Genomic DNA, 115,343 nt, shown 5'->3' on the forward strand with positions numbered 1-115,343 from the left:
CAAGGTGTTGTTAAACGCCACGGATTTGGTGGTGTTGGTGGTCAGACCCACGGTCAGCACAACAGGATGCGTGCACCAGGTTCATTAGGTGCGGCTTCATATCCAGCTCGTGTATTTAAAGGTATGCGTATGGCGGGAAGAATGGGTGGTGACAGAGTAAAAGTTCAGAACTTACAAGTTTTGAAAGTTTATGCTGATCAAAACCTTGTGGTAGTTAGTGGTTCAATACCAGGAGCTAAAGGATCTTACGTAATCTTAGACAAGTAAGCAAGATGGAAGTTAAAGTATTAAACATTTCAGGAAAAGAGACAGGTGCCAAGGTGCAACTTCCTGAGTCGGTATTCGGTATTACGCCTGTTGATCATGCAATTTATTTAGATGTTAAGTTGTATTTAGCTAACCAACGTCAGGGAACGCATAAATCAAAACAACGTAATGAAATTGCAGGTTCAACCCGCAAATTATACAAACAAAAAGGTACTGGTGGTGCTCGCGCCGGAAGTATTAAATCTCCATTGTTCAATGGTGGTGGTCGTGTATTTGGTCCTCAGCCACGCGATTATAGTTTTAAACTGAACAAAAAATTGAAAGTTCTTGCCCGTAAATCGGCTTTAACTTACAAAGCACAAGACAACAATATCGTAGTTTTGGAAGACTTTGCTTTTGATTCAATCAAAACTAAAAACTACATCAATTTAGTTAGCGCATTAAACTTGACTAACGAAAAAACTTTGTTGGTTTTACCTTCGCAAAATAACAATATCTATTTATCAAGCAGAAACATTCAGAAAGCGAAAGTAATCACTGCAGATCAGTTAAATACATATGATGTATTGAATTGCGGTAAGCTTTTGTTAACTGCGGATTCTCTTAAAACATTGGAGGAGGCATTTGCCAAGTAATATGGAACTTTTAAAGAAACCAGTATTAACAGAAAAAGCTTCTGCATTAACAGAAAAGTCTAACCGCTTTACTTTTAAAGTAGACAACAAAGCAAATAAATTGCAGATTAAAGCAGCTATAGAAAAAATGTACGGAGTGAACATCTTAGCCATTAACACAATGGTTGTAGTTGGTAAACTGAAGTCCAGAAATACTAAAGGTGGTTTAGTTTCAGGTCGTAGCCCAAAATATAAGAAAGCTATCGTAACCCTGAAAGCAGGTGAGACAATTGATTATTACGCGAATTTATAATAAGAATTGAATAATTTATAACTATGGGCTTAAGAAAATTTAAACCAGTTACTCCGGGTACCCGCTTTAGAGTTGGCGCCAGTTTTACGGAGATTACAGCAACCAAGCCCGAAAAATCATTGGTTGTATCTTCTAAAAAGTCGGGAGGACGTAACAATACAGGAAAGATGACTATGCGCTACATGGGTGGTGGTCACAAAAAATCTTACCGTTTAATTGACTTTAAACGTGAGAAATTTGATATTCCTGCAACAGTAGCAACTGTTGAATACGATCCAAACCGTACTGCACGCATCGCATTATTACATTATGCAGATGGTGAGAAGCGTTACATTATTGCACCTGAAGGGTTGCAAGTAGGACAAACAGTAGTTTCGGGAGAAACAGCTACTCCAGAGGTAGGTAATACTTTAACATTATCAAGAATTCCTTTGGGATCTATTGTACACAACGTGGAGATTAATCCAGGTCGTGGTGCACAGTTAGCACGTAGCGCTGGTGCTTATGCACAATTGGCAGCTCGTGATGGTAAATATGCTACATTGAAAATGCCTTCAGGTGAAGTAAGATCGATCTTAGTTACTTGTTTAGCTACAATAGGAGCAGTTTCTAACTCAGATCATGCAAATGAAGTATTGGGTAAAGCTGGACGTAACCGTTGGTTAGGTCGTCGCCCTAGAACACGTCCTGTTGCGATGAACCCGGTAGATCACCCGATGGGTGGTGGTGAAGGTCGTTCATCAGGAGGTCAGCCTCGCTCAAGGAACGGAGTTTATTCGAAAGGATTCAAAACTCGTTCACTTAAAAAATACTCAAATCGTTTCATCATAGAGAAAAGGAAGAAATAATGGCTCGTTCGATTAAAAAAGGACCTTATATTGACCATAACGTAGAGAAGAAAGTAGTCTCTATGAATGATTCAGGCAAGAAGTCTGTAATTAAAACTTGGTCTCGCAGATCAATGATCTCACCAGATTTTGTGGGTCATACATTTGCAGTACACAACGGTAATAAATTTATACCGGTATACGTAACAGAAAACATGGTTGGTCATAAACTGGGAGAGTTTGCTCCAACCAGAACATTTAGGGGTCACTCTGAAAAGAAAAAATAATTAAGAGATGGAAGCAGTAGCGAAATTAAACAATTGTCCAACCTCACCACGTAAAATGCGTTTGGTTGTAGATCTTATCAGAGGTGAGCGTGTAGAGAAAGCATTACATATTTTAAAATTCACCAATAAAGATGCAGCAGTAAGAGTTGAGAAACTGTTATTATCTGCCATCAAAAACTGGGAAAATAAAAATGAAGGTTCTCGCCCTGAAGAAAGCCAGCTATACGTGAAAACGATTATGGTTGGTGGTGGCCGCCAGTTGAAAAGATTGAGACCGGCACCTCAAGGACGTGGTTACAGAATACGTAAGCGTTCAAACCACGTAACTTTGATAGTAGATAGTAAAAACGTTGAAACTCAAAACTAATTAACAGAAATGGGACAAAAAGCACATCCAATAGGTAACAGGTTAGGAATCATCAAAGGTTGGGATTCTAACTGGTTCGGAGGCAACAACTATGCTGATAAATTAGTTGAGGACGAAAAAATAAGAAAATACCTTTCTGCCCGTATTGCAAAAGGCGGTGTAGCAAAAGTAGTTATTGAGCGTACTTTGAAACGTATCACTGTAACCATTCACACTGCCCGTCCGGGTATCGTGATCGGTAAAGCAGGTCAGGAAGTTGACAAGATCAAAGAAGAGTTGAAAAAATTGACTAAAAAGGAAATTCAAATCAACATTTTTGAGATCAAACGTCCTGAGTTAGATGCTCAGTTGGTAGCTGAAGGCGTTGCAAAACAGTTAGAGGCAAGGATCTCTTTCCGTAGAGCAATGAAATCTACTATCGCATCTACTATGCGTATGGGAGCTGAAGGTATCAAAATCATGACATCAGGTCGTTTAGGTGGTGCAGAGATGGCACGTAGCGAGCAGTATAAAGAAGGAAGAATTCCTTTGCATACGTTCCGCGCAGACATCGACTATGCACTGGCTGAAGCTTTGACTACTTATGGTAAAATAGGTGTTAAAGTTTGGATCTGCAAAGGCGAGGTTTACGGTAAACGTGATCTTTCTCCTAACATCGGTTCTACAAGCAATGCGCCTGGTAAAGGTGGCAGACCTGAAGGTGGTAACTTTGGTGGCAGAGACAGAGACAACCGTGGCGGTGGCGACAGAAGAAACGACAAAGGTCGTGGCGGAAGAGGTCCAGGTCAAGGTGGTCAGGGTAGAGACAACAGAGGCGGAAATACTCAGAACAGAGGACCCCGCAAATAATTAGTTAACAGATCGTTTTACGATAATATTAAAATACAATGTTACAGCCAAAAAGAACGAAGTTCAGAAAGATGCAAAAAGGCAGAATGAAAGGTTTAGCAACTCGTGGTGCTGAATTATCATTCGGGTCTTTCGGGATCAAATCTTTAGAGTCGACCTGGATTACCAGTCGTCAGATAGAGGCAGCCCGTATTGCGGTAACTCGTTTCATGAAACGTGAAGGCCAGGTGTGGATTAGAATTTTCCCGGACAAACCGGTAACTAAGAAACCAGCTGAAGTACGTATGGGTAAAGGTAAGGGTGCACCTGAATATTGGGTAGCCGTTGTCAGACCAGGAAGGATTATTTTTGAAGCTGAAGGCGTGCCTTTAGAAGTTGCTAAAGAAGCAATGCGTTTAGCCGCTCAGAAATTACCAATACAAACAAAATTTGTAGTACGTAGAGATTACGTAGAGGCATAATTGGTTATGGGTTGAATGTTGTAAGTAACTTGTTATTATAACCGCTAGACCCACAACATAAAAATTAATAAAATGAAAAACTCAGAAATCACAGGGCTTTCACAAGAAGAACTAGTAGCCAGGATCGCGGAAGAGAAAGAAAACTTAGTTAAGTTAAAATTTGCGCACACAATTTCGGCTATTGAAAATCCTTCCCGCATTAGAAAGGTAAGAAGAGATGTTGCCCGATTAAATACTGAAGTGACTAAGCGTAAAGCTCAGTCTGCTACTGAAACTAAATAACTTTAGAGTCGAAATGGAAAGACAATTAAGAAAAACAAGAACCGGGTTGGTGGTAAGCAACAAGATGGATAAATCTATTGTTGTAGCGGTAGAGCGTAAAGTGAAACACCCGATCTATGGTAAGTTTGTTAAGAAAACTACCAAATTTATGGCTCATGACGAGAAAAACGATTGCGGTATTGGTGATACAGTACTGATCATGGAGACTCGTCCGCTGAGTAAAAACAAGAACTGGAGATTGGTACAAATTTTAGAAAGGGCTAAATAACATGGTACAACAGGAATCAAGATTAAACGTAGCCGACAATAGCGGCGCAAAAGAAGTATTGGTTATCCGTGTGCTTGGTGGAACTGGAAAAAGATATGCTTCTATTGGTGACAAAATCGTTGTTACCGTTAAAAGTGCATTGCCTTCTGGTAACATTAAGAAAGGAACCGTTTCTAAAGCAGTTGTAGTAAGAACTAAAAAAGAGATCAGACGTAAGGATGGTTCTTATATTCGTTTTGACGACAATGCAGCAGTATTATTAAATGCACAAGATGAGCCACGTGGTACTCGTATCTTTGGCCCGGTAGCAAGAGAACTGCGTGAAAAACAATTCATGAAAATTGTATCATTAGCACCGGAGGTATTATAAAATGAAAGAAAAAGTAACTACACAACCAAAAATTAAAATCCGTAAAGGAGATTTAGTAAAGGTTATAGCTGGCGATTCAAAAGGCCAACAAGGTAAAGTACTTGAAGTACTTGTAGCTAAAAACAGAGTAACTGTTGAAGGTGTTAACCTTGTGTCAAAACATACAAAACCAAATGCTGCTACTCCAAATGGTGGTATCATTAAGAAAGAAGCTGCTCTTCATATTTCTAACGTACAGTTAGTAGATCCAAAAACTGGTGCTACTACCCGCGTTGGCAGAAAGCTAAACGCTGATGGAAAATTAGTAAGGGTTTCTAAAAAATCAGGAGAGGAGATCAAATAATGACTTACGTACCAAGATTAAAAAGTAAATACAAAGAGGAAATTGTAACTGCGCTTAAAGATAAGTTTGCTTACAAAAGCGTTATGCAGGTTCCTAAGTTAGTGAAGATTTCGATCAACCAGGGTGTTGGACGTTTCTCTGTAACTGACAAAAAGATCATTGATAGCTCTATCGTTGAGATGAGTACGATTGCTGGACAGCAAGCTGTAGGTGCAAAATCGAAAAAAGATATCTCAAACTTTAAATTGCGTAAAGGTATGCCGGTTGGTGTACGTGTAACTTTACGTGATAACAACATGTTTGAATTTTTAGATCGATTAATTTCCGTAGCTTTGCCACGTATCCGTGATTTCAAAGGTATCAATGATAAAGGTTTTGATGGAAAAGGTAACTACACTTTAGGTGTTACTGAACAAATCATCTTCCCTGAGATCAACATCGACAAAATCAATAAGATTTTAGGTATGGACATCACTTTTGTGACTACTGCTACTAATGATGTTGAGGCATTGGAACTTTTAAAACAATTTGGATTACCGTTTAAAAATCAAAATACAAATCAATAATGGCAAAAGAAGGAGTAAAAGCTCGCGAAGTTAAGCGCCAAAGATTGGTAGCTAAGTACGCGGATAAACGTGCAGAATTAAAAGCTGCAGGCGATTACGAAGGACTTGATAAGTTGCCTAAAAACTCATCAGCAGTTCGTTTGCACAATCGTTGCAAAATTACTGGCCGTCCTCGTGGTTATATGCGTACATTTGGTATATCAAGGGTACTGTTCCGCGATATGGCTTTAGCAGGAAAAATTCCTGGAGTAAGAAAAGCCAGCTGGTAAAACCGTATTTACGTTAGAGTTGCAGGTTGTACTGCAGCTCTAATGTTTTATTACGTTTAAAATAAGAATTAACCGATGGCAGGTCGTTCCGAATGGGTCGGAAAGGAAACCACTATCACAATTACATAAAATGAATACAGATCCAATAGCAGATTATCTTACAAGAGTAAGAAATGCCATCAAGGCAAATCACAGAATTGTAGAAATTCCTGCATCAAATCTTAAAAAGGAAATTACGAAAGTACTTTTTGACAAAGGTTACATCGCAAACTACAAGTTTGAAGATACCAATACTCAAGGTGTGATTAAAATCGCCCTTAAATACAATGCCATCACTAAAATTCCTGCAATCCGTACGTTAACCCGTATCAGTAAACCAGGTCTTAGACAGTATGCTGGTGTGGAGAATATGCCAAGAGTATTGAACGGTTTAGGTATCGCTATCCTATCTACTTCTAAAGGAGTAATGACGGATAAAGAAGCAGCTAAACTAAACATTGGTGGCGAAGTTTTGTGTCACGTTTATTAATTAAAGGAGGATAACAAAATGTCAAGAATAGGAAAAGCCCCGATTAGTATCCCTGCTGGTGTAACAATTACCATATCTAAAGATAACGTGGTAACTGTTAAAGGTCCAAAAGGTGAATTAAAGCAAGCAGTTGATTCAGATATCACTGTTAGTCAGGAAGAAGGCGTACTTACTGTACAACGTCCAACTGAGCAGAAAAGACACAAAGCATTGCACGGTTTATACCGTTCATTGTTAAACAATATGGTTATTGGTGTAACAGAAGGTTATAAATTACAACAAGAGTTGGTTGGTGTGGGTTACCGCGCTACAAACACAGGTAATACCCTGGATCTTGTTTTAGGTTATTCTCACCACTATGTGTTCCAGTTACCAGAAGAGATTAAAGTAACAACAACTTCAGAAAAAGGTCAGACGCCTAAAATCATTTTAGAAAGTATTGACAAACAACTGATCGGTCAGGTAGCAGCGAAAATCCGTTCGTTACGTGCACCAGAGCCATATAAAGGTAAAGGTATCAAGTTTGTAGGCGAAGTGTTAAGAAGAAAAGCAGGTAAATCGGCTTCTAAAAAATAATCATCATGGCAGGGAAAAAATTATCTCGTAGAGATCGTATAAAAAAAGGAATCAGAAAAAGATTAACAGGTTCCGAAAACCGTCCACGTTTATCGGTTTATAGAAGCAATAAAGGAATTTATGCTCAAATCATTAACGACGTAACCGGTAATACATTGGTTTCGGCATCATCTTTATCTAAAGATTTCGCTGGTAACGGTAACAAATCAGAGCAATCTGTTGCTGTAGGTAAATTGGTTGCTGAAAAAGCAATCGCAGCAGGTATCAAAGAAGTTGTGTTCGATAGAAATGGCTACTTATACCACGGACGTGTTAAATCATTGGCAGAAGGTGCCCGTGAAGCTGGTTTAGTATTTTAATCTGAAAATAGGATAAGAATGTCAACTATCAATATAAAAAGAGTTAAGACTAGCGAGATCGAATTAAAAGATCGTTTAGTTAGCATACAACGCGTTGCCAAAGTAACCAAAGGTGGACGTACTTTCAGCTTCTCAGCTATCGTAGTTGTTGGAGATGAAAACGGAATCGTAGGTTACGGTTTAGGTAAAGCGAAAGAGGTAACTGAAGCCATTGCTAAAGGCATCGATGATGCTAAAAAGAATTTGGTGAAAGTTCCTTTGTTGAACGGTACTGTTCCTCACGAGCAGATCGGTAAGTTCTCAGGTGGTTTTGTATTAATCAAACCAGCTGCAGTAGGTACCGGTGTTATTGCTGGTGGTGCGATGCGTGCTGTATTAGAGAGTGCAGGAGTACACAACGTATTAGCGAAATCAAAAGGATCTTCTAACCCGCACAACGTGGTTAAAGCGACTGTTGATGCATTAACTAAAATGCGTGATGCTTATACTGTAGCTCAGCACCGTGGTGTAGATTTAAATAAAGTTTTTAACGGATAATATTATGGCGAAGATCAAAATAACCCAGGTAAAAAGCATCATCGACAGAAGCGAGCGCCAAAAGAGAACGATGCAAGCGTTAGGTTTAACTAAATTAAACCAAAGCGTAGAGGTTGAAGCAACTGCTGCCATTATAGGTATGGTTAGAAAAGTTAATCATCTGGTAGCTATAGAGAGTTTATAATTATGAAGGTTGCAGAAAATGTATATATTTACATTTGCAACCTTTATATATGTTTAATCGTTGTCCCTGATTAGTGAAAGCGAAGGGCAACACAATAAGTTAATAATGAACTTAAGTAATTTAAAACCTGCAGCAGGTTCTACTAAAAATAGTAAGAGAATTGGTCGTGGTACCGGTTCAGGTCGTGGTGGTACTTCCACTCGTGGTCACAAAGGTGCTGGATCTCGTTCAGGTCACTCAACGAAAGTTGGATTTGAAGGTGGTCAGATGCCATTGCAACGTCGTGTACCTAAAGTAGGTTTCAAACCAATCAACCGTGTTGAGTATGTAGGCGTCAATTTAGATGTTTTACAAGGTTTAGCTGAAAAATTTAACTTAACTAGCATAGATTTTACTACCTTGCAAGAGCACGGTTTAGCATCTAAAAATGACTTAGTGAAAGTTCTTGGTCGTGGCGAAGTTAAATCTAAATTAGAGGTTAAAGCACATGCTTTTTCTGCAACCGCACAAAAAGCTATTGAGGCTGCTGGAGGCTCAATCGAAAAATTGTAATTAATGAAGAAGCTGTTTACTACTTTAAGTAATATTTGGAAAATTCAAGAATTGAAAGAGCGTATAGTATTTACGCTCATCATTCTTTTGGTTTATAGATTTGTTTCACACGTGGTTTTACCGGGTGTGGATGCAACTGCCTTAGGCAATAATGAAAAATCAGGTCTTTTAGGTCTATTGGATATGTTTGCCGGCGGATCTTTCTCTCGGGTCTCGATCTTAGCCTTGGGTGTTATGCCTTATATTTCTGCGTCCATTGTAGTTCAGTTACTCGGTATTGCTGTACCTTCTTTCCAGAAAATGCAAAAAGAGGGAGAAAGCGGCAGGAACAAATTAAATCAGATCACCAGGTATCTGACCGTAGCCATCACTGCCGTTCAGGCGGTAGGTTATGTTAAGACCCAGGTGCCTACTGAAGCCATCATCATCAATCATACACTTTTCTTTGTATTGGCAACGTTTGTGCTTTCTGCAGGTACATTATTCGTAATGTGGCTTGGAGAAAAGATCACTGATAAAGGTATCGGTAATGGTATATCCCTGATCATCATGGTGGGTATCATTGCGCGTTTGCCTATTGCTTTGCAACAGGAGATCAGTTCAAGGATCGTTGGTGAAGGTGGTGGTTTAATTGCTCTGGTATTAGAGATTGCAGCACTTTTTGGTGTGGTGATGTTTACTATTATGATTGTACAGGGTGTACGTAAAGTGCCTGTACAATACGCAAAACGTATTGTTGGTAACAGACAATTCGGTGGTGTAAGACAATATATCCCGCTAAAGGTAAATGCTGCCGGTGTAATGCCGATCATCTTTGCCCAGGCTTTAATGTTTATTCCTGCAACTTTAACTCAGTTTTTCCCTTCACTGCAAAATTCATGGCTGATTCAGTTTAGTGATTATACTTCACTGGCCTATAGTTTAACGTTTGCATTTTTAATCATTGCATTTACGTTCTTCTACACGGCTATAACAGTTAATCCTACGCAGATGTCGGATGATATGAAGAAAAACGGTGGTTTTATTCCTGGTATTAAACCGGGTTTATCAACCTCTTCGTTTATCGATGACGTGATTTCCAAGATCACCTTCCCAGGTGCAATCTTCCTGGCGATCATTGCTATCCTGCCTTCTATTGCAGTTAAATTTGGGATTAAATCAGAATTTGCGCACTTCTATGGAGGTACTTCATTATTGATCCTTGTAGGGGTTGTATTGGATACGTTACAGCAGATCGAGAGTTATTTGTTAATGCGTCACTACGATGGTTTGATGAAAACCGGTAGAGTTACTGGTCGTACGGGGATTCCTGCAGCGAACAGCAGCAGCGCTGTGATATAATATTAAGGATGTCGAAGATTTATTATAAGTCTGCAGAGGAAATCGAATTAATCAGAGAGAGTTCCTTACTGGTGTCAAAGACCTTAGCGGAGATCGCGAAAGTTATTGGGCCAGGTATGACAACCATGAGTTTGAATAAATTAGGAGAAACCTTTATAAGAGACAATGGGGGTATACCCGCATTCCTCAATTATAATGGTTTCCCTTATTCTCTTTGTATTTCGCCTAATGAGCAGGTTGTTCATGGGTTTCCAAGTGAATATGTGATACAAGAGGGTGATTTGATCTCTGTGGACTGCGGGGTCATCAAGAACAAATTTTTTGGTGATTCGGCGTATACATTTGCGATTGGTGAGATTGATGCTGAAAGGCAGAAGCTTATTGAAGTTACAAAACAATGTCTGGTAGCAGGGGTAGAGAAAGCCGTGGCGGGATCCAGGATTGGTGATGTAGGTTATGCAGTTCAAAAGCTTGCTGAAGATAACGGTTTTGGCGTGGTGAGAGAACTTGTTGGTCATGGTGTTGGTGTCCAGCTTCATGAAAAGCCAGAGGTTCCCAATTACGGTAAACGTGGTAGTGGTATTAAGTTAGAGGAGGGAATGGTAATTGCCATAGAGCCAATGATTAATGCCGGTACAGCAAACATTAAATTTTGGTCTGATGGTTGGACAGTTACCAGTAAGGATAACAGACCATCGGCACATTTTGAACACACAGTGGCCATCAAAAAGGGGAAAGCGGATGTTTTATCGACCTTTTCTCTAATTGAAGAAGTTTTAAATAAAAAAAGTGAATAATTAATTTTTTTTATTTAATTTTGCAACCCTGTTTGATAGCAGCTAATTAAGTAAAAATCAATATTATATGGCTAAACAAGCCTCAATTGAACAAGACGGTGTAATAAGAGAAGCATTATCGAATGCAATGTTCCGGGTTGAACTCGAAAACGGACATGAGATAATTGCACATATTTCGGGTAAAATGAGGATGCACTACATCAAAATTTTACCTGGAGACAAAGTAAAATTAGAGATGTCGCCTTACGATTTATCAAAAGGCAGGATTACTTATAGATATAAATAAAATGAAAGTTAGGTCATCAATTAAAAAACGTAGCGCTGATTGTAAGGTTATTCGTCGTAAAGGTAAACTTTACGTAATCAACAAGAAAAACCCTAAATACAAGCAACGTCAGGGATAAGAAATTATTGAAGTATGATTGGATTGAATGTACAGGTTACTCAATCTGTCGTTTAATCAAATAATCAACATTAGTATAAAATATGGCAAGGATATCAGGTATTGATTTACCAAGAAACAAAAGAGGCGAAATTGGATTAACTTACATCTTTGGTGTAGGCAGATCTACTGCTCAACGTATATTAACGGAAGCAGGTATCGATTTAAGCAAAAAAGTACAGGACTGGTCTGATGATGAATTATCAGCAATCCGTACCATTATCAACGAACAGATCAAAGTAGAAGGTGCTTTGCGTTCTGAAGTTCAGTTGAACATTAAACGTTTAATGGATATCGGCTGTTACCGTGGCCTACGTCACAGAAAAGGTTTACCAGTGCGTGGTCAACGTACTAAAAACAATTCTCGTACACGTAAAGGCAAGAGAAAAACAGTTGCTAACAAGAAAAAAGCTACTAAATAATATTAGTATCGAAGTATAATTATGGCTAAGAGTAAAAAAGTAACCAAAAAGCGTATTGTTGTTATTGAGTCTGTTGGTCAGGCCCACATCAATGCTACTTTTAACAATATCATTGTTACGTTAACAAATAACAATGGTCAAACGATTTCATGGTCTTCAGCAGGTAAAATGGGATTCAAGGGTTCTAAAAAGAACACTCCATATGCTGCAGGACAAGCTGCATCTGATTGCGGTAAAGTAGCGTTTGATCTTGGTCTGCGTAAAGTAGAAGTATTTGTTAAAGGTCCAGGTTCAGGCCGCGAGTCTGCAATCAGAACTTTACAAGTAGCAGGTATTGAAGTAATGTCTATTAAAGATATTACCCCACTTCCTCACAACGGTTGTCGTCCACCGAAAAAGAGAAGAGTTTAATTATTAATTTTTAAAGCTAAGAGTCTGCAGCTACAGGTTGCACGATACTTTAAAACAAAGAAGAAATGGCAAGATATACAGGACCTAAGTCCAAAATCGCGCGTAAATTCAGAGAGCCAATTTTCGGCCCTGATAAGGTATTAGATAGAAAAAATTATCCTCCTGGACAGCATGGTGCTTCCAAAAGAAGAGGAAAACAATCTGAGTACGCTGTACAGTTAATGGAAAAACAAAAAGTGAAATATACTTATGGTGTATTAGAGCGTCAGTTCCGTAACTTATTTACAAAAGCGTCATCACGTCAGGGTATTACCGGTGATAACTTATTGCAATTATTAGAAGCCCGTTTAGATAATACGGTTTACAGATTGGGTATTGCAACTACACGTTCAGCTGCACGTCAGTTAGTTAGCCATAAACACGTAACAGTGAATGGTGAAGTGGTAAATATTCCTTCTTATCAGTTAAAAGCGGGTGATGTTATTGCAGTTCGCGAGAAATCGAAAACTTTAGAAGCAATCACGAACTCTGTTGCTGGAAGAGTAATCAATAAATTCAATTGGTTAGACTGGGATGCAAAAGAACTTACTGGTAAGTTCCTTGCTTATCCAAACCGCGACGAGATTCCGGAAAATATAAAAGAGAACCTTATAGTAGAGTTGTACTCTAAGTAACAATCTTCATTAACTGCCTTCGGGCAGTTAATTTTTTTTGCGTTACAAAATTTTAATAACGATCTAAAAACATTATAAATGGCAATTTTAGCATTTCAGAAACCCGATAAGGTAATCATGCAGAAATCAACTGATTTCGATGGTACATTTGAATTTCGTCCTTTAGAGCCCGGTTTCGGTGTAACAATTGGTAATGCCTTAAGAAGAATTTTATTGTCTTCACTAGAAGGTTATGCCATTACTAGTATTCGTTTTTCTGGCGTTTCCCATGAGTTTTCTACCATGAAAGGTGTGGTTGAAGACTTAACTGAAATCATTCTTAACTTGAAACAAGTTCGTTTTAAGAAAGTTGGTGATGTGGGTGATTCTGAAAAGGTTTTCATCATAGTAAGTGGACAAGATCAGTTTAAAGCAGGTGATGTTACTAAATTCTCCAGCAATTTTGAGGTTTTAAACCCTGAGCTGGTGATCTGCAATATGGAGAAATCTGTAACTTTAGAGGTGGAACTGACCATCAATAAAGGACGCGGTTATGTTCCTGCAGAAGAGAATAAAATTAATGATGCTGTTGTTGGAGTAATCGCTATCGATTCGATCTTTACCCCAATGAAAAATGTAAAATACACGATTGAAAACTATCGTGTTGAACAGAAAACAGATTACGAGAAGTTAATCTTAGATATTTCAACAGACGGATCTATCCATCCTGAAGAAGCATTAAAAGAAGCTGCAAAAATCCTGATCCAGCATTTCATGCTGTTCTCTGATGAGAACCTGGTACTGGAATCTCAGGCTAAAGAAGAAACTAAAGAAGTTGATGAGGAAATCCTGCATATGCGTAAGATCCTTAAAACTGAACTGGTTGATTTGGACCTGTCGGTGCGTGCATTGAACTGCTTAAAAGCAGCTGATATCCGTACACTGGCTGACCTTGTATCTTATGATGTAGCTGATATGTTGAAATTCAGAAACTTTGGTAAAAAATCATTGACTGAAATTCAGGAACTGGTAAAATCTAAAAGTTTATCTTTTGGAATGAACCTGTCTAAATTCAAGTTAGACGAAGAATAAAAAACAAATAACATATTGTTAATCGTGTGTAATTCCCTCGGATTAATTTCAAAGAGACGGTACACAAGAATAAATTAAAAAATGAGACACGGTAAAAAAGTAAACCACTTAGGAAGAACAGATTCACATCGTAGAGCGATGCTGGCTAACATGGCTTCATCACTTATTAAAAACAAAAGGATCTCAACTACTTTGGCCAAAGCAAAAGCTTTACGTATGTATGTTGAACCTATTATCACTAAATCTAAAAATGATACCACACATTCTCGTCGTATTGTATTTAGCTATTTACAGGATAAAGATACGGTTACTGAATTGTTCCGCGATGTAGCTGCTAAAGTAGCTAACCGTCCAGGTGGTTATACAAGGATCATCAAGTTGAACAATCGTTTGGGTGATAACGCGGAAATGGCATTGATCGAGTTGGTTGATTACAACGAGGTTTATGGTAAAGAAGCTGAATCAGCTGAAAAGAAAACAACTCGTCGTGGTAGAAGCAAAGCTAAAAAAGCGGATGCACCTGCTAAAGAAGAGAAAGTTGCTGAAGCTAAAGCTGAAGAAGTTGTTGAAGAAACACCTGCTAAAGAAGAAGCTGCTACTGAAGAGAAAGCAGAAGATAAAGGCGAATAGTCTAATCTTTTTTCTAAAATATAAAAGCCCTGTCCGGATCGGACAGGGCTTTTTTGCTATAGGGACATCGTTAGTTGTTCATTGCTTGGGCTGGCATAGTAATCCCTTAGCACATCCCAATGTTTTCCATTGTGTTTCAGCAGGGTAAAATGATTGACCAGGAATTCGGCTTTTAGCTTTCGTTTTTTATACTGTTGCATGATTTTGGGATAGACTTCCTTGGCATCCCGGTAGGCAATCGTAATATGCGGTGTTAATGGACCTTTGGGTGCAGCATTATATAATTTTAAAACTGATTTTAAATTGTTATAAACTAAAGTGAGTGCACTGCTCTTTTTAGCCTGTATATAGATTGTATGTTCTGGAAAGCCGTCGAAGTTTTCTAACTTTTGCACAAATGGTGTGAAATTACATGCGGTTTTCAGGCTTTCTGAAAGCTGGGATTCCATACCTGCGGGTAGTTTAAAAGGTGGTACAAGTGTAATGTGTACTGGTGGTTTTAATGCTGCATATACTCCATGGTCATGGGCGCATTCTTTTCTGATTCCGTCAATCATTGTACTGAGATCCTGGTCTGGAAGGATGGCTATAAAATAAAGGTTGTCCATAAACTTGAAATTACTAAATATATTAGTAATTTCAAAATGCCGGAATACTTGCTGCTCAGATTTTCCTTTTCAAATGGTTATCTTTGATGCGTAATTCATTTCCATGTCCAATCAAGATCATATACAGCAATTTCAGCAAGAGCTAACAGAAAGCATTTCTACGGGTACATTTATTAAAACTTCCCTGGGGAATTATCAGGGAAATGAAAAGGAGTTAAAGAACATTTATGTCCGGAGGGTGAAGATCAAAAGAACAGATATGCTCTCATTTACTTATCGTTATAAAACAAGGGATATCTTTAAGAATTATTCGCTGGATGAGGGGGTTCGAATGATTGCTCAGTTGATCAGCAATGATTTTAAAGTATGTACTTTATTTACGACGCAGAAGGAGCTTATTCTGGAGCATCATTTGAAAGGGGGGATCGCTATCAGGGAGTCGCTGGTAAAGGGTACTGTTGTTCCTGATCTGGCCCATAATAAGGAGAAGAAAAGACTGATTAAACCTGCGGTTGACAGGAATTATCTGCATGATCTGAACATTACAGATGGGCAGGGAGAGGTATTTAAAAATGCGCAGGATAAGTATAAACAGATTAACCAATATATTGAATTGCTAAGCCCTATGCTTAAGGAGCTGCCGGCAGGATCACTAAAGAAGGTGGCGGATATGGGTTCGGGAAAGGGGTATCTTACGTTTGCCTTATATGATTACCTGCAAAATGTTTTGGGCCAGGATGTTCAGGTGACGGGCGTGGAGTATAGGGAGGATTTGGTTAATCTTTGTAATCGTATCGCGGTTAAGTCGGGTTTTACCGGATTGAGTTTTGCGGAGGGATCCATTCAGGAATTTGACGCTTCTTCTACTGATCTGCTTATTGCATTACATGCTTGCGATACGGCAACTGATGATGCAATTTTCAAAGGAATTAAAGCCGGAGCGAAACTTATTGTAGTGGCTCCCTGTTGCCACAAACAAATTAGAAAAGAAATTGTTAAAGGTAAAAAGAAGAACGAATTGGATTTTTTGATCAGACATGGAATATTTCTGGAGCGACAGGCAGAAATGGTAACTGATGGAATGAGAGCGTTGATATTGGAGTATTTTGGCTATAAGACAAAAGTGATGCAGTTTATATCTGATGCGCATACACCTAAAAATGTTCTGGTTGTAGGGGTGAAAACAAAAGATAGTCCTGACATCCGGAAAGAGGTTCTGGAGAAGATCAGAGAAACAAAAGCTTATTTTGGAATCGGCCATCACCATTTGGAGCGGCTTCTTGGACTAGAGGCGTAGGATTATGCCAACCTGTCAGAGGGTGATGGGGTTCTGATTTACATTTTAGCAGGCTTGGAAGGGCTATATATGTCAATTCTCTGCCAAATATAAATTGGCACAACCCTTGTTTAGTACGAGTTATCGAATTAGTATAACATTAAAAGATATAATAAAAATGGGAAAAATTATTGGTATAGACTTAGGAACAACGAACTCTTGCGTAGCCGTAATGGAAGGTAACGAACCTGTAGTTATAGCCAACAGTGAAGGTAAACGTACAACGCCATCTATTGTTGCTTTTGCAGAGAACGGTGAGCGTAAGGTAGGTGAGCCGGCTAAACGTCAGGCGATCACCAATCCTACAAAGACAATTTATTCAATTAAGCGCTTTATGGGAAGCAGCTTTGCGGAAGTAACTAAAGAAGCAGGCCGTGTTCCTTATAAGGTAGTTAAAGGCGACAATAATACACCTCGCGTGGAAATTGACGACCGTAAATATACTCCTCAGGAGATCTCTGCAATGATCTTGCAGAAAATGAAAAAAACAGCAGAAGACTTTTTAGGTCATGAAGTAACAGAAGCAGTAATTACTGTTCCTGCTTATTTTAATGACGCACAGCGTCAGGCTACTAAAGAGGCTGGTGAAATTGCTGGTTTAACAGTTAAACGTATCATTAACGAGCCTACTGCTGCTGCTTTGGCTTATGGCCTGGATAAAGCCCACAAAGACATGAAAATTGTGGTTTTTGACTGTGGTGGTGGTACACATGACGTTTCTGTTTTAGAATTAGGTGATGGTGTTTTTGAAGTGAAATCTACTGATGGTGATACACACCTTGGTGGTGATGACTTTGACCACATTATCATTGAATGGTTAGCGGGTGAATTCAAAAATGAATATGGTATGGACCTTCACCAGGATCCAATGGCATTACAACGTTTGAAAGAAGCTGCTGAGAAAGCTAAAATTGAGTTATCAAGCACAACTTCTACAGAGATCAACTTACCGTATATCACTGCTGATGCTACAGGTCCTAAACACTTGGTTAGAACACTTAGCCGTGCTAAATTTGAGCAATTGGCAAGTGACTTGATCAAACGTACTATTGATCCTTGTAAATCTGCCTTGAAAAATGCCGGTTTAAAAACTTCTGATATTGATGAGATTATCTTAGTAGGTGGATCAACTCGTATTCCTGCAATTCAGGAGGCTGTTAAAGCTTTCTTTGGTAAAGAGCCATCTAAAGGTGTTAACCCGGATGAGGTGGTCGCTATCGGAGCTGCAATCCAGGGTGGTGTATTGACTGGTGAAGTTAAAGATGTATTGTTATTGGATGTTACGCCATTATCTTTAGGTATTGAAACTATGGGTGGTGTAATGACTAAATTAATTGAAGCCAATACAACTATTCCTTCTAAAAAAGCAGAAACTTTCTCTACAGCTGCTGATAACCAACCTTCTGTTGAGATCCATATTTTACAGGGCGAACGTCCTATGGCTGCTCAGAACCGTACAATTGGTCGTTTCATTTTGGATGGTATTCCACCAGCACCTCGTGGCGTACCTCAGGTTGAAGTTGCTTTTGATATTGATGCCAACGGTATCTTACACGTAAGTGCTAAAGATAAAGCGACAGGTAAAGAGCAAAAGATCCGTATTGAAGCTTCTTCTGGTTTAACAGACGAAGAGATCAAAAAAATGAAAGAAGAAGCAGAGCAAAATGCAGAAGCTGATAAAGTGGCTAAAGAAGAAGCTGACAAAATCAACAGCGCTGATGCACTGATCTTCTCTACAGAGAAACAACTGAAAGAATTTGGTGAGAAGATTTCTGCAGATAAAAAAGCGCCTATTGAAGAAGGTTTGAAAAAACTGAAAGACGCACATGCTGCCAGAAACTTTGCTGATATTGATGCGGCTCAGACTGCACTTCAGGAAGCATGGAATGCAGCTTCTGAAGAGATGTATAAAGCAGGTCAGGATGGTGCTGCACAACCAGAAGGTGGTGCTGAGCAACATGGTGAGCAAGCAGGTAACGGAGGTGATAATGTAACTGACGTTGACTTTGAAGAAGTAAAAGACGATAAAAAATAATCGTTGAATTCATAAAAAGAAAGCCCCCTGGTCATAAAGATCAGGGGGCTTCTTTTTTTATGGGTTAAAAACGTATTAATTCCAAAGGCTTTGAGGATAAGTTCCGTCTTTTACAAGCTGATCTATACTGGCTTGTACAAAAGGCTTGTCTTCTTTGTAGGTTACACCAAACCACTGACTGTCGGTAGGGATAACTTTAAATGAGGCTGTATCCGTTTTTACAAGGTTTTCTCCAATCAGGGGAATAAAGAACTCGGCTTTTGGTTTGTCTTTATTTTCTAAAGCGAAAACCTTGAAAAGTTCTTCCGTTAGTTTAAACACTGCAGGAGTGAATCCCCAGAAGTTCATAGAAACGGGGGTGTCATATTCCAGCGGATATTCTGTTCCGTTCTCTTCATAGACGATTGTATCGTCTTTTTTGTAAACCTGGGTACGTTCAGTAATTTCCTCAAGATATCCGGCGTCGTTGGTCTTGCAAACACCACGGGATACAGAACCGAAATCAGATAATGTTTTTCCAATCTGATATCCAACAATAGAATAGTTGCTGTCTGTTGCTTCTTCTGTTAAAAAGTCCACCATTTTTTTAAAGGCATCAAATCCATAATAATCATCAGCATTGATCACACAAAATGGTTCTTTGATTACTTTTCTTCCGGATAGGATTGCGTGAGCTGTCCCCCATGGCTTTTCACGATAGATCTCTTCTTCAATTCCAAATTGTTTAAGGTCGAAGTTTTGAAATACGTAATCTGTCTCAATTCTTCCATTGAGCTTAGGTTCAAATATGGCTTTAAAATTTTCTACGAATTCTTCTTTGATGATAAAGACTACTTTTCCAAATCCTGCTTTGATGGCATCATAGATAGAATAGTCAATGATTGTTTCTCCATTTGGGCCAAAGCCATCTATTTGCTTCATACTGCCATAGCGGCTTGCCATACCAGCTGCCAAAATTAATAAGGTAGGTTTCATTTTCATGCGACGAAAATAATCATTTGAGTTTATATTTTAATTTGTTTTTTTTGGTGTTTTGAAGTTAATTCTCTTTATAATAGTGCTTTAGAATTTCAGAGCCCAAATAGTCCTTTGCCCCCACTGTTGCGTGACTTTTTGCCCGTGAGCATTCCGAATATTCCCCTTACAATTTCCTTGCCGATTTGCCGGGTAATTGTGGCGCCCATGACCTGTTCGATTAAACTCTTCTCTTGTTTTCCGGAGCTGGTGCTTGTGGTTTCGCTCTGTTGCTCTTCTGCAAGTTTATCATTGACTCTGTTGGTGAGCATTTCGTAGGCACTTTCCCGGTCAATGGCTACAGCATATTTTTTAGTTAGGGGACTGGACGCAAGGAGATTGTTATAGTCCGCGGTAGCCATTGGCCCCATGATGGACCTCGGGGAGGACAGCAGCGTAGCAGAGACTTCAGTTGGAATGCCTTTTTCGTTTAACACAGTGATCAGCGCCTGGCCTGTTCCTAAAGAGGTCAATACTTTATCAATCTGATAGAAATCTGATCTGGGGTAGGTATTAACTGTCTTTTTTAAAGCATCAGCATCATTGGGAGTAAATACCCGTAAGGCATGTTGTATACGGTTACCGAGTTGGGATAGTATGCTTTCTGGTACGTCTGTCGGTGCCTGGGTGCAAAAGAAGATGCCTATGCCCTTAGATCGGATCAGTCTTATAATGGTCTCGATTTGTTCCAGAAATGCTTTAGAGGAGTTCTTAAAGAGTAAATGAGCTTCATCAAAGAAGAAGACCAGTTTAGGTTTATCCAGGTCTCCCGCTTCTGGCATATTATAAAAGATTTCTGCCAGCAGGCTGAGTAGAAAGGTAGAATAAAGAACAGGCTGGCTCTGTACATCGGAAATGTTAAGCAGGCTGATTACCCCTTTTCCATCTGTTCGGCCAAAAAGGTCTTCTATGTCAAACGAGGGTTCACCAAATATGTCGGCCAGTCCTTGTTGCTCGATGGCAACAATCTTTCTTAAGATGGTTCCGGCAGTTGCCGGAGATATTTTTCCGTACGAACTTTTGATTTCGTCGGCGCCTTCGCCTTCAGAAAGATAGGATACAAGTTTTTTGAGGTCTTTCAGGTCAATGACAGGCATTTTATTGTCATCGGCATATTTGAAGATCACAGCAAGAACGCCGGTTTGAGTATCATTGAGATCCAGTATCTTCGACAGTAAGGTTGGCCCAAATTCCAAAACAGTTGCGCGCATTTGTGCGCCCAGTTTTCCGGAAAGGGAATAAAGTTCGATAGGAAAGCCTGAGGGGCTAAAGGGTTTGTGCAACTGGGTAGCTCTTTCCTCGATTTTCGCATTGCTTTCCCCGGGCTGATAAAGGCCGGATAAATCTCCTTTAACGTCTAGCATAAATACCGGTACACCTGCATCAGAAAGTTGTTCTGCCAGTAATTGCAGGGTACGTGTTTTTCCCGTTCCGGTTGCACCGGCCACTAGTCCGTGGCGGTTCATCATTTTTAAAGAAAGATTTACTTCAGCTTCGGCAAGTACATTACCATTGAGCATTCCGGCACCTAAATAGATGCTGGAGCCACTTGGGGTGTAAGAAGCTTTGATTTTTTCTGTAAAACCTGCAGATTGATCACTCATAGGAAGAAATAATTTATGTAAAAGAAAGCGTGCCTGGTAGCCACCGGGCACGCTTTCTTGATATTTTATGTTTTACTATTGACCATATCTGAAATCATGGTCCTTTTTTATGTTCAGTAAGGTCTGATAGATCAGGCTGATCACATTGTCCACATCTTCTTTGTGTATCATCTCTACTGTAGTGTGCATGTAGCGCAGAGGAAGAGAGATTAATGCAGAAGGTACACCGCCATTGGAGTAAGCAAAAGCATCTGTATCTGTTCCTGTAGAACGGGAAGAAGCCTGGCGCTGAAAAGGAATATCATTTTTCTGTGCGGTTTCGATCAGTAATTTATTCAGATTGGTTTGTACAGCTGGTGCGTAAGAAACCACCGGTCCTCTGCCACAGGCAAGGTCTCCCTGAGTAATTTTATTGATCATTGGAGTTGTGGTGTCGTGTGTAACGTCGGTAACGATAGCAACATGAGGCTCAATGCGTTCCGCGATCATTTCTGCTCCGCGCAGACCAATTTCTTCCTGTACAGAATTTACGATATACAGGGCAAAAGGAAGTTTCTTTTTATTTTCATGAAGGAGTCTGGCTACTTCTGCGATCATAAAGCCTCCTGCACGGTTGTCCAGGGCGCGGCCTACATAATAGCGATCATTTAAAACCATAAATTCATCTTCATAAGTGATGACACAGCCAACATGGATACCTAAGTTTTCCACTTCTTCTTTGCTGGTACATCCGCAATCGAGGAAGATATTTTTTAAAGCTGGGGCTTCTTCTTTTTCTCCGCTCCTGGTATGAATGGCAGGCCAGCCGAACACGGCTTTAACCATGCCCTTATCTGTATGGATATTAACTCTTTTTGAAGGTGCAATCTGATGGTCTGATCCGCCATTGCGGATCACGTAGATCAAGCCTTCAGGAGTGATATAATTAACGAACCAGGAGATTTCATCTGCATGGGCTTCAATGACAACTCTATAATCTGCTTTTGGGTTAATTACGCCAACTGCTGTGCCATAGTTGTCAATGAAACTTTCATCGATATATGGCTTCAGGTAATCCAGCCATAATTTCTGGCCCGGATATTCAAAGCCGGTAGGCGATGGGTTATTGATATATTTTTCAAAAAATTGAAGCGATTTTTTATTGACTACAGGTACATGTTTCTGTTTTTCGTCTTTCTTTTTACTCATAATGTTAAATATAAAGTTCTAATTCCATAATGACAAAATCAAAGCCATTTTGGAAGAAAGTTGTGTCGGTTTTCTGGAAGCCAAATTTGGCATAAAAGGGTGCTGCATTGACCCGGGCATTACACCAGATTTTTTTTGCACCTGTTTTTTTGACAAATGCAATGAGGTGTGCAAGGAGTTGACTGCCATAGCCTTTTCCTTGTTCTTCGGGTAGTGTAGCGAATTTACGGAACTGATAGGTATCTCCTTGTTCAAAGAGGGAAACTACTGCGCTTAACTGATCACCGATATACAGGCCAAAATGAATGCCTTTGTTATCGTCATCCAATTTTACACTGTCGTAAGGCATATCGGGATACATGGCTTCGTGCCTGATCCTCCAGGTTAGTGAAGGTTGGATCTGTTCTATTTGAATTGCTGGCATGTTAAGGTAATCTCTTTTTGTACAGTTGATAGATCATGATGTTGACTAAGATCACCGCTCCGGAACCAAAGCAATAAACAGGCCATTGTCCCTTATCCCAAAGCCATAGACCAAGGGCAGAACCGATGGATGCGCCTACAAAACTAACAGACATAAATACCGTATTTAAACGATTTCTGGCTTCAGGCAGCAAGGCATAGATGCGGGTTTGATTGGTTACATGAATGGCCTGCTGACCAATATCGATCAGAATAATTCCAATGACAAATAAGTACAGGTGACTGCCGGTAAAATAAAAGGCTGCAATGCTGGCAAACTGGAGCAAAAGGCCGATCAACAGGTTTTTCCTTGGGTCTTTACCGTCACTGAATTTTCCAACAAGTGGTGCAGCGAGTGCCCCGGCGGCCCCGGCAATACCGAAAAGACCAATTTGTAAGGATTGAAAACTAAACGGTGGATTGGCCAGGAATAGGACCATGGTGGTCCAGAAAGCACTCAGGGTGGCGAAGGCGAGGAAGTTGATCAAAGAGGCTTCCCGAAGAACTGGCTGCGTTTTGATGTAATTAAACATGGAAGACATCAACTCTTTATAAGTTCCTTTAAAAGACGGGCTGCTCTCTGGAAAGCGCTTTGCCATAAGTAACAAGAGCAGAAAGCATAAGCCTGCAGCAATCAGGAACATGGCTCTCCAACCCCACAAAAAGCCGATACTGCCGCTCAGGGCCCGGGAGCCCAGAATGCCAACGAGTAATCCACTCATGATGATGCCAATGGTATGTCCACGTTTTTCATCTGAACTCAGGTTGGCTGCCATTGGCAGGATGAGTTGGGGTACTATGGAACTCGCACCAATGAGTACGCTGGCGATTTCCAATACCAGAAACGTATGTGAGAAGGCGGCCAGAAGGAGCGCTCCTATAGCAAGTCCCGTAATGACCAGGATTTGCTTCTTTCTTTCAAACATATCTCCCAGAGGAACCAGCAGGAATAAACCGATAGCATAGCCTGCCTGGGTAAGGTAGGTGATCCTGCCAGCATAACTTTCTGTAAGGTTATACTCTTTGGCAACCAGGATCACTAAGGGTTGGCAATAATAGATGTTTGCTACGATCAGGCCCGTACAAAAGGCCATAAGTAGAATATCTTTTCGACTTAAATTCATTTAAAGAGGAATGTTTCCGTGTTTTTTTCGGGGATTCTTAACGGCTTTATTTTCGAGCATTTTAAATGCTTTGATTAGTTTGTTTCTTGTGTTGGAGGGTTCTATCACTTCATCTACAAAGCCACGTTCGGCTGCACGATAAGGATTTGCAAAGATCTCTGAATAGAGTTTTTCCTTTTCCAGCCATTTTTCTTCCGGATGTTCGGCTGCTGAGATCTCTTTTTTGAAAATAATCTCGGCGGCGCCTTTTGCACCCATTACAGCAATTTCCGCAGAGGGCCATGCGTAGTTCAGGTCGGCTCCGATATGTTTGGAATTCATCACGTCATAGGCTCCGCCATAGGCTTTCCTGGTAATGACGGTAATGCGAGGAACGGTAGCTTCACTGAAGGCATATAATAATTTTGCGCCGTTGGATATAATTCCGTTCCATTCCTGGTCTGTTCCTGGTAAAAATCCAGGTACATCTTCAAACACAAGTAATGGGATATTGAAACAGTCGCAAAAACGTACAAAGCGGGCTGCTTTTACAGAGGCATGATTGTCAAGTACTCCTGCCAGATAAGCAGGCTGGTTGGCAATGATCCCGATACTTCTGCCGCCAAGACGGGCAAAGCCCACCACAATGTTTTCAGCATAGTCTTTATGTACCTCCAGGAAGCTGCCTTCATCTGCCACTTCATTAATCACTTCTCTGATGTCATAGGGCTGATTGGAATTTTGTGGCATAATATTGTTCAGGGCAGTCCTTTCTTCGTTGCCCGGTGCATAAGGCAGGAGTGCAGGAAGCTCTTCACAGTTCTGGGGCATATAGCTCAGTAGTTTCTTAACGTGATTGATGGCGTCAAGTTCATTAGGACAGGCAAAATGTGTTACACCTGATTTGGTCGCATGTGTAGAGGCACCTCCAAGTTCTTCCGAGGTAACTTCTTCATGAGTCACTGTTTTAACTACATTAGGACCGGTAACGAACATGTAGGAGGTGTTTTCTACCATCAGGATGAAATCTGTGATGGCAGGAGAATATACTGCTCCACCAGCACAAGGTCCCATAATGGCGGAGAGCTGGGGAACAACGCCCGATGCTTGTACATTCTTGTAAAAGATATCTGCATATCCTCCAAGGGAAACAACACCTTCCTGGATTCTGGCTCCACCGCTGTCGTTCAGCCCGATGACAGGAGCTCCGTTCTTCATGGCCATATCCATGATCTTACAGATTTTTTCTGCATGAGTTTCAGAGAGTGAGCCACCAAATACGGTGAAATCCTGGGAGAACACATAGACCAGACGACCATTAATGTTCCCGTAACCGGTTACGACGCCATCGCCAGGGTATTTTTCATTTTCCATTCCGAAGTCGGTGCTGCGATGAGTCACCAGCATGCCGATTTCTTCAAATGAACCTTCATCCAATAAAAAATGAATGCGTTCCCGTGCAGTAAGTTTTCCTTTTTTATGCTGACTTTCAATACGGGTTGCTCCACCACCGGCATGTGCCTGTTTTATTTTATCCTGAAGTAAGTCTAATTTATTCTTCATGTATCTTAGATATGAATTTTATAAATGTAAATAATTTACCAGCGATATTGGAGCCTTGCCGTAAAGACATCATCTTTCAGGTCTTCAGTATAACCGGTTAGTTTGGTCGGATCGTTCACGACGTGTTCATTGTAGAGGGTTATTTTTACCCGGGAATTGAGGACGTAAGTACAACCATAGCCAAGGGTACTGTATTTGATATCTCCTGCGGTTGAGCCATTATTTAAACCGATCTCACTTTCTTTTAGTTTTCGGTTGGGATCATAGACGTCATAAGCCAGTAATGCTGTGAATTTGGTCTGGGAGATTTGTTGGGTAAACCACAGAAAGTAACCCATGAAAGGACGCAGATATAAATCTGTAGCTGGTTGTGCAGAGAAGCTCTGGCTAGCCAGCGGACCGGTGATGCTTGAGGATGCTGCAACACCCGGCTGGGTTCCGGCAACATATTCTGCTTTAAAAATGGTTTTTCCAAAAGTGTTGTCGTATTGCACCTGTAGGTTACCGCCAAAGTAATCTCTTTTTGCATTATAGCCTATGCTGGATGCATTGGTATTTCTGATATAGCTGTTGCCATCGAAAGTATAATAATTTTCTGTATCGTTTCGCACCGTGCCTTTGTATACGGATCCACCAAAACCGAGATGAAATTTTTTGTTGGCGAGGCTGTCAAATTTAAAAGCAATATTGCCGATTACATCCTTCTTTGAATCATAATCACGGGCTGCATAACCACTGCCACTCACCAATGCGAGGTCTGCAGTGATGAATTTATAAATGTTTTTAGGGTGATAGCTCAGCATGGCACCAATATCTCTCTCCCTGGGCATTAAGGTTTGGAACATTCTGGCCCGTTCAGGAAAATCCCTGAATCCGGAAGAATAAACAATGGAATGTCCGAAAGGTCGGTTAAATAAGCCCGCAGTGAAAATAAGGGCTTTTGAGGTGGGTTGGTACAGCTGGATGAAGGCGTCCATCAATTGCACGCCGTTTTGTGTTGCATCAATCTGGAATACGATACTGGAATATTTATCTACTCTGTCTATTTTTAAACGGCCGCGCCTGATGATAAAACGGTCGCGGGAGTTTTTAGAGAAGTCGCCGCCGGAAAAAGACGAAATGCCTTCGGACTGCGCTCGCTGGTATTGTGTCTGGAGGTAACCTGTAATGGCAATTTCATGAGGGTCGTAGGATGAAGGTGCATTATTGCTTTGGCTCCGGACCGCCAGGGGTATTAAAAATAAGAAGAAGAGTAGGCTTTTTTTCATCAATATACTGTTTGTTTTCACCTTGCAATGATGTTTTTATACCACAGGAAGTTTATTCCTTTCAATCTGTAGCATTTGATGTTTCACGCAATGAAAATATGCAGCTGCTAAATTACATTTAATGACTTATTTTATGGTAATGAATAAGGCTTTTAGTTATCGTTACTTTTGGAAGAATGGATTAATATCATTTTAATTACATTTTTTTTACAACTTAATTTGCTAATTAGACAAGTTTGGAGCTAAATTTGAGCTGTAGTGATACACATATAAAAGAATGAGCCTTAGAAAATACCGCTTACTGATTGTTGTTGCCTTTTTAGGCATCTTCTCTGCGAAGATGGTAATTTCTGCTGCGCCGGTGTTTTTTGCCCATCTGGATAAAGAGATCATTAAAAATGTGATTATGCAGATTGAGTTGGAGCATGGCTCTGAAGGGGATTCGGGCAAAGTTTTGAAATACGTGGATTGTAAATTCATTGATTTGCATGCGCCTTTTTCTTATGTGCCGGTCCGGTATCACTTCTTTATTAAAAACAGTTATATAGACCACTTCAAGAGATATGTAAATCCATATCATCCGTCAGTCCCGACACCTCCTCCTAACTTGGCCTAAATTCTTTGTGAAATTTGCTTTGTACTGCCTAAGCAGTATAGGTAAGCCAATTAATTAGGTACAAATAATAAAATATAATTTTATGCAAGATGGGAATTCGATCTTTTCAAGATTGGACGTAAAGAAGTATTTCTTAAAAAAGAATTTAAAGCGGGACCTTCCGGCGAGTATTGTGGTCTTTTTAGTAGCCCTGCCGCTGTGTTTAGGAATTGCTTTGGCATCGGGGGCACCGCTGTTTGCGGGTATTGTTTCCGGTGTGGTTGGGGGAATTGTTGTAGCCAGTTTTAGTGGCTCACAACTGAGTGTAAGTGGTCCGGCTGCCGGACTTACTGTTATTGTACTGGGCGCTATTGCACAATTGGGTAGTTACCAGACTTTCTTGCTGGCAGTTATGCTTGCTGGTGTGATGCAATTGGTATTAGGGATGATCAAAGCGGGTACAATAGGGAATTATTTTCCTTCCAGCGTGATCGAGGGGATGTTGGCCGCTATTGGCCTGATACTTATTCTGAAGCAGCTGCCTCACGCATTGGGTGTAGATTCAGATTTTCCCGGTGATGAGAGTTTCTTTCAGGGGAATGAAGAGAACACCTTTTCGGCTATCAGCGGTGCATTAAGTCATTTTAGTCTTGCGGCTATTGTGATCAGTGGTCTATCTATATTGGTTTTGATCTACTGGCCAAAAATAAAACAGGTAAGTAGTATTCCGGCACCATTAATTGTCGTGGTATTAGGGATAGCTTTAAGTTTTGTATTTAAAAATACGATTTATGCTTTGGAAGCCAAGCAAATGGTGGCTATTCCTGTGGTTAACGGATGGTCGGAATTTACAGGTTTGTTTACCATGCCGGATTTCTCTGCTATTGGAAAACAGGAGGTTTGGATTGTAGCCGGGACAATAGCAATCGTGGCCAGTCTGGAAACGCTTCTAAGTATTGAAGCTGTGGATAAGATTGACCCCATCAAACGGGTTTCACCAACAAATAGAGAATTAATGGCTCAGGGGATTGGAAACATGACCAGTGCAATGCTGGGGGGCTTACCTATGACTTCGGTTATTGTGAGAAGTTCTGCAAATGTGAATGCGGGAGGAAGGACTAAAATGTCGGCTATTTTTCATGGAACCTGGTTACTGTTGTCTTTATTATTTATACCGGGGGTTATCAATATGATTCCTCTGGCTTGTCTTGCTGCAATACTTTTGGTAACAGGTTATAAGCTGACCCGGATTGCTTTGTTTAAACATATGTACCATAAGGGCTGGGATCAGTTTGTACCTTTTGTGGTAACAGTAGCAGCTGTATTGCTTACAGATTTATTAAAAGGTGTAGCCATAGGTATGCTGGTTTCTATATTTTACCTGCTGCGTACCAATATGCGTAACCCTTTCTTTTACAAGATTCACGAAGAAGGGACTAAGAAGAACATCAGGATTAAACTGGCAGAGGAGGTTTCCTTTTTAAATAAGGCAGCAATACAGGTTATGCTGACCAAGATCCCGAAGGAAACAACGGTGACTATTGACGGAAGTAACTCCAGGTATATTGATCCGGATGTGCTGGAAACTATTTTTAATTATAAGCATAACGCTTATACAAAAGGGATTATCGTTATATTAGAGGACATTAAGTCTCAATATATTGTTCCCAAATTAACTAATAAATTAGACGAAATTAATAACTAAGATATCATGTGTGCAAAATTAGAACAACAACAAACGCATCAAATTACATACGAAGGATTATTACAGGGAAATAAGGACTGGGTTGCTGCAACACTGAAAGAGGATCCTCAGTTTTTTGATCGGTTATCTGCCGGTCAGGCTCCGCCAGTATTATGGATTGGCTGTTCGGACAGTCGTGTACCAGCGAACCAGATTACCAATACCATGCCTGGAGATATCTTTGTACACCGTAACATTGCCAATGTGGTTACACATACGGATATGAATTTACTTAGTGTACTCGATTACTCGGTGAATGTATTAAAGGTGAAACACATTATTGTATGTGGTCACTATGGCTGCGGAGGCGTAAATGCTGCCCTGGGAGATAAACAGGTTGGACTGATTGATAACTGGTTGAGAAATATTAAGGATGTTATCCGTATGCACGACCGTGAAATGTCGACCATTAAGGATCCTGTAAAAAGATCAAACAGACTTGTTGAACTCAATGCTATAGAAAGTGCGGCTAACGTAATGAGTACTTCTATCGTACAAAATGCCTGGGCTTCGGGTCAGGAACTTTCTGTTCATGCCTGGGTTTACAGTCTGCAAACCGGAATGATTACGGATCTGCAGGTAAGTGCGTCAAGCGCAGCTGATTTGTCTCCTGTATTCAAAATGGACGCGGGAAAATAATTTGGTGCTTTATTGCAGAATGCAATTTTTATTAAAATAAAAAAGCTCCCGATCATATCGGGAGCTTTTTTTATCGATGTATTTAGTCGTTTGCTAAGAAAGGATAACGATAGTCTTTCGGCGGATCGAAAGTTTCTTTGATCGTACGTGGGGAAACCCAGCGTAGCAGGTTGATCATAGATCCAGCTTTATCGTTTGTACCAGAACCTCTGGCGCCTCCGAAAGGCTGTTGTCCTACTACTGCGCCAGTACACTTATCGTTAATATAGAAGTTTCCTGCTGCATTGCGTAAGCGATGGGTTGCTTTTTCAATAGCGTATCTGTCCTGAGCAATTACTGCACCTGTTAAAGCATAAATGGAGGTTTGATCCACAAGGTCTAATACCTGGTCAAAATCTTTATCCTCATATACATACAGCGTGAGTACCGGACCAAATAGTTCTTCGCTCATGGTAACATAGTTCGGATCTTTAACGACGAGCACAGTAGGCTCTATAAAATAACCTTTTGATTTGTCGTAATTGCCACCAGTAATCACCTCTACAGCCGGATCATTCTTCGCTGCGTCGATGTATTTAGTTAGTTTATTAAAGGAGTTCTCATCAATAACAGCATTAATAAAATTGCTGAAATCTTCTGTTCCACCCATTTTAAAAGTAGCCAGGTCACGAAGCATAAATTCTTTTACCTTAGGCCATACGCTTTGGGCAACATATACTCTTGAAGCTGCGGAACATTTCTGGCCTTGATATTCAAAAGCACCTCTGATAATGGCTGTACTAGAGCTTTCCGCTTCAGCCGAGCCATGAACAAGGATAAAATCTTTTCCACCGGTTTCTCCAACTATACGTGGATAAGTTTTGAACTTATGGATATTGTTTCCAATGGTTTTCCAAATATCCTGGAAGACTCCGGTAGATCCGGTAAAGTGAATGCCTGCAAAATCTGGATGGCTGAAGATTACCTCGCCAGCATCAGGTCCAGAAACATAGACCAGGTTGATTACTCCATCGGGCAATCCGGCCTCTCTGAAAATCTGCATCAGTACATTAGCGGCATAGATCTGAGTGTTGGCAGGTTTCCAGACAACAACATTACCCATCATTGCGGCCGAGGTTGGCAGGTTACCCGCAATAGCAGTAAAGTTGAAAGGGGTTAAAGCAAAAACGAAACCTTCTAACGGGCGCTGCTCTACTCTGTTCCATGAACCTTTTGGCGAAACCGGAGGTTGCTGCTTATAGATTTCAGACATATAGCTTACATTAAACCGAAGGAAGTCTATCAGTTCACAAGCCGAATCAATCTCTGCCTGGTAAGCGTTTTTGCTTTGGCCAAGCATGGTTGCTGCATTTAATTTGTACCTGTAAGGGCCGGCAATAAGGTCGGCTGCTTTTAAGAAAACAGCTGCGCGTTGTTCCCAGGCAAGGTTTTCCCAATCTGCTTTTGCAGCTAAAGCGGCATCAATTGCTTTTGTAACATGGCTTTTGTCGCCTTTGCTATAATAACCTAGAATATGTTGGTGATCGTGCGGTGGGGTAGTCTTTCCTTTATTTTCGGTATGAACTTCAGCGCCGCCTATATACATTGGGATGTCAATTTGTTTGGAACGGGCATCGGCCAGGGCCGCTTTTAAAAGTTCACGTTCTTTACTTCCCGGTGCGTAGCCTAAAATAGGCTCATTGGTGGGGGCTGGTACGTTAAAAAATCCTTTAAGCATGGTATTGAATTGTTGTTTATACAAAGATAGTTTTTATTTATCAGCCATGGTAGAGGCATAAAATATATGCAGGATACATTCTGGTTGATAATTCTTATTTTTGACCCATACATGATTAAGAAACTGCGATTGCTACTTCTTCCTTTTTCCCTTATCTATGGAATGGTTACCCTGGTCAGGAACAAATTTTATGACTGGGGCCTTTTTAGGTCGGTTAAATTTAACCTGCCGGTAATTTGTGTGGGAAATTTGGTGGTAGGTGGTTCGGGCAAAACCCCTGTTACAGAGTACTTGGTTCAGTTGCTTGATGGTTATAAAATAGCCATATTGAGCAGGGGATATGGAAGAAAAACCAAGGGATTTATATTGGCCGATGGGGAGGCAACAGCAGAAACTATTGGAGATGAACCGATGCAGTTTTATCGTAAATTTCCGGACGTTACTGTTGCTGTTTGCGAAGACCGGGTAAAAGGTATTGAGCTTCTGAAAGGGGATCATGATCTGATCATTCTGGACGATGCTTTTCAACACCGCAGGGTTAAGGCAGGCTTTAATATCCTTCTTTTTGAATATCAGAAGCTTTTAAGACCACAATTTTTATTGCCTGCCGGAAATTTACGGGAGTTATTTTTGGGTTACCGAAGGGCGGAATCGCTGCTCATCACGAAAATACCGGCGCATTTAAATATTGAGGGTAAAAAACAGGTTCTGAAAAAATTTAAAAAGGGAAATATTCCGGCTTTTTCCGAAATAAAGTATGCCACTTTGATGCCTGTTTTTAGAGCAACAAGCAGTGAGAATGCTGCTCTGGTGAAAAATATGCAGGTGTTTTTGCTTACAGGAATTGCAAATCCGAAGCCGATGATTTCTTATCTTTCCGGATTTGGAGTGAATGTAGACCATCATCATTATGCTGATCATCATCAGTTTAGCTTGGCGGAAATTCAGAGGCTTGTTCGCGCGTTTGAGAGAGAAACAGATAAAGAAAAAATCATCCTCACAACAGAAAAGGATGCGCAGCGTTTATCAGATATCAGAATAAAAGAATTACTTTTAAATTTGCCTGTATTTTATTTACCGATCCGGATAGAAATTGAGAAGGAAGATAAAGTTACATTTGACCAAAATATTTTAAATTATGTTTCAAGCCATACACGAAACCGTTGAGTATATAAAGAAAAAAACAGATCATTTTAAACCGGAGATTGGAATTATTCTGGGTACGGGTTTAGGTGATCTGGTTGGGGAAATTGAAGTGGCCTATAGCCTGATGTACCCTAATATTCCTAATTTCCCGATATCTACTTTGGAATTCCATTCTGGTAAACTGATATTTGGAACACTGAACGGGAAAAAGGTTGTTGCCATGCAAGGCCGCCTGCATTATTATGAAGGTTATAGTATGCAGCAGATCACTTTTCCTGTGAGGGTGATGAAAGCTCTGGGAATTGGCTACCTGTTTGTGTCTAATGCTGCAGGATCGTTAAATCCTGATTTCAAAAAAGGGGATCTGATGGTTATTAATGATCATATTAATTTACAGCTGGAAAGTCCATTGAGGGGGCATAATGACGCTGATATGGGACCTCGTTTTCCGGATATGAGTGAACCATATAATCGTAAGCTTATAGCTGATGCGCTGAGCATCGCTGCAGCAGAGGGAATTACCTGTCATCAAGGCGTGTATGTTTCTGTAACAGGACCAAATCTGGAAACTAAAGCTGAATACAAATATTTGAGAATTATTGGCGGGGATGCGGTAGGTATGAGTACCGTACCGGAGGTGATTGTGGCCAATCATATGAAATTGCCAGTATTCGCTGTTTCGGTATTGACAGATGAAGGTTTCCCTGAGGTGTTGCACCCCTTTAGTCTGGAAGATATCCTGGAAACTGCGCGCGTTGCAGAACCTAAAATGACTAAAATTTTAAGCCAGTTAATCGCTACTTTATAATGTATAAATTTCTTGTTCTTTCTGTTTTGTTTTGTTTACTGCTGTTTGGGCAGGGGGCCTTTGCGCAGGATTTAAAGACGACTGTTAGAGAGAATAAAGAATTAGATTCTTTAAGAAAAAAACTGGATGGGGGTAAGGACTCTGTGATTTTTACCTCTAAATATGTCAGGTATACTACACTAGGGTTAACGAAGGACAGTATACAAACTTTTCCTTTAGATACAAGTTTAAGGAATTTTCAGAATTATAGTGTATTGAATCAGCCCCGAAGACCAACTATAAATACAGGAGGGCCGGGAATGGCGGCGCAACTGATGCTTTTTGAACCTTCGAAAAGCATTGGATTTGATCCTGGTTTCCACTCTTTTGATATTTATAGGATGAGTCCTGAAGACATCATCTACTACCAGGCGCGTACGCAGTTTAGTAATCTTTACTATGTGAGTGGAGGGCCGGAACAGGTTTTTAAAGCGACACATACCCAAAATATAAAGCCCAACTTGAATGTTGGTGCGAATTATTATCAGATTGGGTCTAAAGGGGTATATAACAATCAGAAAGCAAACGATTTGAATACCTCGCTGTTTACATGGTATCAATCTCCGAATAAGCGTTATAATTTATGGGCTACGGCTATTTTTAGCAGTTTTAAGGCTGGAGAAAATGGTACAGTAAATAATGATAACCTGTTTACTAATGTGGATGCCACACAGCGTGTATCCCACGAAGCGGAAGTGGTGAGGTTAACCACAGCTAAACAACATTGGCACAATAACATTTTCTTTCTTAAACAAAGTTATTTTATCGGCCGTATTGATACGGTTGAGCAGCCAGTAATGAAAAAAGTGTTGCCTACCAATAAAGTAACCTATACAGTTTCTTATAATACGCAATCTTTTGGTTTCTCTAAAAGTGAAGCTGATGACCATTCTGTTTTGCCAAAGGGATTGATTGATACGGTTTCTACGAATGACTCTACAAGTGTAAGCCATTTAAGGAATGAATTCATTTATAGCTTTTTCCTTAGGGGAAAGTCGCAAGCATTTATTAAAAATGAACTAAAAATAGATGTTGGTATCAGACATGACTACTATAAATATACGCAGCTTGCCCGCTATGCCGATTTAACGAATTATTATGATTATAGTGCGACTTTTCAGAACTCCACATTGCTGGGCGCTTTAGGTTATCGCTTCAGTGACCGTATGGATTTGAATGTGGATCTCCAGCAAATTTTCCAAGGCCGGCAAATTGGCGATTTTTTGTATGAGGCCAAGAGTAATGTACGGTTGAGTAATGCAGCGGGTCGTGTGGTTCTGGGGGCTTATATCCAAAATAAGTCTCCTGAGGAGGTGTATATCCGATATTTTGGAAATCATTACAACTGGGCTGAGGGTTTAGACAGAACCAAAACCGTTAATTTATCTTTCAATTATATCAATGATAAATATAAGTTTGAGGCTGGTGCACAATATTACCTGATCAATAAGTATCTGTATTTTGCCCAGGTGGGTAGTGGAGTAGATATTAGGCCTACTCAAGAAGGTGGAAGTATTAACCTGTTAAAAGTTACTGTTGGTAAAAAAGTAGACTTTGGTAAATTCCATTTGGACAGTTATTTGGTTTATCAGAAAACAGATAGCAAAAGCATTTTGCGTACACCGGAGGTTTATACTTTTAACAGCTTGTACCGTAACCAAACCTTTTTTAAAGTTCTTAAAACAGATGTGGGAATAGATTTAAGATACAATACCCCTTATGATGCTTTAGCTTATTCGCCTGCGGCAAGTCAGTTTTATACATTGAATAATGGGCCTCAACTTAAAACAGAGCCTATTATAGATGTTTGGGTAAGGGCGAGTCTGCGAAAAGCGAACCTTTTTTTGAAATATGACTATGTCAATCAAGGCTTGTTTTCCAAAGGCTATTACAGTGTATACAAATATCCAATGCCAGATCGTATGCTGAAATTTGGGGTAAGCTGGAATTTCTACGACTAGGTTTTCTGCGGCTTCTTTTTTGCAGCTGGAAAAAGTACATTGTTCAGGATAAGTCTATATCCCGGTGAGTTGGGGTGGAGGTTCAGATCTGTTGGGGGATCGCCTACCAGATGCTGATAGTCTTCAGGATCATGTCCTCCATAAAAAGTGAATTGGCCCTTTCCAAATTCTCCATGAAGATAGCGTACCTCTTCTGCGCCTTTGTTTTCACCAAGTACAGTAATGTCTGGTTTGACCAGGGACTTTCGAAAGGCAGTTGTTTGTCCCATAAAGCCCTTGATAACTTTTTCATGATTTTGGGTCAGCATGGTCGGAACTATATCCCATTTTGCTGAAAAATCGAACAAGGTAAAGAAATCGTTGCTTTGTACAAGTGTCCGTGTTTGGGTGACGTCTATGTTTGAAAATTTATAATTCGAAGGATTCAGATCGATCGTAAAATCTTTAAAAGCAAAGGTCTTATTGAAATTGAGCTTTGATTGTGCATTCGGATCTGCAGCGTCTCCGTCAAACATCCTTTCACAAATATCCACACCTTCAGCGCTTAACGCAATATCAAAGGTATCTGTACCGGAACACATAGCAAATAAAAACCCTCCGCCTGAGCAAAAAGCTGCGATATGTTTAGCTACAGCAAGTTTCATCTCTGATACTTTTTTAAAGCCATTTCTTTTAGCTGTAGCTTCCTGATTGGCAACATCTGTTTTGTACCAGGATGCATTTCTAAAATTGCTCCAGAAACGACCATATTGACCTGTGAAATCTTCATGATGTAAATGTAACCAGTCATAACCTGTTAGTTTGTCATTGAGAACCTCGTCATCATAAACCACATCATAAGGGATTTCTGCATAAGTGAGTACCATGGTTACTGCATCATCCCAGGGCAATTTGCTTTTTGGGGAATAGACCGCAATTTTAGGTGCTTTCTCTAATTTAACCATTTCCATATTGACATCCGGACTGCTGATTTCGTTAAGTAGTGCAGTCACTTTTGCATCTGCCATAACCTGATAGGATATACCTCTGATTTTGCACTCGTCTTCTATTGGTTTTGCATACTTGATCAGGAAACTTCCGCCACGGTAATTAAGCAACCAGCTTACATCAGCTTGTTGTTTAATGCTCCAATAGGCTAGCCCGTAGGCTTTCAGATGGTTTTTCTGGTCTTCATCCATATAAATTAAGATGGATGAAGCTTTTAAGCTGATAGAAAGTGCCAGTAATAAGAACAATAAGATATGTTTTTTCAAAACCGTTGGAATTAGGTATTCGCGAATTTAAATTTTTTGAATGCCATAATAAAATTATATACATTTATCCTCTGCAGCTTTTTAAGCCATAAAGTTTAGGTAATCATTTCAATTTACTAAATTTGGCGTTTACATAAAAAATGAATATGAGCAAAGCAATAATAAAAACAGAAAAAGGTGACATGACCGTTCAGTTTTACGATAAAGATGCACCTAATACCGTAGCCAATTTTAAAAAATTAGCTAAAGAAGGATTTTATGATGGCGTTACTTTTCACCGCGTGATTCCTAATTTTGTGATTCAGGGTGGTTGTCCGAACTCTAAAGATCCTGCTAAAGCTCATTTGGCAGGTACAGGAGGTCCGGGTTATAAAATTGACTGTGAGCTTGATGGAGAGAACCAATACCATGACCGAGGTGTATTGTCTATGGCGCATGCAGGAAGAAACACCGGTGGTTCACAGTTTTTTGTTTGCCACAGCAGGACCAATACAGCACACCTGGATAGAAATCATACTTGCTTTGGTAAAGTAACAGAAAATGTTGATCTTGTTGACGATATTAAACAAGGGGATAAAATTTTAAGTATAGAAGTGATAGAAGATTAATTCTGTCTTTTCAAAAAATAAAACATATGAATTTAAGAGGAATAGTAGCAGTGTCTGGCCGACCTGGGTTATATAAGCTTGTTGGACAAAATAAAGCGGGCTACGTATTGGAAAGTCTGGATGCTCAAAAGGTTAAGATCGTTGCAAATATCTCTACTACTAAACTGGCATCTCTGGAAGACATTACGGTTTACGGACAGGAAGATGATCTGAAACTGGTGGATGTTTTAGCTAATATTGCAGCAGCAAAAGGAAATATTCCTGACGCGAAGGCTGATGCTTCAGCGTTGAAGTCCTTTTTTAATGAGGTAGCACCTAATCATGATGATGAGAAGGTTTATACTTCTGATATGAAAAAGATTGTTAGCTGGTATCACTTATTGAAGGAACTTCCTTTATTTAGCGAAGAAGCTCCGGGTACAGAAGAACATGAGGCTGTTAAAGCTGAAGAGAAAGCAGAGAAAAAGGCAAAGGCAACACCAAAGCCATCTAATGCGAAAGCTCCAAGTAAAACTGCTCAGCCTGCAAAAAAGGCAAATATGACCAGTAAGAAGGGAGTATAGCCTTAATAATCGATTGTAAAAGCCGGGTGTGTCAAAGCATCCGGCTTTTTTTATGCGGTATTCTTTTTACAGTAAATACCAGAGGAGCAGGAATGCAATAACTGAAATGATGATGGCAATCCAGTAACTACCTCGCGCACTTGAAGTATCACTTTTGAACTTATAATTCCGGGTAAATTTAAGTTTGTTTTTTAAATCTTCGTCTATCATAACGATATCTCCTTTTTATAATGATGATTTTTTGATCTTAATTCCATAAAGAAATCTGATTATTCGTGGTGATAGGGTTCTCCTTTTAGGATACTGAAGGCCCTGTACAGTTGCTCAACAAAAAATAGACGGACCATCTGGTGGGAGAATGTCATGTCTGATAGTGAAATGGAGGAGGCAGCTCGTTTGTAAATGCTTTCATCAAAGCCATAAGGGCCTCCAATGACAAATATCAGGTGTTGAACACTACCGATCATTTGTTTGTTCAGATAGTTGGCGAAAGATACAGAACTGTGTTTCTTACCCTTTTCATCTAAAAGGACGACCAGATCAGAATTGCCGATCTGTTTCAGGATCAATTCTGCTTCTTTGCTCTTCTGTTGGGCTTCAGTAAGGTTCTTGGTGTTTTTTATGTCTGGAATTACAGTTAAGTTGAAGCCAATGTAATGTTTCAGTCTGTTCAGGTATTTTTCAATACCTTCAATCAGATATTTATCTTCTGTTTTTCCAACCACCAGTAAGGTTATCTTCATTCCGTTCTTAGGGTATATAATGTATTGCCTATATTTATGATTTTCTGAGAATCTTCAAATATATGGTAAAAACTAAAGAAGCTATTTTAATTCACTATCAAAATCAAATACAGATCCAACAAAACAGGGTAGATGGCCTGGTCAAAAAACTCAACCAAGTTTCCTTATCCAGATTGGGGGTATTTATTGCAGAGATATTAATTGTCGCGTTGATCATTAGTCAGGGTTATCACTGGATTATGGGATTGCTCCTGTGCATTCCTGTTTTGATTTTCATGGTCCTGGTCAAAAAACAAGTGGGCTTACAGAGCGAATTGAAGTATGCAAGAAAATTATTGTGGATTTTTCAGAATGAAGAACATCTATTGCTAGATCGAAAGAATGGATATGACGATGGAACCCAATATCAGGATGAGCATCATCCATATACTTCTGATTTGGATGTTTTTGGCCCGCAGTCCTTATATGCAACGCTTAACCGTTGTAAAACGACCAGAGGGATGGATCTGCTGGCTCGTCATTTGGAAGCACCATTAGAACGTACTGTCATCTTGGAAAGGCAGGAGGGGATGGAGGAGCTGAACAAACATATTGAAGATACTTTTCATTTCCGGGCTCAGTTGCAGAATCATGAATCCAGTCAGTTGGGCGTTATTGAGCATAAGCTTGCTCATGAACTGGAATTGCAATTACGTTTCATACATGCTAAATTACTTCGGGCCTATATAGCTTTTGTTCCTTTCTTAACAATTGGTTTATTGATCATCGGCTCATTTGCAGGGGGGGTATGGTGGAATCTTATCGGGCTGGTCGCAGTATTTAATGCTGGACTTACTTTTTTTAATCTGAAGGCGATCAATCAGGTATATTACGGTTTTAGCGGAGGAGCAGAATTATTGAGCGCATTTTCGGGAACAATTGAATGGACAGAACGTGTACAGTGGAAGAGCAAGTATATCCGCGATTTTTTCCAGCCTGAAGTGGATAGTACTCCTGTTAGCAAACAAATTAAGCAACTGTCGTCTATCATTCAAGCTTTTGATGCCCGGTTGAATATTATAGTTTCTTCATTCTTAAATTTGTTCTTTCTTTGGGATTTGAGGTGCACGGTGAGACTGGATAAATGGTATGTTGGTTCTTCTGCTCATATATTGAAAGGCTTATACCGGATCAGTCAGTTTGAGGAGCTCATTTCTTTTGCAACCTTAAACTATAATGAACCTGCCTGGGTATACCCGAAAATTCAGGAAAATTTCGCTTTGGAAGCGCTGAATCTTGGTCATCCCCTGATTGAAGATGGAAAACGAATTGTGAACAGTTATAACTTAAGTGAAAAGCCAACTGTTGATATTGTAACTGGGTCTAATATGGCAGGGAAAAGCACGTTTTTAAGGACGGTAGGTGTGAATATGGTTCTGGCCTTCTCTGGAGGACCCGTATGCGCTGAAGCACTCAGCCTGTCGATTTTTAATGTGCTTTCTTATATGAGGATCAAGGATTCTTTGAATGATCAGACTTCTACCTTTAAGGCAGAACTGAATCGTCTTAAAATGATTCTGGATTCAACCCGCATTCAGAGGTATTCCTTTGTACTGATTGATGAGATGCTTCGGGGAACAAATAGTAGGGATAAATACCTTGGCTCTAAAGTTTTTATTGAAAAGATGATTGAACAGCAAACTCCAACTTTATTTGCTACGCATGATTTGCAGTTGTCTGAAATGGAGGCAGAATATTCATCCTCTGTTCGGAATTATCATTTTGATATACAGATTGCAGACGGCGAGATGCATTTTGATTATAGGTTGAAACATGGGGCCTGTAAAACTTTCAATGCGGCTATACTTTTGAAACAGATTGGTTTGAGTTTGAAGGATTAGACTTACTTATGTTGCTGAATTAATATTGATTTAATATCAGTTTCTCATATTGCCTGTTATTTATGTAGTTATGATAAAAGCATCTCAATTTGGAACTGATTTTTTATGGGGGGTTGCCACAGCTGCAGCGCAGATTGAGGGGGCGGCCGATACTTATGGTAAAGGTCCATCCATTTGGGATACTTTCTCTAAAAAGTCTGGTAAGGTAAAAAAAGGTCATCATCCTGCAGTGGCATGTGATTTTTATCATCGGTATAAAGAGGACATCGCTTTGATCAGGCTCCTAGGTTTTTCGATATTCCGTTTTTCCATTTCCTGGCCAAGAATTGTTCCTTCAGGTCACGGTCATGTAAATGAAGAAGGTATTCGTTTTTATCATCAGGTAATTGATGAATGCCTGCAACAAGGTATTATACCTTATGTTACGCTTTACCACTGGGACTTGCCTCAGGCATTACAGGATGAAGGGGGATGGACTGCCTATAGTATTAATAATGCTTTTAACCATTTTGTAACAGTATGTGCTAAGGAGTATGGCGACAAAGTAAAAAACTGGATTGTGATGAATGAACCTTTTGGTTTTACTTCACTTGGATATATGCTGGGGATACATGCTCCCGGAGAAACGGGATTGACCAACTTTTTCTCAGCAGTGCACCATGCGGCCCTGGCGCAGGCAGATGGGGGGCGTATTCTTCGCGCTGAGATCAAACAGGCCAATATAGGAACTACTTACTCCTGTTCGGAGATTATTCCTTTTACACAAAACGAAGCCGATCTGCAGGCCGCAAAAAGGGTAGATTGCTTAATGAACCGCTTGTTTATTGAGCCTGCCTTAGGAATGGGTTATCCTATGGCTGATTGGGATGTGATGGAGAAGTTTTCGATAAACCATTCTACCTGGAGACATACCGAAAGACTCGCTTTTGATTTTGATTTCATTGGTCTTCAGAATTATTTTCCGCTCACCATAAAGTACAATGCTTTTATTCCGGTATTACAGGCTTGGGAAGTAAAAGCTAAGAGCCGTAAAAAGCCCCACACTGCGATGGGCTGGGAAATTAATGCCGATAGTTTTCAGAACATCATCCGGCAGTTTGCAGCCTATCCAAAGGTTAGAAATATCATCATCACTGAAAACGGTGCTGCGTTTCATGATAAGGTTGTTGATGGAGTTATCAATGATACAGAAAGAATAGCGTATTTTAAACTCTATCTGGAAGCTTTATTAAAGGTAAAAGAGGAGGGTGTAAATGTAACAGGTTATATGGCCTGGACCCTTATGGATAATTTTGAATGGGCTGAAGGATACAACGCACGTTTTGGGCTTATCCATACCGACTTTAAAACACAGGAACGTATTATTAAAGATTCAGGACACTGGTTCCGAAAGTTCTTGAAACATTAGTTCTGGTTTTTTGTTTAGGTTTACATCAACGCAAACTTAAAATGGATAAAATAATCGTATTCGAAACTTTTTACAACCCTATAGAAGCAAATATTGTAAAAGCGCGGTTAATGGATGCGGGAATCCAGTGCTTTTTATCTGATGAGAATACAATTACCATAAATCCTTTGTATACACAAGCTCTTGGTGGTGTTAAACTGCATCTTTTTGAAAGGGATGCGGATCTGGCCAGAAATATTCTGGGAGAAACCACCGCCGCTTTAGAAGTTCATGAAGAAGATGGGCAAGGAGAGACCTGTCCAAATTGTGGGTCTCCTCATGTAGGTTACGTACAGGCAACTAAAAAACGGTTCAATATCGTAACCACAGTAGTATCACTGTTGCTATTGGTTTATCCCTTCCATGCCAGAAAAGTTCACCATTGTTTCGATTGCCTTTATGAGTATTAAGCATAAAAAAAACTCCCGCATTTCTACGGGAGTTTTTAAAAACTATTTAATGCTTATGCATTTTTAGCAGCGGCTTCTCTGCGGATGATGTTTAATGCACCACCTGCTTTAAACCATTCAATCTGCTGTGCATTATAGCTATGGTTAACTTCAATCTCTTCCTTAGAACCGTCTTTATGATTCAATACAATCGTAAGCGGAACATCAGGGGTAAATTCGGTTAAGCCAATGATATCTATTACGTCATCTTCTAAAATCTTATCATAATCCTCTTTGTTGGCAAAGGTAAGACCAAGCATACCTTGCTTCTTAAGGTTGGTTTCGTGGATACGAGCAAATGATTTTACCAATACGGCACGTACACCTAAGTGACGGGGCTCCATAGCGGCATGTTCACGACTTGATCCTTCTCCATAGTTTTCGTCCCCTACAACAATAGAACCTATGCCTGCAGCTTTATACGCACGCTGGGTAGCTGGTACCGGGCCGTATTCGCCTGTTAGCTCATTTTTCACCGTATCGGTTTTTTCATTGAAGAAATTCACCGCACCAATTAACATGTTGTTAGAGATATTGTCCAGATGGCCACGGAATTTTAACCATGGACCAGCCATAGAAATATGGTCTGTAGTACATTTTCCCTTGGCTTTAATCAGTAGTTTTAAGCCTTTAAGATCTGTACCTTCCCAAGGTTTAAATGGATCCAGCAATTGCAAACGGTGAGAAGTAGGAGAAACAATAACTTGTACACCACTTCCATCTGCAGCAGGTGCCTGGAATCCGGCATCATCCACGTCAAAGCCTTTTGGAGGTAACTCGTGTCCTGTTGGCTCATCTAATTTTACCTGCTCGCCTTTATCATTTGTTAAAGTATCTGTAAGTGGATTGAAACTTAAATCGCCCGCGATAGCCAATGCGGTAACCAATTCTGGTGAGGCTACAAATGCATAAGTATTTGGGTTGCCATCTGCGCGTTTGGCAAAGTTGCGGTTGAAAGAGTGAACAATAGTATTTTTTTCTTGTTTCTCTGAACCGACCCTATCCCACATACCGATGCATGGTCCGCAGGCATTGGTAAATACAGTTGCACCAATTTGTTTGAATACATCCAGGAATCCATCACGGTCAATAGTATAACGGATTTGTTCCGAACCTGGGTTAATGCAGTACTGTGCATTGGTTTTAAGTCCTTTTTCGGAAACCTGTTTAGCTATACTCACTGCGCGTGAAATGTCTTCGTAAGAAGAGTTGGTACAAGAACCAATTAATCCAACCTCAATTTTCATCGGCCAGCCGTTTTCTGCAGCTACTTCTTTCATTTTAGAAATAGGTGTAGCCAGATCTGGAGTAAATGGACCATTAAGATAAGGCTCAAGTTCCGACAGATTGATCTCAATTAACTGATCGAAATATTTGTCTGGATTTGCGTAAACTTCAGGATCCCCCGTTAAGTGTTCTTTAATCGCATTAGCTGCATCGGCAACATCTGCACGGTTGGTTGCACGTAGATAACGTTCCATGCTTTCATCATAACCGAATGTAGAGGTTGTTGCACCTATCTCTGCACCCATGTTGCAAATTGTGCCTTTACCAGTACAACTCATATTATTGGCTCCTTCGCCAAAATATTCAACAATAGCACCAGTACCGCCTTTTACAGTCAGGATACCTGCTACTTTCAAGATGACATCTTTAGGAGAAGTCCATCCGTTCAGTTTTCCGGTTAACTTTACTCCGATTAATTTAGGGAATTTAAGCTCCCATGGTAAACCCGCCATAACATCGCAGGCATCTGCACCACCTACACCAATTGCAACCATACCTAAACCACCTGCGTTCACTGTGTGAGAATCTGTACCGATCATCATTCCGCCCGGGAAAGCATAGTTTTCCAATACGACCTGGTGGATGATACCTGCTCCTGGTTTCCAGAAGCCAATACCATATTTATTGGATACAGAGGCGAGGAAATCAAATACTTCCTTGCTTTCAGTATTGGCAGCAGGAAGATCCTGTTCTGCGCCATATTTTGCTGTAATTAGGTGATCGCAGTGTACGGTTGAAGGTACTGCAACTTTAGGGCGGCCAGCCTGCATAAATTGCAACAAAGCCATCTGAGCAGTTGCATCCTGCATAGCTACCCTGTCAGGAGCAAAATCTACATAGTCCGTACCTCTAACATAGGAAGTATTGGTATTCTCATCCCAAAGGTGAGTATATAAAATTTTTTCTGAAAGTGTTAAAGGTCTGCCTACTAGTTTACGGGCCGCTTCAACACGGGGTCCGAAGTTTGCATACACCTTTTTGATCATATCTATATCAAAAGCCATTGATAATCTGTGTTAAAAGGTAATATATTAGAATTATTTGTAGCGAATTTACAAAAAAAAACAGGGGCGGGCCATCATCTGAGGATCATTATATTATTTATAAGTATTCTAAATAATATTGCTATCTGTAGTGTTTGAATAGGATCTTTAATTTGACGTCCATTTACGAACAGCACTGTTCATAAATGGACGGTTTATTGATTTTGTTTTTGCTTAAGTATTTGTAATACAGTCTCTTTTATGGATGTTGTGGTTTTGGTCTGAACTTGGTGTAACCAAGTTCAATTATAAGGTTTCAAATACATAACCTCGTTCATGGAAATGTTGAAGTGTGCGGGGTAAAGCATATTCTAGTCTGTCAAATGCTTTGAGGCTGTCGTGAAACACTATAACAGAACCATTAGCCGTATGTTTAATCACATTTTTAAGACATTTATGAGGAGCAAGATTAATGTCAAAATCACCACTGAGTACGTCCCACATAATAATTTTCATGTTTGGATAGTAATTTCTGATTTCTTTGATCTGAGATTTTTTAATCCTGCCATATGGCGGACGAAACAGATCGGTAGCGGTTAGTTCCTGACATTTACTGAAATTTCGAAGATAGAGTTCATCTGTTGTTTTCCATCCTTTAAGATGGTTATAGGTATGATTGCCAATACGGTGACCATCATCAATTACCCGCTGGAAAATCTCTGGATATTTTGTAATATTATCTCCGATACAAAAAAAGGTTGCCTTGGCCTGAAAACTTTTTAAAGTTTTTAGAACAAAGTCTGTAACATCAGGTATAGGTCCATCGTCAAAGGTTAAATAAATGACTTTGTCAGATCGGCTTTTATTCCAGACTAAAGATGGGTAATACCATTTTAAGAGAAGAGGTGATTTTACCAGGTACATGTCCAAATGTAAGAATTTTGCTGGCGGCGGTACTTGAAAATTTACAAAATCAATTAGTTGTTTATAGTATTATTGTGAAACTAAAATTATGAAAATATTTACAAGCTCTCCTATGTTCATCGGTCTAAGCATAGTGTTATCTGTTGCCTTCACAACAGGTTTTGTGCAGAAATCGACCGCACAGGAAGTGATTACCATACAGGAAGCGATTGATAAGACGCTAAAAAATAATCTTCAAGTAAGGCAAAGTCAGTTTAGCGAAAGTTTATCAGATGAAACGTTGAAACAATCAAAAATGGCTCTGGTACCTACTTTAAATGGATCAGTGTCTTCTGGAATTAGTTTCGGCAGGGGGCAGGATCCCAATACTTACCAGATTATTAACCAGAAATTGTTGACTACTTCAGGTTCTTTGGGGACAGGTGTTCCCATTTTTCAGGGATGGTCTTTGCTAAATCAGATTAAACAAAATAAAACCTTGCTGGAGGCAAGTCAAAAGAATACTGAAAAAGTAAAAAATGATCTTATTTTACAGGTAATTACCTCTTATCTTCAAATCCTATATAATAAGGACCTTTTAAAGGCTGCGGATCAGCAATTATCAGTTTCAAAACAACAGTTGGACGTACAGCAACAGTTACTTGACGTTGGAAATAAGACCTTGGCGGATTTGTCACAAGCGAAATCTCAGCTTGCAACATCTGAATTGAATAAAACAAACGCAGTGAATGCACTTACGATTTCGTATCTCACTCTTGCACAACTGATGGAAATGCCCTCTTCAACCAAATATGAAGTTCAAGCACCCGTTTTATCAAGCTTTAATAAGCCCATAACTAGTTATAACCCCGACGAAGTTTATAATAATGCATTGACATTCTTTCCGGATATTAAACTAGCATCTTTACGTACAGATGCTGCAAGAAAAGGAATTGATGTTGCAAAGGGTAATCTCTATCCTAAACTTTCATTTAGTGCCGGACTAGGATCTTCCTATTCTTATACATTTGCATCTCCTTTACCTCAAACATCATTTTCACAACAATTAAGTGATAGGTTTGGGCAAAATATTGGACTGAGTTTAAGTATTCCGGTATTTAATGGACTGCAGGCAAAAATTGGGGTTAGGAAAGCTAAAATCAATTTGCTCCAGACCCAAACCGATGAACAACTGGCAAAAAATAACCTAAATAAGGTCATCTATCAAGCCGTTGCAGATCTAAAGGCAGCGGAAGGTCGTTATTCTTCAACCACCAACACTTTTCTTGCGCAGAAAGATGCTTTCCACGTGATTGAACAACGTTATGCTGTAGGATTGGTGAATTCGTTAGATTACAGTACTTCTCAAACCAATATGAATAAAGCCGAAATTGATATGATCCAGGCTAAATACGATTTACTGTTCAGGGCTAAGGTGATTGATTATTACCTTGGGAAACAGATTATTTTTTAATTGATACCATATAATACACACAATAAAACAACAGATCAATGAAACTCAAACACATCATCATAGCCGTCGTTGTACTCATCGCATTACTGGTTATTTTAAAAGTTACTGGAGTGATAGGGGGCAACAAAGCCGAAAAAGTAACTGTCGAAAAAGCCGTGGAAAGAGAGGTGATAGAGACAGTGACAGCAAGTGGAAAGATCCAGCCTGAAACAGAGGTGAAGTTAAGCTCTGAGGTTTCTGGTGAGGTTGTTGAACTTCATGTTAAAGAGGGTGATGTGGTCAAAAAGGGACAATTGCTTTGTAAGGTTCGTCCCGATGTACTGAAATCTGGTTTTGACAGAGCGGTTGCTTCTTTCAGCTCTCAGAAAGCTGGAGTAGCCTCTGCTGCACAACTCCTGAAACAAACAGAAGCTAATTTTGTAAATGCCGAGGCAACCTATAAACGCAATGTAGAACTGTTTGGTAAAAAAGTAATTTCGGCTTCTGAGTTTGACGCTGCAAAGGCGGCTTATCTGACTGCTAAAACCAACCTGCAAAAATCGAAAGAGGACTTGACTTCAGCTAAATTTATGCTGGAACAAAATGGTGCTAATGTTCAGGAAGCAAGTGCTAATCTTGCCAAAGCAACAATTTATGCACCTGTGGATGGAGTGATTTCCAAATTGTCTGTTGAAAAGGGAGATAGAATTCTTGGAACGGCACAAATGGCCGGAACGGAAATTATGCGTATTTCGAACCTGTCTTCCATGGAGGTGAATGTAGATGTCAATGAAAATGATATCAATAGGGTTAATGTAGGAGATAAGGCAAATATAGAGGTGGATGCATTTGCTGATAAGAAATTTAAAGGTGTTGTAACGGAAATCGCCAGTTCTTCGAAAGATATTGGAACGGCAGTAACCTCTTCAGTAGATCAGGTGACCAATTTTGTAGTTAAAGTGCGTATTCTCGCAGAATCCTATAGTGATATCAAAGGAGGAGCTAAAGATCTTCCTTCTCCATTCAGACCGGGTCTTTCTGCCAGTGTAGATATTGAAAGTGAAACCGAGAAAGGACTTTCTGTTCCTATACAGTCAGTTTTTACGAGTCAGAAAGATAAAACGGATCAGCCTAAAGAAGAAGGTGGAGACAATGCCAGCCAGGAAAAGCAAAAGAACAAACTTGCCGATAAAAAGATTAAACAGTACGTATACGTGTTTAATAATGGAACGGTGAAACAGGTTGAAGTAGCTACCGGCATCCAAAACGATCGGTTTATTATTATAAAATCCGGTATCAAGGTGGGTACAGAAGTAGTTACAGGGCCTTACTCCGCTATTCAGAACAGATTAAAAGATGGAATGAAAGTAGAGAAAACGACTAAGGATCAGTTGTTTGCTGCGCCTGATAAAAAGTAAGGGCTGGCAAACGCAATAAATTGAGTAAATTGTCCCGGTTGATCCATTCAACCGGGATTTTTTATTTAGACAATATGGTGCCAAGAGTTGCAATGATTGGTGGTGGTAGCTGGGCTACGGCCATCATTAAAATGCTTTCAGATAATATTACACAAAAGGAAATGTACTGGTGGATGCGGAATACCGACGCCATCTCACACATTAAAACCTATCACCACAATCCAAACTATTTAAGTTCTGTAGAAGTACGTATTCCGGACGCAAATATTTCTTCAAATATCAGGGATATTGTTAAGTCTGCAGATTATGTGATTTTGAACGTCCCTGCTGCGTTTCTGAAAGAGACATTAAAAGATATTGGTCCTGAAGATTTGGAAGGAAAAAAAATTGTTTCTGCTATTAAAGGGATTGTTCCAGATGAAAACCAGATTATTGGAGAGTTTCTTCATGAAAAGTATAAAGTGCCATTGGAGAATATTTTGGTGATCAGTGGTCCATGTCATGCTGAAGAAGTTGCGCTGGAAAAACTTTCCTACATTACCATAGCATCTGTTAATTTGCAGCATGCAGAGGGCTTTGCCCGTATGTTAAATACCCGATACATTAAAACCAACATATCGGATGACATTTTCGGAACTGAATATGCTGCAGTACTTAAAAATATCTATGCTGTAGCCAGTGGTATTTGCCATGGGGTGGGATATGGAGATAATTTTCAAGCCGTACTGATCTCGAATGCCATCAGGGAAATCAACCGTTTTGTAAGTGCTGTGCATCCAATTTCCCGCGACATTAATGAATCTGCCTATCTTGGGGATTTGCTGGTTACAGCATACTCGCAGTTTAGCAGGAACCGCACCTTTGGTAATATGGTTGGTAAAGGTTATACCGTTAAATCTGCTCAACTTGAGATGAATATGATTGCCGAGGGTTATTATGCGGCTAGCTGTATGCATGTGATCAATAAAAAATATAAGGTCGATATGCCAATCAGCAGAGCGGTGTATGCAATTTTATATGAAAAGCATTCTCCTGTTATCGAGATGAAATTACTAACTGAACAACTGAATTAAACCAAACAATTCCTTCTTACAGGTGTTATATTGTTGGTGATGAGACGCTCAGGATTGATGGTCGGGTTACCATTAACAATTTATATACATATGAAAAGGAAATTTTTATTTGGTGTCGTTGCCTTTGGACTGGTAACTACATTTGCGCTCTCCACACAAGCACAGGAGAAAAAGAAAGAATCTATAGGAAAGAAGATTGAGAAGACTGCAGATAAGGTAGGTAATAAAACTGCTGAGGTCGCTGTAAAAGGAACTTCTAAAGTAGCTGATAAAACCTGGAAAGGGAAAATGGCACCTGATGGTTCTGATGTCTATATTAACAGTAAAAACCGTAAATATTACGTTAATAAAAAAGGAGGCAAGGTGTATTTGAAAGCCTCTCAGATCAGAACCAGACCTGAGAAAAAAGATTAGTCTTTGTCAGAATTTTAGAAACCGGACCTCGTTCCGGTTTTTTTATGCGCTTAATTTTAGTTGTGTAATATTTTTGTTAGTCTAACCGATGGTACAGACCATATTGACCCCACTTCCCTTAGGTGCCTTGGCGCGGTATCTCAGCCAACCAATGTAGCCGCCAATGAGCAGGTTTTGCCTGGACGTGTTATTACGTGCTGGCGTAGGTTATAATTTAACTAAGAGCCTTAAACTGACTATAGGAGCAAATAATATATTTGATGTATACCTTGCAGAACTTTTACCAGGAAGCCAGGGGACATCTGGTATCTTATATCAACCTAAACCAAAAAAGCCCCGGATTTCCGGGGCTTTTATTTATATAAGAAAGATTAAGACCTGCGTCTTCTGTCTCCGCCGTTTCCTCCACTGCTTCTTCCGCCTCTGTCTTCACGGCTTCTTCCAGAGAAATCTCTGAAACCACCGCCACCGTTTCCGCCTTCACGTCTTCCACTTCCACCTTCACGACGGCCACCGCCAGAACTTCTTCTGTCTCCGCCGCCACCGCTATAGCCACGGGCACGGCCACCACCACCACCACCGCTTCTGCTTTCTGCAGGGTCTCCGGATTTTTCAATCCTTACACCACGGTTGTTGAATTGGATATCTTTGAAGTTGTTAAACAAAGCATCTACGCTGGCATCTTCCACTTCAAAGAAAGAATAAACTCCTTTAAGGTCAATCTTACCAACATTTTTACCCGCAATTTTACCATTGTTACATACAAAAGATAAAAGGTCACCTCTGGTGAAATCATCCACAGAGCCTAAGTTGATAAACAGACGGGTGTAACCATCGCTGCTTCTTCTTGGGCCACGCTCTCCTCTTTCACCTCTTTCGCCGCGTTCTCCACGGTCGTCAGCAGATGCATTCAGATCTGGTGCATTTTTGTAATACTCTAAAAAGCGGTTAAACTCTAAAGATGCAAAACGTTTGATGACATCTTCTTTGCTCAACTCTGCAAACTCATCCATAATGCGTGGGATGTACTGATCAATCTGATTGTCATTTACTTCTACATTATGAACTTTGTGCACTAAAGAGAACAGTTGTTTTTCGCAAACATCAAAACCAGTCGGTAATTCAGCTTTTGTAAACTGTTTGCCGATGATTCTTTCGATCTGACGGATCTTACCAATCTCTTTAGAGTTGATGATACAGATAGAAATACCTGTTTTTCCGGCGCGACCTGTACGACCGCTACGGTGGGTATAACTTTCAATCTCGTCAGGAAGTGAATAGTTGATAACGTGCGTTACGTTATTCACATCGATACCACGTGCAGCAACATCAGTAGCAATTAACAATTGCATGTGTCTGTCGCGGAAACGCTGCATCACTTTGTCTCTTTGCTGCTGAGAAAGATCTCCGTGTAATGCATCTGCATTATAGCCATCTTTAATCAAATGCTCAGCAACATCCTGAGTATCCATTTTGGTTTTACAGAAAACTACAGCGAAGATTTCAGGATTGAAATCCACAATGCGTTTAAGGGCAGCATATTTATCTCTTGCACGAACTACATAGTACTCATGCTCAATATTTACGTTACCAGTGTTTTTTGTTCCCATGGTCAGTTCGGTAGGACTGTCCATGTAGTTTTTAGCTATCCTTCTTACCTCAGGAGGCATAGTAGCAGAGAATAACCATGTTTTTTTATCGTCAGGCGTAGTAGACAAAATATCATTAATGTCTTCCTGGAAACCCATGTTCAGCATTTCATCTGCCTCATCAAGTACTACGTATTTCACATTTGTGAAATCTATAGCCTTGCGGCCAATGATGTCCAACATACGGCCCGGTGTAGCCACTACAATTTGTACACCGTTTCTGATCTCACGCAACTGTTGCATAATGTTTGCGCCACCGTAAACGGCAACCACATTAGCACCAGAGATGTTCTTAGAGAAATTCTTGATGTCGCTAGTAATCTGTAAGCAAAGCTCTCTCGTAGGGCATAAAATCAATGCCTGTGGCTTATTGCTTTTAAAGTCTATCAATTCTAACAGCGGCAATCCAAATGCGGCTGTTTTTCCTGTTCCTGTTTGGGCCAAACCAACAAAGTCATTATTGCCCTCTAACAGCACAGGAATAGCTTGTTCCTGAATAGGTGTTGGATTTTCGAAACCTAAATCCTTTACAGCATTAACAACGTCATCACTTATCCCCAATAATTTAAATGGGTTTGTCATGTATTATTTAATTAAGCCGCAAAGGTACGCTTTTAAATTGGTATTTTACTGGTAGTTAACTAAATAAAAACAGCCACGTATTCAGTAACTTAGCGTAAGCGGTCTGCAGACCTGATCAGTTGCTCATCTTTTCGGATGCCTCTTATGGCCAGAAAACAGAATACAATTGCAACCAGGGGCAGAAAAGCACCTGCGCCATAGGATGCCCCTTCTAAGCCACCGGGTATTTCCCTGGCAGATTGGAAGATCCAGAAATTCAGTGCGGCAATTAAAATGATAATCAAACTACAAATCCGTTTTTGAACCGCTCTGTCGCGGAAAAGGAAAATATTTACAAAGGCCAGCAGTGCAATAATGGCATTAGAGGCAACCAAAGGGATGTTTAATGCTGCTTTTACCCCGCTACCCGAATCTGATGATAACTTTTGATGAAGGCCAGTGGTATAAACGCTCCATTCAGTTCCGCTATCTATTTTGGTTACGATGGGCAGGGCCAGTAAAATAAACAGCGTTAAACTTGTTAACAAAAGCCACACTGATTGTATTCTTTGTATCATAGCAGTTCAATAATTTCAGCAAATATATTAAAACCTTCCTTTTTTTTGATTCTTTTGAAATCAAAGAAGAGAATATCAGTTAACTTTGTGCTATTGAATACACAACGTTTTTTTATCGAACTATCTTATAACGGCACAGCTTATCATGGCTGGCAAATACAGCCTAATGCTCTTTCTGTGCAAGAGTGTCTGGATAAGGCACTATCCGTTTTTTTTAGGCAGGCTATTGTGACGCTGGGTTGTGGCCGTACAGATACTGGTGTTCATGCTTCGCAGTTCTTTGCTCATTTTGACCTGCCCGTAGGGGATTATGCCAATATCAACAGCAAGGTAAGTAGTCTTAATTCACTGCTTCCTTATGATATTGCTGTGAAAAGAATCTTGGAAGTAGACCCGCAGGCACACGCGAGATTTAATGCCACATCAAGGGCGTACCAGTATCATCTCCACTTTCATAAGGACCCTTTCAAATTGAACCGTTCCTGGTTATATAAGGGAAGTCTGGATGTTTCTGCAATGAATGAAGCCGCGGCTTTGATTATGACTTATACAGATTTTTCCTGTTTCAGTAAGTCCAATACGCAAACTTTTACCAATAATTGCGTAATCAAAGAGGCGTTTTTTGAACAAAAGGACGGTGGACTTATCTTTACTATAAGAGCTGATCGTTTTCTTAGGAATATGGTGCGTGCTGTGGTAGGAACTTTGATCAGAATAGGAAAAAAAGAAATTAATTTAACCGACCTTGCAAAGATTATGGAAAGTAAAGACCGTAGTCAGGCAGGTCAGTCTGTGCCCGCCTGCGGGTTGTATCTGGTTCATATTGAATATCCTTTTGTACACTAATCTATGTCTAAAATAACAGGAGATGCTTTTAATGTTGGTTTGCTGAAGAGAGTTTTTCAGTATGTTAAACCTTATCGGGGCATTTTTATCTGGTCTGTTGTCCTGACCATACTACTGGCGCTCATTGCTCCGGTAAGACCTTTCCTGATTAAATATACATTAGATAACTATATTCTTACCTCTGCCTATGGCGGATTGGTGAATATGACGGTTTTGATGGTACTGCTGTTGGTGTTGCAAAGCATCATTCAGTACAGTCATACTTTATTGACCAATACCCTTGGGCAGTCGGCCATTCGCGACCTTAGGATTAATGTATTTAACCACATTACCCGCCTTCGGTTAAAATATTTTGATAAGACGCCTATTGGGCAGCTGATTACCCGAACAGTTTCCGATCTGGAAACCATCTCCGATATTTTCTCTGAAGGATTGATCGTGATCATTGGTGATATTTTGCAGGTGATCGCCATTATTGTTTTTATGGTTTACTCAGACTGGGAACTAACGATTATTGTACTGTTGCCTATGCCCTTGCTGATCATGGCCACTTCTATCTTCCAAAAGGCCATCAAGTCTGCTTTTCAACAAATCAGGACGGAAGTATCCAATCTGAATACTTTTCTGCAAGAACATATTACAGGCATCTCTATTATCCAATACTTTGCAAGGGAAAAACAGGAATACAATAAATTTGAGAAGATCAATTCCCGTTACCGGGATGCAAATATCCGTTCCAATTGGTATTATTCTATCTTTTTTCCGGTAGTAGAAATTATTTCAGCAATGTCTATGGGCTTATTGGTCTGGTATGGAGCTAAGAGCATTTTGGCTAAACCTTTGAATGTAACGCCAGGGACCATTGCAGAATTCCTTATGTTTATTAGTATGCTGTTCCGCCCAATAAGGGAACTTGCAGATAAGTTTAATACACTTCAAATGGGAATGGTTGGTGCCGAAAGGGTATTTAAAGTCTTAGATACAGATGAAGTTACGTCAAATGAAGGAAGTTACGCCCCTGAAAAAATGAATGGTTCGATAAAGTTTGATAAGGTATGGTTTGCTTATAATGACGACAATTATGTACTGAAAGATATTTCATTCGAAGTTCAGGCAGGGCAGACTGTCGCTCTTGTGGGGGCTACCGGCGCAGGTAAATCATCAACGATCAATATCCTGAACCGCTTCTATGAAATTCAGAAAGGTAAAATTACGGTTGACGGAACAGATATCCATTCCTATGAGCTCAATTATCTAAGGAAAAACATAGCTACTGTGTTACAGGACGTTTTTCTGTTTTCAGATACCATTTTTAATAACATTACGCTCAATAATCCATCTATCAGTATGGAAGAAGTAGTTGATGCGGCTAAAAAAGTTGGTGCTCATGATTTTATAGAGCGTTTGCCCTCGGGTTACCAGTATAATGTGATGGAACGCGGTGCGACATTATCAGCAGGTCAGGCACAATTGATTTCTTTCATCCGTGCCCTGGTGTATAATCCTTCTATTCTGGTGCTGGATGAAGCAACATCGTCTGTAGATACAGAAACTGAGATGCTGATTCAGCATGCCATTGAGAACCTGATGACGGGTCGCACGTCTATCGTTATTGCCCACCGTTTATCTACTATTCAGAAGGCTGACCAGATCATTGTACTGGACAAAGGAGAAATTAAGGAAAAAGGAACACATCAGGAGTTACTTAAAATTGATGGTTATTATAAAAAACTGTATGACTTGCAGTTTAATTCGGTTGGGATCACAAATTAATTTTTATAATACTACAACTGGATGGGAAACTTTGTTAAACTCTCTATTGAAAACTGTATATGTTTAGATTGTAATAAAAATGGTAATCAATTTGACAATCCATTTCAATTACCTTAGCTTTGCAACAAAAAAATATAGATACATGAGTGTTTTAGTAAATAAAGATTCAAAAGTTATTGTTCAGGGTTTTACAGGAAATGAAGGCACTTATCATGCTTCTCAAATGATAGAATACGGGACTAACGTTGTTGGAGGGGTTACTCCTGGCAAAGGAGGACAAACTCATTTAGACAGACCGGTATTTAATACAGTTAAGGATGCGGTTGATCAGGCCGGCGCCAATGTATCTATCATATTTGTTCCTCCTGCTTTTGCTGCAGATGCCATTATGGAAGCTGCCGAAGCGGGGATTAAAGTGATCGTTTGTATTACTGAAGGTATCCCTACAAAGGATATGATTCAGGTTAAAGAATATATTTCTGACAGGGATTGTCGTTTAATTGGCCCGAACTGTCCAGGTATCATTACCGCAGGTGAAGCTAAAATTGGTATTATGCCAGGTTTTATCTTTAAAGAAGGTAAAGTAGGTGTGGTATCAAAATCTGGTACCTTGACTTATGAAGCCGTTGATCAGGTGGTTAAAGCAGGTATGGGTATCACAACAGCTATTGGTATTGGTGGAGATCCAATTATTGGTACAACAACTAAAGAAGCGGTTGAATTGTTGATGAATGACCCAGAAACTGAAGGTATCATCATGATCGGTGAGATTGGTGGTGGTATGGAAGCTGAAGCTGCACGTTGGATCAAAGAAAACGGAACAAAACCAGTAGTTGGTTTTATTGCAGGTCAGACTGCTCCGGCAGGACGTAGAATGGGACACGCAGGTGCAATTGTTGGCGGTGCTGATGATACTGCTGCTGCGAAAATGAAAATTATGGCTGAATGTGGTATTCGCGTAGTGGAAAGTCCGGCTGAGATTGGTGCTGCTATGGCTGAATTGCTAAAAAAATAAAAGATCTTCTTGTATAATGTTAAAAAGCTCTGGTGATATTTCATCGGAGCTTTTTTATTTCAGAAAATAATCCTACTTTTGTACCCGTTGAGCAAATTTGTGCTTGTTTTACTGCCCGGATGGCGAAATTGGTAAACGTTGCGGTCTCAGAAGCCGTTGGAGTACAATCCTTGAGAGTTCGAGTCTCTCTTCGGGCACAAACCAATTCAATAATAAAAAACCCTGAAATCATCATTTCAGGGTTTTTTTATGAGATCGTTTTTCAAAAACGGAATGACATAATTATTACCTTGTCTTCAAACTATGTGACTCTGTATTTCGTATATTGAGTAAACAAATTGCACAGATGAAACCATCATAAGCATACCGCTTACAAACAGCAATGAATATGCTCATGATAGCTTCATTACCGATGAAAAACAAAATTATATACTGATGAAAATACTATGTTATAAAACATTCCTTCTTGCGGGAGTGTTAGGGATAACCGGCCTTGCGGCCTGTGCTCAGAAGGAAAATAAAGATATTGCTGTTAAATCGACCAAGAATATGGAATGGAATAAATTAACCCCCGAAGAAGAAGAAATTATTGTACATAAGGGCACTGAATATCCTGGTACGGGTAAATTACTGAACAATAAATCAAAAGGTGTATATGTGTGCAAGAGATGTAATGCGCCTTTGTATCGTTCCGAGTCTAAATTTGATTCTCATTGCGGGTGGCCGAGCTTTGATGATGAGATTAAAGGTGCGGTATTAAGGATCCCCGATGCAGATGGATCAAGGACTGAAATTGTCTGTGCCAATTGCAAGGCGCATCTCGGACACGTATTTTTAGGAGAAGGTTTTACCACGAAAAATACCCGTCATTGTGTAAACTCCATCTCTATGAATTTCGTGCCTGATCAGCAATAGAAGCCCGAATTTTAAAATTTTGAAAGCCAGAACAGCCACTGTTCTGGCTTTTTTATTTTATAAGCGGTTAGTTTTCTTATCTTTGCGGTTTCACCAATAAAAAAGTATATGAGGTATTGTTTGATTTTACTGGGTATGTTCCTGTTTTTACAAGTTCATGCACAAGAAGATAAAACAGGGCAGGAGGAGTCTAAAGAACATACGAAAACCGGGATGGCCACTTATTATGCCAGGCGGTTTGAGGGTAGAAGGACGACAAGCGGAAAAAGATACAGACGTCATAAATTGACCGCTGCCCACAGATCTTTGCCTTTCGGTACCATTGTAACAGTAACTAATCTTTCTAACGGAAAATCAGTTGATGTGGAAATCACCGATCGGGGGCCTTTTACAAAAAGATATATTATAGATATTTCGGAGGCCGCGGCTAAGGCTTTAGGCTTTTTCAGAAAAGGGCAGTCCAAAGTTGAAATCAGCTACGATACTAAAGGTGTTTAATCTTTTTGTCTCAGATATTCTATTTGAGGTTTGTCGGATTTTTTGCTGATTTTTATGTTATTCTCATTTCAAACGCGTTTGAATTTTGCAACCTGTTTGAACTCAGAATTTTAATTTTATTAACAGCCTTTTCTTTAAAACCAGAGGTTTAAAAAGGAATAACCAGCAAGTTTTCCGGGTAATTAATGTGTCAATTTCTTTGTTTGTTGTTGATAAAAATGCACAGTTGTTAACAACTATTGTAGCCAACAAAAAGGCTTGAACTTTATATTTGTTTACATAAAGTTCTTTAATAAATCACACGTCGATTTTTACTTAAAGGTTTAATATTTAGTTGCTTAAGGTTGCAGATAAATTCTGATTTTTTTAATCTTTCCAACTGAGTAGTGATTCCTTGGCGGCTGTAATTTATTCTTGACATCTACTATATATTAATCACTCATTAAAAAGAAATGCTTATGCAGGAAGAAGAAGTACTATTGAAAGAAAATAAGGATCGTTTTGTCCTTTTGCCTATTAAATATCCGGCTATCTGGGAAATGTATAAGAAGAGTGAGGCCAGCTTCTGGACTGCTGAAGAAATTGACCTTTCGGATGACCAGAAACACTGGGATAATTTAAATGATGGTGAGCGTCACTTCATTTCTCATATACTTGCTTTTTTTGCAGCGAGCGATGGTATCGTAAATGAAAATCTGGCTGTTAATTTTATGAGCGAGGTGCAGTTGCCAGAGGCACGCTGTTTCTATGGTTTCCAGATCATGATGGAAAACATACACTCAGAAACTTATGCCTTGCTGATTGATACCTATATTAAAGATCCTGAAGAGAAAGACCGGCTGTTCCATGCGGTTGAAACGGTACCATGTGTAAAGAAGAAAGCAGAATGGGCCTTGCGTTGGATTGAGGGTGGTAACTTTGCTGAAAGATTGGTCGCTTTTGCGGCAGTAGAAGGTATATTCTTTAGCGGAAGCTTCTGCTCTATTTTCTGGTTAAAGAAAAGAGGCCTGATGCCAGGATTGACATTTAGCAATGAATTGATCTCCAGGGACGAAGGTATGCACTGTGAGTTTGCCTGCCTGCTGTATAAAATGTTGAAAAACAAGTTGAGTGAAGAGGTGGTACATGGTATTATCAAAGATGCTGTAGAGATTGAAAAAGAGTTTATTACTGATGCCTTACCTGTTGCACTGATTGGTATGAATGCGAAACTGATGTCGCAGTATATTGAGTTTGTTGCAGACCGCTGGTTACAAGAGTTGGGTTATACTAAAATATATAATACAACCAATCCGTTTGATTTTATGGAGATGATTTCCCTGCAGGGCAAAACAAATTTCTTTGAAAAACGTGTTGGTGATTATCAAAAAAGCGGTGTTCTGACCTCTACAGAAGATAAAGCTTCGGCTTTCTCTCTTGATGATGACTTTTAATGCAATGGCTACAGCCATAAATAATTAACGAATTAAAGAAAACCGGTGCCGCTGTAAAATTGCTTTCAACAATTTGATATGCACCAATCAAATACCCGGAAAAATATGTTTGTACAAAAAAGAGATGGCCGCCAGGAAGCGGTAAGATTTGATAAGATAACTGCTCGGATTGAGAAGTTATGCTATGGTTTTAACGCGGAACTGGTTGATCCGATTGACGTAGCCAAGAAAGTAATTGAAGGTTTATATGACGGAGTAACAACGTCTGAACTAGACAATCTGGCTGCTGAAACTGCTGCCTCTTTAACCACAAAGCATCCTGACTATGCTTTGCTGGCTTCCCGGATAGCGGTTTCTAACCTACATAAAAACACAACTAAGTCCTTCTCCAAAACAATGGAGATGTTGTATAACTATGTAGATGAAAAGACAGGTAAATCTGCTTCACTGATCGCTGATGACGTTTGGGAAGTGATCAAGGAAAATGCCGATATTCTGGATAGCACGATCATTTATGACCGTGACTTTGGATTTGATTATTTTGGATTTAAAACACTAGAGAAATCATACCTTTTAAAAATTGAGGGACAAATCGTAGAGCGTCCGCAGCATTTGTTTATGCGTGTTTCTGTAGGAATCCACAAAGAAGATATAGAGAGTGCAATCGCTACTTATAATTTAATGAGTGAGCGTTGGTTTACACACGCTACACCAACCTTATTTAATGCAGCTACGCCTAAACCTCAAATGTCTTCCTGCTTTTTGTTAACCATGCAGGATGATAGTATTGAAGGAATTTATGATACCTTAAAGCAGACAGCCAAGATTTCTCAAAGCGCTGGAGGTATTGGTTTAAGCATTCATAATATCCGTGCTACAGGCTCTTATATCGGAGGAACCAACGGGACCAGTAATGGTATTGTGCCAATGTTGAAAGTGTTTAATGATACCGCCCGTTATGTAGATCAGGGTGGAGGTAAACGTAAAGGTGCTTTTGCTATTTATCTGGAGCCTTGGCATGCAGATGTTTTTAGTTTCCTTGATTTGCGTAAAAATCATGGTAAAGAAGAATTGCGTGCGCGTGATTTATTCTATGCCTTATGGGTTTGTGATTTGTTTATGAAACGTGTGGAGGAAAACGGCGATTGGAGTTTATTCTGTCCGCACGAAGCACCAGGTTTGGCCGATTGCTTTGGCGAAGAGTTTGATGCTTTATATGAGCGCTATGAAAAGGAAGGCCGTGCACGTAAAACAATCAAAGCACAGGAACTTTGGTTTGCTATCCTGGATTCACAAATCGAAACCGGTACACCTTATTTACTATATAAAGATGCTGCAAACAGCAAATCTAATCAGCAGAATCTAGGTACTATAAAAAGTTCCAACTTGTGTACTGAGATCATAGAATATACTTCTAAAGATGAGGTTGCTGTATGTAACCTGGCTTCTTTGGCTTTACCAAGATATGTTATCAATGGCGAATTTGATCATCAAAAATTATACGATGTAACTTATCAGGCTACCTTAAACCTGAATAAGATCATCGATCATAACTACTACCCGGTAGAAGAAGCGAAAAATTCTAATATGCGTCACAGACCTATTGGTCTGGGTGTTCAGGGACTCGCTGATGCTTTTATTCTGATGCGTTTACCGTTTGAAAGTGAGGGTGCAAAAATCCTGAACAAAGAGATCTTTGAAACGATCTATTTTGCGGCCATGAATGCTTCTCATGATCTGGCTGTTAAACATGGTCCTTATCAAACTTTTGAAGGTTCTCCATTGTCTAAAGGTAAATTCCAGTTTGATCTTTGGAATGTACAACCAGACAGTAACCGTTGGGATTGGGAAACTTTACGTGAAAAAGTTGTAAAAAATGGGGTTTATAACTCTCTTTTGGTGGCTCCAATGCCAACTGCTTCTACCTCTCAGATCTTGGGTAACAACGAATGCTTTGAGCCTTATACTTCTAACATCTATACCAGAAGGGTATTGAGCGGAGAGTTCATCGTTGTAAACAAGCATTTGTTAAAAGATTTAGTTGCTTTAGGGCTGTGGACTCCGGCAATGAAAGACAGAATCATTTTAGCCAATGGTTCTATCCAGGATATCGCGGAAATCCCAGATTATATTAAAGAACTGTATAAAACAGTTTGGGAAATCAAGATGCGCAGCATTATTGACATGGCTGCAGACCGTGGTGCCTATATTTGCCAGTCTCAGTCACTGAATCTGTTTATCAATGCACCAAATACATCTAAGTTAACTTCAATGCACTTCTACGCATGGAAAAAAGGCTTAAAAACAGGTATGTATTATCTGCGTACACAAGCTGCGTCTCAGGCGGTTAAATTTACCGTAGAAAATCAGGCTGGTAAGAATATGGAACCTGTTATTCCTGCACATATTGAAACAAGTGCTGAGGAGATTATTGAAGGGCCGGTATGTACTATGGAAGAAGGCTGCATTAGCTGTTCGGGATAGTCTATATAGATTTTCAATTATACAATCAGGAGTAAGATGCATTTCTTACTCCTTTTTTTATGTGTAAGGCACAATCTTTAATTTGTCATTTTCTTTTTGTGGAACAGGCATTTGTGCCACATCATGTATCTTTGTAAAAATGACTAAGCACGAGATCATACCCTGTGAACGCTGCGGCACACCTATTGAATGTAAGGCTAATGCTTACACAAAGTGTCAATGCAGTGTTGTTCAACTGGATTTAAATGAAGTACAGTATATAAGTGAATTGTATGACGGTTGTTTATGTGCCAAATGTCTTTTTGAACTGCAGGAAGAATATAAAGGAAATCTGTTATGAAAAAGGGTCGTCATCTCGACGATAGGAGAGATCTGTAAACAAATTTACAACAGATCTCTCCTATCGTCGAGATGACGACCGATTAATGTACAACCTCTTTTATCTATCCTTTACGAGGATCTATTTTGTTATCCAAAGTTTCGTACTCATAAGGTCGCCTCCACTGGTTGCCGCTTTCCAATTGGTGAAATTGTAACTCTGTTCTGAATCTGGGTATTGAACACGCTGGTAGCTTCCATAAGTTTGGGTGTAGTAACCGGAATTAGTGGTTTCCATAGGGGTTTTTCCGCCTGTTCTTCTCATCAACGTCCAGGCTTCCCAGGGTTGACGGAACAAGTCTATCCATTCTTGTGCATAAATCTGTGTTAAGCCATTACTTGGATTAGAAGAATCGAAACGTACTGCCGAATTTTGCTGATAAGCTGTAATATCTGCTGAACTTGGCAGTCCGGCCGGTTTATTGACTATCCATACCAGAGAATTTATGGCTTGTTGTGTCCAGAAATTTAAGGAGGCCGCAATTCCTGCATTGTATTCTGTTTGAGCTGTTGAAGGATTGATGCCAATACCCGCAATGCCGCGGATATAGACTTCAGCCTTTAAGAAATGGACTTCGGCAGCAGTCATAAATAATTCAGGAATGTTTTTGTCCCGTCCCCAGTAATAATTGAAATTGGCGTAGTTGTTAACGGTTGGAGGATTACCGTTTCCATTTTTATTTGCCCAGTCTTTATCTCTTATACCTTTGTTGTATGGATCCCCGCCATCGGTAATGGAACCCGAGGTCGGGTTTTGTGGAAATGGATTCCACTGACCAGCATTATTGGGCTCAAAAAAGATTTTACACCTCAGGTCAAAAATTCCACTTCCGTCCAGATTATTATTGCTGGACATGAGTTTCCACATGGTGGTACCCATGCGTAAACGAGCTTCCTGTCCGAAAGAAAATTCTCTGCCCCCCAAATCAAGGTTTGGAACATTTGATGGATAGAAACCAACATTATCTGTTGAATAATCTGTGAGTAGTGGCTTGTTTAAAGCATCGGCAATATGCGGGGTGGCATCGGCCTGATCTTTGTCATACATCGTTAAAGCAACACGCAAGCGAAAGGAATTCGCAAATTTTATCCATTGGGGTATATTGTTCTGCAGAATAAGGTCTGCAGAACCAAGCGAAACCTGTGATCCATCTGATGCGGAGAAATGATTAATTGCCCAGGCAAGATCATTAAGGCAAGCTACATAGATACTTTGTTGTTTATCATAAGGAACTTTATAATTGGCAGAATTACCGTTGTAAGCAAATCCTGCCTTGAAATAAGGCATGTCTCCGTAAAAGTTAGTCAATTTGATGGCTTGATAGGCTCGGAGCACTTTCATCATTGCTTTTAAATTGGTGAAGGTCGCAGAATCAGGTCTCGCTGAAATGACGTCCATCATCGTATTGTAATTGGAAAGGTTGTGGTAAAAATTAGTCCATTCACTTGCCGGCCCTCCATCATAAGAATAATCGCCTCTAGTATAAACTATACCTTGCTGCGAAATGGGATACCACCAGCCATTCATTGTGGCCTGATCTCCATAAGTTGTAAATAAATTACTTAAAAAACCGGTGTATAACTGCTGGGGGCTGGCTGTAGTTGAACCATTCCAGGGTGTGTTTATTTTTTCGAAATTTTTAGTACAGGATACAAAAGTTCCAAAAACCATGAGGATAGCCAAGATCCTCCAGGTGGTACTATTTCTTGTATGTTTCATAAAATAAGTTATTAAATAAGTATTCTTAAAAACCTGCTTTTAGAGATAGTCCAAACGAGCGTACGCCTGGTAACTGTCCCCATTGTATCCCCTGCACGTTACCTGTCCCATTAACCCCTTCAGGATTTAAGTGGTCAGGTAAGGTGGTGAACAAATAGAACAGGTCCCTTCCGATTATAGAAATGGATAAATTCTGTACAATTTTCGTTCTTTGTATCACTTTATCAGGTACCTTATAGGTAAAGTTTACCTCTCTTAATTTACCCCAGCTGTTGGTAAATATAGCATTGCTTCTCACCAGTGGGACATTGCTCCAGGACTGGTAATTTCCAGCATATTTCCACCAGGAATTCACTACTGCAGTATTGGGATTCCCATCAGCAGTTACGCCAGGCAAAATAACCCCAACATTTGCCTTGGTGCCATCAGGAAAGGTATAAGGCAAGCCTCCTCCGTTTCTTTCAAAAAGAGTTTCTGGTGCCATTCCCTGTCCCATCATAGAAGAATAATCTGCAGACCAGATCTGACCACCGACTTTGAAATCAGTAGATACGTACAGGCTAAAATTCTTATAACGGAAAGTATTGGATATTCCTCCGGTGAGTTTAGGTGTTGAATTTCCAATTTTAACTACTGAAGAAGTTGGTACATACTGTGAGCCGATGACATTTCCACTCCCATCAGTGATGTTATTTACAATCTTTTGTCCGTTTTTATCATAGGTGTAATCATAGCCATAAATGGTTCCGTAATTGTCGCCAACCCTGGCATTCATATTAACACCATTGCCTCCAAACCACGAACCAAGAGGAATCTGATCTACATCAGGTGCAATAGAAACGACTTTGTTTTGGTTGTGGGCCCCGTTTACGGTAATGTCCCAGCTGAAATTGGTGCTTTGAATTGCTTTTGCATTGATCACAAATTCAAAACCCTTATTTCTCAACGCACCGGTATTGATCACTACACGATCGGAACCAGAAGAACTTGCAATATTAACTGGAAGGATCTGATCATAAGAATAGATATTGTAGTAAGAAAGATTTAAATTAATCCTGTTGCCAAAAAAGCCAAGATCTGTTCCGATTTCAAAGGATCTGGCTTTTTGAGGAGGAAGAAGCAGTGCTGGTAATATAGAAGGTACGGTTAAGCCGCTGGTAAAGCCACCCAGAGTAGACTGAGCATAATTGAAAATAGTTTGATAAGGAATGGTTCCGTTTGCACTACTTGAAGCTGCAAAACGAAGTTTTCCGAAACTTAACCAGTTTTTTGTTGCATCCATTTTTAAGGCATCTGTAAAGATAAAGCTTAAACTGGCAGACGGGTAGAAAAAGGACAGATTGGATTTAGGCAGGGTAGAAGACCAGTCATTCCGGCCTGTCATTTCCAGAAATAGATATTTTTTATAAGTTAAATTTAGAATTCCGTAAACAGAATTGATTTCACTTTCCGATCTGTTTTCTGTAGGTCTTGGAAAGGGGTCGGTACCCGCATAATTTGTTAAGTTATAGGTGAATGGATAGAGAAATGGCCCCGGATTTTTTGCATATAGATCATATAAATTATAATGATAATTGCTGGCTCCTCCAGTAAAACTGGCATCTAGGTCTTTAAACAAGTCATCCTTATGGGCTGTAAACATCCCATCGAAGTTAACGGTGGTTACTTTAGACAGGTCGTTGGCATAAGAGCCCCCAGCTAATCCCAGTGCGTCTGTAGGTTTATTCTTGTTCTCAAATTGATTGGTGTAGTAATTGACACCCGCATGGCCTGTTGCATTTAACCAAGGCAGTAATTCTGCTATTAACTTAACAGACCCAAGCAACTGATTCTGCGTGTAGGTCTGATTGTTTTCCATAGTAGTCCACCAGTAATTCTGCATGCCCATACTAGGATAAGGGCTGTTGTTCACCGTGTTTGTATTCTGTGATCCGTCCGGGTTGTAGGTAAGGCCTCTTTCCAGGGGTTTATAGTCTGCTGGCAATCCATACATTGTAATATAGCCAGTACTTGGTACAGCATTTCCATCCTGGTCATACCCGGTTGTATTGGGTACATTGAGTCTTTTTAAATTGGTATAACTGGTAGTCGCTTCTACTTTTACCTTTTTACTAACATTAATCGAAGAACCCAGATTAAAGACATTCTGATTAGAATTGCTGTTATAAGTTATGGCGTCATTGGAGGTGTTGGTGTAAGAAAACCGCAGCGTACCTGCATCACCAGCACCTGAAAAAGCAACATTGTGCGTAGTGGTATGTCCGGTTTTATAGAAACTTTTAAAAATATTGGAATTACCAGTATAGGACTGAGTAGATCCGTCCCACCAGACTAAAGATTGTCCGTTCATTTTTGGTCCCCAGGAAGCGCCGTCTCCAGGAAAGCCTATATAGGTGTAAAAAGGATTCCCACCCGGGATATTGACACGCGAGCCATATTGATCATTTTCAGTGAACTGCCTGTCTTTGCCATTGGCATCTTTATAGAAGGCCGGATTTGCTGAATATAAGCTTTCTGTCATGCCGCTTCCGTACTGGTCTTGCATTTTTACAAATCTGTAAGGATCGTTCCATCGGTTTGAAAAGTTATAGGTTATCCCCAGGCCCTTTTCTTTTCCTCCCTTTTTTGTCGTAATGAGGATGACTCCATTTGCTCCCCTCGCGCCATATAATGCGGCGGCTGTGGGTCCTTTCAGTACATTGATGCTTTCTACATCATCTGGGTTTACTGTGTTCAGAAATGAACCATAATCCGTACCCTGAGAAGAACGAACGTCATTGTTCGCTCCTGAAAAATTTTGCGCTGAAAGATTATTCCCCTTCTGCATGATCGGCTCATTGTCCACCATCACACCATCTACCACAATTAGCGGCTGGTTATTTCCGAGCAAACTATTGTTGCCGCGAATGATAATACGGGAGGAACTCCCCTCCACTCCGTTTGGAACAGAGATATTCAAACCCGCAGATTTCCCCTGTAAACCCAGAGCGATACTAGGTGGATTTGCCTCATTCATCGTGGCACCTGAAACCGTTTGCGCCGAATAACCTATCGACCGGGCCTCTCTCTTAATACCCAATGCTGTTACAACAACTTCATTCAATGTGTTCTGATCTTCTACCAGTAAAATGTCTACTGTATTTCCTGTTGGTGTAACTTCCTGTCGTTTATATCCGATGGCACTAAATATTAAAGTTGAATTGGGAGGCGCTGAGATCGAAAATTTTCCTGTGGCATTCGTTTCAGTTGCATTTGAGGTACCTTTGATCAACACACTTACTCCAGGTAAGGGGCCCGTAGCATCTTTTACCGTTCCGGTAATCTTATTTTGTCCATAAGCAGCTATAGTTAGAAAACTTAATAGCATAGTACTTAAGTACATTAAGTATATTTTTTTCATTGCTTTAAAGGTTAAGTTTAGTTTTAGTTTGTTGTAACAGATAGGATGTATTGGGTGAGTTTTTATTTTTGCATAGGCATCGGTTTAGCTTTGGTTATGTGTTTAGTTAAATTGACTTTTTTCTACAAGTAAACTTGCTGCAGCGAGCAATTCTGCCTGCTCCCCAAGTTTTGACAAAGCGATCTGTGTGTGTTCAGAAATTCTTGGAATACAAAATTCATTAATAGCTTGCTGTATAGCGGGTAGGAGCATTTTTCCCGCCCGGGCACCTCTTCCGCTTAAAACAATCTGCTCCGGGTTCATAATATGAATGAGTACCGCCAGTCCTTTTCCAATCTGGAAGGCAGCGCTTGACAATATGGATACAGCCAGTGGGTCTTGTTTGACTACCGCATCAAGGAAGTGTTCTGCCGCCTCTTTCGCATTGTCGTTAAACAATTGCTTCATACTGGACGCGGCTCCACCAGACATCTCTTTTTTTGCCTTATCTACCATCACCAGCAGAGAAGTGTCTACTTCCAGACAACCCCTTTTACCGCAGGTACAAAGGTTATTGGAATTAGACAAAGGGATATGGCTAAATTCGCCAGCATAGCCCGTACTACCCCTATAGAGTTTTCCATCAACAATAATCCCAAGGCCAGTACCCCATCCGATATTAACCACCATGACGTCTTTTTTACCAACAGATGCCCCAAAACGCAGTTCAGCCATCGCTATTAAACTGGAATCATTATCCAGGTAAACAGGTAACTTTAGTCTTTGAGTAAGCAGGTCCCGAAGATTGGAACCTTCCGCAATCAAATAAGATTCATTTACGCCCTCAGCTTCATTAACAAATCCTGGCATACCAATTCCAACACCTAAGATGTCTTTATAGTCCAGTCCGGATTGCTGTATGTTCCTTTCTATAAATTCGGTTAAAGCGTTTGTCGCTTCTGGCGATGATATATCCAGATTGATCTGTTTTATACCATAGACGGGCTGTCCGGAAAGGTCATAGATCGCCATTTGGCTGATCATCTGGTCCATGGCTACAGCCACCAGGAATTTTTGTTTTTGGTGATTTAGTAAGAAGAGTTGTGGTCTTCGTCCTCCTGTGGAGGGCGCCAAACCTTGCTCTATGATGTACTCTTCTTCGATGAGGCTATTCACCACAGAGGTGACCAGCGGTAAACTTTTCTTTGTAAGTTCACTCAATTCTTTTAGAGAGAGCACCTTTTTATGGTAGAGTTCTTTAATGATCTCCGCTCTCAGTTGTTGACTTTTTTCAGTAGGCGCAGGCATATCTAATCAACTATATTTGGTTATGTTGATTAAACTTAATAAAAAAATAAAAAAGAAACAAATTCTTATGTATTTTTTTATTAAGATTTACTTTGGCTAAAGTATAAAAGCAAGGTAACTTAAAGAAATCGGTATTTATGTGTTTTTTTTGATTGAAATACAGTTAAATATGTGTTTTTTCTTTTACGGTGTTTATTTTCTTTATGATTAATTTTAAAGGAACTAAACCATTTTGTATGATCATCTTTCAGAAAATATAATGGATTTCAATTATAAAACCATTGAAGATGTGATTTCTCCCGAGCAGGCCAAGGCTTTCAGCTTTATCCTTTTAGCTTCGACCTTTTTGGTTAACTTTGCAATATAATTTTTTGAAGAATGGCTAAAGTACAAGTTGGATTGGTGCAGATGAGCTGTACCAGTAATAAACAGGAAAATTTAGATAAAGCGATTGTTAAAATCCGTGAAATAGCAGCACAAGGTGCACAGGTCGTATGTTTACAGGAACTATTTACCTCTCTTTATTTTTGTGACGAAGAGAACTACGAGAACTTTAAACTTGCAGAAGCGATTCCGGGTCCGTCAACAGATGTGCTTTCTAAAGTAGCGGCTGAACTGAATGTGGTCATTGTAGCCTCTCTGTTTGAGAAAAGAGCTGAAGGATTGTATCACAATACAACTGCAGTTTTAGATGCTGATGGAACCTATCTGGGTAAGTATCGCAAAATGCATATTCCGGACGATCCGGGCTTTTATGAAAAGTTCTATTTCACTCCGGGTGATTTAGGTTATAAAGTATTCAAAACCAAATTTGCGAAGATCGGAGTTTTAATATGCTGGGATCAATGGTATCCCGAAGCGGCTCGCTTAACCGCCTTAATGGGAGCAGATTTCCTGGTTTACCCAACCGCAATAGGATGGGCAACAACACAGGACAGTGAAACCAATAAAGAACAATACAATGCCTGGCAGACGATCCAGCGCTCTCATGCAATTGCTAACGGTGTCCCGGTGGTTAGCATTAATCGTGTTGGTGAAGAGGCTGGAGTGGAGTTCTGGGGTGGATCTTTCGTATCCAATCCATTTGGAACCCTTTTGTACCAGGCTTCCCATAATGTAGAAGAATTAAAAGTAGTAGAACTGGATCTGTCCAAATCAGACAGCTACAGAACGCACTGGCCTTTTTTAAGAGACAGACGAATTGATAGTTATTCACAAATTACAAAAAGATATATAGATGACGAATCTATTTAAGGATACACCAAAGCAAGTAGGATTTGCTTTTCCTGCAGAATGGGCTCCCCATGAAGCGACTTGGCTAAGCTGGCCACATAAAGAAGCCTCCTGGCCAGGAAAGATAGAAACAATTTATGCACCTTATTGCGCATTTATAAAAATCGTAGCAGAAGGAGAGAAAGTACGGATTAATATTAATGATGAGGCCACGAAAGCTTTTGCTGTTGCTGAACTGGAAAAGGCTGGAGCAGACTTATCTAATATTGAATTCTATTTTCATCCTACAAATGATGCCTGGTGCCGCGACCACGGACCTGCTTTTCTGTTGAATGCTGGGGGCACACAGAAAGCAGTTGTAGACTGGGGTTATAATGCCTGGGGTGGTAAATATCCGCCATTTGATCTTGACGATGTGATTCCGACCAAGATCGCAGAACATTTCAACCTGCCTTTATACACCCCTGATATTGTGATGGAAGGCGGTTCTGTAGAATTCAATGGTGCAGGCACTATTTTAACAACAACTGCATGTTTATTAAATGAAAACCGTAATCCTCATTTAAATAAAGAACAAATAGAAGACTATTTAAAATCTTTTTATGGCGCCGAACAAATATTATGGCTCGGAGATGGGATCGTTGGAGATGACACCGATGGACATATTGACGATATCGCCAGGTTTGTGAACGAGAATACGGTATTAACTGTTGTAGAAAGTAATCCGCTGGATGAAAACTACCTTCTGTTACAGGAAAACCTGGAAGCGCTAAAGGAAATGCGTTTGCTCAATGGTGAGCCACTGAACATTATCGAGCTGCCCATGCCTTCACCTGTAATTCATGAGGATACGCGCTTACCAGCCTCTTATGCTAATTTTTATATTGCTAATAAATCTGTTGTAGTACCTACTTTCAGAGATGTAAATGATCCGATAGCTTTGGATATTATTCAAAAAGCATTTCCAGACAGAAAAGTAGTCGGTATAGATTCAACAGATATTATCTGGGGCCTGGGTAGTTTTCATTGTTTAAGTCAGCAAGAGCCAGCCATACAATCAAATAAGAACTAAATTCATATAACCAAACATTTATAATGAAATTACTAGAAGGAAAAACAGCACTGATTACCGGTGCTTCTAAAGGAATAGGCCGCAAGATAGCGGAAAAGTTTGCTGAGCAGGGTGCTCATGTAGCATTTACTTATTTGTCATCTGTTGAAAAGGGAGAAGCTCTGGAGCAGGAATTAAAAGCCTATGGTACAACCGTTAAAGGCTATCGTTCAGATGCTTCTAAATTTGACCAGGCAGAAAAACTGATCAGTGATATTGTAGCAGACTTTGGAACAGTTGATATTGTGGTCAACAATGCAGGAATTACCAAAGACGGTTTGCTGATGCGGATGAGCGAAGAAAATTGGGATGAAGTGATTGATGTGAACCTGAAGTCTGTATTTAACATTACCAAGGCTGCTTCTAAAATCATGATGAAAAACCGCAAAGGTGTTTTTGTGAACCTGAGTTCAGTGGTTGGTGTACAGGGAAATGCAGGACAGGCCAACTATGCCGCTTCTAAAGCAGGAATTATCGGATTCTCTAAATCAGTAGCTAAAGAATTGGGCTCCAGAAATATCAGGACCAATGTTGTTGCCCCAGGCTTTATCCGTACTGAAATGACAGACGTACTGGACCCTAAAGTAGTAGAAGGATGGGAGCAAGGTATCCCCTTGAAAAGAGCGGGAGAAACCGAGGATGTTGCAAACGTATGTCTGTTCCTGGCTTCGGATATGAGCGCTTACGTAACCGGACAAGTATTGTCGGTTTGTGGCGGTATGTTGTAATTCTAGGTTTTAAATATATAGCCCTCGTTTGTCGTTTCTACAACCGGGGGCTTTTTATGCCTGATGAAATAGGTATATCCCCGCTGTAAATTTGTCCAGAACGATTTTTGCTGTGGATACAATGATAATTTTGATTTCACATTTTCATCGGTCATCCGGAAAGGATAGATAGATACCGGAATCTCCTTCTGCCCGGCATTCCGTGCTTCTGTAGCCAAAACATAAACTTCCTTAATCTTATCATCAGTTAAGGGAATGCATCCAACAGTCACCTGGTTTCCATGAATATAGATATCACCTCCAGGTTTATTTTTACCACTTCTGAAAAGATCTGCCTGGTTTGGGTAACTGACGCCTAAAGACAGATAAAAATTGCTCTGCGGATTAAAAGCATTGATAGCATAATAGCCCTCAGGTGTCTGGAAGTCCCCTTCTTTGATTTTAGGGCCGAGCTTACCCGAATGTGCACTAAAGTCATAACTTTTGAACAGGCTATAAACAGACTGGTCTTTATTCTTTAACCAAATCTCCAGTTTTCCTTCATTTTTATAGGCAACAATATACATCTGGAACCCTTCCTTGATCCCCTTAATTTTTAAATCCTTTTTCAGCCCATCCCATTTATCCGTATAGGCAGTTTTTACCCTTTCAAAGCTAAGTTGCTGCTGCTTAAAACTGTTTTGTGCAAATAAGGGACCCGACATACTGAGGAGAAGGATAATTTTAAACGTAATATTCATAGAATGCCTATTTATGTTTCCAAGTTACATTCAAATTTTTAAAATTTTAGCATCTTTACCCTAATGACTGTTTAATTTTTAAACAGAATCTGATACTATGGGGAACTCTTTTCATTTACAGGATTTGCTGATGCTTATGTGCTGCCTGATCGCAGGAGGGCTCCTGGGCTTGTTGTTATATGGAAAAACGAAATCGCTGAGCCCTAAGTTGCGCATTTTTCTTACCAGTGTACGTGGATTAGGGCTGGCACTGATCTTATGGCTCCTTTGTGCACCATTGGTTAAACGGATTTCCTATATCCTGGAAAAACCAGTTATTGTGATCGCCCAGGACAACTCTTTATCAGTTGGACATATTGAGCCTCCAGGGTTTGTGAAAAAGAAATATGAGCAAGATCTGAAACAGCTTGCAGATCAACTTGCTGATACTTATGACGTACGAGTATACAACTTTAGCGACCGTGTAGCGACCGGTTTTGATTTTTCTAACAAAGGCAAACTGACAAATGCCACAGCTTTAATAGACAAACTGAATGATGAATTTCTGAACAGGAATGTAGGGGCAGTCATTTTAGCAACAGATGGAATTTTTAACCGGGGTGGAAATCCGGTCTATGCCGTCAACAAACTAAAGGCGCCGGTGTATACCATTGCTCTTGGAGATACAATTCCAAAGCGGGATGCCCTTATTGCCAATGTGAATTACAACAATATGGTGTACCTGGGCAATGACTTCAGTGTAGATGTACAGGTGCAGGCCTTTGAAAGTAAAAATGAACCACTGATACTTTCTGTTTTTGAGGGCGCAGGGAAAGTTCATGAAGAGAAATTAACCATCGATGCAAATACATTTGTTAAAAATATACAGGTTAAACTAAAAGCGGCTAAACTAGGGTCCAGATCCTATAAAGTTGTATTGAGTCCATTGAAAAATGAGGTATCAACGCAAAACAATGCACAGAATTTCGTTGTAGAAGTTATTGACGACAGGCAAAAAGTATTAATAGCTGCTGCCGGACCTCATCCTGATCTGGCCGTTTTGAAACAAGCCATAGAAACCAACAAACACTTTGAGGTAAAAACCATGTTGAACAAAGACCTGGATGCGGTTAATGTTGATGATTATGGGCTGGTCATTCTTTATCAGTTGCCAGACCAACAGTTTATGGCTGCGTCCCTGATTAGCAAACTGCAGGCATCCAAACGACCAGTTTGGTACATCCTTGGTGCACAAACCGACTTTGCGGCCTTTAACCGGCTGCAGCAACAGGTAAATTTTAGCAGTTCCAATGACCGGCTTCAGGAGATCAGCCCAGTAGTAAATGCTGATTTTACCACCTTTGAACTCCATGAAGCGTTTAAAAAAGGTATTCAGAGTTATGATCCGCTGCAGATACCTTATGGACAATTGAATGTCAATGGCGTTGCTTTAACGATGCTGAATCAAAAACAAATGAAAACCGGCTCCAATCTGCCTTTATGGTTTTTTATGTCCTCTGGCGAGCTTAAATCCTGCTATCTCATTGGAGAAGGACTATGGAGATGGAAGCTGACTGAAGCAAGAAATAATTTGCCTGAAACGTTGAATCAGCTGGTGTTGCAATCTGTCCAATATCTTACCGTTAAAGATGACAAACGTAAGTTTAAGGTTTATCCATCCAAAACGAGCGTAGACGAAAATGAGTCAGTAGTTTTAAATGCCAGCCTGTATAATGACAATTATCAACCCGTAAATACACCAGATGTTGTTGTTAGAATCCGTAATGAAGGTGGAAAGGTTTTTAATTTTACCTTTTCCAGATCAGAGAAAGCCTATCAACTGGATATTGGCCTATTGCCACCGGGCACTTATACCTATGTCGCAGAGACTTCCCTAAGCAGCCGGAAATATACAGCCGAAGGCATGTTCTTTGTAAACCCTTTGTTTGCTGAGTATCAGCAAACGACAGCAAATCATCAATTGTTATACACCATTTCTGGGCAAACCGGAGGAAAGATGTATGCTCCGGAAAACCTTAAAGACCTGTATAGGGAGCTCAAAAACAAGGAGACCATAAAGACCTTAAGTTTTGAGGACCTGAAATATGAAGAATTAATTAACTTTAAATGGTTATTTGTACTGATCTTAGCCCTGCTAAGTACAGAATGGTTTGTGAGAAAGAGAAACGGTTTACGCTAGTTAAAAAGTATGGAAATAAGTACATCACAAACCATCGAGATCCTGGGTACAATTTCTTTTGCAATATCCGGCTCTTTTGCAGCTATGCAAAGACGGCTTGATCCCTTCGGTGTACTGATCATTGCCTTTGTCACTTCTATAGGGGGCGGTACCGTCCGCGACTTGCTATTAGGAGATACGCCTGTGGCCTGGATGAGAGACGTCAATTATTGTCTGCTGATTCTGATCACCTGTATTGCAACCATCTTTTTCAAAACGCATATTAAAAAGTTTAAGGTAACACTCTTTCTTTTCGACTCTCTTGGTCTTGGCCTTTTTACCATGCTGGGCATTCAGAAAGGTATTTTATTTGGTCTGAGCCCTGGAATTTGTGTAGCCCTGGGCACCATTACCGGATGTTTTGGCGGAGTAATCCGGGATACCCTCCTAAATACAATTCCACTTATCTTTAAAAGGGAAATCTATGCAACAGCCTGTATCCTTGGTGGAATTTTGTATTATGGACTGATCTATTTCAAGATAGGGAATGATCTGGCCAGGATTACTGTAATTGCTTTTATATTCGTATTTCGGATTATCGTAGTGAAATATAAGCTCACTTTGCCAAGATTTGGCTATTAATCTTTGGGAGTTTCTTTGATAATGACAAAGACATCCTCGTTGTCTTTCTTCATGAAGTACTTTTCTCTGGCAAACTTCTCTGCGGTATTCAGATTGGTATTCAGTTCATTCAGGTCTTTCTTCACATGAGCCGTTTCTTTCTCATAAAAATCTTTCTCTTCCTGTAATTTGTTCACTTCTGAACGGTACTCATATTGAGACAACATATCGTTCTTGTCAAAGAACAGCATCCATACCACAAAAGCAGCAGCTGCAATGAAGTATTTGTTGCGGAAAAGATCAAGTAAACGATTCATAGACACAAATATAAGTTAAAATTCATAAAAAGAAACGGCCCTTATCAAAAATAAGGGCCGTTTCTTTTTTATATAGACTTTTAAATTATTTCTTGAAGAATTTAAAATCTTTACCAATGAAACGTGCAGCAGCACCCAACTCCTCTTCAATACGAAGCAACTGGTTGTATTTTGCAATCCTGTCCGAACGTGAAGCAGATCCGGTTTTGATTTGACCACAGTTTAAGGCTACAGCTAAATCAGCAATCGTTGTATCTTCAGTTTCACCACTTCTGTGACTCATTACTGAAGTATAACCATTAGTTTGTGCTAAAGTAACCGCATTGATGGTTTCAGTTAAAGAACCGATTTGGTTCACTTTTACCAGGATAGAGTTTGCAGTATCCTGGTCTATACCAGTTTGCAAACGCTTAACATTAGTTACGAACAAATCATCTCCAACCAACTGAACTTTATCACCGATTTTTTCGGTTAATAATTTCCAGCCAGCCCAGTCATCTTCTGCCATACCATCTTCGATAGAGATAATTGGATATTTAGCCGCTAAACTAGCCAGGTAGTCCACTTGCTCAGCGCTGGTGCGGATGGCACCTTTATCGCCTTCAAATTTAGTATAGTCGTATTTACCGTCTTTGTAGAACTCTGAAGCTGCACAGTCAAAAGCCAGGCAAATTTGTTCACCTGCTTTGTAACCTGCTTTTTCAATAGCCTTAATAATGGTTTCAACAGCATCTTCAGTACCTTCAAAAGTAGGTGCAAATCCACCTTCATCACCTACTGCAGTAGAAAGACCTCTGCTGTGCAGGATAGCTTTTAAGTTATGAAATACTTCAGTACCCCATCTTAAAGCTTCTGAGAAAGAAGAAGCGCCTACTGGCATGATCATAAATTCCTGAAAAGCAATAGGGGCATCAGAGTGCGAACCACCATTCACAATATTCATCATCGGGATAGGCAAAGTATTGGCATTAACCCCACCGATGTAACGGTATAAAGGCTGACGGCTTTCCTGAGCAGCAGCTTTAGCAACAGCTAAAGAAACACCAAGAATAGCGTTTGCACCTAAATTACCTTTGTTCTCTGTTCCGTCCAGTTTGATCATCAGGTTGTCGATGGCATTTTGCTCAAATACATCTATACCTCTTAATTCAGCAGCAATCTTATCATTAACATTGGCAACGGCTTTTAAAACACCTTTACCCATATATACAGATTTATCGTTATCACGAAGCTCTACTGCCTCGTGCATACCCGTAGAAGCACCAGATGGTACGGCCGCACGACCAAGGACACCATTTTCTGTGATTACATCTACTTCAATTGTAGGATTGCCGCGGGAGTCAAGTATTTGCCGCGCATGAACATCGATTATTAAACTCATTTTTATTGGTTTTTATTTGTAAATAAGCCTTAGTGTAGAAATTACAATTACTAAGGCAATATCCAAAGTTATAATAAATTTTAAATTATAGGCTTTGATAATGTTTTTTTTTGAATTAAGCCTTAGCTAAGAAATAGTTAAGTTAAAATGTTGCCAAAAAAAGAAGGGGGATGATTCTTAGAATTATCCCCCAGGTATGGTATTTTATCTTTTAAAATGACTATGCTGTTTCAGATTTTGAAGCAAAAACCGCTTTATAAACCAGGCCGGCCAGAATAGCCCCTGCAATAGGTGCAACCCAGAACAACCAAAGCTGACTTAGTGCCTCGCCACCAACAAATAAAGCCTGGCTGGTGCTTCTGGCAGGATTAACAGAAGTATTGGTTACGGGAATGCTGATCAGGTGTATCAAGGTAAGGCTTAGTCCTATGGCCAGGCCTGCAAACCCTTTAGGAGCTCTTTCGTCGGTAGCGCCTAAGATCACGATAAGAAATATAAATGTCATTACAACTTCGCAGACCAGTGCGGCTGTTAAACTGTATTTTCCAGGAGATAAATCTCCATAGCCATTGGTTGCAAAGCCCCCAATGGAACTTCCATTACCGGTAGCAATAACATAAAGAATACCTGCAGCGGCAATGCCACCCAGTACCTGGGAAATAATGTAGGGAATTAAATCCTTTCCATCAAAGCGTCCTCCAATCCAGAGACCAACGGATACAGCCGGATTAAGGTGAGCACCGGAGATATGTCCTATGGCGTAGGCCATGGTGACAACGGTTAGTCCAAATGCAAGGGCTACGCCGGCAAAGCCAATGCCTGCCCCAGGATAATTACAGGCAAGGACAGCGCTGCCGCAGCCGCCCAGTACGAGCCAAAATGTTCCAATAAATTCTGCTACTAGTTTTTTCATACTTTACGGTGTTTAAATTTTTATTTGGTGTGGGAGTGATCATAGATGTAATTTACAATAAATAATTATGATTTACACAAATAAAATTTCAGTAAAGTAGTTTTTTTTACTCCCACTTAAAAACCTTAACAGCTACAGCGTAGATGCCAAACCCCCAGATAATCATGATCAGGATTTGTTGTTTGACGTCCCATAAACCTGCACCTTCAAATGCAACCTTTCGCATCGCGTCGTTCAGATAAGTTAAAGGCAGGGCTCTGCTGATGGGTTGCAGCCAGTTTGGAAATGCATCTATAGAAAAGAAAGTGCCCGAAAGTAAAAATTGAGGTAAAGTAATAATATTGGATATTGGTGGGATGGTGCTTTCGCTTTTGGCCAGTCCAGACACCACAAATCCAAAGCCCATAAAAACAATAACGCCAATAGTAGCCAGTAAGAGCATATTGATTACCGTTATGACGCCATGAATCAATGTGAAATGAAAAAAGAAATGTCCAATCAGAATAATAAACAGGGCACCAAGCAAAGCAAAGCCAATTCTGGCAAGTCCTTCACCCAATACAATACTGGATCTTTTCACCGGTGTGGCAAAAAAACGTTTGATCACCAGAGTTTGGCGTAAACTGAAAAAGACGAACGCCGTTCCAAATACACCCGTACTGAGTAAAGAGAAGCCCAGTTGTCCGGGGAGGATAAAGTCTATGGTCCTGTAAATACGTCCTTTCACAGTGCTTTCATTCAATTCAGCAATGGTTGGTTTCATATCTCTTGAGTTGAGTGTATAAAGCAGGTTATTCAGGATGGATTTAAGAATGTTGGACTTATCAATAGAGGCCGAAGTGTACTTTACATCGGCTATAAAGGCTGGCGTACCCGATGGATTACTTTTAACATCAATGACAGCATCGATGGTTCCTTTTTCAAGGTCGGCCTGAATTTCTTTAGGGGCTTTATCTTTGATGAGCCTCACTACAGAGACTTTTTCCAAGGCATAGATTATTGGGTTTTGAAGATTAGAACCGGGTGCAACAGCCAGGTCTACTTTAACCCCACCTCCGCCAAGAAAACCGAAAACGAGAATAAAGATCAGCGGAAAAGCCAGGGTAAATACAACAGCAGAGGGGCTGCGCATGATGGATCTGAAGCTGGCTTTAGCGAGGGCTAAAGTTGCTTTGGTATGGTTATAAGGTTTGTTCATGGTTTTTAGATTATCCTTCGCGCCATTGCTGGCCGGTCAGGTTAATAAATACATCTTCAAGGTTTGCCTTTTTTACTTCTTTTTTTCGTTCAAAGCCACTGTTGACCAGGTTATCAATCAAATTATCGGGTGAATCCAGAGCAATGATCTGTCCGTGTTCTACAAAAGCAACCCGGTCACAGAGCTGTTCCGCTTCATCCATATAATGTGTTGTGATCACCACAGTGGTACCGCTTTTGCGGATTTCAATGATGAGGTCCCATAGATTACGCCGGGCCTGTGGATCTAAACCGGTTGTGGGTTCGTCCAGGAAGATGATTTTGGGATTGTTGATGAGGGTGGTGGCGATGGAGAAACGTTGTTTTTGGCCTCCTGATAGGGCTTTATACCTGGCTTTGGCTTTATCCTGAAGATTTACTTTCTCCAGCATTTCCATGGGCTTGATGTCTACTCCATATAGTCCGGAAAACAATTCCATCAGTTCAACCAGGTTGAGGTTGGGGTAGTAGCCCGCAGCTTGTAACTGTACACCAATAATTTGTTTGATCCGCCCAGCATCATGATCTACTGATAAACCATCAACGGTAATTTCTCCGGATGTTTTCTCTCTTAGGGTTTCAATGATTTCGAGGGTTGTCGTTTTTCCGGCGCCATTTGGGCCAAGTAACCCAAAGATTTCGTTTTCATACACGTCAAAGCTGATGCCTTTTACCGCGTTGAAATCATCATAGTTCTTTACCAGGTCTTTAACACTGATAATGGCCTTCTTTTTATCCATGGTGTAAAAGTAAGAAGGTTTTTAAGGAATAGAAAACCATCTATCCCTTAAAACCTGCAATATGTCGGTAAAATGATGCTTTAAACCTGTGAATAAGGTTACCAGGCGAGTTCGCCTTTGATCATTTCAATAAAGTCATCAAAAAGATAACGGGAATCATGAGGGCCTGGAGAAGATTCCGGGTGGTACTGAACAGAGAAAGCTTTTTTGCCTTTGACACGAATACCTTCAATAGACTGATCGTTCAGGTTAAGGTGGGTGATCTCCACTTTGTCAGAACTTCTTACTTCTTCTGGAATCACGCCGAATCCGTGGTTTTGTGAAGTCACTTCACAATGATTTTTGATGATGTTCTTTACCGGGTGGTTTAATCCTCTGTGTCCGTTGAACATTTTCATGGTTCCGATACCATTGGCTTCTGCCAGCAGCTGATGACCTAAACAAATTCCAAACAGGGGTTTGTCTGCAGCCAATACCTGCTTAACGGTTTCAATTGCATAAGGCATTGCGGAAGGGTCACCAGGACCATTAGAAATAAAATAGCCGTCTGCTCCCCATTTATTCATCTCTTCGAAGGTTGTCTTTGCAGGAAATACCTGTACGTAGATGTCTCTGTCGTCAAAATTACGAAGGATATTTTTCTTAATACCCAGATCCAGTGCAGCAATCTTATACGTAGCTTCCGGAGATCCGTAGAAATAAGGTTCTTTGGTAGATACCTGTGAAGATAGCTCTAAACCATCCATGGAAGGAACTTCTGCTAATTTCTTTTTCAATTCCTCCAGATCAGTAATTTCCGAGGAGATAATGGCATTCATTGCACCTTTATGTCTGATGTGACGCACCAGGGCACGGGTGTCTATGTCTGAAATACCAACGATGTTTTCATTCTGAAAGTAATCCTGGATCGATTCCGAAGCTTCTTTACGACTAAATCCGATGTTGTAGTTTTTGCAAACCAGACCCGCTATTTTGATAGAATCAGATTCGATTTCTTCTTTATGTATACCATAATTTCCGATATGAGCATTGGTGGTAACCATGATCTGTCCGAAATAGGAAGGATCAGTAAAAATTTCCTGATACCCGGTCATTCCTGTATTGAAACAAATTTCTCCGGTTGTGGTACCGATTTTTCCGGCTGCTTTACCGTGGTATACGGTTCCGTCTGCCAATAACAAGATCGCGGGTAACTTGGTGTAGTTAGTCATGATGATAATAATCAGAAATTATGTGGAAAAAAGAGAAAAAAGAATGGGGAGTACTGGCATTTTTGCCGTTTTTACTGTTAACAAATGTGATGTTATCTAACCCGTTCATTTCGGGATACAAAGATAGGTTTTTGAGTGTTCATTTCAATATTTTTTTAACAGTAATTTTAATAGGGGATAGAATAAGGGAATTTAGAGGAAAATTCTGTACAGCTGCTTCAAGACTAACGATATCAGGCGGGCCGAAAAAGCCCGCAGATCTCTGATGTCTTTCCGCAGCGTACGAGAATTTTCCTTAGCAAATTGCAGAGGAGGGAGGTGACCGGGCAGGTCGCAGAGGTTATGATTGTGTACTGGTGTCTAGTCCCAGCAGAGTTAGTCCGGTGTGAGTCCGGAGTAAGTCCGGGTTTTTGTAGAAAAACCCGGACTTAGGCTGCTCTAATTAGGTAGTAACTCAGGTGTTAGTAAAAGCCAGAACAGGAACAGGCAGGTTCCAGGCAAATACCAATTAAATAACCTCGTCGAATTCCATAACCTACTCTGCACCCTGCCCGGACTCTCCTCCCAGCTAAGCACCTAAAAAAAATCAATATACTCCGAGAGGACCTCAGGGCGCCTTGCCACAAGAGCGCAGCGAGGCAAGGAGTCCAGTCCTCGAAGAGTATATTGATTTTTTAATAAGCTCTCAATAACCTTACTATGCTACTATTTTTACGTTAAGGTTATTGTTTTTGCGTTTTATTTCGATTGTAAAACCTAATTTTGTCAATCTAAACCTAATAGGCATGTCAGTAAATAAAGAAGTAAAACGCATTACTACACATATTCTGCAAGAAATGAAACAACGTGGCGAGAAAATAGCCATGTTAACAGCTTATGACTATTCCATGGCAACAATCCTTGGAGACGCAGGGCTGGATGTATTACTCGTTGGAGATTCTGCATCTAATGTTATGGCAGGGCATGAAACAACCCTTCCAATTACGCTGGACCAAATGATTTACCATGCTCAGAGTGTGGTTAGGGGAGCAGGACGGGCATTCGTTGTTGTAGATCTGCCTTTCGGATCTTATCAGGGAAATTCTAAAGAAGCCCTGAATTCGGCCATCAGGATTATGAAAGAGTCCGGCGCACATGGTGTAAAGCTGGAGGGCGGAGCGGAGATTGTGGAGTCAGTAGAACGTATTATTACTGCAGGCATACCAGTGATGGGACACTTGGGGCTTACCCCGCAATCTATTTATAAATTTGGAACCTATACGGTAAGAGCTAAAGACGAGCTGGAAGCAGAGAAATTAAAAAGCGACGCAAAGATTCTGGAAAAAGCAGGGTGTTTTTCAGTTGTGCTGGAAAAAATACCTGCAAAATTAGGGAAGGAAGTATCTGAAAGTTTACATATTCCAACCATAGGAATTGGAGCAGGCCCGGATTGCGACGGACAAGTACTCGTTGTTAATGATATGATTGGTCTTACAAAAGGCTTTAAACCTCGTTTTCTGCGTCAGTACCTGGATTTGTATAATGGAATTAAAGGTGCAGCAGAATCTTACATTAAAGATGTAAAGGGCAACGATTTTCCTAATGAAAAAGAACAATACTAAGAAATGCCTGTAACCGATAAAGATATACTTTACGAAGACAATCACCTCATAGCAGTATATAAACGCGCCGGTGATATTGTTCAGATTGATGAGACAGGAGATGAGCCATTGGAAGACATGGTTAAGAAATATCTTGCTAAAAAATACGATAAACCCAACAGTGCTTTTCTGGGTGTGGTACACCGCCTGGACCGCCCCGTTAGCGGAGTAATCCTGTTTGCCAAAACCAGTAAAGCATTGGAGCGTATGAATGCGCTTTTTAAGAACAGGGAAATCAAAAAGACCTATTGGGCAGTGGTGAGAAACAAGCCTGCACAACCTTCAGGTACATTGGTACACTGGCTGATTAAGAACCCTCAGAAAAACGTAGTTACCCCCCACAATAAAGAAGTGCCCGGAAGTCAGCGCTCTGAGTTGAGCTACAAGCTGATTGGAGAACTTGGTGGCTACTACCTGATCGAGGTAGATCCATTAACTGGTCGTTCTCATCAAATCCGGGTACAGCTCTCTACCTTAGGCTGCCCTATTGTTGGAGACAATAAATACGGTTATCCGAGAGGGAGCAGAAAAGGCAGTATTTGCCTGCATGCACGTCGTCTCCAGTTTATACACCCGGTAAAAAAGGAGCCTGTTAATATATTTGCCAAATTGCCGGTTGATGGTTTTTGGGAACGGTTTGAAGATTTCTAATTGCAATCTGTTTTGGTCAGTACAATGGCATTGTTGAATTGGAGGTTTTTTGGATCTTTAAATACCATCTCTCCATTTTTATCTTCCACATCGCCGAAGCCTTCTATGAATTGATTTTCCTTTTTAAGAAAGGCGACTTGTCTTGCTGAATGCATGCCTTCGGAATCAAAGGTATAATCGATTAACAGGGTATCGCCTTTCATCACACCAGATATCGTCCCGTAATTTCTATCTTTTTCATACAAACTATAGGTTAAATCTCCGGTAATCTTGCCCGACGTTGTATGCAGGGAAAGGGCTATGGTATCCCTATCTTTAATATAGGAATAGCATTCTTGTCCGGGAAGGATAACGTGCTCACTTTCTGCATGCACTATGCTGTCGGCTTTTGGGTTGGTTACAGTGGCGTTCTGACAGGAGCTCAGCACGCCTGTAAGTGCGAAAAGCGAAAGAAGGTAATGTTTCATCTCTTGGTTCTTCAATAAGGTATACAACAGTTAAGGTACAAAATAGTTGAGCAAAGTTGAAATTAAACAGAAAACCCCACTTTTAGTGGGGTTTTCTAAACAAATAACAAAACGTATTACCATACAAAGGTAGCTGCTGCCCCGGCTGGTAAATTAGCCTCCAGGGTTTTGCCTGCATCTTTTATATTGAAATTTTGAGTATGGTCAGTTGTATTGGTTACGATGAGCACTTTCTTGCCTTCGGGTGTTTTAAAGGCCACGTTCTCCAGTCCGCCTATAGAATTGGATCCAATCCTTACAGAGCCCGGAGCCACAAATTTAGAAGCATGGCCAATAATATAGTAAGCCACGTTTCTGTTGACGGCTGAATGTATGGTTAAAGCACCAAGACAGGTTACACAGCCACCTACGGTATGCGGACCATAAGATGGATCTGCAGCCAGGTTCCATTCCAATACATTTCTGGCCCAGTTCCGTGTGGCCCCAATGATCAGCGTAGAAACATGCCATTTCAGATCTTCTGGGAAATTACCCGGGCCACCAACCCATTGCTCTGTAAAATACAGGTTCTTATCCGGGTGGGCATTATGGACTTCAGTCAGGGCATCAATTTTACCACCATATAAATGAAAAGCAGAACCATCTACATATTGACGGGCTTCCGGATCATTCAGGATCGTAATAGGATAATCTGGTCTGTCGGCATTATGGTCATAGACAATGATCTTGGTTTTGATGCCTTCCTTTTTAAACACAGGACCAAGGGCAGTTTTAACGAATCTGGCCTGATCCGGAGCCTCCATATACATGCTGGGTACATTTCCGGGGTGTAAAGGTTCATTCTGAATGGTCACCGCATCAATAGTAATTCCTTGTGCTTTCATGGCCTGAATGTATTTTACAAAATACTTAGCATAGGATTCATAATACTCAGGTTTTAAACTGCCTCCTTTAAAACTGTTGTTGTCTTTCATCCAGGTCGGCGCTGTCCATGGAGAACCCAGGATTTTAATAGAAGGATTGATGGCCACAATGCGTTTAAGCACTGGAATCAAGTCTTTCATTTCTCTGGACAGGGAGAATTTTTCCTGGTTTATATCGGTCTGTCCAGCGGGAAGATCATTATAAGTAAATGTATCTGCACTTAAGTCTGATGCACCTATACTGATGCGCAGGTAACTGATGCCAATGCCATTTCCTTTGCTGGAGAAAAGTTCCTGAAGCAGGTCTTCCTTTTCTTTTGCAGCAAGACCATTGATCAATGTGGCGCTTCCGCCAGTTAAGGTGAAACCAAAGCCATCAATACTTTGATAAGTCTGTTGTCCATTGACCTCAATGGTCGGGTTACTGTTGTTAAAATCTCCAAAGTTCAACTGGGTATTTTGTTTGGCCAGCAAAGAAGACTGATCAGGTGTAGTTAACCAAAGCTCTGCCTTTCCTGTAATATTGGGTTGTAGGTCTTTCCTGGCAGAGCAGGCTCCTAAAGTCACTGCGGCAAGCAGGCAAAGATTGTAAATCGGTTTCATCATAGGGCTTAAAGGCTATAGTTAAAGTTAATCTTCTTATCGGCGATCTGGATAGTGAACTCCCCTGGTTCAGTTACTTTTTTGAGATCAGGCATCACTACAGCAAGATCTTCCGGGCTGATGTGGAAAGTTACCGTCTTGGTTTCGCCTGGTTTCAGATCAATTTTATCAAAGGCTCTTAAACGTTTAGCATCCGGGCTAATTGGACTGGATACCAGTTGAGAGGTGTATAAGAGTACACTTTCTTTACCGTTTACTTTACCACTGTTGGTGATGTCTACAGAAACGGTTAATTTCTCGCCAGCTTTAAGAACCTTACTGCTGAGTTTGATATCGCTGTAGGTAAAAGTGGTGTAGCTTAGACCTTGTCCAAAAACATATTGAGGGTTGTAATCTGCATCGTAGTTGTATACACCTTCGGTCGTAGAACGGGATTCAGATGGCTTGTGGTAATAGGTAAATAAGGCATTTGGGTACTGAGGGTAAGTATACGGTAATCTTCCTGATGGATTTACATCACCGTATAAGATATCTGCAAGGGCATCTCCACCAAAGTTACCAGGTTGGTAGGTTTGCAATACAGCAGCCATTTTGCTTTCAAATTTACTGATCACACGGGGTCTTCCTTCATTCAGGACAAGAATGATCTTTTTACCGGTTGCAGCTAATTTCTGCGCCAGTTCTGCTTGAAGATCTGAGATATACAGATCATTTAAATTACCTGGAGTTTCTGTGTACGTATTTTCTCCTAAACAGAGGACTATGACGTCTGCATTTTTGGCTGCATTCACAGCTTCATCCATCTTGTCAACATATTCTTCATAATACTTCCCATCCATTTTATAGCTTACTCCTGGAATATAGCTTACATTTTGCTGTCCCGCCTTGCGTTGAATGGCTTTTAAAATGGTGTTGTATTTTGCAGCGAATTCTTCTACTTTTTCACCTTGCCATGAATAGGTCCATGCACCGTTAAGGGTTCTCATAGAATTGGCATTTGGTCCGGTAACCAATACTTTAAGGGATTTGCTTAATGGCAAAACCTGGTCTGTATTTTTTAGCAAGGTAATAGACTCTGCTGCGGTGTTATAAGCGGCTTTTTCAAAGGCCGGACTTCCAAACTTAGGGTAGTCTTTAGGATTGGTGGTCGGTTTTTCAAAAAGGTTAAGATCATATTTCACCATCAGGATCCTTCTAACCGCATCATTGATGCGTTCTTCTTTGACCTGGCCTTCTTTAACCAGCGCAATCAGATCATCGCAGAAAGGCTCATAATTGTAGGCAATCATAGACATGTCAATACCGGCATTAATAGCCAGCCTAACTGCGTCTTTGTTGTTTTTGGCTACATGATCTCTGGCATACAGGTTTTCTATATCACCCCAGTCTGTCACCACCAGGCCTTTAAAACCCAGTTCTTCTTTCAGTATTTTGGTCAGGATCTCGTAATTGGCATGTACGGGTACGCCATTAATCAAACCAGAGTTGATCATGATGGTTTTTGCACCTGCATCAATGGCCGCTTTGAAGGGCGGAAGATGATACTCTCTCAGGGCCTGCTCTGAAATTACGGCAGGTGTTCTGTCCTTTCCCGAAATTGAAGACTGGTAGCCTAAAAAGTGCTTTACTGAGGTCGCTACGTGAAATGGGTTGGAAACATCGTTGTTTTCTCCTTCAAATCCTTTGACCATGGCTTTGCCAAGTTCTCCAGCCAGGTAAGGGTCTTCGCCGAAAGTTTCCTGCTGACGTGGGAAACGGGGATCAGGTCCAAGATCCAGTTGCGGAGAAAAAGTCCATGGAATAGAACTTGCCCTGGTTTCATAAGCCGAGATCTCCGCCCCTTCCCGCACAAGCTTACGGTTAAAGGTTGCCGCTTGTCCAATTTCCTGAGGAAACATGGTTGCTCCGGCAGTATAGGTTTCTCCATGGATACCATCTATACCGTAGATCACAGGAATGCGGTTTTTGCCGCTCATGGCTACTTTTTGGATTTTGCCGATAATATCATACCAAACAGCAGTTGTTCTTGCCCGGTTATTCGAGGTGTTCAGTACAGAGCCAATTTTATATCGGATCAGCGCTTTTTCCATTTCCTTCTGATCGAGGGTAAATGGCTCATAGCTGGTAAAGCGGTCTTTACCCTTACCAATCACATCCAGGGTGATCTGTGCCATCTGACCCACTTTTTCTTCGAGGGTCATCTTTTTAAGCAAGGCCTCAACTTTAGCTTCCTTGCTGTTTTGTGCTTCAGCGGTAAAGACGCTGCAAAATAAGAGGATCGGAATTAAACTTTTCTTATGGTTCATAGTGTGTGTGTATAACAAAGGCTGTTTACACAGCCTTTGTTGGGTAATTGATGATTATCTTACATTTGGATTCCTGTCCAGTTCTTCCTGTGGAATAGGGAAGAGCAGTTTGCCAGCAGTAACATTGTAATTCAAGGATGCACCGTTGCCATCTTTCTGCGCGTTCATTACTGCAATTGCACGATTGGTGCGCAGTAAATCGAACCACCTGTGTCCCTCGAAAGCAAGTTCCAGACGACGTTCTTTTTCTATGGCTAAACGCATAGACGCCTGGTCTGCAGCTGGGGTACCTGCCAGTTTAACCCTCGATCTGATTTGATCAACAATGGTTTTAGCGGATGACCATCCACCTGCACTAAGTTCATTCAGGGCTTCAGCTTTCAACAGCATAATGTCTGCGAGTCTGAGGATATAACTGTCGGATTTGTCATCAGCTCTGTATTTGTTGATGAAAGGATAGCTTGTTTTTGACCAGTAACTATCTGTCCAGCCCTCTGCACTTACATTCAGAAATGAAATGCTGGAGTTTTTACGTACGGCATCGCCTTCAGCATCAAATGCAGCAACAAGATCATTGGTTGGGGTATTGAATTTTTTCCATCCTAAACCAACGATCACACTCGGCATCCAGTTTCCATGAACACCTCCCCAGCCGTCATACTGCATTTCCCAGATGGCCTCCGTATTGTTTTTGTGGTTGGAGTCCCAAAGGTTATCGTAATTACTCACTAAAGAATAGCCTCCGGAAATTACCAGATCTGCATACTGCTGTACCTTAGCCCAGTTCGGGGTTGGCATGCTGGCATATACTTTAGACAATAAGGCATTGGCAACGCCTTTGGTTACAATCCCCTTGTTGGCGGCAGTGGAGGCTGCATTGGCTGCACCAAATTCCAGATCTTTGATGATTTGTGCGTAAATCTCGTCAACTGAAGCTTTTTTAGGATAGTATTCTGCATCTGTGCTCGGCAGAGCAAGAACCAATGGTACAGAACCCCAGGTTCTCACCAGGTTAAAATACATATAAGCCCTCATGATGCTCGCCTCTGCAAGGATCTGCTGTCTTCTGTTGTTGACGTCCAGTTTAGGATCGCTGATTTTTCCAACGTTGTTCAGAATGATGTTACAGTCTTTGATATTGCCATACAAACCATTCCAGTCTCTTTTAACGTTGCCGTTTGTAGAGATGATGGTGAATTTGTCAATGGCGATATTATCGGCATTATCTCCTCCTGCATAACAATTGTCTGCTGTGACATCCCCGTTGGTCATGTAATCCCAGATGTGATAATCGACATACATACCGGAATAAGCCCCTGCAATCAGTTTTTCCGCTGCTGCTGCATCGGCGAAAGCCTGATCAGGACCAACCTGTGTAATTGGGGTTTTGTCTAAGAAATCTTTTTTGCAGCTTCCAAGTGTCAAGGCTAGTGTGCCTGCTGCGATTAATGAATATAATTTGAATTTCATGTTCTGTTTAAATTAAAAGCCTACGTTAACACCAAATAAGAATGTTCTGGACTGAGGATAAGTTCCATAGTCTACGCCCATTGAAGGACCGTTGGCATCATACTGATTTACTTCCGGATCAAATCCTTTGTACTTTGTAAAGGTGAGCAGGTTATAGCTGGAAGCGTAAATCATCACTTTGCTCATTTTTAATTTACCCAATGCCATTTGTCCGAAATTGTAAGACAATGTGGCTGTTTTTAAACGCAGGTATGAACCGTTTTCTACAAAGCGGCTTGACGTTTTGGTATTGTCGGTGTCGTCTTTTACAGCTTTAGGGATGTCGGTGGTCCTGTTTTGTGGTGTCCATCTGTTCAGAACAGTAGCCAATTGGTTTTTGGAGTCATTTAAACTCTCCAGTTCCATTCGGGAAGCATTGTAGATGTCATTTCCTTGTACGCCCTGGAACAGGAAGGTCAGGCCAAAATTCCCATATGTTAAGGTGTTGTTTACACCATAAGTAAATTTAGGTTGTGCAGAACCGATAAAAGTGCGGTCAGCTGCAGTAATCTGGTTGTCTCCATCCAGGTCTTTGTAGGTTTCCATACCGGTTTCAGGGTTAACTCCTGTGGCAACATAGCCGTAGAAACTGCCCAATGGGCGGCCAACCTCTACTCTGATGGCATCATCGCGCTGATAGATTCCGCCAAAGCTGATGGAACTCACTTTATCTCCAAGGCTGGTTACTTTATTTCTGTTCAGAGAGAAATTCAGATCTGTATTCCAGGTGAATTTTTTTCCTTCTACATTTTTTGTTGAAAGCACAAACTCAAGACCTTTGTTTTCAACTGCACCTACATTTTTTACAATTTTACCAAATCCAACACTGTTTGGAAGGGGTTGGTTGATCAGTAAATTGTTTGTTTTTTTGAGGTAAGCATCGGCAGTAAAGGTGATGCGACTGTTGAACATGCTCAAATCCAGACCAAGGTTGGTTTGGGTAGAAGCTTCCCATTGCAGCTGGTTGTTTGGCAATTGGCTAAGGGTGTAATTTCCCTGAGCATCTGGTTGGTAAAGTTCCAGATACGGGTAATCTCCAATACCTTCGTCATTACCAACTTTACCCCAGCTAGCACGTAGTTTTAAATCATTGATCGATTTGCTGTCTTTCAGGAAATTCTCTCCTGAGATTCTCCATCCAACAGAAGCCGATGGAAAATAACCATATTTATTGTCTTTTCCGAAACGGGATGATCCGTCGGCACGGAAGTTTGAAGTAAATAAGTATTTGCTGTCATATGCATAGGTTACACGGGCAAGGTAGGAACGTTTGGTCCATTGTGCAGCCGTTACAACCTGTGCCGGAACATTTGATCCGCGAGGCAATAGTTGTTTATTAGCACCCAGAAAATTGCTTTCTGAGTAAGGCGTGTACAGATAATCTGAAGACTGCAGGGTCATACCGGCAGTTGCTGTAAAAGCATTCTTGTCTACGTTTTTAGCATAGCTTAAAATGTTTTCGTTCAGCCATACATGGTCTTTGGTCTTGTTGTTGTTGTATAAACCCTTCTGATCCCGGCCGTAAGTGGTCATGTATGGGTCTAAGAAATAGGTATAATAAGCATCTCTGTTGTTGGCACTGATGCTGGATTTGAAAGACAGGTCTTTTGTAAACTTGATCTCTGCAGCAAAGGACCCCAGGAACCTGAGTTCATTGGTGTTGTTGTTGGCTGCGAAAGCAGCACCGTATGGGTTTTCAGAACCCGCTTTATAAGGATTGGATGCATAAGTACCATCAGCATTATACACACCAATAGTTGGCGGAGTAGCCAATGCAGCGATAATTGTTCCACCTTTAGCAGCACCTGCATTGTCTGGAACGTCAATTGAATTTTTTGAAGTTAAAGCTGCGGTTGCATATAATTTTAACCAGTTGGTGAGGCTTTGGGAACCATTGAAGTGCATGGTGTATTTATCCAGTTTTGCCGGAGCAACAACACCTTTGTCTTGCTGGTAGCCAGAAGAGAAAGCGTATTGACCACCTTTAATACCACCGGAAAGTGATAACTGATAGTTGTTTTGAATGCCGGTTCCAAAAGTTTTCTTTTGCCAGTCTGTATTTTCATTGCCTAATCCTTCTACACCATAGCCGAGTTCCTGCATCAGTGCAATGTACTGGTCTCTGTTTAGAACTTTTTCTTTTTTCCAAAGATTAGAGAATCCGGTAAAGGCATTGAAGCCTACGGCTAATTTCTGAGTACCCTTTTTAGTGGTGATCAATACAACCCCATTTGCACCACTGGAACCATAGATGGCTGCTGCGGACGCATCTTTTAAAATGGTCATGCTTTCGATGTCATTTGGGTTGATGAAACTTGCATCACGTGAGGTTACTCCATCAATAACATATAATGGACTGTTCGAGGCCAGGATAGAGGTGTTACCACGTATACTTACTGTAATCCCTGCACCTGGTTTTCCGGATTGTGAACTCACCTGTACACCCGCTGCTTTACCTTGTATGGCTTGTACAGCATTGGTGATGGGTTGATTCTCGATGTCTTTTGAAGAAACAGAGACAATTGCTGAGGTGAGGTCTTTCTTGGTTTGGGTACCATAACCAACTACAACCACTTCATTGAGTTGGTTGTTGTCATCAGCCAGAGTTACATTAAGCGTGGTTTTACCAGCAACACTCTGCTCTGTGGTTTTATAACCAATAAATGAAAAAGTAAGGGTCGCATCGGCAGGTGCTTTTAAGAGAAAAGATCCATTAGCTCCGGTCATGGCTCCCTGCGAGGTACCTTTGACTTTTACCGAAACACCAGGTAAAGGCAGACCTTGCTGGTCTCTGACTTCACCTTTTATGGTAATGTCTTGTGCCATCGCGATACCGAAAGAACACAAGAGAAAAACAATAAAAAGAGTAAACTTTTTTGTCATGATTTTTGCTTTGTTTAAATTAAATTGATGGATAAAGTTAAGCTGACTTTAAGGTTAAATCCAAGTAAATTGAGAAAAATATTTAATGTAATTATCTGATAATTAGATAGTTGTATTGATTTCGATACGCTTTGGTACCGTAGTTCAATTGCTTGCTTACCGGCTGATAAACAGTGCTTAAGGTTGTTTAGGGCTGTGGCTTGCTATGGGGGCACGATACGGTTCAGTACCCTGTAATTTTTTATTCTAAAAAAGACCTTTTTTTAGATAAAGGACATAGAAATTCTTGTTTTCTTACGCAGAAGCGGTCATTACTTAATCTAAAACCAGTTCGCTCCAGCCATTTTTATTGGTCTTTTTGAGTTTGGATTTTCGTTCTTCCATAACGGTTTTGATCCGGGTTCCATAGGTCCAGCAAGTACTTTGCCGGATATTTAGCAGTTCCGAAAGCTTGTGCGATGAAATTTTTCCTTTGGAAGAAAAGATCAGAAATACCATATAAAATGCTTTGTTGATGGGGATCCTGGTGTTGTGAAAAATGGTATACGTAGTTACAGATTCTTCATAACCACATTTGCTGCATCTGCGGCTGTAGGGAATATGGCCCGCATAGAAGTGTGTGTTTTTACACTTGCGGCAAATATAGCCGTTTTTCCATTTCAATTCTGCCAGGAAGAGGTTGCAGCTTTCCTTATCGGGATAGATCCTGCTGAACTCTTCAAAATCCACATCGGCAGACATAACCCTGTCTCTTGTTACTTTCTCTACATTGGTTTGCAGTTCCTGGTTGTCTTGTTCCAGGAGAATGTTCATTCTGGTGATCTCTTCTGCCTGCTGCAGGAGCAAGTCATTGGCCTGCTGTAATTCACTGTTTTTGGCTTCGATGATGAGAGACTTGTGAAAAACTTCTTTGGTTCTGGTTTCTACCTGATGCTCCAGTTCCTGGTTCAGATTGTCTTTGAGTTTGGCATTGACGGCCATTTGTTTAATGATCTGTCTTTGGGCTTTGTCCTTTTTCTTTTTTAAGATGCTGACCTTGTCTCCGATAGCAAAAGAAAGGAACACCATTTCAAGTACAAAACAAAAGCTCAAACTATAGTAGCTGATCACCCCAAAATTGATCCAGTCAAAATGAAGCATAATCAAGAGTTTCATGGTAAAGCCAAGAAATAAGAAACCGTAGCCCAGTACAAAGAATCTTGCCGGCAGATAACCTTTACTGTAAATGTAAATCCCTGTAAAGAAGGCTGCTGAAAGCGGGATGAACTCTATAAACTTATAGCTGAACAAATTTTGGTTAAACAGAAGACTGTACACGAAAAAGGCAATCCTTAATCCAATAATCCATAAAATAACCTGGTTTAACCGTGGAGCTTTAGCTTTTACATAAAGTAAGGCCCGCGTAAACAGTAAAGCAAATATACTGGCTGCGCACAAGGCAAAGGCATAAGCAATCTGATTCCATCCGGGAGCATTTGGCCAGAGATATTGGTAGGCTATGCCATCATTACTCATCTCAAACAGACCTACGCTTAAATTGTACAGGACATAATACAGATATTGTTTTTGCCGGATGGCAATAAACATAATCAGGTTATAAAAACTAAAAACCAGGATCATGCCGTAAAATATGCCAAAGAAGAAATATTCATTCAGTGCATAAGCGATAAACCACTCTGCACTTCGGAGTACAATAATGGCGTCTGCAACCTGGGAAGACCTGATTTTGAAATAATAGGTTTGAACTAGATCGTTCTTGTTGTCGATCAGGAGTTCAAAGTTTTTATGCCGGAGTACCCTTTGGCTGAATTTATAACGGTCTCCGAATATTTTGGTTTTATATGTCCCGTTGTCTTGTGGGATATAAGCGGTAATATGATCTATGGTTTGATCAAAAAACTCCAGTAAAAAGTATTTTTCTGCTTTACTATTGTGTTTGATCCGGATGCGGAACCAATAAGTTGTATTGAAGGACGTAGCCTGCGGCGTACTTGTTTTGCTGGGTTTAAACTGGTTATGATATGCCTTGCTGCTGATTTGATCAAAGCTGAGCTTTCCTCCTGGATCTTTTAGTACTTCAATCTGGTTGAAAGAGAAAATCTGCTGGCTAACGTTGTCATTGACCTCAACGGGGGCTTGTGAAAAAGCCCTTAAGGAGATCAGCAGACCGAACAGAAATACAAACGCAGCAGATTTAGATATGGTAAGGTTCTTTAGCATTGGACATACAAAGGTATGATTATTTCCTGCTGATCAGCTCATCCCAGCTTGCTTTGCTAAGTTCTGCAATAATACGATCAGTTGTCTTTTCGTCCTCAGTGGTCATAGACACAAACACTGCTATAGCAAAATGTTTTCCATTGGGTAATGTGACGATTCCAATGTCGTTAGTAGCGGTAGTTAAGCCGGATTTATTGCTGCCCGAACTGCCTGTTTTATGTGCAACTTCAGTTGCCGGAGGAAGTAGCCCTTTGATCTTATTTGGTCCGGTGGTCGTTTCGCTCATAACTTTCCAGAGGAAATCGGCAGAAGATTTGGACAGGATAGGTTTGGCATAAAATAAACCCAGGAGCTGGGTTGCCGAACGGGCAGTAGACCAATTGGTGAATTGCATTTGATCGTCCCGGTGCATTTGTTCTTCAGTTGCAGCGATGGCAACTTCAGATACACCAAGGCTACGGATATATTGTTGAACCTTAGCCGGTCCACCCATTAACCGGAATAGAATATCGCAGCCATTGTTGTCGCTTTGCGAAACAGTAAAACTTAACAATTCGCTTAAAGGGATTTTTACATTACCTGCTGGGTATTTATCCCTTAAAGGGCTCCATGTGTTGGGCAGAAGGTCTTGTTTCCGAACCAGGATTTTTTGATCGAGCTGAAGCTTCCCCTGGTCTACCTGATGAAGCACAGTCAGTGCCAAATGAAATTTATAAACACTCTGCATAGGCAGGTGTTTTGCGCCATTAACAGTAATGGTGTCGCCATTTTGAAGGTCAAGTAAGGAGTAGCCTATGGTTGCTTTATGGGCTTTCACGATCTCATTTAGCTTGTTTCTGAAAACTGATTGTTGGGCAAAAAGCATGGTTGAAATGCTGATCAGCAACAGGGTGAATGTAGTTTTTCTTAGGCTTTGTTTCATTCTTGCAAAGGACAGGTTAATTTTTTATTGTTGCTAATATTCCTTCTGTTTTTTTGTTTCTGATGATGAGCATCCAGGCAAAACCAGCACCAGTTAAGGCCATAAGAGTCCCCACAAATACAGGTGAAGTGTAATCGTAGCCTGCAGCTAAAGGTAAACCCCCAAGAAATGCACCAAGGGCATTGCCAATGTTAAAACTGGCCTGACTAACAGATGCAGCCAGCATTTCGGATCCTTTTGCAGTATTGATCATCAGCATTTGAATAGGGGATGCCAGGGCGAAAGCTACTGCTCCCGTTATAAAAGTCATGACTAAAGAAAGAATCTGATTGCCTGAAATATAGTGCACAATGACCAGGGTTGCAGCCATAATAAGCAGCAGAACGATACAGGCATTGGCCGGAGAAAAGCGATCCGCAAGTTTACCTCCAACTAGATTTCCAACGAACATACCCAATCCAGCAAGGACCAGAATATAAGTTATAGAATCTGCAGAAAAAGCCGAAACCTCGGTAAGCAGTGGAGCGATATAGCTGTACCAGGAGAAAAGACCTCCTGTTCCAATGGCGATCATGAGGATGATCAGCCAGGCTTCCGGGCGTTTGAAAAATTCGAGTTCCTGTTTTAAATTCCTGTCTTTGGTTGCGGGCAAAGCCGGCAGCCATGCTTTTAAACTGAATAGGGTAATTAAACCAACAACAACAACGATGACAAATGTATACCGCCAAAGAAAATGGTGTCCGATATAGGTGCCTAACGGCACCCCAGCTATATTAGCGATGGTCAAACCAGCAAACATTAAGGATACAGCCTGTGCCTCTTTTCCTTTTTCTGCGATTTTGCTGGCCACTACAGAACCAACACCGAAAAATGCACCATGCGGAAGTCCGGCAAGCAGCCGGGCAATAAATAGCGTGTGATAGCCGGGGGCAAAAGCAGAAAGCGCATTGAATGCTGTAAACATGATCATTAAAGCAATCAGGATTTTTTTTGGAGGATAGCTCCCTGCAATAACAATGAGTAGCGGAGCGCCGATCACGACCCCCAGGGCATAGGCTGAAATCAGGTGCCCGGCCTGAGGAATGGTTATGGAAAGATCTTTAGCGATGTCTGGAAGTAGACCCATCATCACGAATTCTGTGATGCCAATACCTAGACCGCCGAGCGTAAGCGTTAACAGACTTTTTTTCATCAGTATATAATTATTAATTCTTTGTGTATTGTTTTCATTTGTATTAATGAACTCGTAAACTCGGTTTGATTTTTAATTGTTATGAAGCTATCATAAGCATATTCATTGCTGTTTGTAAGCGGTATGCTTATGATGGTTTCATCAGTATATAATTATTCGTGTTTTTTATATTGTTTTTTAGTACTCATGCTTGCGTCGCAGGTTGTTTTTTATGGAGATGAGGCTATCATGTGCAACTGGTTTTATTCAGGTCGGTTTGCGTACCGCTATACATGAGGATTTCATTTATGGTTAGTGTAATAAATACACTTCGCAAAATTAAACATATTGCGGCTCTCCATTGGTCGGATTTAGGTAAAAAAGGAGGATGGTGGATTGAAAATTTAGAATTGTTTTTATTTTGTTGAAACTGATTGTAACTATTGGTTTAGTTTGTACTCTAATGGATAACTAATCAAATGAATTAAATATAAATTTTAAAAAAAGGTGAAGAAATTATTACTCTCATTAACAATTTTGGCAGGCTTAGGCCTAACAGCTTCGGCGCAAACCAGTCCAGTTAAATTTGGCATTAAAGCTGGTGCGGCATTTTCAAATCTTTCTTTTTCCAGTTCTGGCTATACTGAAACAGGCGACATGAGTACTTCATTTTATATTGGTGGTACTGTTGACATACCTGTAAGTGAAATGTTTTCTGTACAGCCTGGTTTATTATATATTGGGAAGGGCACCAAACAAAGCGGTGATCTGAGCGATCTTGGTGATGGTTTTTCGGGTAAAGGAGAAGTTAAAATAAATCCGTTTTATTTGGAGGTTCCTGTAAACCTTGTAGCTAATTTTCAGGCAGGAAGTGGCAAGTTTTTTATTGGGGCCGGACCTTATTATGCAATTGGTTTAGGCGGAAAAGTTAAAGTTAAAGGAACTGTTGGATCTTCGTCTGCGGAAATTAAAGAAGATATTAAATATGGTGATGGGGAAGCATTTAAGCGTAGTGATTTCGGTATTAATCTTTTAACGGGCTACCAGTTGAGTAATGGGTTTAATATTCACGCAGGATATGGACTTGGATTAAGTAACGTTCTTAACGCTGACGGCGACGGAAAAGCGAAGAACAGGGTGATTTCTGTTGGTTTAGGCTATTCTTTCTAAATATCATTCTCTTTTGAATGGCTTTCTCACATGAGGAGGCCTTTTTTTATGGGAAATCAAAATAGGCCAGCGTTGTGAGTTGTTTTTTGTTCCTATTGGCATCTGTAATGGTTAATGCCCCTTTTCTGAAGAGGCTGATGCCTTCCCAGTTGTTTTTTTCGGGGTCGAAAGAGGTTACTGACTTCCAGTTGGTTCCTTTGTAGTTCTCCAGGGCTACAATGCGCGCATAGTAGGTCGTTTTCTCTTTTAAATAATCTGGATTTTGGTTTAGGCTGTCCTTTAACTCAGGAACTAATTGTTTTAAATGGGCTTCCTGATGCCTTAAAATATTGTTATCCAGGTAGGCTTCATAATCTCCGTTATAGTAATAATTGATGCCATAAATCTTGCCCTTATCGGTAGCCTGAATATCTGTAATCCGGAATGGAAGAAAAGGAACACTGATGCGCTCCGGTTCTTTTGTCAATGCAGTATCGATGAGGTAAGCCTGGCCACCATTTTTCATTCCATTAAATTCATATATAGCAAAAAGTTTGTTTTGGGCGGGCAGGTAAGTTAGGCTTTCAAAACCGGCGTTTTTTATATAAGGGTATCTTTTTAGTGAGGTGAAGTGCGATGGGTCTATAAAAATTTGTCCTGTTTTTTTATCGAGTTTGCCTTTTAATAGGAAACAGTAATCGTATTTATCGTTGGTCTCTATGGAGAGAAAGACCTGATCCTTTAGAACAATAATAGCCTCAAATCCTTCGTAACAGGCTTTTAAAGAGTCGGGTAACCGATCCAGATTCCTGACTCTTATGGTTTTAAATGCGGTTAATGCGGTGTCTTTTCCATCTATTACACGGCTTACGTTGTCTATATTGAGGCTGTAAATGTTAAATGCACTATCCAGTTTGGTTTCTTTATGGCTTCCGTATTGCGGCAACAAGTACAGTCGGTTCTCGGACAAGGACATGCCGGAAAATTCTTCATTGATGCTGTTGATGGCTTGTGGTAAGGGTATAACTTTATAATTTTTCTGCGCAAGGGATGATAATGCCAGTAAAATGAGGGCTGTGAGGACTGGCCAGAATAAAAGCAGTGGACTTCTGTTCATATGCATGGATAAAGGTAGAGATTAATTCTTTGATTCTTAAAGTGGTTTAATTCAGCATATAGGGTTGGTTGAACAAGTCTGGGTCTACTTTTTCAAAATACAATTGGCGTATATTGATCTTCAGAATGTCGAGATCTTTTTGGGTAATGGACAAGGCCGTACGATAAATCTCTTCAGGAAGGTCACAGGCATTATAAGATTCAAAAATAAGGTTGAAATGTTCAGTCTCCTGATGTAGACCAGCCTGAACTAAGGAAATGTTTAATGCTTTATTGATCTTTTTTGTGATCTGTGTGGTTTTATAAAAGCCATAGATGTGCTGATAACTAAGAGATTTTGTATTGATCACCAGTAGCTCCTTTCCATAAAAATTCCACAGGGTAAGCCATCCAAAAAACATGCACCAAAGTGTGCCCATGATGAGCAGGCCAAGAAGCCATTCTGCTATTGCGATTCCTATAATGACCAAGCCAATGAGTGTAAATGAAATCATGCCCGTCTTTCCAAGTACGGAAGCTTGATTTTCAATAGAAAGACGGACATTAATGCCGTCATTGTTGATGTTTACTTTCAATGGATATATAGTTCAGACGTTAAAGTATATAACGTATAATATAGCTGGATATATATGTTTTTTTGTTTCTTTACTTGTCCAATTCAAATGCAATATGACCTCAAAAAATACCAGCATACCTGTTCATAAACTTCAGGAAAGAACAGATAAAGGCATTATGATGAGTTATGTCTCCGGGGCAGCGGAACGTGGAAAAATACCTACAACGATGCACCGGGACGATCACTATATTTTTCTTTTCCAGGAGTCGGGAGTGAGTAAAATGATACTCGATTTTCAGGAGATAGAATTGAATGGGGCAGGTGTTTTTTACATTTTGCCTGCTCAGGCACATCAGATTCTTGAGTTCAAACAGACTTCAGGTTGGTTCCTGGCGGTAGATACCTCTATGATTGAAGTCAGATACAGGACCGTCTTTGAGGAGTTTATTTCTCAGCAAAGGCCGGTTAAGCCAGCAACAACAGACCTGGGGCAAATCAAGCAATGTGCGGAACTTCTTTATCTTTTTTTTATGCGGAAAGAACAGTCCTTTGTAAGTGAGACCACTCTGCGTGCTTTAGTTTCTGCATATGTGGGTATGATTGCTGAGATTTATCTTCTTGGTGAACCTCAAAAAGGTATACGGAACCTGCGTCCTCAGGTAATTACCCGCCAGTTCAGGAAAATACTACGGAGCAATTTTAAATCGTTGAAAAGGCCATCTGACTATGCATCAGAACTATGTTTGTCTCTTTCTTATCTCAATGAGTGTGTAAAAGAAGAAACAGGAAGTCCGGTAAGCCATTGGGTGCACCAGGAAATTGTCCTGGAAGCGAAGCGCCTGCTTTGTTATAGTAATGCCAATGTGAAACAGATTGCTTTTTCACTAGGATATGATGACCATGCTTACTTCTCACGTCTTTTTACCAGATTGTCTGGCATGTCTCCATTGCAGTTCAGAAAGCTTTACCGCGAATAGTCCAATCTTAACCTCGGATGTTCTATTGTTTGGGGCCATTTTTGCCGTTTTTTTGTGGTATAATTTACGGTAATGAATATTATAAAAAAGAAAGCAATGGGTATGATGGAAAGGAAACTTTCCAGAACAGGTCATGTACTGGAAGTCAGGGCATGGGATCCGGCAACGTTTTTTGAAATCGATTTGCACCTGCCCGGGTTGAATATGGAAAAATGGCAAAGTGTTCAGCATATGAAGGTTAAAGTGGGCGATTATGTATACCGGGATTATACCCCCGCCATGTGGGATGCGGAGACGCACACCTGTACCTTACTGGTTAATTCGTCACATGACGGCCCTGGGAGTAAATGGGCCTCATCTTTGAAAAAGGGAGATGCCATTTTGTACCTCGGCGTAGGATCGACCTTGCATAGACCTGTTGAAGACAGACCTTTGCTTTGTCTGGGAGATAGCAGTAGTATAGGACACTTTCTCGCCTTACAGCAACTGGCCAAGGGTAAGACGGAAGTGTATGGCGCGGTAAGTTTTAATGAAGCTAAACATATGGAGGCTTTTAAAGAATACTTTATAACGGACCTGCAGCCGGTTCTGGAAAAAAGCTGGGATATTTCTTTGCTTTCCTGGATTGATGAGCAGCCGCTTGAAGATCACTGCGTTTATATTACAGGGCATATCCCTACTGTTACAGAGCTAAGGAGATATATAAGAAGGAGGGAAGACTTTAGCGGAACGATTAAAGCACAGGGTTTTTGGGCTTAACCTGGATTTCTTTCTAGAAAAGTTCTTATAGTTTTTAAAAAACATACAGGTACTTAAAAAATAAATTAAAAAGTGTTCTTGTTTTTCAATTGTTATTTATTAAGTTTGGGCCGACTAACCAGACCAAATGACTGCAACCATAGAAAAAGGACATCTGTTGAGGGCTGATATAATAAAGAAACTTTATTATAGAAGTCCGCTTTCTCTAACTGAACTCAGTCGGTTGACTAAGAAGAGTTTGCCGTTGGTGACTAAGGTCGTGAACGGGTTGATTCAGGATGGTTATGTAGGTGAACAGGGGCTTGCGCCTTCTACAGGAGGCAGAAGAGCTTCTTTATTTCTTCTTAATCCGGAGATGCAACGTTATATTGTTTCTGTTGCTATGGATCAGTTAACCACCAGAATGGTGATTTATGATCTTTCTAATACCATTGTTCTTCCTATTAAGACACTTGAGCTTTCGATTAGTGATGATCCAGATGCAGTGGATAAATTAGTTTCGTTTATTTATGAACATGTGGAGGCTTCAGGTATTGATAGGGAAAAACTTCTGGGTATCGGGATTGGTATGCCAGGGTTTATCAGTGTAGAAGACGGAATAAATCATTCTCATCTGAAAACCAATGATGGTTCACACCTGGGAAAATACCTGACAGCTAAACTTGGTCTTCCTGTATTTATGGATAACGATTCCAGTTTGATCGCCCTGGCCGAGCTTAATTTTGGTGCAGCAGCTGGTAGAAGAGACGTCATGGTGGCCAATATAGGCTGGGGTACAGGCTTGGGTATGATTGTTAATGGTCAGCTTTACCGGGGGAGCAGTGGTTATGCCGGAGAGTTTAGCCATATTCCATTGTCCAATACGAATAATCTATGTTCTTGCGGTAAAAGGGGGTGCTTAGAGGTGGAGACTTCTTTGCTTGTTATGACGCAACGTGCCAAAGCTGAGATTGAGGCGGGGGCAGCAACAAGTATGCGGGAACTTTTTAAAGATCAGAGCAGGAATATTGGTGAACTCTTTCTGGAAGCTGCGAGTCAGTATGATCCACTGGCTGTTTCTATCCTTTCAGATGCCGCTTTTCTTATCGGAAAAGGACTGGCTACTTTAATACATATTATGAATCCGGAATGCATTGTGCTAAGTGGGCGCGGTGCTATAGCGGGTAAAATTCTTTTACCACCTATTCAGCAGGCCATTAACGAGTTTTGTATTCCGAGAATAGCCGATCAAACTTCTATAGTGCTCTCAGAATTAGCGGCTGATGCGGAGTTATTAGCTTCGGCCAGTTTAGTCATTGAACACAGTCACTTTAACAATTAAGGAATACTGAATTTTAGCTTGAATACCATCAATTAAATTATACTAAATCGAATTATTAACCAAAACTTAATCAACATGAAACAGATTTACTCCCGATGCTTAAGTATTTTATTGTTAAGTTTATTAACAATATCTGCTTATGCACAAAAGACGATATCGGGGACCGTTAAGGATGCTACTGGATCACCCATTCCAGCTGTGAGCATTCTGGTAAAAGGTACAAAAACTGGGGTGAGCACAGATGCGAATGGTAAGTTTTCCATTTCTGCAGCATCAGGAAGTGTCCTGGTTTTTCGCTATGTGGGATATAAAGCACAGGAAGCAACAGTAGGAGAATCCAGTTCTATTAATATTATCCTTCAGGACGACAACAATAACCTAAATGAAGTTGTAGTAACAGCCATGGGTATTAAACGCCAGGAAAAGTCCTTGGGTTATGCCGTGAGCACTGTAACTGCTAAACAGCTGACAGAGGCTGGTAATACTAACTTTGCATCTGCATTGTACGGTAAAGCGGCGGGTGTGAAAGTGACGACTGCTCCGGGTGGAGCAAGCAGTGCGGTAAACGTACAAATCAGGGGTATCAATTCCATTAGTTATAATCAACAACCCTTATATGTGGTAGATGGGGTGATGATTCGAAATGATGGTCAGAATGGTGCAGCTGGAGCGAACAATAATGATTACTGGGGAGATCAGCGCATTAGAGGAAATGGTATCTTGGATATCAATCCAGCAGATATCGAAAGTTTGACAGTATTGAAAGGTGCGAGTGCTTCAGCATTATATGGTTCTGATGCAGGGAGTGGTGTAGTTGTAATTACGACAAAAAAAGGCTCAAAAAGTAGAGGGCTAGGGGTTGATTTCAATTATCAGGGTTCTGTGGATAAGGTTGCATTTCTTCCTAATTTTCAAAACGTATATGGACCTGGTTATGATAGAGCGACAAATTTAGCCAATACAGGTAGAGAAGATGGATGGATTGCTGATGCAACTTCTCCAACTGGATTAAGACCTTATTTTAGATCTTATGCAAACTTTGGACCTAAAATGGAAGGCCAGCAGGTAAAATGGTGGGATGGTTCTATTCGTTCGTTTTCTCCTCAGCCAGACAATTATAAAGACGTGTACCAAACAGGTTATACGTCTAATGCAAACGTGGCGATTTCTAATCAGACGGATGCGGTTAATTATCGTTTTTCAGCTTCCCGTCTAGATTATAAAGGAACTCAACCTGGCAACACTGGTTCGAAAAACTCTTTTAATTTGAATTCTACAGTTAAACTAGGATCGAAAGTATCGGCTGATGTTATTGTTAGTTATGTGAACACATTAACTCGCAATAGGCCTTATCAGTTGGGGCAGGTTTTAGGCTCATTTGGTGGTTTCTTCAGTAGGGCAGAGGATATGAATTTGATGAAAGAAAAATTCCAAACCAGCAATGGTTATAAATATGCGACTTTTGATCAGATTACACGCCCGGAACCTTTTCTTTATAATATCAGAGCTACCAACTTGTTGGATTTTTACTGGCAGCAACTAAAAAATACTTATGATGAGAACGAAAATAGGTTACTGTCAAGCTTTACACTAAACTGGGATGTTGCAAAGAACTTAAAGTTTAGAGGTCGGATCGGTAACGATTATACTGGAGCAAAGACCGAAAATCGTCAATATACTGAATATCCGAGTGCCCTAAATGGTAATACAAGTAGTGGAGGATATACGACAACCCAAGGTCAGTATGCGATCTTATATGGGGATGCATTATTGACTTATTCAAATAAAATTGGACAAGATCTGAATGTTTCAGTTAGCGGTGGCTATCAGGGAAGAAAAGAGACGTATAAAGATCAGCAGTCAAATACTAAAGATGGATTAGTTTCAGAAAACTGGTTTTCTATAAATAATTCATTCAATGTGCCTGAAACAAAAGATACCAGGAAGGAACAACTTAAGTATGCTTATTTAGGAATACTGAACTTAGGGTATAAAAACTTTTTGTTCATGGAAGGTACTATGCGTCAAGAGTATGCTTCTACACTGCCTCCAAAAAACAATAGTTATTCCTATTACTCCGTAAATGGGGGCTTTGTTTTTAGCGACTTGTGGAAATTGCCTGAATTCTGGAATTATGGTAAGTTAAGAGCATCTTACGGTGTGGTGGGTAATCCTCCCCCTATTTATGAATCAAATATTGTTTACACTCAAACCTCACTTCAAACGATAAATGGTTCGGTACCATCCTTAACAACTGCTAGTGCATACGGTAATATTGATTTGTTGCCAGAGAAGAAACATGAGGCTGAATTTGGATTAGAGACCAAGTTTTTTGGTGGACGTCTTGGTTTGGATATGAGCTATTACAATAACAGGGTAAAAAACCAAATTGTACCACTTCAGGTGAGTTCTACAGTAGGTTCTTTAAGCCAAATTGTGAATGTAGGTGAAATTGGAAGTAGAGGATTTGAATTAGCTTTAAATGCTACGCCGATTACTTCTGGTAAGTTTCGATGGGATACCAGATTGAACTTTTCAACGAATAAATCCAAAGTTATTTCCTTAATGGAAGGAATGTCAGAATTGAATTTCTATAGTTCTGACCAGGCAACGGCCAAAATTGTAGCTAAAGCAGGAGAAGAGCTAGGCAATATTTATATCCGTCCGAGGTTAACGGATTCAAAAGGTAACTATGTGATCAATGATGATGGTTACTATGTGATGGATAATTCCACATATGTTAAAGCTGGTAATATCATGCCGAAGGTTACAGGAGGTTTCTCAAACACATTGAGTTATGGAAGCATTTCATTAGATTTTACTATTGATGGACGTTTTGGAGGCAAAATGCTTGCACCGAACCTGAAATTTATGCGTGGAGCTGGTATGCTGGAAAACTCTATGCAATACAGAGATGCTGCTCATGGAGGATTAACGTATACAAGCAATGGCAAAACCTACAATGACGGTGTACTGTTGCAAGGGGTAAATCAAACAACTGGTCAGCCAAATACCAAGATCTTGTCTGCAGCCGAGTACTATATGACTACATATAATTGGGGAGAGGGCTCTTTAACTGATGGGGAGGTTTTTGATAACAGTTATATTAAGATGCGAGAAGTTGTCTTGAGTTATAAAATCCCTGCTTCGTTCACTCAAAAATTGAAGATCAATAATTTAAGAGTGTCCCTTATTGGACGTAACCTGTTTTACATCTGGCGTAATCTAAAGGATCTTGATCCTGAAGCACCACTTGGAAACAAATGGTGGTCACAAGGAGTAGATGTAGGCTCAACTGCTGCATCTAGAAATTTTGGTTTTTCTTTGAGCGCGAATTTTTAATCGCATTAAATAAGATATTTTATGAAAAAATTAATTATAAATACAACTTTCTTTTTAATTGCAATTACGATTGTTGTCGGTTGTAAAAAAGACGTAGCAGATAAATATTATAATCCGGAAAAGGCAAAGGATGCAAGTCCCGCCGGCCTTTTTACCGCGATGTTAAATAATGATAGGATTGCGGCTAAATACTGGAATGTAAGAACATTTTTGTGCCAGATGCCTGGCGTATATGCGCAGACCTCTTATTTTGCCAACGGAAATAATTCCTACCAGCAAAGTGATAGCTATTCACAAAACTATTGGGATGATTTTTATTCTACAGGTGGAAATGGTAGCGGTAGCATGGCATTGTACAGAGCAATGCAAGTTAAATTTAGTCAGCTTTCAACTGCAGATCAAGCCATTCAGCAGAATATTATGCAGGCGGCTAAAGTTGTGTTAATTGAACAAGCTGCTAAAATGGTGGATTTATGGGGAGATATTCCTTATTCTGAAACTGGTAGTCTGGAAACAAGTAACACTATTAAAAATCCTAAATTTGATGAGCAAAAAGCCCTATATGCAAGTTTCATAAGTGATTTAACTGCAGCAGCGGCCTATTTCAAAGCAAACCCTACAAATAAAGATTTTACTAAAGCAGATATTCTTTTAAAAGGTGACGTTGATAAATGGGCTCGTTATGCAAACTCACTAAAATTAAGGTTATTGATGCGTACTTCTAAAGTAGATGAATCTAATGCAAGAACTGCTGTATTGGCTATGCTAAATAGTCCCGCGACGTATCCTTTAGTCGATGGTGGAAATACTGGATCTTATAGTCCGGCTGCTTCTGATATCTTACTTCAACCTCTTACCAACAGTACTAGTGATTTAAGTGCCGCCTTCACGGAAGGTAGCTGGTATGCTACAGATTATATGTTGAATACAGTAATGCTTAAGGCCAATGATCCACGTATTCCGGTTATTTATGATAAATATGGTCGGACTGTTAAAGTTAACGGTAAAGATGTTTTTGTTCCTAATAAGGACTATAAAGCGATGCCAATCACGTTTACTTCTTCTGAGCAAGAGACAAATTATCCTGACTATGCGGTTCTTGATTCTGCGACATTTCTTTTTAATCAAAAATTACCGGGTATTGTTGTAACGGCTTCTGAGGTGAATTTATTGAAAGCTGAGGCTTATGAAAGATGGGGAAGTACATCCGATGCTAAAACGGCTTACGATAATGCCTTAAAACAATCCGTTGCTTTTTATTATTATCTAAATAATTTAAATCAGGGTGGGGGGTATGTAAATCTTCCTGCTCCGGAAGCTTCTCTGGTAGATGCTTGGGTAAATTCATCAACAGCTACTTATACGGGTTCTTCTCAGGATAAGTTAACTAAGATTTATACTCAGAAATGGGCACATTTAGGCGTACTTCAATCTATGGAAGCTTGGTCTGAATATAGAAGAACAGGAATCCCAGTTTTAAACTTTCCATCAAATGGTAAGTTATCTGGCTACGAGACTCCTCCAACGAGATTAATTTACCCTGCAAAGGAAAAAACATTAAACGCCGCTAACTATCAAGCCGTTCAAGCGAAAGATACTCGGAAAACAAAAATATTCTGGCAGCCTTAATGGTAACTTTAATGAAGGAAAGATAAATTCATATATTGTCCCGGTTACTTTTGTGACCGGGACATTTTTATAAATAAAAAGGATGAAAAAAGAAATTATACTGATCACCTTGCTGGTCTTTGGATTAGGCAAATTAAAGGCCCAGGAAAATGGTGTCCATCACCAATCTACTATTTATGAATGGCCAACTGACCCTCAGGTTAAACAAAAGCTGGACAACTGGCAGGATAAAAAATTCGGCATGATTGTTCACTGGGGCCTGTATGCCGTTCCTGGGATCATAGAATCCTGGTCCATTTGTTCTGAAGACTGGATAGACAGGGACAGTACGGTTACTTATGATGACTACAAGAAATGGTACTGGGGTTTAAGCAAAGAGTTTAATCCTGTGAAATTCAATCCTGAACAATGGGCAAAAGCTGGCAAAAGCGCTGGAATGAAATACCTGGTGTTTACCACTAAACATCATGATGGCTTTGCCATGTTTGATACCAAAGAATCAGATTTCAGTATAGCTAAAGGTCCATTTGCAGGAAATCCAAAGGCAGACGTAGCGAAATATGTTTTTGATGCTTTTAGAAAACAGGGCTTTATGATCGGTGCTTATTTTTCCAAACCAGATTGGCACTCACAATATTACTGGTGGTCTAAATATGCCACTCCCGATCGGAATAATAATTATGATATTAAAAAGAATCCATGGAGATGGAACCAGTTTAAAAAATTTGCTTATAACCAGATTGGTGAGCTGATGCACAACTACGGAAGTATCGATATTTTGTGGCTGGATGGTGGTTGGGTAAGACCACTGGAAACGGTTAACGAAGAAGTATTGTCCTGGGGAGCAAAAATTCCAAATTGGAGCCAGGATATTGATATGCCTAAAATTGCCCAAATGGCCAGAGAGGCCCAGCCGGGACTTTTGATGGTAGACAGGACTGTACATGGCCCATATGAGAATTACCAAACTCCAGAGCAAAAGATACCTGATACCCAATTGAACCATCCGTGGGAAAGTTGTATGACCTTAGGCGGTGCCTGGGGGTTTGTCTCTAAAGACCAGTACAAGCCTGCGGGAGAAGTTGTGCATAAGCTGGTAGAAATTGTAGCCAAAGGCGGAAGTTTGTTGCTGGGCATTGGACCAAGACCAGACGGTACATTACCTGAAGAGGTCATAACCAAACTTAACGACATTGGTAAATGGACATCGGTAAATGGTAAGGCTATCTACAACACCAGGATCACTAAAAATTACCATAGCGGACAAACCTGGTTTACGCAAAGTAAAGATGGTAAAACCCGGTATGCAATTTATTGTATCAAAGAGGGGGAGAAACTACCTAAAGAGATTAGCTGGACAGGAAATTTGCCCAAAAAGGGAACATCTGTTTCATTAATATCTAATGGTAAGAAGTTAAAATGGAAAGAATCTAATGGAGCAATAAAACTGTCGCTACCGGAAAATCTGGCAAAAGAGGTTGCAGGTATTGCGCTTGCCTTCGAGTTCAGCCCTGCCACTTTATAACTTAACCTATCTGAAATGAGATTCACGAAATATAGGATGAATAAGGTGGTGTTTATTCCATGCTTGCTGTTGCTGTTTGGTCAGGTTGCGTGGACTAAACATGCGATGGGGCAAGCTAAACCTGATCTGCCTTTATATAAAAATCCGAAGGCTGATATTGATGCCAGGGCTAAAGATCTGCTTTCCAGGATGACACCTGAAGAAAAATTCTGGCAGATGTTTATGATTCCGGGGGATTTAGATGGTGTTAACAAGAACCGCTACAAAAATGGAATATTCGGACTACAGGTAAGTGCCGCTTCTCAGGGCGGTGGCGGTGCCGGCCAAATGCTGACCTATAATACTCAGGAAAACGCGTATTCCCTGGCAAAAAAGGTAAATGCTATACAGAAATACTTTGTAAACGAAACGCGTTTAGGTATCCCTATTATAGCTTTTGATGAAGCGCTTCATGGTCTGGTTAGGCAAGGCGCTACTGCCTTTCCTCAAGCGATTGGCCTTGCAGCCACTTTTGATACGAAAATGATGGGCCAGGTTGCAAATGCGATTGCGCAAGAGGCCAGACTCAGGGGAATCCGGGATATTTTAACCCCCGTGGTCAATATAGCATCAGATGTTCGCTGGGGCCGTACTGAAGAAACGTATGGCGAAGACCCGTTTCTTTCTTCGCAGATGGGACTGGCTTTTGTAAGTGCCTTTGAAAAACAGAACATCATTACCACGCCTAAGCATTTTGTAGCAAATGTTGGCGACGGGGGACGTGACAGCTATCCCATTCATTATAATGAGCGCTTGCTGGAAGAGATTTATTTTCCTCCATTCAAAACGGCTATACAACAAGGAAAAAGCCGCTCTTTGATGACGGCCTATAATACTGTTGATGGTGTTCCAGCCACATCCAATGCTTACTTGTTAAGTCAGAAGCTGAAAACGGAATGGGGATTTAAAGGATTTGTGATCTCGGATGCCGGAGCAGTTGGTGGATCAAATGTATTGCATTATACATCTTCCGGTTATACCGATGCCACAAGACAGGCTGTTATTGCTGGACTTGATGTCATCTTTCAAACGGATTATGATCATTATAAATTATTTATTCCACCTTTTCTGGACGGCTCTATTCCGCAGGCAAGAATTGATGATGCCGTTTCCCGTGTGCTTAGGGCAAAATTTGAACTGGGTCTTTTTGAACATCCCTATGTTTCTGAAAAGGACGCTCAAAAGGCTCTTGATGATAAAAGCCATAAAGCAATTGCCAGACAGGCTGCTCTGGAATCCTTTGTGCTCTTAAAAAACGAAAGATCTGTCTTGCCGTTTAAAAAGATCAGCAATATACTTTTACTTGGAGAAGATGCTGTTGAATCTCGTTTAGGTGGATATAGCGGCGCTGGAAATGGAAAAATAAGTATCCTGGAGGGATTAAAACAACGTGCGGGTGATCAGGTAAAGGTGACTTATAGCAAAGGCAGTAGCCGGGATCCGATAAACTATGTTGTTGTAGACCGGAAGTTTTTAAAAGCAGATACAGCAAATGGACTCAACGCAGATTATTTTGGAAACTTAACACTAAGTGGTGCGCCTGTTTTTACCCAGGTTGATCAAGGTGTTAATTTTAACTGGACACTTTCTTCTCCTGACGAGCGTCTTGCTAAAGACCAGTATTCCGTTAGATGGAAGGGAGACATTACAGTACCATCGAGTGGAACTTACCAGATTGGTTTGGAGGGTAATGATGGTTATCGTTTATATCTAGGTAATAAATTGTTGATTGATCAGTGGGAAAAAAGATCCTATCATACACAGTTGGTACCCTTTGCATTTGAGCAAAACCAGGCTTACCCTATTCGTATTGAATTTAAAGAACCAAAAGGTAATGCGCATATCAAATTGATCTGGAATTATGGAGTTCCAGACCGACAGAAAGAAGAGTTGGAAGAAGCGGTTAAACTGGCTACCCAGGCAGATGTTGTTGTGATTGCTGCCGGGATTAAGGAAGGTGAATTCCAGGACCGTGCTATGTTGAGTTTGCCTGGTAACCAGGAGGGGCTGATTAAAGCGATGGAAAAAACAGGAAAGCCAGTGGTTGTTTTATTGGTTGGAGGGAGTGCCATTACCATGAACAATTGGCTGGAGGATGCAAGTGCTGTAGTTAACATATGGTATCCAGGCGAAGAAGGAGGAAATGCAGTTGCAGAAACTTTATTTGGAGATTACAACCCTTCAGGACGTTTGCCAATTACTTACCCTGTTCATGAGGCGCAACTGCCCTTGATTTATAACCACAAGCCAACCGGGCGGGGAGATGATTACAATAACTTAAGCGGGGAGCCTCTTTTCCCATTTGGCTTTGGATTAAGTTATAGTAGGTTTGATTATAGTGATTTGAAACTGAGTAAAAAGAAAATCCTCAGAAATGAACAAAGTATTGCGAGTTTTACTTTAAAAAATACAGGAACATATGATGGAGAGGAGGTGGTGCAGTTATACATAAGAGACTTACTTTCCACTGTAGCCAGACCTGTTCTGGAATTAAAAGGTTTCAAGAGGGTGCACCTGAAAGCTGGCGAATCGAAGACGATAACTTTTGATATCACTCCCGATATGCTGGAAATGCTAAATGCGGATATGAAAAAGACAATAGAGGCGGGTGATTTTAGAATAATGATCGGATCTTCGAGCCGGGAGTTATCACTAAAAGATACTTTGACTGTTTTAGATAAATAACGATAAAAACCAATAAAGCCGGGACGTAAAATCTCCCGGTTAAATATTACGCTAATGAAAACAACCAAATTGAACAAATTCTCTGTAATGCTTCTGCTCTTGCTGGCAGGTAAAAGTCAGGCACAAACCACTCAAAATCAAAAGATGCAATGGTTTGAAGACGCTAAGCTCGGTATATTTATCCACTGGGGGATTTACTCTGTAAATGGCATTTCAGAATCCTGGTCATTTTTCAACAACTATACCAACCATGATCTGTACATGAAGCAACTGCAGGGTTTCAATGCTTCTAAATATAACCCTGTAGCCTGGGTGGACCTGATCAAAGAAAGTGGTGCAAAATATGCGGTCATGACGTCAAAACATCATGATGGTGTTTCTCTCTGGGATACCAAGGCGCCTAAAGCCATAAGTACCTTAAATCAAAGTGCAGCTAAGCGTGATGTATTGTCACCTTTTGTGGCGGCACTGAAAAAATCGGGGTTGAGAACTGGTATTTACTATTCTTTACCCGACTGGAGTTATCCGGACTACGATGGCTTTACCCGCGACCGGAAACGTTATAGCCTGAAAGAAGAGCCTAAGCGCTGGAAAACGTTTTTAAGCTATCAGCAGCAACAGCTTAAGGAGCTATCTGTTAAATATAATCCGGACTTGCTGTGGTTTGATGGGAACTGGGAGCACAATGATGCAGAGTGGGAAGCACCTGTAATCAAACAATCTCTTGAAAAATACAATCCGAACATCATTATTAATTCCCGCTTAGATGGTCATGGAGATTATGAAACACCTGAACAAGGAATTCCTGTACTGAAACCTGAGTCAAAATATTGGGAACTGTGTTATACAATGAATGATTCCTGGGGTTATCAACCTTTTGACACCAAATATAAATCTTCTAATATGATCATTCGTACTTTGGTCGATTGTATTAGTATGGGAGGAAATCTATTATTGGATATGGGTCCGGAAGCAGACGGATCAATTGCTCCGGAACAGACGGCTATTTTGAAAGGACTTGGGCGCTGGACAAAGAAACATGCGGAAGCCATTTATGGCACCCAGACCGGTATCCCTGCTGGGCATGTGAATGCTAAAACAGCTTTGTCTAAAGATAAAAAGACATTATTTCTGTACTTAGATTATAAAGATCAAACAGGAATTGCACTTAAAGGTATTTTGTCTGACATAGAAAAAGCAGATATAGTTGGTTATCAGGGTAAAGGATTGACTTTCAGTAAGCCTGCAACGGGAGCTTATGTTTTGCAGATTGCTCCAGAAGCTTTTGATAAAGACGTGACTGTAGTTCGGGTTCAATTTAAAGAGCCATTAAAATTGACAGCGGTGACAGTACCTACCCAAACAGCCAAAGAACTGCTTACAGCAGATAAAAAGAAGTTTTCGGCGGCCTGGAAAATTAAAGATCTTGCAGATCAGATCAGCAAAGGAATTAATCCATTGGCTTCAACCAATTTAGCAGCTGATGCCCTTGATTTTAAGCCTTCAGTAACTCCTTTAGACCTTGAAGTGAATGATTGGGTGGTTAAACATGCCGAAGTGTTGTATAAAACAACTGCAGGAATTCCTGAAGGACATTATCAGGGAAGGACTGCACTTTCAGCAGATCAACAAACATTGTATCTTTTTGTGGAAGGTCAGCCAACAGGTCCGATTGCTATAAAAGGCCTTAAGAACCAGATCAACAGGATCCGGATTGTGGGTGATGGAACGATTCTTCCTTCCAGCATTTACAATAAGCTGTATTGGAGCAAAATTCCGGGGATTGTGTATATCGATGTGCCAGCAACCAGACTAGATAAAACCATGACCGTCATTGCGGTACTTTTAGACGGGCCAGCAGATTGGTACAGGGAGAAAGTTGGTGCAATAGAAAGTAATATGTAGGTGTATACTAAAAATAAAAAAAACATCCTTTTTTAGAAAAAAAACACTTAATTTAAAGGATCAAATAAAAACAATCATAATGTCTTATAACCATTCCACTTTTACAAAGAATTTGGTTAAAGGTTTTATTGGCTGCTGCCTTATATTGCCTTTTAATTCCACCAAAGTCTTTGCGCAAAATGCGAAGCACACACAACTAAAACGTTTAACTGGATATGTTGATCCATACATCGGAACCGGTGGACACGGACACGTATTTCTGGGTGCAAGTGTTCCTTATGGCGCGGTACAAACGGGTCCTACCAATATTGTGAAAGGTTGGGATTGGTGCTCCGGTTATCACTACTCAGACAATGTATTAATCGGCTTCTCCCAGATGCATCTTAGCGGTACCGGTATCGGAGATCTGGGGGATGTACTTGTTATGCCTTATACCGGCAAGGTAAGAACCAACAGAGGCACGCAGGAAGATCCAACTTCAGGATATGGCTCTCATTACGCTCATGACCGTGAAACAGCCCGTCCCGGATACTACTCCGTTCAGCTGGATGATTACAATATTAAAGCAGAATTGACAGCTTCCGAAAGAGTTGCTTTGCACAGATATACTTTTCCGAAAGATCAACCTGCCAACATCATCATCGATCTGAAAGAAGGTATCGGCTGGGATGCTCCGGTAGAAACCTTTATCCGTCAGGTAGATGAGTATACCCTGGAAGGCTATCGTTATTCCAAAGGTTGGGCAGAAGACCAACGAGTTTGGTTTGCAGTTAAGTTATCTGTGCCAGTAAAACAATTCCTGGTGTTTGATGGAGATAGCAAACAAACCGGGAACTTCGTAAAGTCGAATGCGGCCAAGGGAGTTATCTCCTTTGATAAATCTCCTGGACAGGTGATGCTGAAAATAGGTATCTCTCCGGTTAGCAGCGAAAATGCACTCGCAAATATCAAGGCGGAAATACCAGACTGGGATTTTGCCAAAACAGTGAGCACCGCTGATGCAAAATGGGAGAAAGAATTGTCTAAAGTAAAAATAGAGACAAAAGACAATGCTGCACGCCGGGTATTTTACACCGCGATGTATCATACCATGATTGATCCTGCATTATTCAACGATCACGATGGCAGCTACAGGGGCACTGATAAAAAAGTATATGCCAATCCAGGCTTTGACAACTATTCTGTTTTCTCCTTATGGGATATCTATCGTTCATGTGCGCCGTTGAGTACGATCTTGCACCCTGACAAGGTAAACAGCTTTGTGAACTCCATGCTTGCAATTTACAAACAGCAGGGCAAGTTGCCGGTATGGCACCTGATGGGCAATGAAACCAATTGTATGGTTGGTTATCATGCAGTGCCGCCTATTGTAGATGCTTATCTGAAAGGTTTTACTGGTTTTGATGCAGAAGAAGCATTTGCGGCTATGAAAGCTACGTCCAACCGTGATGATCTGGGATTGAAATATGTAAAGGAGTTAGGTTATATCCCTGCTGATAAGGAGTATGAATCTGTTTCAAAAGCCATGGAATATGCGATCGATGACTGGTGTATCGCGGCTATGGCCAAAAAAATGGGTAAAACTGCCGACTACGAATACTATAAAAAACGTGCAGGCTACTATAAAAATTATTTCGACAAAAACATCCGCTTTGTTCGTCCGCGTATGAGTGATGGCAGTTTCAAAACACCGTATGATCCGTTCAATTCTATTCATGAGAAAGGTGATTTCACTGAAGGTAATGGCTGGCAATATACCTGGCTGGTACCGCAGGATGTAGAAGGATTGATTAACCTGATGGGGGGGGATGATGCCTTTACGCATAAACTCGATAGTCTCTTTACTGCTAAAGGCGATATGGGTGCACAAGCTTCCAATGATATTTCAGGCCTTATTGGGATGTATGCTCATGGTAATGAACCTAGTCATCACGTTACCTATATGTATGCTTTTTCCGGTTACCAATGGAAAACCGCTGAAAAAGTGAGACAAGTCATGAAAGATTTCTATTTCGATAAGCCAGACGGTTTAGCGGGTAACGAAGATTGTGGCGCTATGTCTTCCTGGTATATATTCTCTGCTCTGGGCTTCTATCCTGAAAATCCGGCCAGCGGTGTTTATGTATTAGGCAGCCCGCTGTTTGATAAAGCGACCATCAATGTAGGTGCAGGTAAAACCTTCACTGTACAGACAGATGGCAACAGCC

108 protein-coding genes and 1 tRNA gene (2 of these 109 cut by a window edge) are annotated in these 115,343 nt (G+C 40.5%); 73 read left to right on the forward strand and 36 right to left on the reverse strand.

Going from position 1 to position 115,343, the window contains the following annotated elements; all coding sequences use genetic code 11:
* From rplC to rplQ, 29 genes are all read left to right on the forward strand, one after another.
* On the forward strand, nucleotides 1-267 hold the 3' portion of the coding sequence (gene rplC / locus R2S08_RS14645; RefSeq protein ID WP_316835867.1) for a 50S ribosomal protein L3. Its footprint begins 351 nt before the window's first position; only the last 267 of its 618 coding nucleotides appear in the window; its start codon lies beyond the left edge, outside the window; its stop codon occupies nucleotides 265-267.
* Nucleotides 268-272: 5 nt separating this feature from the next.
* On the forward strand, nucleotides 273-902 hold the full coding sequence (rplD, locus tag R2S08_RS14650) for a 50S ribosomal protein L4 (RefSeq protein ID WP_133778969.1): 630 nt from the start codon (nucleotides 273-275) through the stop codon (nucleotides 900-902).
* Between the two features lies 1 nt (nucleotide 903).
* The gene (gene rplW, locus R2S08_RS14655) at nucleotides 904-1,194 is read left to right on the forward strand and encodes a 50S ribosomal protein L23 (protein WP_108554183.1); all 291 of its coding nucleotides are present in this window, start codon (nucleotides 904-906) and stop codon (nucleotides 1,192-1,194) included.
* Between the two features lie 23 nt (nucleotides 1,195-1,217).
* A complete protein-coding gene (gene rplB, locus R2S08_RS14660) occupies nucleotides 1,218-2,042 on the forward strand; it encodes a 50S ribosomal protein L2 (protein WP_316835868.1) in 825 nt (274 codons plus the stop codon).
* Nucleotides 2,042-2,308, forward strand: coding sequence for a 30S ribosomal protein S19 (gene rpsS / locus R2S08_RS14665; protein ID WP_008244581.1), 267 nt, complete (start codon nucleotides 2,042-2,044; stop codon nucleotides 2,306-2,308). The genes rplB and rpsS overlap by 1 nt, the downstream gene beginning before the upstream one ends.
* Nucleotides 2,309-2,315: 7 nt before the next feature.
* Nucleotides 2,316-2,675, forward strand: coding sequence for a 50S ribosomal protein L22 (rplV, locus tag R2S08_RS14670; protein WP_108554181.1), 360 nt, complete (start codon nucleotides 2,316-2,318; stop codon nucleotides 2,673-2,675).
* A 9-nt stretch (nucleotides 2,676-2,684) separates the two neighbouring features.
* Nucleotides 2,685-3,524: a 30S ribosomal protein S3 gene (gene rpsC / locus R2S08_RS14675; protein ID WP_133778967.1), complete on the forward strand. Its 840-nt coding sequence runs from the start codon at nucleotides 2,685-2,687 to the stop codon at nucleotides 3,522-3,524.
* 38 nt (nucleotides 3,525-3,562) lie between these two features.
* On the forward strand, nucleotides 3,563-3,985 hold the full coding sequence (gene rplP / locus R2S08_RS14680) for a 50S ribosomal protein L16 (protein ID WP_048907441.1): 423 nt from the start codon (nucleotides 3,563-3,565) through the stop codon (nucleotides 3,983-3,985).
* Nucleotides 3,986-4,057: 72 nt separating this feature from the next.
* The gene (rpmC, locus tag R2S08_RS14685; protein WP_108554179.1) at nucleotides 4,058-4,267 is read left to right on the forward strand and encodes a 50S ribosomal protein L29; all 210 of its coding nucleotides are present in this window, start codon (nucleotides 4,058-4,060) and stop codon (nucleotides 4,265-4,267) included.
* Nucleotides 4,268-4,280: 13 nt separating this feature from the next.
* The gene (rpsQ, locus tag R2S08_RS14690) at nucleotides 4,281-4,535 is read left to right on the forward strand and encodes a 30S ribosomal protein S17 (RefSeq protein ID WP_084237687.1); all 255 of its coding nucleotides are present in this window, start codon (nucleotides 4,281-4,283) and stop codon (nucleotides 4,533-4,535) included.
* Between the two features lies 1 nt (nucleotide 4,536).
* Nucleotides 4,537-4,905, forward strand: a complete 369-nt coding sequence (rplN, locus tag R2S08_RS14695; protein ID WP_008244575.1) for a 50S ribosomal protein L14 — start codon at nucleotides 4,537-4,539, stop codon at nucleotides 4,903-4,905.
* 1 nt (nucleotide 4,906) lies between these two features.
* Nucleotides 4,907-5,248, forward strand: coding sequence for a 50S ribosomal protein L24 (gene rplX / locus R2S08_RS14700; protein WP_108554178.1), 342 nt, complete (start codon nucleotides 4,907-4,909; stop codon nucleotides 5,246-5,248).
* A complete protein-coding gene (gene rplE, locus R2S08_RS14705) occupies nucleotides 5,248-5,814 on the forward strand; it encodes a 50S ribosomal protein L5 (protein WP_133778966.1) in 567 nt (188 codons plus the stop codon). Before rplX ends, rplE begins: the two co-directional genes overlap by 1 nt.
* The gene (gene rpsN, locus R2S08_RS14710) at nucleotides 5,814-6,083 is read left to right on the forward strand and encodes a 30S ribosomal protein S14 (RefSeq protein ID WP_108554176.1); all 270 of its coding nucleotides are present in this window, start codon (nucleotides 5,814-5,816) and stop codon (nucleotides 6,081-6,083) included. Before rplE ends, rpsN begins: the two co-directional genes overlap by 1 nt.
* 130 nt (nucleotides 6,084-6,213) lie before the next feature.
* A complete protein-coding gene (rpsH, locus tag R2S08_RS14715) occupies nucleotides 6,214-6,612 on the forward strand; it encodes a 30S ribosomal protein S8 (protein WP_108554175.1) in 399 nt (132 codons plus the stop codon).
* 18 nt (nucleotides 6,613-6,630) lie between these two features.
* Nucleotides 6,631-7,188 carry a 50S ribosomal protein L6 gene (rplF, locus tag R2S08_RS14720; RefSeq protein ID WP_133778965.1) on the forward strand — a complete coding sequence of 186 codons (558 nt, stop codon included), beginning with the start codon at nucleotides 6,631-6,633 and terminating at the stop codon, nucleotides 7,186-7,188.
* A gap of 5 nt (nucleotides 7,189-7,193) precedes the next feature.
* Nucleotides 7,194-7,547, forward strand: a complete 354-nt coding sequence (gene rplR, locus R2S08_RS14725; protein WP_108554173.1) for a 50S ribosomal protein L18 — start codon at nucleotides 7,194-7,196, stop codon at nucleotides 7,545-7,547.
* A gap of 18 nt (nucleotides 7,548-7,565) precedes the next feature.
* Entirely contained in the window at nucleotides 7,566-8,084 is a 519-nt protein-coding gene (gene rpsE / locus R2S08_RS14730; RefSeq protein ID WP_108554172.1) for a 30S ribosomal protein S5, read from the forward strand.
* A 4-nt stretch (nucleotides 8,085-8,088) separates the two neighbouring features.
* Nucleotides 8,089-8,268 carry a 50S ribosomal protein L30 gene (gene rpmD, locus R2S08_RS14735; protein WP_108554171.1) on the forward strand — a complete coding sequence of 60 codons (180 nt, stop codon included), beginning with the start codon at nucleotides 8,089-8,091 and terminating at the stop codon, nucleotides 8,266-8,268.
* 105 nt (nucleotides 8,269-8,373) lie between these two features.
* Entirely contained in the window at nucleotides 8,374-8,820 is a 447-nt protein-coding gene (rplO, locus tag R2S08_RS14740) for a 50S ribosomal protein L15 (RefSeq protein WP_108554184.1), read from the forward strand.
* A gap of 3 nt (nucleotides 8,821-8,823) precedes the next feature.
* On the forward strand, nucleotides 8,824-10,161 hold the full coding sequence (gene secY, locus R2S08_RS14745) for a preprotein translocase subunit SecY (RefSeq protein ID WP_133778964.1): 1,338 nt from the start codon (nucleotides 8,824-8,826) through the stop codon (nucleotides 10,159-10,161).
* Nucleotides 10,162-10,169: 8 nt separating this feature from the next.
* Complete coding sequence (map, locus tag R2S08_RS14750; RefSeq protein ID WP_133778963.1) at nucleotides 10,170-10,958, forward strand: type I methionyl aminopeptidase; 789 nt, start codon at nucleotides 10,170-10,172, stop codon at nucleotides 10,956-10,958.
* Nucleotides 10,959-11,025: 67 nt separating this feature from the next.
* Nucleotides 11,026-11,244, forward strand: a complete 219-nt coding sequence (infA, locus tag R2S08_RS14755) for a translation initiation factor IF-1 (protein ID WP_008244555.1) — start codon at nucleotides 11,026-11,028, stop codon at nucleotides 11,242-11,244.
* Nucleotide 11,245: 1 nt separating this feature from the next.
* Complete coding sequence (gene rpmJ, locus R2S08_RS14760; RefSeq protein WP_107214554.1) at nucleotides 11,246-11,362, forward strand: 50S ribosomal protein L36; 117 nt, start codon at nucleotides 11,246-11,248, stop codon at nucleotides 11,360-11,362.
* A gap of 82 nt (nucleotides 11,363-11,444) precedes the next feature.
* The gene (gene rpsM, locus R2S08_RS14765; protein ID WP_133778962.1) at nucleotides 11,445-11,822 is read left to right on the forward strand and encodes a 30S ribosomal protein S13; all 378 of its coding nucleotides are present in this window, start codon (nucleotides 11,445-11,447) and stop codon (nucleotides 11,820-11,822) included.
* Nucleotides 11,823-11,843: 21 nt separating this feature from the next.
* The gene (gene rpsK, locus R2S08_RS14770) at nucleotides 11,844-12,233 is read left to right on the forward strand and encodes a 30S ribosomal protein S11 (protein WP_055910073.1); all 390 of its coding nucleotides are present in this window, start codon (nucleotides 11,844-11,846) and stop codon (nucleotides 12,231-12,233) included.
* Nucleotides 12,234-12,298: 65 nt separating this feature from the next.
* Complete coding sequence (gene rpsD / locus R2S08_RS14775; RefSeq protein WP_108555016.1) at nucleotides 12,299-12,907, forward strand: 30S ribosomal protein S4; 609 nt, start codon at nucleotides 12,299-12,301, stop codon at nucleotides 12,905-12,907.
* 78 nt (nucleotides 12,908-12,985) lie between these two features.
* On the forward strand, nucleotides 12,986-13,978 hold the full coding sequence (locus R2S08_RS14780; RefSeq protein WP_108555017.1) for a DNA-directed RNA polymerase subunit alpha: 993 nt from the start codon (nucleotides 12,986-12,988) through the stop codon (nucleotides 13,976-13,978).
* A gap of 81 nt (nucleotides 13,979-14,059) precedes the next feature.
* On the forward strand, nucleotides 14,060-14,608 hold the full coding sequence (gene rplQ, locus R2S08_RS14785) for a 50S ribosomal protein L17 (protein ID WP_108555018.1): 549 nt from the start codon (nucleotides 14,060-14,062) through the stop codon (nucleotides 14,606-14,608).
* 56 nt (nucleotides 14,609-14,664) lie between these two features.
* Here rplQ and R2S08_RS14790 read toward each other — a convergent pair whose 3' ends face one another.
* Entirely contained in the window at nucleotides 14,665-15,216 is a 552-nt protein-coding gene (locus R2S08_RS14790) for a 2'-5' RNA ligase family protein (protein WP_316835869.1), read from the reverse strand.
* 103 nt (nucleotides 15,217-15,319) lie between these two features.
* On the opposite strand from R2S08_RS14790, the gene R2S08_RS14795 reads away from it, so the two are divergent.
* A complete protein-coding gene (locus R2S08_RS14795; protein WP_316835870.1) occupies nucleotides 15,320-16,513 on the forward strand; it encodes an SAM-dependent methyltransferase in 1,194 nt (397 codons plus the stop codon).
* 157 nt (nucleotides 16,514-16,670) lie between these two features.
* Nucleotides 16,671-18,587, forward strand: a complete 1,917-nt coding sequence (dnaK, locus tag R2S08_RS14800; RefSeq protein ID WP_316835871.1) for a molecular chaperone DnaK — start codon at nucleotides 16,671-16,673, stop codon at nucleotides 18,585-18,587.
* Between the two features lie 75 nt (nucleotides 18,588-18,662).
* Here the strand turns inward: dnaK and R2S08_RS14805 are convergent, their stop codons facing one another.
* The 7 genes from R2S08_RS14805 to R2S08_RS14835 form a co-directional block, all read right to left on the reverse strand.
* Nucleotides 18,663-19,562: an NDP-sugar synthase gene (locus R2S08_RS14805; RefSeq protein ID WP_133778957.1), complete on the reverse strand. Its 900-nt coding sequence runs from the start codon at nucleotides 19,560-19,562 to the stop codon at nucleotides 18,663-18,665.
* 95 nt (nucleotides 19,563-19,657) lie between these two features.
* Nucleotides 19,658-21,205 (reverse strand): helicase HerA-like domain-containing protein, encoded by a 1,548-nt coding sequence (locus tag R2S08_RS14810; RefSeq protein ID WP_316835872.1) that lies wholly within the window; start codon nucleotides 21,203-21,205, stop codon nucleotides 19,658-19,660.
* Between the two features lie 75 nt (nucleotides 21,206-21,280).
* Complete coding sequence (locus R2S08_RS14815) at nucleotides 21,281-22,393, reverse strand: M42 family metallopeptidase (RefSeq protein ID WP_199078207.1); 1,113 nt, start codon at nucleotides 22,391-22,393, stop codon at nucleotides 21,281-21,283.
* 4 nt (nucleotides 22,394-22,397) lie between these two features.
* The gene (locus R2S08_RS14820) at nucleotides 22,398-22,817 is read right to left on the reverse strand and encodes a GNAT family N-acetyltransferase (protein ID WP_316835873.1); all 420 of its coding nucleotides are present in this window, start codon (nucleotides 22,815-22,817) and stop codon (nucleotides 22,398-22,400) included.
* Between the two features lies 1 nt (nucleotide 22,818).
* The gene (locus R2S08_RS14825; protein ID WP_316835874.1) at nucleotides 22,819-23,949 is read right to left on the reverse strand and encodes an MFS transporter; all 1,131 of its coding nucleotides are present in this window, start codon (nucleotides 23,947-23,949) and stop codon (nucleotides 22,819-22,821) included.
* Nucleotides 23,950-23,979: 30 nt separating this feature from the next.
* Nucleotides 23,980-25,521, reverse strand: coding sequence for an acyl-CoA carboxylase subunit beta (locus R2S08_RS14830; protein ID WP_316835875.1), 1,542 nt, complete (start codon nucleotides 25,519-25,521; stop codon nucleotides 23,980-23,982).
* Nucleotides 25,522-25,556: 35 nt separating this feature from the next.
* Nucleotides 25,557-26,789, reverse strand: coding sequence for a porin (locus R2S08_RS14835; RefSeq protein ID WP_316835876.1), 1,233 nt, complete (start codon nucleotides 26,787-26,789; stop codon nucleotides 25,557-25,559).
* A 277-nt stretch (nucleotides 26,790-27,066) separates the two neighbouring features.
* Here R2S08_RS14835 and R2S08_RS14840 point away from each other — a divergent pair, with 277 nt between their 5' ends.
* The 3 genes from R2S08_RS14840 to R2S08_RS14850 all read left to right on the forward strand — a co-directional run bounded on the left by R2S08_RS14840 (nucleotide 27,067) and on the right by R2S08_RS14850 (nucleotide 29,767).
* Nucleotides 27,067-27,405, forward strand: a complete 339-nt coding sequence (locus tag R2S08_RS14840; RefSeq protein ID WP_133778950.1) for a hypothetical protein — start codon at nucleotides 27,067-27,069, stop codon at nucleotides 27,403-27,405.
* Between the two features lie 82 nt (nucleotides 27,406-27,487).
* Nucleotides 27,488-29,089: a SulP family inorganic anion transporter gene (locus R2S08_RS14845; RefSeq protein WP_316835877.1), complete on the forward strand. Its 1,602-nt coding sequence runs from the start codon at nucleotides 27,488-27,490 to the stop codon at nucleotides 29,087-29,089.
* Between the two features lie 6 nt (nucleotides 29,090-29,095).
* Nucleotides 29,096-29,767, forward strand: coding sequence for a carbonic anhydrase (locus R2S08_RS14850; RefSeq protein WP_316835878.1), 672 nt, complete (start codon nucleotides 29,096-29,098; stop codon nucleotides 29,765-29,767).
* An 82-nt stretch (nucleotides 29,768-29,849) separates the two neighbouring features.
* Here the strand turns inward: R2S08_RS14850 and pruA are convergent, their stop codons facing one another.
* Nucleotides 29,850-31,484, reverse strand: coding sequence for an L-glutamate gamma-semialdehyde dehydrogenase (pruA, locus tag R2S08_RS14855; RefSeq protein ID WP_316835879.1), 1,635 nt, complete (start codon nucleotides 31,482-31,484; stop codon nucleotides 29,850-29,852).
* Between the two features lie 111 nt (nucleotides 31,485-31,595).
* Between pruA and lpxK the strand changes: the two genes are divergently transcribed.
* Genes lpxK through R2S08_RS14870 form a run of 3 tightly spaced genes read left to right on the forward strand, consistent with a single transcriptional unit; the run spans nucleotide 31,596 to nucleotide 35,438 of the window.
* The gene (gene lpxK / locus R2S08_RS14860) at nucleotides 31,596-32,651 is read left to right on the forward strand and encodes a tetraacyldisaccharide 4'-kinase (RefSeq protein WP_316835880.1); all 1,056 of its coding nucleotides are present in this window, start codon (nucleotides 31,596-31,598) and stop codon (nucleotides 32,649-32,651) included.
* Complete coding sequence (locus R2S08_RS14865) at nucleotides 32,623-33,438, forward strand: purine-nucleoside phosphorylase (protein WP_316835881.1); 816 nt, start codon at nucleotides 32,623-32,625, stop codon at nucleotides 33,436-33,438. Before lpxK ends, R2S08_RS14865 begins: the two co-directional genes overlap by 29 nt.
* On the forward strand, nucleotides 33,438-35,438 hold the full coding sequence (locus R2S08_RS14870) for a putative porin (protein WP_316835882.1): 2,001 nt from the start codon (nucleotides 33,438-33,440) through the stop codon (nucleotides 35,436-35,438). Before R2S08_RS14865 ends, R2S08_RS14870 begins: the two co-directional genes overlap by 1 nt.
* On the opposite strand, the gene R2S08_RS14875 is transcribed toward R2S08_RS14870, so the two are convergent.
* A complete protein-coding gene (locus tag R2S08_RS14875) occupies nucleotides 35,435-36,616 on the reverse strand; it encodes an asparagine synthetase B (protein ID WP_316835949.1) in 1,182 nt (393 codons plus the stop codon). The two genes, R2S08_RS14870 and R2S08_RS14875, sit on opposite strands and share 4 nt — an antisense overlap.
* A gap of 221 nt (nucleotides 36,617-36,837) precedes the next feature.
* Between R2S08_RS14875 and R2S08_RS14880 the strand changes: the two genes are divergently transcribed.
* Nucleotides 36,838-37,299, forward strand: a complete 462-nt coding sequence (locus R2S08_RS14880; protein WP_316835883.1) for a peptidylprolyl isomerase — start codon at nucleotides 36,838-36,840, stop codon at nucleotides 37,297-37,299.
* Between the two features lie 26 nt (nucleotides 37,300-37,325).
* Nucleotides 37,326-37,862: a DUF5606 domain-containing protein gene (locus R2S08_RS14885; RefSeq protein WP_316835884.1), complete on the forward strand. Its 537-nt coding sequence runs from the start codon at nucleotides 37,326-37,328 to the stop codon at nucleotides 37,860-37,862.
* Nucleotides 37,863-37,928: 66 nt separating this feature from the next.
* On the opposite strand, the gene R2S08_RS14890 is transcribed toward R2S08_RS14885, so the two are convergent.
* The gene (locus tag R2S08_RS14890) at nucleotides 37,929-38,072 is read right to left on the reverse strand and encodes a hypothetical protein (protein WP_316835885.1); all 144 of its coding nucleotides are present in this window, start codon (nucleotides 38,070-38,072) and stop codon (nucleotides 37,929-37,931) included.
* Nucleotides 38,073-38,131: 59 nt separating this feature from the next.
* Nucleotides 38,132-38,605 (reverse strand): 23S rRNA (pseudouridine(1915)-N(3))-methyltransferase RlmH, encoded by a 474-nt coding sequence (rlmH, locus tag R2S08_RS14895; RefSeq protein WP_316835886.1) that lies wholly within the window; start codon nucleotides 38,603-38,605, stop codon nucleotides 38,132-38,134.
* A gap of 62 nt (nucleotides 38,606-38,667) precedes the next feature.
* Between rlmH and R2S08_RS14900 the strand changes: the two genes are divergently transcribed.
* The 3 genes from R2S08_RS14900 (at nucleotide 38,668) to R2S08_RS14910 (ending at nucleotide 42,342) form a co-directional block, all read left to right on the forward strand.
* Nucleotides 38,668-40,485: a MutS-related protein gene (locus R2S08_RS14900; RefSeq protein ID WP_316835887.1), complete on the forward strand. Its 1,818-nt coding sequence runs from the start codon at nucleotides 38,668-38,670 to the stop codon at nucleotides 40,483-40,485.
* A gap of 70 nt (nucleotides 40,486-40,555) precedes the next feature.
* Nucleotides 40,556-41,893, forward strand: a complete 1,338-nt coding sequence (locus R2S08_RS14905) for a GH1 family beta-glucosidase (protein WP_316835888.1) — start codon at nucleotides 40,556-40,558, stop codon at nucleotides 41,891-41,893.
* 41 nt (nucleotides 41,894-41,934) lie between these two features.
* A complete protein-coding gene (locus tag R2S08_RS14910) occupies nucleotides 41,935-42,342 on the forward strand; it encodes a DUF2007 domain-containing protein (RefSeq protein WP_316835889.1) in 408 nt (135 codons plus the stop codon).
* A gap of 53 nt (nucleotides 42,343-42,395) precedes the next feature.
* Here the strand turns inward: R2S08_RS14910 and R2S08_RS14915 are convergent, their stop codons facing one another.
* Nucleotides 42,396-44,672: an aconitate hydratase gene (locus tag R2S08_RS14915; RefSeq protein WP_316835890.1), complete on the reverse strand. Its 2,277-nt coding sequence runs from the start codon at nucleotides 44,670-44,672 to the stop codon at nucleotides 42,396-42,398.
* A gap of 285 nt (nucleotides 44,673-44,957) precedes the next feature.
* A complete protein-coding gene (locus tag R2S08_RS14920) occupies nucleotides 44,958-45,575 on the reverse strand; it encodes a polysaccharide deacetylase family protein (RefSeq protein ID WP_316835891.1) in 618 nt (205 codons plus the stop codon).
* 88 nt (nucleotides 45,576-45,663) lie between these two features.
* On the opposite strand from R2S08_RS14920, the gene R2S08_RS14925 reads away from it, so the two are divergent.
* From R2S08_RS14925 to R2S08_RS14940, 4 genes are all read left to right on the forward strand, one after another.
* Nucleotides 45,664-47,028 (forward strand): TolC family protein, encoded by a 1,365-nt coding sequence (locus tag R2S08_RS14925; protein ID WP_316835892.1) that lies wholly within the window; start codon nucleotides 45,664-45,666, stop codon nucleotides 47,026-47,028.
* Nucleotides 47,029-47,066: 38 nt separating this feature from the next.
* Entirely contained in the window at nucleotides 47,067-48,425 is a 1,359-nt protein-coding gene (locus R2S08_RS14930) for an efflux RND transporter periplasmic adaptor subunit (RefSeq protein ID WP_316835893.1), read from the forward strand.
* A gap of 74 nt (nucleotides 48,426-48,499) precedes the next feature.
* Nucleotides 48,500-49,498 carry an NAD(P)H-dependent glycerol-3-phosphate dehydrogenase gene (locus R2S08_RS14935; protein WP_316835894.1) on the forward strand — a complete coding sequence of 333 codons (999 nt, stop codon included), beginning with the start codon at nucleotides 48,500-48,502 and terminating at the stop codon, nucleotides 49,496-49,498.
* A gap of 90 nt (nucleotides 49,499-49,588) precedes the next feature.
* Nucleotides 49,589-49,912, forward strand: coding sequence for a hypothetical protein (locus tag R2S08_RS14940; protein ID WP_316835895.1), 324 nt, complete (start codon nucleotides 49,589-49,591; stop codon nucleotides 49,910-49,912).
* Nucleotides 49,913-50,283: 371 nt separating this feature from the next.
* Here the strand turns inward: R2S08_RS14940 and R2S08_RS14945 are convergent, their stop codons facing one another.
* Nucleotides 50,284-52,143: a DEAD/DEAH box helicase gene (locus tag R2S08_RS14945; protein ID WP_316835896.1), complete on the reverse strand. Its 1,860-nt coding sequence runs from the start codon at nucleotides 52,141-52,143 to the stop codon at nucleotides 50,284-50,286.
* 89 nt (nucleotides 52,144-52,232) lie between these two features.
* Entirely contained in the window at nucleotides 52,233-52,700 is a 468-nt protein-coding gene (locus R2S08_RS14950; protein ID WP_316835897.1) for a DUF4293 domain-containing protein, read from the reverse strand.
* Nucleotides 52,701-52,787: 87 nt separating this feature from the next.
* On the opposite strand from R2S08_RS14950, the gene truA reads away from it, so the two are divergent.
* The 9 genes from truA (at nucleotide 52,788) to R2S08_RS14995 (ending at nucleotide 62,004) form a co-directional block, all read left to right on the forward strand.
* Nucleotides 52,788-53,546, forward strand: a complete 759-nt coding sequence (gene truA / locus R2S08_RS14955; protein ID WP_316835950.1) for a tRNA pseudouridine(38-40) synthase TruA — start codon at nucleotides 52,788-52,790, stop codon at nucleotides 53,544-53,546.
* A gap of 3 nt (nucleotides 53,547-53,549) precedes the next feature.
* Complete coding sequence (locus R2S08_RS14960) at nucleotides 53,550-55,319, forward strand: ABC transporter ATP-binding protein (protein ID WP_316835898.1); 1,770 nt, start codon at nucleotides 53,550-53,552, stop codon at nucleotides 55,317-55,319.
* 142 nt (nucleotides 55,320-55,461) lie between these two features.
* Nucleotides 55,462-56,334, forward strand: coding sequence for a succinate--CoA ligase subunit alpha (gene sucD, locus R2S08_RS14965; protein ID WP_108550316.1), 873 nt, complete (start codon nucleotides 55,462-55,464; stop codon nucleotides 56,332-56,334).
* Nucleotides 56,335-56,447: 113 nt separating this feature from the next.
* Nucleotides 56,448-56,531 (forward strand) — tRNA-Leu (locus R2S08_RS14970).
* 238 nt (nucleotides 56,532-56,769) lie between these two features.
* On the forward strand, nucleotides 56,770-57,249 hold the full coding sequence (locus R2S08_RS14975; protein ID WP_316835899.1) for a methionine-R-sulfoxide reductase: 480 nt from the start codon (nucleotides 56,770-56,772) through the stop codon (nucleotides 57,247-57,249).
* Nucleotides 57,250-57,357: 108 nt separating this feature from the next.
* On the forward strand, nucleotides 57,358-57,747 hold the full coding sequence (locus R2S08_RS14980; protein WP_316835900.1) for a septal ring lytic transglycosylase RlpA family protein: 390 nt from the start codon (nucleotides 57,358-57,360) through the stop codon (nucleotides 57,745-57,747).
* Nucleotides 57,748-58,205: 458 nt separating this feature from the next.
* A complete protein-coding gene (locus R2S08_RS14985; protein WP_133778925.1) occupies nucleotides 58,206-59,180 on the forward strand; it encodes a ribonucleoside-diphosphate reductase small subunit in 975 nt (324 codons plus the stop codon).
* Nucleotides 59,181-59,285: 105 nt separating this feature from the next.
* On the forward strand, nucleotides 59,286-61,664 hold the full coding sequence (locus tag R2S08_RS14990; RefSeq protein WP_133778924.1) for a ribonucleoside-diphosphate reductase subunit alpha: 2,379 nt from the start codon (nucleotides 59,286-59,288) through the stop codon (nucleotides 61,662-61,664).
* Between the two features lie 139 nt (nucleotides 61,665-61,803).
* Nucleotides 61,804-62,004, forward strand: a complete 201-nt coding sequence (locus R2S08_RS14995) for a cysteine-rich CWC family protein (protein WP_316835901.1) — start codon at nucleotides 61,804-61,806, stop codon at nucleotides 62,002-62,004.
* A gap of 120 nt (nucleotides 62,005-62,124) precedes the next feature.
* Here R2S08_RS14995 and R2S08_RS15000 read toward each other — a convergent pair whose 3' ends face one another.
* From R2S08_RS15000 to R2S08_RS15010, 3 genes are all read right to left on the reverse strand, one after another.
* On the reverse strand, nucleotides 62,125-63,762 hold the full coding sequence (locus R2S08_RS15000) for a SusD/RagB family nutrient-binding outer membrane lipoprotein (RefSeq protein ID WP_316835902.1): 1,638 nt from the start codon (nucleotides 63,760-63,762) through the stop codon (nucleotides 62,125-62,127).
* A 25-nt stretch (nucleotides 63,763-63,787) separates the two neighbouring features.
* Entirely contained in the window at nucleotides 63,788-67,162 is a 3,375-nt protein-coding gene (locus R2S08_RS15005; RefSeq protein WP_316835903.1) for a SusC/RagA family TonB-linked outer membrane protein, read from the reverse strand.
* Nucleotides 67,163-67,264: 102 nt separating this feature from the next.
* Entirely contained in the window at nucleotides 67,265-68,449 is a 1,185-nt protein-coding gene (locus tag R2S08_RS15010) for an ROK family protein (RefSeq protein ID WP_316835904.1), read from the reverse strand.
* A 378-nt stretch (nucleotides 68,450-68,827) separates the two neighbouring features.
* Between R2S08_RS15010 and R2S08_RS15015 the strand changes: the two genes are divergently transcribed.
* The 3 genes from R2S08_RS15015 to fabG are packed head-to-tail and all read left to right on the forward strand — an operon-like array spanning nucleotide 68,828 to nucleotide 71,521.
* Nucleotides 68,828-69,703, forward strand: a complete 876-nt coding sequence (locus tag R2S08_RS15015) for a carbon-nitrogen hydrolase (RefSeq protein ID WP_316835905.1) — start codon at nucleotides 68,828-68,830, stop codon at nucleotides 69,701-69,703.
* Nucleotides 69,687-70,754 (forward strand): agmatine deiminase family protein, encoded by a 1,068-nt coding sequence (locus tag R2S08_RS15020; protein WP_316835906.1) that lies wholly within the window; start codon nucleotides 69,687-69,689, stop codon nucleotides 70,752-70,754. Before R2S08_RS15015 ends, R2S08_RS15020 begins: the two co-directional genes overlap by 17 nt.
* A gap of 23 nt (nucleotides 70,755-70,777) precedes the next feature.
* Nucleotides 70,778-71,521 carry a 3-oxoacyl-[acyl-carrier-protein] reductase gene (fabG, locus tag R2S08_RS15025; RefSeq protein WP_316835907.1) on the forward strand — a complete coding sequence of 248 codons (744 nt, stop codon included), beginning with the start codon at nucleotides 70,778-70,780 and terminating at the stop codon, nucleotides 71,519-71,521.
* A 2-nt stretch (nucleotides 71,522-71,523) separates the two neighbouring features.
* Here the strand turns inward: fabG and R2S08_RS15030 are convergent, their stop codons facing one another.
* A complete protein-coding gene (locus R2S08_RS15030) occupies nucleotides 71,524-72,261 on the reverse strand; it encodes a murein L,D-transpeptidase family protein (RefSeq protein WP_316835908.1) in 738 nt (245 codons plus the stop codon).
* 97 nt (nucleotides 72,262-72,358) lie between these two features.
* Between R2S08_RS15030 and R2S08_RS15035 the strand changes: the two genes are divergently transcribed.
* Nucleotides 72,359-74,440, forward strand: a complete 2,082-nt coding sequence (locus tag R2S08_RS15035) for a hypothetical protein (RefSeq protein WP_316835909.1) — start codon at nucleotides 72,359-72,361, stop codon at nucleotides 74,438-74,440.
* 9 nt (nucleotides 74,441-74,449) lie between these two features.
* On the forward strand, nucleotides 74,450-75,061 hold the full coding sequence (locus R2S08_RS15040; RefSeq protein WP_133778916.1) for a trimeric intracellular cation channel family protein: 612 nt from the start codon (nucleotides 74,450-74,452) through the stop codon (nucleotides 75,059-75,061).
* Here the strand turns inward: R2S08_RS15040 and R2S08_RS15045 are convergent.
* The 6 genes from R2S08_RS15045 to carA all read right to left on the reverse strand — a co-directional run bounded on the left by R2S08_RS15045 (nucleotide 75,058) and on the right by carA (nucleotide 80,838).
* Nucleotides 75,058-75,357: a septum formation initiator family protein gene (locus R2S08_RS15045; RefSeq protein ID WP_133778915.1), complete on the reverse strand. Its 300-nt coding sequence runs from the start codon at nucleotides 75,355-75,357 to the stop codon at nucleotides 75,058-75,060. The two genes, R2S08_RS15040 and R2S08_RS15045, sit on opposite strands and share 4 nt — an antisense overlap.
* Before the next feature lie 85 nt (nucleotides 75,358-75,442).
* Nucleotides 75,443-76,738, reverse strand: coding sequence for a phosphopyruvate hydratase (gene eno, locus R2S08_RS15050; protein ID WP_108549953.1), 1,296 nt, complete (start codon nucleotides 76,736-76,738; stop codon nucleotides 75,443-75,445).
* A gap of 220 nt (nucleotides 76,739-76,958) precedes the next feature.
* Entirely contained in the window at nucleotides 76,959-77,651 is a 693-nt protein-coding gene (aqpZ, locus tag R2S08_RS15055; RefSeq protein WP_133778914.1) for an aquaporin Z, read from the reverse strand.
* Nucleotides 77,652-77,757: 106 nt separating this feature from the next.
* Nucleotides 77,758-78,849 (reverse strand): ABC transporter permease, encoded by a 1,092-nt coding sequence (locus R2S08_RS15060; RefSeq protein ID WP_316835910.1) that lies wholly within the window; start codon nucleotides 78,847-78,849, stop codon nucleotides 77,758-77,760.
* A 10-nt stretch (nucleotides 78,850-78,859) separates the two neighbouring features.
* The gene (locus R2S08_RS15065; RefSeq protein ID WP_316835911.1) at nucleotides 78,860-79,627 is read right to left on the reverse strand and encodes an ABC transporter ATP-binding protein; all 768 of its coding nucleotides are present in this window, start codon (nucleotides 79,625-79,627) and stop codon (nucleotides 78,860-78,862) included.
* Nucleotides 79,628-79,725: 98 nt separating this feature from the next.
* A complete protein-coding gene (carA, locus tag R2S08_RS15070; protein ID WP_316835912.1) occupies nucleotides 79,726-80,838 on the reverse strand; it encodes a glutamine-hydrolyzing carbamoyl-phosphate synthase small subunit in 1,113 nt (370 codons plus the stop codon).
* Nucleotides 80,839-80,858: 20 nt separating this feature from the next.
* Here carA and R2S08_RS15075 point away from each other — a divergent pair, with 20 nt between their 5' ends.
* The 3 genes from R2S08_RS15075 to R2S08_RS15085 all read left to right on the forward strand — a co-directional run bounded on the left by R2S08_RS15075 (nucleotide 80,859) and on the right by R2S08_RS15085 (nucleotide 83,129).
* The gene (locus R2S08_RS15075; protein WP_316835913.1) at nucleotides 80,859-81,104 is read left to right on the forward strand and encodes a hypothetical protein; all 246 of its coding nucleotides are present in this window, start codon (nucleotides 80,859-80,861) and stop codon (nucleotides 81,102-81,104) included.
* 519 nt (nucleotides 81,105-81,623) lie between these two features.
* The gene (gene panB / locus R2S08_RS15080; protein ID WP_316835914.1) at nucleotides 81,624-82,439 is read left to right on the forward strand and encodes a 3-methyl-2-oxobutanoate hydroxymethyltransferase; all 816 of its coding nucleotides are present in this window, start codon (nucleotides 81,624-81,626) and stop codon (nucleotides 82,437-82,439) included.
* 3 nt (nucleotides 82,440-82,442) lie between these two features.
* Nucleotides 82,443-83,129 carry an RluA family pseudouridine synthase gene (locus tag R2S08_RS15085; protein WP_316835915.1) on the forward strand — a complete coding sequence of 229 codons (687 nt, stop codon included), beginning with the start codon at nucleotides 82,443-82,445 and terminating at the stop codon, nucleotides 83,127-83,129.
* On the opposite strand, the gene R2S08_RS15090 is transcribed toward R2S08_RS15085, so the two are convergent.
* The 8 genes from R2S08_RS15090 to R2S08_RS15125 all read right to left on the reverse strand — a co-directional run bounded on the left by R2S08_RS15090 (nucleotide 83,126) and on the right by R2S08_RS15125 (nucleotide 96,154).
* Nucleotides 83,126-83,596 carry a hypothetical protein gene (locus R2S08_RS15090; RefSeq protein WP_316835916.1) on the reverse strand — a complete coding sequence of 157 codons (471 nt, stop codon included), beginning with the start codon at nucleotides 83,594-83,596 and terminating at the stop codon, nucleotides 83,126-83,128. The two genes, R2S08_RS15085 and R2S08_RS15090, sit on opposite strands and share 4 nt — an antisense overlap.
* A 116-nt stretch (nucleotides 83,597-83,712) precedes the next feature.
* Entirely contained in the window at nucleotides 83,713-85,125 is a 1,413-nt protein-coding gene (locus tag R2S08_RS15095) for a glycoside hydrolase family 30 protein (RefSeq protein WP_316835917.1), read from the reverse strand.
* Nucleotides 85,126-85,130: 5 nt separating this feature from the next.
* A complete protein-coding gene (locus R2S08_RS15100; RefSeq protein ID WP_316835918.1) occupies nucleotides 85,131-87,428 on the reverse strand; it encodes a glycoside hydrolase family 3 N-terminal domain-containing protein in 2,298 nt (765 codons plus the stop codon).
* Nucleotides 87,429-87,482: 54 nt separating this feature from the next.
* A complete protein-coding gene (locus tag R2S08_RS15105; RefSeq protein ID WP_316835919.1) occupies nucleotides 87,483-88,898 on the reverse strand; it encodes a RagB/SusD family nutrient uptake outer membrane protein in 1,416 nt (471 codons plus the stop codon).
* A gap of 12 nt (nucleotides 88,899-88,910) precedes the next feature.
* Nucleotides 88,911-91,820: a TonB-dependent receptor gene (locus R2S08_RS15110; protein ID WP_316835920.1), complete on the reverse strand. Its 2,910-nt coding sequence runs from the start codon at nucleotides 91,818-91,820 to the stop codon at nucleotides 88,911-88,913.
* Nucleotides 91,821-92,135: 315 nt separating this feature from the next.
* A complete protein-coding gene (locus R2S08_RS15115) occupies nucleotides 92,136-94,040 on the reverse strand; it encodes a 7TM diverse intracellular signaling domain-containing protein (protein ID WP_316835921.1) in 1,905 nt (634 codons plus the stop codon).
* A 19-nt stretch (nucleotides 94,041-94,059) separates the two neighbouring features.
* On the reverse strand, nucleotides 94,060-94,962 hold the full coding sequence (gene bla, locus R2S08_RS15120) for a class A beta-lactamase, subclass A2 (protein ID WP_316835922.1): 903 nt from the start codon (nucleotides 94,960-94,962) through the stop codon (nucleotides 94,060-94,062).
* Nucleotides 94,963-94,978: 16 nt separating this feature from the next.
* A complete protein-coding gene (locus tag R2S08_RS15125) occupies nucleotides 94,979-96,154 on the reverse strand; it encodes an MFS transporter (protein ID WP_133778902.1) in 1,176 nt (391 codons plus the stop codon).
* Between the two features lie 486 nt (nucleotides 96,155-96,640).
* Between R2S08_RS15125 and R2S08_RS15130 the strand changes: the two genes are divergently transcribed.
* Nucleotides 96,641-97,303, forward strand: coding sequence for a porin family protein (locus tag R2S08_RS15130; RefSeq protein ID WP_316835923.1), 663 nt, complete (start codon nucleotides 96,641-96,643; stop codon nucleotides 97,301-97,303).
* Nucleotides 97,304-97,349: 46 nt separating this feature from the next.
* On the opposite strand, the gene R2S08_RS15135 is transcribed toward R2S08_RS15130, so the two are convergent.
* Nucleotides 97,350-98,399 carry a hypothetical protein gene (locus R2S08_RS15135; protein ID WP_316835924.1) on the reverse strand — a complete coding sequence of 350 codons (1,050 nt, stop codon included), beginning with the start codon at nucleotides 98,397-98,399 and terminating at the stop codon, nucleotides 97,350-97,352.
* Nucleotides 98,400-98,445: 46 nt separating this feature from the next.
* Nucleotides 98,446-98,973 (reverse strand): hypothetical protein, encoded by a 528-nt coding sequence (locus R2S08_RS15140; RefSeq protein WP_316835925.1) that lies wholly within the window; start codon nucleotides 98,971-98,973, stop codon nucleotides 98,446-98,448.
* 94 nt (nucleotides 98,974-99,067) lie between these two features.
* On the opposite strand from R2S08_RS15140, the gene R2S08_RS15145 reads away from it, so the two are divergent.
* From R2S08_RS15145 to R2S08_RS15185, 9 genes are all read left to right on the forward strand, one after another.
* Complete coding sequence (locus R2S08_RS15145; protein WP_316835926.1) at nucleotides 99,068-99,931, forward strand: AraC family transcriptional regulator; 864 nt, start codon at nucleotides 99,068-99,070, stop codon at nucleotides 99,929-99,931.
* Nucleotides 99,932-100,003: 72 nt separating this feature from the next.
* Entirely contained in the window at nucleotides 100,004-100,690 is a 687-nt protein-coding gene (locus R2S08_RS15150; protein ID WP_316835927.1) for a siderophore-interacting protein, read from the forward strand.
* Between the two features lie 127 nt (nucleotides 100,691-100,817).
* Nucleotides 100,818-102,011: an ROK family protein gene (locus R2S08_RS15155; protein WP_316835928.1), complete on the forward strand. Its 1,194-nt coding sequence runs from the start codon at nucleotides 100,818-100,820 to the stop codon at nucleotides 102,009-102,011.
* Nucleotides 102,012-102,086: 75 nt separating this feature from the next.
* A complete protein-coding gene (locus R2S08_RS15160) occupies nucleotides 102,087-105,353 on the forward strand; it encodes a SusC/RagA family TonB-linked outer membrane protein (protein ID WP_316835929.1) in 3,267 nt (1,088 codons plus the stop codon).
* A gap of 21 nt (nucleotides 105,354-105,374) precedes the next feature.
* The gene (locus R2S08_RS15165) at nucleotides 105,375-106,982 is read left to right on the forward strand and encodes a SusD/RagB family nutrient-binding outer membrane lipoprotein (protein WP_316835930.1); all 1,608 of its coding nucleotides are present in this window, start codon (nucleotides 105,375-105,377) and stop codon (nucleotides 106,980-106,982) included.
* A gap of 82 nt (nucleotides 106,983-107,064) precedes the next feature.
* Nucleotides 107,065-108,507, forward strand: coding sequence for an alpha-L-fucosidase (locus R2S08_RS15170; protein WP_316835931.1), 1,443 nt, complete (start codon nucleotides 107,065-107,067; stop codon nucleotides 108,505-108,507).
* Between the two features lie 15 nt (nucleotides 108,508-108,522).
* Nucleotides 108,523-111,231, forward strand: coding sequence for a glycoside hydrolase family 3 N-terminal domain-containing protein (locus R2S08_RS15175; RefSeq protein ID WP_316835932.1), 2,709 nt, complete (start codon nucleotides 108,523-108,525; stop codon nucleotides 111,229-111,231).
* Nucleotides 111,232-111,285: 54 nt separating this feature from the next.
* Nucleotides 111,286-113,136, forward strand: a complete 1,851-nt coding sequence (locus tag R2S08_RS15180) for an alpha-L-fucosidase (RefSeq protein ID WP_316835933.1) — start codon at nucleotides 111,286-111,288, stop codon at nucleotides 113,134-113,136.
* A gap of 79 nt (nucleotides 113,137-113,215) precedes the next feature.
* Nucleotides 113,216-115,343, forward strand: the 5' portion of a protein-coding gene (locus R2S08_RS15185) for a GH92 family glycosyl hydrolase (protein ID WP_316835934.1). The gene runs 170 nt beyond the window's last position; 2,128 of the gene's 2,298 nt are visible here — the first part of the coding sequence; its start codon is at nucleotides 113,216-113,218; its stop codon lies off the right edge, out of view.

Source organism: Pedobacter nutrimenti (genome assembly GCF_032678445.1).
Taxonomy (GTDB): domain Bacteria; phylum Bacteroidota; class Bacteroidia; order Sphingobacteriales; family Sphingobacteriaceae; genus Pedobacter; species Pedobacter nutrimenti_A.

What these genes read in the sequence shown, in the direction of transcription:
- rplD (WP_133778969.1), top strand. Translation starts at nt 273, where the DNA reads ATGGAAGTTAAAGTATTAAACATTTCAGGAAAAGAGACAGGTGCCAAG.
- rplW (WP_108554183.1), top strand. Translation starts at nt 904, where the DNA reads ATGGAACTTTTAAAGAAACCAGTATTAACAGAAAAAGCTTCTGCATTA.
- rplB (WP_316835868.1), top strand. Translation starts at nt 1,218, where the DNA reads ATGGGCTTAAGAAAATTTAAACCAGTTACTCCGGGTACCCGCTTTAGA.
- rpsS (WP_008244581.1), top strand. Translation starts at nt 2,042, where the DNA reads ATGGCTCGTTCGATTAAAAAAGGACCTTATATTGACCATAACGTAGAG.
- rplV (WP_108554181.1), top strand. Translation starts at nt 2,316, where the DNA reads ATGGAAGCAGTAGCGAAATTAAACAATTGTCCAACCTCACCACGTAAA.
- rpsC (WP_133778967.1), top strand. Translation starts at nt 2,685, where the DNA reads ATGGGACAAAAAGCACATCCAATAGGTAACAGGTTAGGAATCATCAAA.
- rplP (WP_048907441.1), top strand. Translation starts at nt 3,563, where the DNA reads ATGTTACAGCCAAAAAGAACGAAGTTCAGAAAGATGCAAAAAGGCAGA.
- rpmC (WP_108554179.1), top strand. Translation starts at nt 4,058, where the DNA reads ATGAAAAACTCAGAAATCACAGGGCTTTCACAAGAAGAACTAGTAGCC.
- rpsQ (WP_084237687.1), top strand. Translation starts at nt 4,281, where the DNA reads ATGGAAAGACAATTAAGAAAAACAAGAACCGGGTTGGTGGTAAGCAAC.
- rplN (WP_008244575.1), top strand. Translation starts at nt 4,537, where the DNA reads ATGGTACAACAGGAATCAAGATTAAACGTAGCCGACAATAGCGGCGCA.
- rplX (WP_108554178.1), top strand. Translation starts at nt 4,907, where the DNA reads ATGAAAGAAAAAGTAACTACACAACCAAAAATTAAAATCCGTAAAGGA.
- rplE (WP_133778966.1), top strand. Translation starts at nt 5,248, where the DNA reads ATGACTTACGTACCAAGATTAAAAAGTAAATACAAAGAGGAAATTGTA.
- rpsN (WP_108554176.1), top strand. Translation starts at nt 5,814, where the DNA reads ATGGCAAAAGAAGGAGTAAAAGCTCGCGAAGTTAAGCGCCAAAGATTG.
- rpsH (WP_108554175.1), top strand. Translation starts at nt 6,214, where the DNA reads ATGAATACAGATCCAATAGCAGATTATCTTACAAGAGTAAGAAATGCC.
- rplF (WP_133778965.1), top strand. Translation starts at nt 6,631, where the DNA reads ATGTCAAGAATAGGAAAAGCCCCGATTAGTATCCCTGCTGGTGTAACA.
- rplR (WP_108554173.1), top strand. Translation starts at nt 7,194, where the DNA reads ATGGCAGGGAAAAAATTATCTCGTAGAGATCGTATAAAAAAAGGAATC.
- rpsE (WP_108554172.1), top strand. Translation starts at nt 7,566, where the DNA reads ATGTCAACTATCAATATAAAAAGAGTTAAGACTAGCGAGATCGAATTA.
- rpmD (WP_108554171.1), top strand. Translation starts at nt 8,089, where the DNA reads ATGGCGAAGATCAAAATAACCCAGGTAAAAAGCATCATCGACAGAAGC.
- rplO (WP_108554184.1), top strand. Translation starts at nt 8,374, where the DNA reads ATGAACTTAAGTAATTTAAAACCTGCAGCAGGTTCTACTAAAAATAGT.
- secY (WP_133778964.1), top strand. Translation starts at nt 8,824, where the DNA reads ATGAAGAAGCTGTTTACTACTTTAAGTAATATTTGGAAAATTCAAGAA.
- map (WP_133778963.1), top strand. Translation starts at nt 10,170, where the DNA reads ATGTCGAAGATTTATTATAAGTCTGCAGAGGAAATCGAATTAATCAGA.
- infA (WP_008244555.1), top strand. Translation starts at nt 11,026, where the DNA reads ATGGCTAAACAAGCCTCAATTGAACAAGACGGTGTAATAAGAGAAGCA.
- rpmJ (WP_107214554.1), top strand. Translation starts at nt 11,246, where the DNA reads ATGAAAGTTAGGTCATCAATTAAAAAACGTAGCGCTGATTGTAAGGTT.
- rpsM (WP_133778962.1), top strand. Translation starts at nt 11,445, where the DNA reads ATGGCAAGGATATCAGGTATTGATTTACCAAGAAACAAAAGAGGCGAA.
- rpsK (WP_055910073.1), top strand. Translation starts at nt 11,844, where the DNA reads ATGGCTAAGAGTAAAAAAGTAACCAAAAAGCGTATTGTTGTTATTGAG.
- rpsD (WP_108555016.1), top strand. Translation starts at nt 12,299, where the DNA reads ATGGCAAGATATACAGGACCTAAGTCCAAAATCGCGCGTAAATTCAGA.
- R2S08_RS14780 (WP_108555017.1), top strand. Translation starts at nt 12,986, where the DNA reads ATGGCAATTTTAGCATTTCAGAAACCCGATAAGGTAATCATGCAGAAA.
- rplQ (WP_108555018.1), top strand. Translation starts at nt 14,060, where the DNA reads ATGAGACACGGTAAAAAAGTAAACCACTTAGGAAGAACAGATTCACAT.
- R2S08_RS14790 (WP_316835869.1), bottom strand. Translation starts at nt 15,216, where the DNA reads ATGGACAACCTTTATTTTATAGCCATCCTTCCAGACCAGGATCTCAGT.
- R2S08_RS14795 (WP_316835870.1), top strand. Translation starts at nt 15,320, where the DNA reads ATGTCCAATCAAGATCATATACAGCAATTTCAGCAAGAGCTAACAGAA.
- dnaK (WP_316835871.1), top strand. Translation starts at nt 16,671, where the DNA reads ATGGGAAAAATTATTGGTATAGACTTAGGAACAACGAACTCTTGCGTA.
- R2S08_RS14805 (WP_133778957.1), bottom strand. Translation starts at nt 19,562, where the DNA reads ATGAAACCTACCTTATTAATTTTGGCAGCTGGTATGGCAAGCCGCTAT.
- R2S08_RS14810 (WP_316835872.1), bottom strand. Translation starts at nt 21,205, where the DNA reads ATGAGTGATCAATCTGCAGGTTTTACAGAAAAAATCAAAGCTTCTTAC.
- R2S08_RS14815 (WP_199078207.1), bottom strand. Translation starts at nt 22,393, where the DNA reads ATGAGTAAAAAGAAAGACGAAAAACAGAAACATGTACCTGTAGTCAAT.
- R2S08_RS14820 (WP_316835873.1), bottom strand. Translation starts at nt 22,817, where the DNA reads ATGCCAGCAATTCAAATAGAACAGATCCAACCTTCACTAACCTGGAGG.
- R2S08_RS14825 (WP_316835874.1), bottom strand. Translation starts at nt 23,949, where the DNA reads ATGGCCTTTTGTACGGGCCTGATCGTAGCAAACATCTATTATTGCCAA.
- R2S08_RS14830 (WP_316835875.1), bottom strand. Translation starts at nt 25,521, where the DNA reads ATGAAGAATAAATTAGACTTACTTCAGGATAAAATAAAACAGGCACAT.
- R2S08_RS14835 (WP_316835876.1), bottom strand. Translation starts at nt 26,789, where the DNA reads ATGAAAAAAAGCCTACTCTTCTTCTTATTTTTAATACCCCTGGCGGTC.
- R2S08_RS14840 (WP_133778950.1), top strand. Translation starts at nt 27,067, where the DNA reads ATGAGCCTTAGAAAATACCGCTTACTGATTGTTGTTGCCTTTTTAGGC.
- R2S08_RS14845 (WP_316835877.1), top strand. Translation starts at nt 27,488, where the DNA reads ATGCAAGATGGGAATTCGATCTTTTCAAGATTGGACGTAAAGAAGTAT.
- R2S08_RS14850 (WP_316835878.1), top strand. Translation starts at nt 29,096, where the DNA reads ATGTGTGCAAAATTAGAACAACAACAAACGCATCAAATTACATACGAA.
- pruA (WP_316835879.1), bottom strand. Translation starts at nt 31,484, where the DNA reads ATGCTTAAAGGATTTTTTAACGTACCAGCCCCCACCAATGAGCCTATT.
- lpxK (WP_316835880.1), top strand. Translation starts at nt 31,596, where the DNA reads ATGATTAAGAAACTGCGATTGCTACTTCTTCCTTTTTCCCTTATCTAT.
- R2S08_RS14865 (WP_316835881.1), top strand. Translation starts at nt 32,623, where the DNA reads ATGTTTCAAGCCATACACGAAACCGTTGAGTATATAAAGAAAAAAACA.
- R2S08_RS14870 (WP_316835882.1), top strand. Translation starts at nt 33,438, where the DNA reads ATGTATAAATTTCTTGTTCTTTCTGTTTTGTTTTGTTTACTGCTGTTT.
- R2S08_RS14875 (WP_316835949.1), bottom strand. Translation starts at nt 36,616, where the DNA reads ATGGATGAAGACCAGAAAAACCATCTGAAAGCCTACGGGCTAGCCTAT.
- R2S08_RS14880 (WP_316835883.1), top strand. Translation starts at nt 36,838, where the DNA reads ATGAGCAAAGCAATAATAAAAACAGAAAAAGGTGACATGACCGTTCAG.
- R2S08_RS14885 (WP_316835884.1), top strand. Translation starts at nt 37,326, where the DNA reads ATGAATTTAAGAGGAATAGTAGCAGTGTCTGGCCGACCTGGGTTATAT.
- R2S08_RS14890 (WP_316835885.1), bottom strand. Translation starts at nt 38,072, where the DNA reads ATGATAGACGAAGATTTAAAAAACAAACTTAAATTTACCCGGAATTAT.
- rlmH (WP_316835886.1), bottom strand. Translation starts at nt 38,605, where the DNA reads ATGAAGATAACCTTACTGGTGGTTGGAAAAACAGAAGATAAATATCTG.
- R2S08_RS14900 (WP_316835887.1), top strand. Translation starts at nt 38,668, where the DNA reads ATGGTAAAAACTAAAGAAGCTATTTTAATTCACTATCAAAATCAAATA.
- R2S08_RS14905 (WP_316835888.1), top strand. Translation starts at nt 40,556, where the DNA reads ATGATAAAAGCATCTCAATTTGGAACTGATTTTTTATGGGGGGTTGCC.
- R2S08_RS14910 (WP_316835889.1), top strand. Translation starts at nt 41,935, where the DNA reads ATGGATAAAATAATCGTATTCGAAACTTTTTACAACCCTATAGAAGCA.
- R2S08_RS14915 (WP_316835890.1), bottom strand. Translation starts at nt 44,672, where the DNA reads ATGGCTTTTGATATAGATATGATCAAAAAGGTGTATGCAAACTTCGGA.
- R2S08_RS14920 (WP_316835891.1), bottom strand. Translation starts at nt 45,575, where the DNA reads ATGTACCTGGTAAAATCACCTCTTCTCTTAAAATGGTATTACCCATCT.
- R2S08_RS14925 (WP_316835892.1), top strand. Translation starts at nt 45,664, where the DNA reads ATGAAAATATTTACAAGCTCTCCTATGTTCATCGGTCTAAGCATAGTG.
- R2S08_RS14930 (WP_316835893.1), top strand. Translation starts at nt 47,067, where the DNA reads ATGAAACTCAAACACATCATCATAGCCGTCGTTGTACTCATCGCATTA.
- R2S08_RS14935 (WP_316835894.1), top strand. Translation starts at nt 48,500, where the DNA reads ATGGTGCCAAGAGTTGCAATGATTGGTGGTGGTAGCTGGGCTACGGCC.
- R2S08_RS14940 (WP_316835895.1), top strand. Translation starts at nt 49,589, where the DNA reads ATGAAAAGGAAATTTTTATTTGGTGTCGTTGCCTTTGGACTGGTAACT.
- R2S08_RS14945 (WP_316835896.1), bottom strand. Translation starts at nt 52,143, where the DNA reads ATGACAAACCCATTTAAATTATTGGGGATAAGTGATGACGTTGTTAAT.
- R2S08_RS14950 (WP_316835897.1), bottom strand. Translation starts at nt 52,700, where the DNA reads ATGATACAAAGAATACAATCAGTGTGGCTTTTGTTAACAAGTTTAACG.
- R2S08_RS14960 (WP_316835898.1), top strand. Translation starts at nt 53,550, where the DNA reads ATGTCTAAAATAACAGGAGATGCTTTTAATGTTGGTTTGCTGAAGAGA.
- sucD (WP_108550316.1), top strand. Translation starts at nt 55,462, where the DNA reads ATGAGTGTTTTAGTAAATAAAGATTCAAAAGTTATTGTTCAGGGTTTT.
- R2S08_RS14975 (WP_316835899.1), top strand. Translation starts at nt 56,770, where the DNA reads ATGAAAATACTATGTTATAAAACATTCCTTCTTGCGGGAGTGTTAGGG.
- R2S08_RS14980 (WP_316835900.1), top strand. Translation starts at nt 57,358, where the DNA reads ATGAGGTATTGTTTGATTTTACTGGGTATGTTCCTGTTTTTACAAGTT.
- R2S08_RS14985 (WP_133778925.1), top strand. Translation starts at nt 58,206, where the DNA reads ATGCAGGAAGAAGAAGTACTATTGAAAGAAAATAAGGATCGTTTTGTC.
- R2S08_RS14990 (WP_133778924.1), top strand. Translation starts at nt 59,286, where the DNA reads ATGTTTGTACAAAAAAGAGATGGCCGCCAGGAAGCGGTAAGATTTGAT.
- R2S08_RS14995 (WP_316835901.1), top strand. Translation starts at nt 61,804, where the DNA reads ATGACTAAGCACGAGATCATACCCTGTGAACGCTGCGGCACACCTATT.
- R2S08_RS15000 (WP_316835902.1), bottom strand. Translation starts at nt 63,762, where the DNA reads ATGAAACATACAAGAAATAGTACCACCTGGAGGATCTTGGCTATCCTC.
- R2S08_RS15005 (WP_316835903.1), bottom strand. Translation starts at nt 67,162, where the DNA reads ATGAAAAAAATATACTTAATGTACTTAAGTACTATGCTATTAAGTTTT.
- R2S08_RS15010 (WP_316835904.1), bottom strand. Translation starts at nt 68,449, where the DNA reads ATGCCTGCGCCTACTGAAAAAAGTCAACAACTGAGAGCGGAGATCATT.
- R2S08_RS15015 (WP_316835905.1), top strand. Translation starts at nt 68,828, where the DNA reads ATGGCTAAAGTACAAGTTGGATTGGTGCAGATGAGCTGTACCAGTAAT.
- R2S08_RS15020 (WP_316835906.1), top strand. Translation starts at nt 69,687, where the DNA reads ATGACGAATCTATTTAAGGATACACCAAAGCAAGTAGGATTTGCTTTT.
- fabG (WP_316835907.1), top strand. Translation starts at nt 70,778, where the DNA reads ATGAAATTACTAGAAGGAAAAACAGCACTGATTACCGGTGCTTCTAAA.
- R2S08_RS15030 (WP_316835908.1), bottom strand. Translation starts at nt 72,261, where the DNA reads ATGAATATTACGTTTAAAATTATCCTTCTCCTCAGTATGTCGGGTCCC.
- R2S08_RS15035 (WP_316835909.1), top strand. Translation starts at nt 72,359, where the DNA reads ATGGGGAACTCTTTTCATTTACAGGATTTGCTGATGCTTATGTGCTGC.
- R2S08_RS15040 (WP_133778916.1), top strand. Translation starts at nt 74,450, where the DNA reads ATGGAAATAAGTACATCACAAACCATCGAGATCCTGGGTACAATTTCT.
- R2S08_RS15045 (WP_133778915.1), bottom strand. Translation starts at nt 75,357, where the DNA reads ATGAATCGTTTACTTGATCTTTTCCGCAACAAATACTTCATTGCAGCT.
- eno (WP_108549953.1), bottom strand. Translation starts at nt 76,738, where the DNA reads ATGAGTTTAATAATCGATGTTCATGCGCGGCAAATACTTGACTCCCGC.
- aqpZ (WP_133778914.1), bottom strand. Translation starts at nt 77,651, where the DNA reads ATGAAAAAACTAGTAGCAGAATTTATTGGAACATTTTGGCTCGTACTG.
- R2S08_RS15060 (WP_316835910.1), bottom strand. Translation starts at nt 78,849, where the DNA reads ATGAACAAACCTTATAACCATACCAAAGCAACTTTAGCCCTCGCTAAA.
- R2S08_RS15065 (WP_316835911.1), bottom strand. Translation starts at nt 79,627, where the DNA reads ATGGATAAAAAGAAGGCCATTATCAGTGTTAAAGACCTGGTAAAGAAC.
- carA (WP_316835912.1), bottom strand. Translation starts at nt 80,838, where the DNA reads ATGACTAACTACACCAAGTTACCCGCGATCTTGTTATTGGCAGACGGA.
- R2S08_RS15075 (WP_316835913.1), top strand. Translation starts at nt 80,859, where the DNA reads ATGTGGAAAAAAGAGAAAAAAGAATGGGGAGTACTGGCATTTTTGCCG.
- panB (WP_316835914.1), top strand. Translation starts at nt 81,624, where the DNA reads ATGTCAGTAAATAAAGAAGTAAAACGCATTACTACACATATTCTGCAA.
- R2S08_RS15085 (WP_316835915.1), top strand. Translation starts at nt 82,443, where the DNA reads ATGCCTGTAACCGATAAAGATATACTTTACGAAGACAATCACCTCATA.
- R2S08_RS15090 (WP_316835916.1), bottom strand. Translation starts at nt 83,596, where the DNA reads ATGAAACATTACCTTCTTTCGCTTTTCGCACTTACAGGCGTGCTGAGC.
- R2S08_RS15095 (WP_316835917.1), bottom strand. Translation starts at nt 85,125, where the DNA reads ATGATGAAACCGATTTACAATCTTTGCCTGCTTGCCGCAGTGACTTTA.
- R2S08_RS15100 (WP_316835918.1), bottom strand. Translation starts at nt 87,428, where the DNA reads ATGAACCATAAGAAAAGTTTAATTCCGATCCTCTTATTTTGCAGCGTC.
- R2S08_RS15105 (WP_316835919.1), bottom strand. Translation starts at nt 88,898, where the DNA reads ATGAAATTCAAATTATATTCATTAATCGCAGCAGGCACACTAGCCTTG.
- R2S08_RS15110 (WP_316835920.1), bottom strand. Translation starts at nt 91,820, where the DNA reads ATGACAAAAAAGTTTACTCTTTTTATTGTTTTTCTCTTGTGTTCTTTC.
- R2S08_RS15115 (WP_316835921.1), bottom strand. Translation starts at nt 94,040, where the DNA reads ATGCTAAAGAACCTTACCATATCTAAATCTGCTGCGTTTGTATTTCTG.
- bla (WP_316835922.1), bottom strand. Translation starts at nt 94,962, where the DNA reads ATGAAACAAAGCCTAAGAAAAACTACATTCACCCTGTTGCTGATCAGC.
- R2S08_RS15125 (WP_133778902.1), bottom strand. Translation starts at nt 96,154, where the DNA reads ATGAAAAAAAGTCTGTTAACGCTTACGCTCGGCGGTCTAGGTATTGGC.
- R2S08_RS15135 (WP_316835924.1), bottom strand. Translation starts at nt 98,399, where the DNA reads ATGAACAGAAGTCCACTGCTTTTATTCTGGCCAGTCCTCACAGCCCTC.
- R2S08_RS15145 (WP_316835926.1), top strand. Translation starts at nt 99,068, where the DNA reads ATGACCTCAAAAAATACCAGCATACCTGTTCATAAACTTCAGGAAAGA.
- R2S08_RS15150 (WP_316835927.1), top strand. Translation starts at nt 100,004, where the DNA reads ATGAATATTATAAAAAAGAAAGCAATGGGTATGATGGAAAGGAAACTT.
- R2S08_RS15155 (WP_316835928.1), top strand. Translation starts at nt 100,818, where the DNA reads ATGACTGCAACCATAGAAAAAGGACATCTGTTGAGGGCTGATATAATA.
- R2S08_RS15160 (WP_316835929.1), top strand. Translation starts at nt 102,087, where the DNA reads ATGAAACAGATTTACTCCCGATGCTTAAGTATTTTATTGTTAAGTTTA.
- R2S08_RS15165 (WP_316835930.1), top strand. Translation starts at nt 105,375, where the DNA reads ATGAAAAAATTAATTATAAATACAACTTTCTTTTTAATTGCAATTACG.
- R2S08_RS15170 (WP_316835931.1), top strand. Translation starts at nt 107,065, where the DNA reads ATGAAAAAAGAAATTATACTGATCACCTTGCTGGTCTTTGGATTAGGC.
- R2S08_RS15175 (WP_316835932.1), top strand. Translation starts at nt 108,523, where the DNA reads ATGAGATTCACGAAATATAGGATGAATAAGGTGGTGTTTATTCCATGC.
- R2S08_RS15180 (WP_316835933.1), top strand. Translation starts at nt 111,286, where the DNA reads ATGAAAACAACCAAATTGAACAAATTCTCTGTAATGCTTCTGCTCTTG.